General features: G+C 58.5%; 96 protein-coding genes, 2 tRNA genes and 8 pseudogenes (1 of these 106 cut by a window edge). 66 read left to right on the top strand and 40 right to left on the bottom strand.

Annotation, left to right across the window (positions count from 1 at the left end):
• The 8 genes from gyrA to FS777_RS11630 form a co-directional block, all read left to right on the top strand.
• Nucleotides 1–2354, top strand: partial view of a DNA gyrase subunit A gene (gyrA, locus tag FS777_RS11665; RefSeq protein ID WP_023533831.1) — the 3' portion only. Its footprint begins 412 nt before the window's first position; the window shows 2354 of its 2766 coding nt (coding positions 413–2766); the start codon falls outside the window, past its left edge; its stop codon occupies nt 2352–2354.
• Between the two features lie 136 nt (nt 2355–2490).
• Complete coding sequence (serC, locus tag FS777_RS11660) at nt 2491–3576, top strand: 3-phosphoserine/phosphohydroxythreonine transaminase (RefSeq protein WP_058637580.1); 1086 nt, start codon at nt 2491–2493, stop codon at nt 3574–3576.
• Nucleotides 3576–4670 (top strand): prephenate dehydratase, encoded by a 1095-nt coding sequence (pheA, locus tag FS777_RS11655; protein WP_058605607.1) that lies wholly within the window; start codon nt 3576–3578, stop codon nt 4668–4670. Before serC ends, pheA begins: the two co-directional genes overlap by 1 nt.
• Nucleotides 4671–4747: 77 nt before the next feature.
• Complete coding sequence (locus FS777_RS11650) at nt 4748–6988, top strand: bifunctional prephenate dehydrogenase/3-phosphoshikimate 1-carboxyvinyltransferase (protein ID WP_058637581.1); 2241 nt, start codon at nt 4748–4750, stop codon at nt 6986–6988.
• A complete protein-coding gene (cmk, locus tag FS777_RS11645) occupies nt 6985–7671 on the top strand; it encodes a (d)CMP kinase (RefSeq protein WP_058637582.1) in 687 nt (228 codons plus the stop codon). Before FS777_RS11650 ends, cmk begins: the two co-directional genes overlap by 4 nt.
• Before the next feature lie 124 nt (nt 7672–7795).
• Nucleotides 7796–9472, top strand: a complete 1677-nt coding sequence (gene rpsA / locus FS777_RS11640; protein WP_003252673.1) for a 30S ribosomal protein S1 — start codon at nt 7796–7798, stop codon at nt 9470–9472.
• Nucleotides 9473–9625: 153 nt separating this feature from the next.
• A complete protein-coding gene (locus FS777_RS11635; RefSeq protein ID WP_145255600.1) occupies nt 9626–10501 on the top strand; it encodes a carboxylate/amino acid/amine transporter in 876 nt (291 codons plus the stop codon).
• Between the two features lies 1 nt (nt 10502).
• Entirely contained in the window at nt 10503–11438 is a 936-nt protein-coding gene (locus tag FS777_RS11630; RefSeq protein WP_145255597.1) for an AEC family transporter, read from the top strand.
• Nucleotides 11439–11566: 128 nt separating this feature from the next.
• Here the strand turns inward: FS777_RS11630 and FS777_RS11625 are convergent, their stop codons facing one another.
• The 3 genes and pseudogenes from FS777_RS11625 to FS777_RS11615 form a co-directional block, all read right to left on the bottom strand.
• Nucleotides 11567–12565, bottom strand: a complete 999-nt coding sequence (locus FS777_RS11625) for a DUF2314 domain-containing protein (RefSeq protein WP_145255594.1) — start codon at nt 12563–12565, stop codon at nt 11567–11569.
• 111 nt (nt 12566–12676) lie between these two features.
• Nucleotides 12677–13282 (bottom strand): annotated as a pseudogene (locus FS777_RS11620) (mechanosensitive ion channel family protein); the annotation flags it as partial.
• Nucleotides 13283–13440: 158 nt separating this feature from the next.
• Nucleotides 13441–13902: a helix-turn-helix domain-containing protein gene (locus FS777_RS11615; protein WP_145255591.1), complete on the bottom strand. Its 462-nt coding sequence runs from the start codon at nt 13900–13902 to the stop codon at nt 13441–13443.
• 128 nt (nt 13903–14030) lie between these two features.
• Between FS777_RS11615 and FS777_RS11610 the strand changes: the two genes are divergently transcribed.
• The 6 genes from FS777_RS11610 to FS777_RS11585 all read left to right on the top strand — a co-directional run bounded on the left by FS777_RS11610 (nt 14031) and on the right by FS777_RS11585 (nt 19853).
• On the top strand, nt 14031–14426 hold the full coding sequence (locus FS777_RS11610; RefSeq protein ID WP_145255588.1) for a hypothetical protein: 396 nt from the start codon (nt 14031–14033) through the stop codon (nt 14424–14426).
• Between the two features lie 49 nt (nt 14427–14475).
• A complete protein-coding gene (locus FS777_RS11605; protein WP_145255585.1) occupies nt 14476–14943 on the top strand; it encodes a hypothetical protein in 468 nt (155 codons plus the stop codon).
• Between the two features lie 5 nt (nt 14944–14948).
• Nucleotides 14949–15338 (top strand): hypothetical protein, encoded by a 390-nt coding sequence (locus FS777_RS21700; RefSeq protein WP_145255583.1) that lies wholly within the window; start codon nt 14949–14951, stop codon nt 15336–15338.
• A gap of 933 nt (nt 15339–16271) precedes the next feature.
• Nucleotides 16272–16550 carry a hypothetical protein gene (locus tag FS777_RS11595; protein WP_145255581.1) on the top strand — a complete coding sequence of 93 codons (279 nt, stop codon included), beginning with the start codon at nt 16272–16274 and terminating at the stop codon, nt 16548–16550.
• Nucleotides 16551–17014: 464 nt separating this feature from the next.
• A complete protein-coding gene (locus FS777_RS11590) occupies nt 17015–18673 on the top strand; it encodes an ATP-dependent endonuclease (protein ID WP_145255578.1) in 1659 nt (552 codons plus the stop codon).
• Nucleotides 18666–19853: a UvrD-helicase domain-containing protein gene (locus tag FS777_RS11585; protein WP_145255575.1), complete on the top strand. Its 1188-nt coding sequence runs from the start codon at nt 18666–18668 to the stop codon at nt 19851–19853. Before FS777_RS11590 ends, FS777_RS11585 begins: the two co-directional genes overlap by 8 nt.
• Nucleotides 19854–19939: 86 nt before the next feature.
• On the opposite strand, the pseudogene FS777_RS11580 reads toward FS777_RS11585, so the two are convergent.
• The 4 genes and pseudogenes from FS777_RS11580 to FS777_RS11560 all read right to left on the bottom strand — a co-directional run.
• Nucleotides 19940–20092 (bottom strand): annotated as a pseudogene (locus tag FS777_RS11580) (type I glyceraldehyde-3-phosphate dehydrogenase); the annotation flags it as partial.
• A gap of 21 nt (nt 20093–20113) precedes the next feature.
• On the bottom strand, nt 20114–20401 hold the full coding sequence (locus tag FS777_RS11575) for a hypothetical protein (RefSeq protein WP_145255569.1): 288 nt from the start codon (nt 20399–20401) through the stop codon (nt 20114–20116).
• Nucleotides 20402–20983: 582 nt separating this feature from the next.
• Entirely contained in the window at nt 20984–21235 is a 252-nt protein-coding gene (locus FS777_RS11570) for a hypothetical protein (RefSeq protein WP_145255566.1), read from the bottom strand.
• A gap of 405 nt (nt 21236–21640) precedes the next feature.
• Nucleotides 21641–21982, bottom strand: coding sequence for a hypothetical protein (locus tag FS777_RS11560; RefSeq protein ID WP_145255564.1), 342 nt, complete (start codon nt 21980–21982; stop codon nt 21641–21643).
• Nucleotides 21983–22237: 255 nt separating this feature from the next.
• Between FS777_RS11560 and FS777_RS11555 the strand changes: the two genes are divergently transcribed.
• The 4 genes and pseudogenes from FS777_RS11555 to FS777_RS11540 all read left to right on the top strand — a co-directional run bounded on the left by FS777_RS11555 (nt 22238) and on the right by FS777_RS11540 (nt 29438).
• Nucleotides 22238–23968 (top strand): class I SAM-dependent DNA methyltransferase, encoded by a 1731-nt coding sequence (locus tag FS777_RS11555; protein ID WP_145255561.1) that lies wholly within the window; start codon nt 22238–22240, stop codon nt 23966–23968.
• Nucleotides 23958–25271 (top strand): restriction endonuclease subunit S, encoded by a 1314-nt coding sequence (locus FS777_RS11550; protein WP_145255557.1) that lies wholly within the window; start codon nt 23958–23960, stop codon nt 25269–25271. The genes FS777_RS11555 and FS777_RS11550 overlap by 11 nt, the downstream gene beginning before the upstream one ends.
• Nucleotides 25268–26319: pseudogene (locus tag FS777_RS11545) on the top strand (YhcG family protein). Before FS777_RS11550 ends, FS777_RS11545 begins: the two are co-directional and overlap by 4 nt.
• The gene (locus FS777_RS11540; protein WP_145255553.1) at nt 26316–29438 is read left to right on the top strand and encodes a type I restriction endonuclease subunit R; all 3123 of its coding nucleotides are present in this window, start codon (nt 26316–26318) and stop codon (nt 29436–29438) included. Before FS777_RS11545 ends, FS777_RS11540 begins: the two are co-directional and overlap by 4 nt.
• 1504 nt (nt 29439–30942) lie before the next feature.
• Here the strand turns inward: FS777_RS11540 and FS777_RS11530 are convergent.
• The 4 genes from FS777_RS11530 to FS777_RS11515 form a co-directional block, all read right to left on the bottom strand.
• The gene (locus FS777_RS11530; protein ID WP_145255550.1) at nt 30943–32019 is read right to left on the bottom strand and encodes a patatin-like phospholipase family protein; all 1077 of its coding nucleotides are present in this window, start codon (nt 32017–32019) and stop codon (nt 30943–30945) included.
• The gene (locus FS777_RS11525; protein WP_145255547.1) at nt 32016–32924 is read right to left on the bottom strand and encodes a diguanylate cyclase regulator RdcB family protein; all 909 of its coding nucleotides are present in this window, start codon (nt 32922–32924) and stop codon (nt 32016–32018) included. Before FS777_RS11525 ends, FS777_RS11530 begins: the two co-directional genes overlap by 4 nt.
• Nucleotides 32921–35365, bottom strand: a complete 2445-nt coding sequence (locus FS777_RS11520; protein WP_145255544.1) for a dynamin family protein — start codon at nt 35363–35365, stop codon at nt 32921–32923. Before FS777_RS11520 ends, FS777_RS11525 begins: the two co-directional genes overlap by 4 nt.
• Before the next feature lie 61 nt (nt 35366–35426).
• Nucleotides 35427–35717, bottom strand: coding sequence for a hypothetical protein (locus FS777_RS11515; RefSeq protein ID WP_145255541.1), 291 nt, complete (start codon nt 35715–35717; stop codon nt 35427–35429).
• Nucleotides 35718–35829: 112 nt separating this feature from the next.
• Between FS777_RS11515 and FS777_RS11510 the strand changes: the two genes are divergently transcribed.
• Complete coding sequence (locus FS777_RS11510; RefSeq protein ID WP_145255538.1) at nt 35830–36060, top strand: DUF4113 domain-containing protein; 231 nt, start codon at nt 35830–35832, stop codon at nt 36058–36060.
• A gap of 180 nt (nt 36061–36240) precedes the next feature.
• Here the strand turns inward: FS777_RS11510 and FS777_RS11505 are convergent, their stop codons facing one another.
• Both FS777_RS11505 and FS777_RS11500 read right to left on the bottom strand, forming a co-directional pair.
• Nucleotides 36241–37020 carry a hypothetical protein gene (locus FS777_RS11505; protein WP_145255535.1) on the bottom strand — a complete coding sequence of 260 codons (780 nt, stop codon included), beginning with the start codon at nt 37018–37020 and terminating at the stop codon, nt 36241–36243.
• A 30-nt stretch (nt 37021–37050) separates the two neighbouring features.
• Nucleotides 37051–37743, bottom strand: coding sequence for a hypothetical protein (locus tag FS777_RS11500; RefSeq protein ID WP_145255532.1), 693 nt, complete (start codon nt 37741–37743; stop codon nt 37051–37053).
• A 925-nt stretch (nt 37744–38668) separates the two neighbouring features.
• Here FS777_RS11500 and FS777_RS11495 point away from each other — a divergent pair.
• The 6 genes from FS777_RS11495 (at nt 38669) to FS777_RS11465 (ending at nt 46292) form a co-directional block, all read left to right on the top strand.
• Nucleotides 38669–38923: a hypothetical protein gene (locus FS777_RS11495; RefSeq protein WP_023128610.1), complete on the top strand. Its 255-nt coding sequence runs from the start codon at nt 38669–38671 to the stop codon at nt 38921–38923.
• 842 nt (nt 38924–39765) lie between these two features.
• Complete coding sequence (locus FS777_RS11485) at nt 39766–41172, top strand: hypothetical protein (RefSeq protein WP_178091262.1); 1407 nt, start codon at nt 39766–39768, stop codon at nt 41170–41172.
• A 608-nt stretch (nt 41173–41780) separates the two neighbouring features.
• Nucleotides 41781–41963, top strand: a complete 183-nt coding sequence (gene yhhA / locus FS777_RS11480) for a YhhA family cyclophane-containing RiPP (protein ID WP_044047097.1) — start codon at nt 41781–41783, stop codon at nt 41961–41963.
• Between the two features lie 9 nt (nt 41964–41972).
• Nucleotides 41973–44144, top strand: coding sequence for a cyclophane-forming radical SAM/SPASM peptide maturase YhhB (gene yhhB / locus FS777_RS11475; protein ID WP_145255530.1), 2172 nt, complete (start codon nt 41973–41975; stop codon nt 44142–44144).
• Nucleotides 44101–45114 (top strand): hypothetical protein, encoded by a 1014-nt coding sequence (locus tag FS777_RS11470; RefSeq protein ID WP_178091261.1) that lies wholly within the window; start codon nt 44101–44103, stop codon nt 45112–45114. The genes yhhB and FS777_RS11470 overlap by 44 nt, the downstream gene beginning before the upstream one ends.
• On the top strand, nt 45099–46292 hold the full coding sequence (locus FS777_RS11465) for a hypothetical protein (protein WP_145255527.1): 1194 nt from the start codon (nt 45099–45101) through the stop codon (nt 46290–46292). Before FS777_RS11470 ends, FS777_RS11465 begins: the two co-directional genes overlap by 16 nt.
• A 99-nt stretch (nt 46293–46391) precedes the next feature.
• Here FS777_RS11465 and FS777_RS11460 read toward each other — a convergent pair.
• A pseudogene (locus FS777_RS11460) lies at nt 46392–46626 on the bottom strand (phosphoglycerate mutase family protein); the annotation flags it as partial.
• A 120-nt stretch (nt 46627–46746) separates the two neighbouring features.
• Here FS777_RS11460 and FS777_RS21695 point away from each other — a divergent pair.
• Nucleotides 46747–46935 (top strand): hypothetical protein, encoded by a 189-nt coding sequence (locus tag FS777_RS21695; RefSeq protein ID WP_256675172.1) that lies wholly within the window; start codon nt 46747–46749, stop codon nt 46933–46935.
• Nucleotides 46936–47401: 466 nt separating this feature from the next.
• Here the strand turns inward: FS777_RS21695 and FS777_RS11450 are convergent, their stop codons facing one another.
• On the bottom strand, nt 47402–47725 hold the full coding sequence (locus tag FS777_RS11450) for a hypothetical protein (RefSeq protein ID WP_145255521.1): 324 nt from the start codon (nt 47723–47725) through the stop codon (nt 47402–47404).
• 917 nt (nt 47726–48642) lie between these two features.
• On the opposite strand from FS777_RS11450, the gene FS777_RS11445 reads away from it, so the two are divergent.
• Complete coding sequence (locus FS777_RS11445; protein ID WP_145255518.1) at nt 48643–48861, top strand: hypothetical protein; 219 nt, start codon at nt 48643–48645, stop codon at nt 48859–48861.
• A gap of 601 nt (nt 48862–49462) precedes the next feature.
• Here FS777_RS11445 and FS777_RS11435 read toward each other — a convergent pair.
• The 6 genes from FS777_RS11435 to FS777_RS11410 all read right to left on the bottom strand — a co-directional run bounded on the left by FS777_RS11435 (nt 49463) and on the right by FS777_RS11410 (nt 56181).
• Nucleotides 49463–49915: a hypothetical protein gene (locus tag FS777_RS11435; RefSeq protein ID WP_145255513.1), complete on the bottom strand. Its 453-nt coding sequence runs from the start codon at nt 49913–49915 to the stop codon at nt 49463–49465.
• Nucleotides 49915–50406, bottom strand: coding sequence for a hypothetical protein (locus FS777_RS11430; protein WP_145255510.1), 492 nt, complete (start codon nt 50404–50406; stop codon nt 49915–49917). The genes FS777_RS11435 and FS777_RS11430 overlap by 1 nt, the downstream gene beginning before the upstream one ends.
• Nucleotides 50403–50795: a hypothetical protein gene (locus FS777_RS11425; protein WP_256675171.1), complete on the bottom strand. Its 393-nt coding sequence runs from the start codon at nt 50793–50795 to the stop codon at nt 50403–50405. The genes FS777_RS11430 and FS777_RS11425 overlap by 4 nt, the downstream gene beginning before the upstream one ends.
• 211 nt (nt 50796–51006) lie before the next feature.
• Nucleotides 51007–52884, bottom strand: coding sequence for an integrase (locus FS777_RS11420; RefSeq protein WP_145255507.1), 1878 nt, complete (start codon nt 52882–52884; stop codon nt 51007–51009).
• Nucleotides 52885–52931: 47 nt separating this feature from the next.
• A complete protein-coding gene (locus tag FS777_RS11415) occupies nt 52932–54758 on the bottom strand; it encodes an integrase (RefSeq protein ID WP_256675170.1) in 1827 nt (608 codons plus the stop codon).
• A 61-nt stretch (nt 54759–54819) separates the two neighbouring features.
• Nucleotides 54820–56181, bottom strand: coding sequence for a site-specific integrase (locus FS777_RS11410; protein WP_256675169.1), 1362 nt, complete (start codon nt 56179–56181; stop codon nt 54820–54822).
• Nucleotides 56182–56857: 676 nt separating this feature from the next.
• Here FS777_RS11410 and FS777_RS11405 point away from each other — a divergent pair.
• Nucleotides 56858–57653: pseudogene (locus FS777_RS11405) on the top strand (IS5 family transposase).
• 603 nt (nt 57654–58256) lie between these two features.
• Here the strand turns inward: FS777_RS11405 and FS777_RS11400 are convergent.
• A pseudogene (locus FS777_RS11400) lies at nt 58257–58958 on the bottom strand (mechanosensitive ion channel domain-containing protein); the annotation flags it as partial.
• Between the two features lie 140 nt (nt 58959–59098).
• Here FS777_RS11400 and FS777_RS11395 point away from each other — a divergent pair.
• Nucleotides 59099–60421 (top strand): DEAD/DEAH box helicase, encoded by a 1323-nt coding sequence (locus FS777_RS11395; protein WP_058605602.1) that lies wholly within the window; start codon nt 59099–59101, stop codon nt 60419–60421.
• 59 nt (nt 60422–60480) lie between these two features.
• On the opposite strand, the gene FS777_RS11390 is transcribed toward FS777_RS11395, so the two are convergent.
• Nucleotides 60481–60753, bottom strand: a complete 273-nt coding sequence (locus tag FS777_RS11390; protein ID WP_058637590.1) for a hypothetical protein — start codon at nt 60751–60753, stop codon at nt 60481–60483.
• A 200-nt stretch (nt 60754–60953) separates the two neighbouring features.
• Here FS777_RS11390 and FS777_RS11385 point away from each other — a divergent pair, with 200 nt between their 5' ends.
• The 6 genes and pseudogenes from FS777_RS11385 to FS777_RS11370 all read left to right on the top strand — a co-directional run bounded on the left by FS777_RS11385 (nt 60954) and on the right by FS777_RS11370 (nt 65318).
• Complete coding sequence (locus FS777_RS11385; RefSeq protein ID WP_058637591.1) at nt 60954–61361, top strand: hypothetical protein; 408 nt, start codon at nt 60954–60956, stop codon at nt 61359–61361.
• A 95-nt stretch (nt 61362–61456) separates the two neighbouring features.
• Nucleotides 61457–62383: a DMT family transporter gene (locus tag FS777_RS11380; protein WP_145255498.1), complete on the top strand. Its 927-nt coding sequence runs from the start codon at nt 61457–61459 to the stop codon at nt 62381–62383.
• A 190-nt stretch (nt 62384–62573) separates the two neighbouring features.
• The gene (locus FS777_RS21780; RefSeq protein WP_023533827.1) at nt 62574–62702 is read left to right on the top strand and encodes a PA1414 family protein; all 129 of its coding nucleotides are present in this window, start codon (nt 62574–62576) and stop codon (nt 62700–62702) included.
• A gap of 348 nt (nt 62703–63050) precedes the next feature.
• Nucleotides 63051–63332, top strand: a pseudogene (locus FS777_RS21910) (PAS domain-containing protein); the annotation flags it as partial.
• Nucleotides 63333–63641: 309 nt separating this feature from the next.
• A pseudogene (locus tag FS777_RS21905) lies at nt 63642–64616 on the top strand (methyl-accepting chemotaxis protein); the annotation flags it as partial.
• Between the two features lie 90 nt (nt 64617–64706).
• On the top strand, nt 64707–65318 hold the full coding sequence (locus tag FS777_RS11370; RefSeq protein ID WP_078478910.1) for a tRNA-uridine aminocarboxypropyltransferase: 612 nt from the start codon (nt 64707–64709) through the stop codon (nt 65316–65318).
• A gap of 17 nt (nt 65319–65335) precedes the next feature.
• Here the strand turns inward: FS777_RS11370 and FS777_RS11365 are convergent, their stop codons facing one another.
• The 3 genes from FS777_RS11365 to FS777_RS11355 all read right to left on the bottom strand — a co-directional run bounded on the left by FS777_RS11365 (nt 65336) and on the right by FS777_RS11355 (nt 67965).
• Nucleotides 65336–66694 (bottom strand): TolC family outer membrane protein, encoded by a 1359-nt coding sequence (locus tag FS777_RS11365; RefSeq protein ID WP_145255492.1) that lies wholly within the window; start codon nt 66692–66694, stop codon nt 65336–65338.
• Nucleotides 66695–67004: 310 nt separating this feature from the next.
• Nucleotides 67005–67370: a YbaN family protein gene (locus FS777_RS11360; protein ID WP_058637596.1), complete on the bottom strand. Its 366-nt coding sequence runs from the start codon at nt 67368–67370 to the stop codon at nt 67005–67007.
• Between the two features lie 7 nt (nt 67371–67377).
• On the bottom strand, nt 67378–67965 hold the full coding sequence (locus FS777_RS11355; RefSeq protein WP_027915890.1) for a UPF0149 family protein: 588 nt from the start codon (nt 67963–67965) through the stop codon (nt 67378–67380).
• Nucleotides 67966–68206: 241 nt separating this feature from the next.
• Between FS777_RS11355 and recQ the strand changes: the two genes are divergently transcribed.
• From recQ to FS777_RS11335, 3 genes are all read left to right on the top strand, one after another.
• Complete coding sequence (recQ, locus tag FS777_RS11345) at nt 68207–70351, top strand: DNA helicase RecQ (RefSeq protein ID WP_145255488.1); 2145 nt, start codon at nt 68207–68209, stop codon at nt 70349–70351.
• Nucleotides 70352–70502: 151 nt separating this feature from the next.
• Nucleotides 70503–70940 (top strand): MarR family transcriptional regulator, encoded by a 438-nt coding sequence (locus FS777_RS11340; RefSeq protein WP_058605594.1) that lies wholly within the window; start codon nt 70503–70505, stop codon nt 70938–70940.
• Nucleotides 70941–70965: 25 nt separating this feature from the next.
• Nucleotides 70966–71247 (top strand): SelT/SelW/SelH family protein, encoded by a 282-nt coding sequence (locus FS777_RS11335; RefSeq protein ID WP_058637598.1) that lies wholly within the window; start codon nt 70966–70968, stop codon nt 71245–71247.
• A 41-nt stretch (nt 71248–71288) separates the two neighbouring features.
• Here the strand turns inward: FS777_RS11335 and FS777_RS11330 are convergent, their stop codons facing one another.
• A complete protein-coding gene (locus tag FS777_RS11330; protein WP_058605592.1) occupies nt 71289–71600 on the bottom strand; it encodes a DUF962 domain-containing protein in 312 nt (103 codons plus the stop codon).
• 152 nt (nt 71601–71752) lie between these two features.
• Here FS777_RS11330 and FS777_RS11325 point away from each other — a divergent pair, with 152 nt between their 5' ends.
• The gene (locus tag FS777_RS11325) at nt 71753–72814 is read left to right on the top strand and encodes an AraC family transcriptional regulator (RefSeq protein ID WP_058605591.1); all 1062 of its coding nucleotides are present in this window, start codon (nt 71753–71755) and stop codon (nt 72812–72814) included.
• Here the strand turns inward: FS777_RS11325 and FS777_RS11320 are convergent.
• Nucleotides 72771–74225, bottom strand: coding sequence for a TrkH family potassium uptake protein (locus tag FS777_RS11320; protein WP_058605590.1), 1455 nt, complete (start codon nt 74223–74225; stop codon nt 72771–72773). The genes FS777_RS11325 and FS777_RS11320 overlap by 44 nt on opposite strands.
• Nucleotides 74226–74392: 167 nt before the next feature.
• Between FS777_RS11320 and FS777_RS11315 the strand changes: the two genes are divergently transcribed.
• A complete protein-coding gene (locus FS777_RS11315) occupies nt 74393–74953 on the top strand; it encodes a nitroreductase family protein (RefSeq protein WP_058637600.1) in 561 nt (186 codons plus the stop codon).
• Nucleotides 74954–75012: 59 nt separating this feature from the next.
• On the opposite strand, the gene FS777_RS11310 is transcribed toward FS777_RS11315, so the two are convergent.
• The 5 genes from FS777_RS11310 to FS777_RS11290 all read right to left on the bottom strand — a co-directional run bounded on the left by FS777_RS11310 (nt 75013) and on the right by FS777_RS11290 (nt 78664).
• The gene (locus FS777_RS11310) at nt 75013–76347 is read right to left on the bottom strand and encodes a HAMP domain-containing sensor histidine kinase (RefSeq protein WP_145255485.1); all 1335 of its coding nucleotides are present in this window, start codon (nt 76345–76347) and stop codon (nt 75013–75015) included.
• Between the two features lie 75 nt (nt 76348–76422).
• Complete coding sequence (locus FS777_RS11305; RefSeq protein ID WP_058637602.1) at nt 76423–76839, bottom strand: Spy/CpxP family protein refolding chaperone; 417 nt, start codon at nt 76837–76839, stop codon at nt 76423–76425.
• Between the two features lie 135 nt (nt 76840–76974).
• Nucleotides 76975–77652, bottom strand: coding sequence for a response regulator transcription factor (locus tag FS777_RS11300; protein ID WP_078478907.1), 678 nt, complete (start codon nt 77650–77652; stop codon nt 76975–76977).
• Nucleotides 77653–77769: 117 nt separating this feature from the next.
• Nucleotides 77770–78069, bottom strand: a complete 300-nt coding sequence (locus FS777_RS11295) for a YciI family protein (RefSeq protein WP_058605586.1) — start codon at nt 78067–78069, stop codon at nt 77770–77772.
• 1 nt (nt 78070) lies between these two features.
• Nucleotides 78071–78664 (bottom strand): septation protein A, encoded by a 594-nt coding sequence (locus FS777_RS11290; protein ID WP_027915901.1) that lies wholly within the window; start codon nt 78662–78664, stop codon nt 78071–78073.
• A 67-nt stretch (nt 78665–78731) separates the two neighbouring features.
• On the opposite strand from FS777_RS11290, the gene FS777_RS11285 reads away from it, so the two are divergent.
• From FS777_RS11285 to FS777_RS11260, 6 genes are all read left to right on the top strand, one after another.
• Nucleotides 78732–79592 carry a PHP domain-containing protein gene (locus FS777_RS11285; protein WP_058605585.1) on the top strand — a complete coding sequence of 287 codons (861 nt, stop codon included), beginning with the start codon at nt 78732–78734 and terminating at the stop codon, nt 79590–79592.
• A gap of 13 nt (nt 79593–79605) precedes the next feature.
• A complete protein-coding gene (locus FS777_RS11280) occupies nt 79606–80235 on the top strand; it encodes an L-threonylcarbamoyladenylate synthase (protein WP_145255481.1) in 630 nt (209 codons plus the stop codon).
• Between the two features lie 125 nt (nt 80236–80360).
• Nucleotides 80361–81086, top strand: coding sequence for a ScpA family protein (locus FS777_RS11275; protein WP_178091264.1), 726 nt, complete (start codon nt 80361–80363; stop codon nt 81084–81086).
• The gene (gene scpB, locus FS777_RS11270) at nt 81073–81849 is read left to right on the top strand and encodes an SMC-Scp complex subunit ScpB (RefSeq protein ID WP_058637627.1); all 777 of its coding nucleotides are present in this window, start codon (nt 81073–81075) and stop codon (nt 81847–81849) included. Before FS777_RS11275 ends, scpB begins: the two co-directional genes overlap by 14 nt.
• A gap of 193 nt (nt 81850–82042) precedes the next feature.
• On the top strand, nt 82043–83110 hold the full coding sequence (rluB, locus tag FS777_RS11265) for a 23S rRNA pseudouridine(2605) synthase RluB (protein ID WP_058637605.1): 1068 nt from the start codon (nt 82043–82045) through the stop codon (nt 83108–83110).
• A gap of 811 nt (nt 83111–83921) precedes the next feature.
• Nucleotides 83922–85340, top strand: a complete 1419-nt coding sequence (locus FS777_RS11260; RefSeq protein WP_078479439.1) for an amino acid permease — start codon at nt 83922–83924, stop codon at nt 85338–85340.
• 64 nt (nt 85341–85404) lie between these two features.
• Here the strand turns inward: FS777_RS11260 and FS777_RS11255 are convergent, their stop codons facing one another.
• On the bottom strand, nt 85405–86289 hold the full coding sequence (locus tag FS777_RS11255) for a LysR substrate-binding domain-containing protein (RefSeq protein ID WP_058637606.1): 885 nt from the start codon (nt 86287–86289) through the stop codon (nt 85405–85407).
• Between the two features lie 150 nt (nt 86290–86439).
• Between FS777_RS11255 and FS777_RS11250 the strand changes: the two genes are divergently transcribed.
• Nucleotides 86440–89460, top strand: coding sequence for an FAD-binding and (Fe-S)-binding domain-containing protein (locus tag FS777_RS11250; protein WP_145255476.1), 3021 nt, complete (start codon nt 86440–86442; stop codon nt 89458–89460).
• Nucleotides 89461–89548: 88 nt separating this feature from the next.
• On the opposite strand, the gene FS777_RS21685 is transcribed toward FS777_RS11250, so the two are convergent.
• From FS777_RS21685 to phhA, 3 genes are all read right to left on the bottom strand, one after another.
• A complete protein-coding gene (locus tag FS777_RS21685) occupies nt 89549–89677 on the bottom strand; it encodes a hypothetical protein (RefSeq protein ID WP_256675167.1) in 129 nt (42 codons plus the stop codon).
• A 237-nt stretch (nt 89678–89914) separates the two neighbouring features.
• Entirely contained in the window at nt 89915–90271 is a 357-nt protein-coding gene (locus tag FS777_RS11245) for a 4a-hydroxytetrahydrobiopterin dehydratase (protein ID WP_023533765.1), read from the bottom strand.
• Nucleotides 90272–90311: 40 nt separating this feature from the next.
• Nucleotides 90312–91100 carry a phenylalanine 4-monooxygenase gene (phhA, locus tag FS777_RS11240; protein ID WP_058605580.1) on the bottom strand — a complete coding sequence of 263 codons (789 nt, stop codon included), beginning with the start codon at nt 91098–91100 and terminating at the stop codon, nt 90312–90314.
• Nucleotides 91101–91350: 250 nt separating this feature from the next.
• Here phhA and FS777_RS11235 point away from each other — a divergent pair, with 250 nt between their 5' ends.
• Nucleotides 91351–92913, top strand: coding sequence for a sigma-54-dependent transcriptional regulator (locus tag FS777_RS11235; protein ID WP_058637608.1), 1563 nt, complete (start codon nt 91351–91353; stop codon nt 92911–92913).
• Nucleotides 92914–93017: 104 nt separating this feature from the next.
• Here FS777_RS11235 and FS777_RS11230 read toward each other — a convergent pair whose 3' ends face one another.
• Entirely contained in the window at nt 93018–93272 is a 255-nt protein-coding gene (locus FS777_RS11230) for a DUF2790 domain-containing protein (RefSeq protein ID WP_027915912.1), read from the bottom strand.
• Between the two features lie 383 nt (nt 93273–93655).
• Here FS777_RS11230 and acs point away from each other — a divergent pair, with 383 nt between their 5' ends.
• The 13 genes from acs (at nt 93656) to astE (ending at nt 108161) form a co-directional block, all read left to right on the top strand.
• Nucleotides 93656–95617 (top strand): acetate--CoA ligase, encoded by a 1962-nt coding sequence (gene acs / locus FS777_RS11225; RefSeq protein ID WP_058605578.1) that lies wholly within the window; start codon nt 93656–93658, stop codon nt 95615–95617.
• 556 nt (nt 95618–96173) lie between these two features.
• Nucleotides 96174–96959 (top strand): ABC transporter substrate-binding protein, encoded by a 786-nt coding sequence (locus FS777_RS11220; protein ID WP_027915913.1) that lies wholly within the window; start codon nt 96174–96176, stop codon nt 96957–96959.
• 88 nt (nt 96960–97047) lie between these two features.
• Nucleotides 97048–97737 carry an ABC transporter permease gene (locus tag FS777_RS11215; protein ID WP_058637609.1) on the top strand — a complete coding sequence of 230 codons (690 nt, stop codon included), beginning with the start codon at nt 97048–97050 and terminating at the stop codon, nt 97735–97737.
• On the top strand, nt 97734–98432 hold the full coding sequence (locus FS777_RS11210; RefSeq protein ID WP_023533799.1) for an ABC transporter permease: 699 nt from the start codon (nt 97734–97736) through the stop codon (nt 98430–98432). Before FS777_RS11215 ends, FS777_RS11210 begins: the two co-directional genes overlap by 4 nt.
• Nucleotides 98433–98454: 22 nt before the next feature.
• Nucleotides 98455–99219 (top strand): ABC transporter ATP-binding protein, encoded by a 765-nt coding sequence (locus FS777_RS11205; RefSeq protein WP_027915914.1) that lies wholly within the window; start codon nt 98455–98457, stop codon nt 99217–99219.
• 98 nt (nt 99220–99317) lie between these two features.
• Complete coding sequence (argR, locus tag FS777_RS11200) at nt 99318–100298, top strand: transcriptional regulator ArgR (protein ID WP_145255473.1); 981 nt, start codon at nt 99318–99320, stop codon at nt 100296–100298.
• Between the two features lie 239 nt (nt 100299–100537).
• Entirely contained in the window at nt 100538–101758 is a 1221-nt protein-coding gene (locus tag FS777_RS11195) for an aspartate aminotransferase family protein (protein ID WP_145255470.1), read from the top strand.
• A gap of 128 nt (nt 101759–101886) precedes the next feature.
• Nucleotides 101887–102906, top strand: a complete 1020-nt coding sequence (gene aruF, locus FS777_RS11190) for an arginine/ornithine succinyltransferase subunit alpha (protein ID WP_023533801.1) — start codon at nt 101887–101889, stop codon at nt 102904–102906.
• A gap of 69 nt (nt 102907–102975) precedes the next feature.
• On the top strand, nt 102976–104004 hold the full coding sequence (gene astA, locus FS777_RS11185; protein ID WP_023533743.1) for an arginine N-succinyltransferase: 1029 nt from the start codon (nt 102976–102978) through the stop codon (nt 104002–104004).
• Nucleotides 104005–105468: a succinylglutamate-semialdehyde dehydrogenase gene (astD, locus tag FS777_RS11180; protein WP_145255467.1), complete on the top strand. Its 1464-nt coding sequence runs from the start codon at nt 104005–104007 to the stop codon at nt 105466–105468.
• 20 nt (nt 105469–105488) lie between these two features.
• Nucleotides 105489–106838: an N-succinylarginine dihydrolase gene (astB, locus tag FS777_RS11175; RefSeq protein WP_145255464.1), complete on the top strand. Its 1350-nt coding sequence runs from the start codon at nt 105489–105491 to the stop codon at nt 106836–106838.
• 13 nt (nt 106839–106851) lie between these two features.
• The gene (locus FS777_RS11170; protein WP_058637614.1) at nt 106852–107142 is read left to right on the top strand and encodes a hypothetical protein; all 291 of its coding nucleotides are present in this window, start codon (nt 106852–106854) and stop codon (nt 107140–107142) included.
• Between the two features lie 11 nt (nt 107143–107153).
• Nucleotides 107154–108161 (top strand): succinylglutamate desuccinylase, encoded by a 1008-nt coding sequence (gene astE / locus FS777_RS11165; protein ID WP_058637615.1) that lies wholly within the window; start codon nt 107154–107156, stop codon nt 108159–108161.
• Nucleotides 108162–108164: 3 nt separating this feature from the next.
• Here the strand turns inward: astE and FS777_RS11160 are convergent, their stop codons facing one another.
• Both FS777_RS11160 and FS777_RS11155 read right to left on the bottom strand, forming a co-directional pair.
• Complete coding sequence (locus tag FS777_RS11160; protein WP_058637616.1) at nt 108165–108998, bottom strand: hypothetical protein; 834 nt, start codon at nt 108996–108998, stop codon at nt 108165–108167.
• Between the two features lie 130 nt (nt 108999–109128).
• Entirely contained in the window at nt 109129–110316 is a 1188-nt protein-coding gene (locus FS777_RS11155) for a M91 family zinc metallopeptidase (RefSeq protein WP_058637617.1), read from the bottom strand.
• Between the two features lie 342 nt (nt 110317–110658).
• On the opposite strand from FS777_RS11155, the gene alaS reads away from it, so the two are divergent.
• The 5 genes from alaS (at nt 110659) to FS777_RS11130 (ending at nt 115338) form a co-directional block, all read left to right on the top strand.
• Nucleotides 110659–113283, top strand: a complete 2625-nt coding sequence (gene alaS, locus FS777_RS11150) for an alanine--tRNA ligase (RefSeq protein ID WP_145255461.1) — start codon at nt 110659–110661, stop codon at nt 113281–113283.
• A gap of 118 nt (nt 113284–113401) precedes the next feature.
• A complete protein-coding gene (locus FS777_RS11145; RefSeq protein WP_023533761.1) occupies nt 113402–114637 on the top strand; it encodes an aspartate kinase in 1236 nt (411 codons plus the stop codon).
• 166 nt (nt 114638–114803) lie between these two features.
• Entirely contained in the window at nt 114804–114992 is a 189-nt protein-coding gene (csrA, locus tag FS777_RS11140; protein WP_058637619.1) for a carbon storage regulator CsrA, read from the top strand.
• A gap of 72 nt (nt 114993–115064) precedes the next feature.
• Nucleotides 115065–115155: transfer RNA gene (locus FS777_RS11135), tRNA-Ser, on the top strand.
• A 106-nt stretch (nt 115156–115261) separates the two neighbouring features.
• Nucleotides 115262–115338, top strand: a tRNA-Arg gene (locus FS777_RS11130).
• Nucleotides 115339–115343: the final 5 nt, after the last annotated feature.

The following is a 115343-nucleotide window of genomic DNA, read 5'->3' as shown; positions in this document are numbered from 1 at the left end:
TGCACAAGGAAACCGTCGACTGGGTGCCCAACTACGACGGCACCGAGCAGATCCCGGCGGTCATGCCGACGCGTATTCCCAACCTGCTGGTCAACGGTTCCAGCGGCATCGCCGTGGGCATGGCCACCAACATTCCGCCGCACAACCTGGGCGAAGTCATCGATGGCTGCCTGGCGCTGATCGATAACCCGGACGTCACCATCGATGAGCTGATGCAGCACATCCCCGGTCCTGACTTCCCTACCGCCGGCCTGATCAACGGCCGCCAGGGCATCATCGAGGCCTACCGCACCGGCCGTGGCCGCATCTACATGCGTGCCCGCTCCCAGATCGAAGACATCGACAAGGTGGGCGGTCGCCAGCAGATCGTCGTGACCGAGCTGCCGTACCAGTTGAACAAGGCGCGTCTGATCGAGAAGATCGCCGAACTGGTCAAAGAGAAGAAGATCGAGGGCATCACCGAGCTGCGCGACGAGTCCGACAAGGACGGCATGCGCATCGTCATCGAGCTGCGTCGCGGCGAGGTGCCGGAGGTGGTGCTCAACAACCTGTACTCGCAGACCCAGCTGCAGAGCGTGTTCGGCATCAACGTCGTCGCCCTGGTCGATGGCCGTCCGCGGCTGCTCAACCTCAAGGACCTGCTCGAAGCCTTCGTGCGCCACCGCCGCGAAGTGGTTACCCGGCGCACCGTGTTCGAACTGCGCAAGGCGCGTGAGCGCGGCCACATCCTTGAAGGCCAGGCGGTTGCGCTGTCCAACATCGACCCGGTCATCGCGATGATCAAAGCCTCGCCCACGCCGTCCGAGGCCAAGGAAGCCCTGGTGTCCACCGCCTGGGAATCGAGTGCCGTGCAGGTCATGGTCGAACGTGCCGGCGCCGAGTCGTGCCGCCCGGCCGACCTGCCTGAACAGTATGGCCTGCGCGACGGCAAGTACTACCTCTCGCCAGAACAGGCCCAGGCCATCCTTGACCTGCGTCTGCACCGCCTGACTGGCCTGGAGCACGAGAAGCTGCTGGCCGAGTACCAGGAAATCCTGGAGCAGATCGGTGAGCTGATCCGCATTCTCAACAGCGCCGAGCGCCTGATGGAAGTCATCCGCGAAGAGCTCGAAGCGATTCGCGCCGAGTACGGCGATGCCCGTCGCACCGAAATCCTCAATGCCAGCCACGACCTCAACTACGGCGACATGATCCCGGAAGAAGAGCGTGTGGTGACCATTTCCCATGGCGGGTATGCCAAGACCCAGCCATTGTCCGCCTACCAGGCCCAGCGCCGTGGCGGCAAGGGCAAGTCGGCCACCGGCGTGAAGGACGAGGACTACATCGAGCACCTGTTGGTCGCCAACAGCCACGCTACCCTGCTGCTGTTCTCCAGCAAGGGCAAGGTGTACTGGAAGAAGACCTACGAAATCCCCGAGGCGTCCCGCGCTGCCCGTGGTCGCCCGCTGGTCAACCTGCTGCCGCTGGAAGAGGGTGAGCGCATCACCGCCATGTTGCAGGTCGATCTTGAAGCCTTGCAGCAGAACGCCGACCTCGAAGAAGAACTCGAAGACGCCGATGACACCGTGCTCGAAGGCGAGCTGGTCGAAGTGGAGGAAGTGGACGAGGAAGAAGGCGACACCCCCGAGTGGGCGGCAGAGCCTACCGGCGCTTACATCTTCATGGCCACCGCCTCCGGCACCGTCAAGAAGACGCCGCTGGTCCAGTTCGCCCGTCCTCGCTCCAACGGCCTGATCGCCCTGAAGCTCAAGGAAGGCGACACCCTGATCGCGGCGGCCATCACCGATGGCGCCAAGGAAGTCATGATGTTCTCCGACGCCGGCAAGGTCATCCGCTTTGCCGAGAGCGTGGTGCGCGAAATGGGCCGTACCGCCCGTGGCGTGCGCGGCATGAAGCTAGGCAAGGGCCAGCAGATCATTTCGATGCTGATCCCGGAGTCCGGCGCGCAGATCCTCACCGCGTCCGAGCGTGGCTATGGCAAGCGTACCCCGCTGTCCAAGTTCCCCCGTCGCGGCCGTGGCGGCCAGGGCGTGATCGCCATGGGTACCAAGGGGCGCAACGGTTTGCTGATCGGCGCCATCCAGGTGCAGGAAGGTGAAGAAATCATGCTGATTTCCGATCAAGGCACATTGGTGCGTACCCGGGTCGGCGAGGTGTCCAGCCTGAGCCGGAACACCCAGGGCGTGACGCTGATCAAGCTGGCCTCCGACGAGACGCTGGTGGGCCTTGAGCGTATTCAGGAGCCGTCCGAGGAAGAGCTCGATGCGCTCATCGAGCTGGACGAGGAGGGCGTGGAGGCCCAGGCTCCTGACGAGCAAGATGCGGCGGGCGCCGAAGAGGCCCCGCAAGAGTAAGTGCGCTGAACCCGAACGGGGCGACCAAGGTCGCCCCGTTTGACTGATCAAGCCAGGCATTTGGCCTGCAAGGGCCCCAAGCAGGCCTGGGCCACCGAATTACGATGTTGTTCTATTTGGCAGAGCGAGAGTGGATGTGAGCAAACGAGCCTTTAACTTCTGCGCAGGCCCTGCCGCGCTTCCTGATGCCGTGCTGCAGCGCGCCCAGGCCGAGATGCTGGACTGGCACGGCAAGGGCCTGTCGGTCATGGAAATGAGCCACCGCAGCGACGACTACGTGGCCATCGCCGAGAAGGCCGAGCAGGACCTGCGTGACCTGCTGTCCATCCCCTCCAATTACAAGGTGCTGTTCCTGCAGGGCGGCGCCAGCCAGCAATTTGCCGAAATCCCGCTCAACCTGTTGCCAGAAGACGGCACCGCTGACTACATCGAGACCGGGATCTGGTCGAAAAAGGCCATCGAGGAAGCGCGCCGCTTCGGCAACGTCAACGTGGCTGCCAGCGCCAAGCCCTACGACTACCTGGCCATTCCTGGCCAGAACGAGTGGAACCTGACCGCCAACGCGGCTTACGTGCACTATGCGTCCAATGAGACCATCGGTGGCCTGCAGTTCGACTGGGTGCCACAGACCGGCGATGTGCCGCTGGTGGTGGACATGTCCTCCGACATTCTCTCGCGCCCCATCGACGTGTCGCAGTTCGGCCTGATCTACGCAGGTGCCCAGAAGAACATCGGCCCTAGCGGGCTGGTGGTGGTGATCGTGCGGGAAGACCTGCTGGGCCATGCCCGCAGCAGTTGCCCGACCATGCTCGATTACAAGGTCTCGGCAGACAATGGCTCGATGTACAACACGCCTGCGACTTACGCCTGGTACCTCTCAGGCCTGGTCTTCGAGTGGTTGAAGGAGCAGGGCGGCGTGGACGCCATGGAGCAGCGCAACCGTGCCAAGAAAGACTTGCTGTACGGGTTCATCGATGCCAGCGCGTTTTACAGCAACCCGATCAGCGTCAATGCCCGGTCGTGGATGAACGTCCCGTTCCGCCTGGCCGACGAACGCCTGGACAAGGCCTTCCTGGCCGGTGCCGACGCCCGTGGTTTGCTCAACCTCAAGGGCCACCGGTCGGTTGGAGGCATGCGTGCATCCATCTACAACGCCCTGGGCCTGGATGCGGTTGAAGCCCTGGTGGACTACATGGCTGAATTCGAGAAGGAGCACGGTTGATGTCCGAGCATGAACTGCAGGCGCTGCGTGTGCGCATCGACAGCCTCGACGAAAGGATTCTTGAGCTGATCAGCGAGCGTGCTCGCTGCGCTCAGGAAGTGGCCAAGGTCAAGACCGCGTCGCTGGCCGAGGGCGAGGCGCCGGTGTTCTACCGTCCCGAGCGCGAGGCTGCCGTGCTCAAGCGCGTGATGGAGCGCAACAAGGGGCCATTGGACAACGAGGAAATGGCGCGGCTGTTCCGCGAAATCATGTCCTCGTGCCTGGCACTGGAAGAGCCGCTCAAGATCGCTTACCTGGGCCCTGAAGGTACCTTCACCCAGGCCGCCGCCATGAAGCATTTCGGTCATGCCGTGGTCAGTCGTCCGATGGCGGCCATCGACGAGGTGTTCCGCGAAGTGGCAGCCGGGGCCGTGAACTTCGGCGTGGTGCCGGTGGAAAACTCCACCGAAGGCGCAGTCAGCCACACCCTCGACAGCTTCCTCGAGCACGACATGGTGATCTGTGGCGAAGTGGAGCTGCGTATTCACCACCACCTGCTGGTGGGCGAGAACACCAAGACCGACAGCATCAGTCGCATCTATTCCCATGCCCAGTCATTGGCACAGTGCCGCAAGTGGCTCGATGCCCATTACCCCAACGTCGAGCGTGTGGCGGTGTCGAGCAACGCCGAGGCTGCCAAGCGCGTCAAGGGTGAGTGGAACTCGGCGGCCATCGCAGGCGACATGGCGGCCAACCTGTACGGCCTGACCCGTCTTGCCGAGAAAATCGAGGACCGTCCGGACAACGCCACGCGATTCCTGATGATCGGCAACCAGGAAGTGCCGCCCACCGGGGACGACAAGACGTCGATCATCGTCTCGATGAGCAACAAGCCCGGTGCACTGCACGAGTTGTTGGTGCCGTTCCACCAGAATGGTATCGACCTGACCCGCATCGAGACCCGGCCTTCGCGCAGTGGCAAGTGGACCTATGTGTTCTTCATCGACTTCGTCGGCCATCACCGCGATCCGCTGATCAAGGCGGTGCTAGAGCAGATCAGCCAGGAGGCGGTGGCGCTGAAAGTGCTGGGGTCTTATCCGAAGGCGGTGCTTTGACGCGCAACCTTCCGGGTCGGTGCACGGCCCCGTAAGTCCTCATGGACTGCCTCGATTTTCGTACAGGGTTCATACCAGTGGTAAAAGCAGCAAACACCAAACCCGCCCCGATCATCGACCGCCTGGTGGTGGTCGGCCTCGGTCTGATCGGTGGCTCGTTCGCCAAAGGCCTGCGTGAAAGCGGCCTGTGCCGCGAAGTGGTCGGCGTCGACCTCGATGCGCCGTCGCGCAAGCAGGCCGTTGCCCTGGGCGTGGTCGACCGCTGCGAAGAGGACCTGGCCACGGCCTGCCTTGGCGCCGATGTGATCCAACTGGCCGTGCCAATTCTAGCCATGGAGAAAGTTCTGGCGCGCCTGGCCCGGCTCGATCTGGGTGAGGCCGTGATCACGGACGTTGGCAGTGCCAAGGGCAACGTCGTGCGCGAAGCGCGTTCGGTGCTTGGCGAGCGCTTGTCGCGTTTCGTGCCTGGCCACCCCATCGCTGGCTCCGAGCAGAGCGGGGTGGAGGCGTCCAACGCCAGCCTGTTCCGTCGGCACAAGGTCATCCTCACGCCGCTGGCCGAAACCGACCCTGCAGCGCTGGCCTTGGTCGATCGCCTGTGGCGTACGCTGGAGGCTGACGTTGAGCACATGCCGGTCGAGCGCCATGACGAAGTGCTGGCCGCGACCAGTCACTTGCCACACCTGCTGGCCTTCGGGCTGGTCGATTCGCTGGCCAAGCGCAATGAAAACCTGGACATCTTCCGGTACGCTGCGGGAGGTTTTCGCGATTTCACGAGAATCGCCGGTAGCGACCCGACCATGTGGCATGACATTTTTCTCGCCAACCGCGACGCTGTCCTGCGCACACTCGATACATTTCGCAGTGATCTCGACGCCCTGCGCGACGCGATCGCTGAAGGGGACGGGCACCAGCTGCTGGGTGTTTTCACCCGCGCTCGGTTTGCCCGCGAGCATTTCAGTAAAATCCTGGCCCGCCGGGCCTATGTGGACGCTATGAACGCCAACGATCTGATTTTCCTGGCCCAACCCGGTGGCCGCCTGAATGGGCGAATCCGCGTACCGGGCGACAAGTCGATTTCCCATCGCTCGATCATGCTCGGCTCGCTGGCCGAAGGCACCACCGAGGTCGAGGGTTTTCTCGAAGGTGAAGATGCCCTGGCGACCTTGCAGGCTTTTCGCGACATGGGCGTGGTCATCGAAGGCCCTCATCAGGGTCGCGTGACCATCCATGGCGTCGGCCTGCATGGCCTTAAGCCGCCGCCTGGCCCGCTGTACGTGGGCAACTCCGGTACCTCGATGCGCCTGCTGTCGGGCCTGCTGGCCGGCCAGTCGTTCGACGTCACCATGACCGGCGACGCCTCGCTTTCCAAGCGTCCGATGAACCGAGTGGCCAACCCTCTGCGCGAAATGGGGGCTGTGGTCGAGACCGGTCCGGACGGCCGTCCGCCGCTGACCATTCGTGGCGGCAGCAAACTCAAGGCGCTGACCTACACCCTGCCGATGGCCAGTGCTCAGGTCAAATCCTGCCTGCTGCTGGCTGGCCTGTACGCCGAAGGCAAGACCACCGTCACCGAGCCTGCGCCGACCCGTGATCACACCGAGCGCATGCTGCGCGGCTTCGGCTATTCGGTCGAAACCAACGGCCCGGTCGCTTCGCTGCAAGCTGGCGGCAAGCTGACCGCGACTCGCATCGAAGTGCCAGCGGACATTTCGTCGGCAGCGTTCTTCCTGGTGGCGGCGTCCATTGCCGAGGGTTCGGAGCTGGTGCTCGAACATGTCGGCATCAACCCCACCCGTACCGGCGTCATCGACATCCTGCGCCTTATGGGTGGCGATATCACCCTGGAAAACCAGCGTGAAGTCGGTGGTGAGCCGGTGGCCGACCTGCGCGTGCGCGGTGCCAAGCTCAAGGGCATCGATATCCCTGAAGAGCTGGTGCCGCTGGCCATCGATGAGTTCCCCGTGCTGTTCGTTGCCGCTGCCTGCGCTGAAGGGCGTACCGTGCTGCGCGGTGCCGAAGAACTGCGGGTTAAAGAGTCCGACCGCATCCAGGTGATGGCCGACGGCTTGATCACCCTGGGCATCCAGTGTGAGCCCACCCCCGATGGCATCATCATCGACGGCGGGCAACTGGGCGGTGGTGAGGTGCACGGGCACGGTGACCACCGCATCGCCATGGCCTTCAGCGTCGCATCGCTGCGCGCTAGCGCGCCGATTCGTATCCATGACTGCGCCAACGTCGCCACCTCGTTCCCCAACTTCCTGTCGCTGTGCGCTGAGGTTGGCATCCGCGTGGCCGAAGAGGATAAGTCGTGAGCACCTTGACGCCGGTCATCACCATTGATGGACCCAGTGGTTCCGGCAAGGGGACCGTGGCCGGTCTGATGGCACGCGAGCTGGGTTGGCGGCTGCTGGATTCGGGCGCGCTGTACCGTCTGCTGGCCTTCAATGCCAGCAACCACGGCGTGGACCTGACCAATGAGGAACTGCTGACCCAACTTGCCGCCCATCTGGATGTGCAATTCATTGCCGCCGAGCCCGGTAAACTGCAGCAGATCATTCTCGAGGGTGAGGATGTCAGCAACGTGATCCGCACCGAAACCGTCGGTGCCGGCGCTTCGATGGTCGCTTCGCTGCCTGCGGTGCGTGATGCACTGCTGGTGCGCCAGCGCGCCTTCCGTGAGGCGCCAGGCCTGATCGCCGACGGTCGTGACATGGGCACGGTGGTGTTTCCGGACGCGCCGCTGAAGGTGTTTCTCACCGCCAGTGCCGAGGAACGTGCCCGCCGCCGTTACCTTCAGTTGAAGGGCAAGGGTGAAGATGTTAGTCTGTCGAGTCTGCTGGATGAGATTCGTGCGCGTGACGAGCGCGACACCCAACGTGCAGTGGCCCCGCTAAAACCTGCGGCCGACGCCATTCAGTTGGACTCAACCGAGTTGTCCATCGAGCAGGTGTTGCAACGTATCAGGAGCGAGCTCGCCTTGCGCGATCTCCTCTGATAACCAGGAAGGCAGGCAGGGGCACCAGTCAACGTCCTGCCCGCTTTCCTTTATCTAAACGAAACCCACATTGTCTGGAATGTGGCGATGGGCGTCTGTTTCGCCCGAATCTACAGGAATTAAAATGAGCGAAAGCTTTGCAGAACTCTTTGAAGAAAGCCTGAAAACCCTCAATCTTCAGCCGGGTGCGATCATCACCGGTATCGTTGTCGACATCGACGGCGACTGGGTTACCGTACACGCTGGCCTGAAGTCCGAGGGCGTCATCCCGCTCGAGCAGTTCTACAACGAAGCTGGCGAGCTGACCATCAAGGTCGGTGACGAAGTGCACGTTGCGCTGGACGCGGTCGAAGACGGCTTTGGCGAAACCAAGCTGTCCCGTGAAAAAGCCAAGCGCGCCGAGTGCTGGATTGTTCTGGAAGCAGCTTTCGCCGCCGAAGAAGTGGTCAAGGGCGTTATCAACGGTAAGGTTAAGGGCGGCTTCACTGTCGACGTTAACGGCATCCGTGCGTTCCTGCCGGGCTCCCTGGTTGATGTCCGCCCAGTGCGCGACACCACCCACCTGGAAGGCAAAGAGCTGGAATTCAAGGTCATCAAGCTCGACCAGAAGCGCAACAACGTTGTCGTTTCCCGTCGCAGCGTGCTGGAAGCCGAGAACTCCGCCGAGCGCGAAGCCCTGCTGGAAACCCTGCAGGAAGGCCAGCAAGTCAAAGGTATCGTCAAGAACCTCACCGACTACGGCGCATTCGTGGACCTGGGCGGTATCGACGGCCTGCTGCACATCACCGACATGGCTTGGAAGCGTATCAAGCACCCATCGGAAATCGTTAACGTTGGCGACGAAGTCGACGTACGCGTTCTGAAGTTCGACCGCGAGCGCAACCGCGTTTCGCTGGGTCTGAAGCAGATGGGCGAAGATCCGTGGGTAGCTATCACTGCCCGTTACCCAGAAGGTACTCGCGTACAGGCTCGCGTAACCAACCTGACCGACTACGGCTGCTTCGCTGAGCTGGAAGAAGGCGTTGAAGGTCTGGTACACGTTTCTGAAATGGACTGGACCAACAAGAACATCCACCCGTCGAAAGTCGTTCAGGTTGGCGACGAAGTGGAAGTCATGGTTCTGGACATCGACGAAGAGCGTCGTCGTATCTCCCTGGGCATCAAGCAGTGCAAGTCCAACCCATGGGAAGACTTCTCCGGCCAGTTCAACAAGGGTGACAAGATCACCGGTACCATCAAGTCGATCACCGACTTCGGTATCTTCATCGGTCTGGACGGCGGCATCGACGGTCTGGTTCACCTGTCCGACATCTCCTGGAACGAAACCGGCGAAGAAGCCGTACGTCGTTTCAAGAAGGGCGACGAGCTGGAAACCGTCATCCTGTCGGTCGATCCAGAGCGCGAGCGCATCTCCCTGGGCATCAAGCAGCTGGAAGACGATCCGTTCTCCAACTTCGTTGCTGTCAATGACAAGGGCGCTATCGTCAAGGGCATCGTGAAAGAAGTTGACGCCAAAGGTGCCATCGTCACCCTGGCTGACGACATCGAAGCCACTCTGAAAGCTTCCGAAATCAGCCGTGACCGCGTTGAAGACGCGCGTAACGTTCTGAAGGAAGGCGAAGAGATCGAAGCCAAGATCATCAGCGTTGACCGCAAATCGCGTGTCATCAGCCTGTCGATCAAGTCCAAGGACGACGCTGAAGAGCGTGAAGCCATCCAGAGCCTGAAAAACGCTCCGGAAGCGGCTGCCGATACCACCATGGCTGCGCTGCTGCGCGAAGCAATGGCCAAGCAGAACTGAGTTCTGTTTGATCGGTAGAAAGGGCGACCCTCGGGTCGCCCTTTTTTATGGGCGTTATCTGCGCCTGCTTGGGGTGTGACCCTACGTTTTTCGTGGTTGAACTCGCTTGCCTCAACCCGCTAAGGTCCCGACCTTGATTTTCGAGAGACAACCATGGGCTATCTGATCATCGTCGCGCTTATCCAGGCGTTCTCTTTCAGCTTGATAGGCGAGTATCTGGCCGGTCACGTCGACAGTTATTTTGCCGTGCTTGCCCGCGTGGTGCTGGCGGGCTTGGTCTTTCTGCCGTTGACCCGATGGCGGCAAGTAGAACCGCGCTTTGTGCGCTCGATGCTGCTGATAGGCGCCTTGCAGTACGGCATCACCTACGTGTGCCTTTACTTGAGCTTTCGCGTGCTCAGCGTACCCGAGGTGTTGCTGTTCACCATTCTTACACCGCTGCACGTGACTCTGATCGAAGACGCCATGAATCGGCGGTTCAGCCCATGGGCGCTGGTGGCAGCGCTGGTGGCCGTGGCCGGAGCTGCGGTGATTCGCTTCGACAGCATCAGTGGCGAATTTTTCATGGGCTTCCTGTTGCTGCAGTTGGCCAACTTCACGTATGCCGCGGGCCAAGTGTTGTATCGGCATCTAGTTGCCCGGTTCCCCAGCGACCTGCCGCACTATGCACGGTTTGGCTATTTCTACCTGGGGGCGCTGTTGGTGGTCCTACCGGCGTTCGTGTTGTTCGGCAACAGCGCACACCTGCCCAGCACCCCGGTGCAATGGGGCGTCTTGGTGTTTCTGGGGCTGTGCCCCACGGCGCTGGGCCTGTACTGGTGGAACAAGGGGGCTTGCCTGGTATCGGGTGGCACACTTGCCGTCATGAACAACCTGCACGTGCCGGTGGGGCTGCTGCTCAACCTGCTGATCTGGAATCAGCATGAACCGCTTGGACGGCTTCTGGCAGGCGGTGCCATTATTCTGGGATCTGTATGGCTAAGCCGTTTCAGTGGACGGGCACAAGCTCCGATGCCCGGCAAAGCCTGACATGCATACCGTTTTCGTGATTGTTGCACCGATCTTCGCCTTGATCATCGTCGGCTACCTGTGCCGCCGCACCAACAAATTGGGCGACAAGGCGGCGGCCGAAATCAACAAGATGGTGGTCTGGTTGTGCCTGCCGGCCTTGCTGTTCAAGGTCACCGCCACGGCCACCTGGGCCGAAATCTGGCACCCTGGGTTCATCGCCGCATTTGGCGCCGGGGCGCTGGGGATGTTTGCGATTACCCTGCTGTGGCGGCTGCGTGGCGGCCATGGATTAGTGGCGTCGAGCATCGATGGGCTGAGTGCCGGCTACGCCAATACCGGCTACATCGGCATTCCCTTGTGCCTGCTGCTGTTCGGTCAGCCTGGCTTGCAGCCAGCGCTGATTTCGTCGTTGATCGTGGTCTGCCTGGTATTTGCTCTGTCGCTGATGTCGATCGAGATCGGCTTGCAGGATGAGCCCGAGGTCGGCCGCGCCGTGGGCCTGGTGCTCAGGGCACTGGCCAAGAACCCGCTAGTCGTCGCGCCGCTGGCAGGTGCAGCGTGGGCCATGACCGGGCTGGGGCTGGCCGAACCGGTGATGCACTTGCTCGACATGCTCGCATTGGCCACCACGCCCTGTGCATTGGTGTCGCTCGGAGCATTTCTGGCAGAGAAACAGCCGCGCGCACAGGCCAGCCCCTGGCCGCTGGTAGTGTTGAAATTGGTCGGCCAGCCGGCGCTGACGTGGGTGCTGGCCTACAAGGTGTTTCACCTGCCCGAGATGTGGGCCGCCTCGGCCGTGCTGCTGGCCGCGCTGCCCACCGGTACTGGGCCGTTCATGCTGGCGGAGTACTACAACCGGGATGCGGGGTTGATATCCAGGACCATTCTCTGGTCAACGGTAGTCTCGCTGCTCACCTTGACGGCGCTGCTGTACATATTGGGGTATGCGCAGTGAATGAGCGATTCAAACGTTTACAGATTCGGGTCGCGTTCAGCAAGACGCTGGCCGGGCCCAGAACGCTGAGGTGAGGCGCTGGTCCAGAACGCCTCACCGACATCGCTACTGGACCGTCGGGCAGGCCGCTAGCGCGCCAGCAGCCAGATCATGACCACCACGATTACCACGCCAGCCACGAACACCCAGCGGGACCGGCTGTGTTCCCGTGGCTGCGTCTGGGCGTGTGGCCGGGTGTGCGTCTGCGCCTTGTCAGGTTCAGCGAATCGCGCCTGCTGGGCAGGGGCTTGCGGCGCTGCCAGCGGTGCCTCTTCCCCGCGCAACAGTCGCACCAGTCGCGGCCATCCTGCCTGCTCGGCCAATTGCAACGGCGTTTGCCCCAACGGGTTGAGCGCCGAGGTGTCGGCCCCGTGCTCAAGCAGAGCACTCACCACCGGGTAGTTGCCCGCCAACGTCTCGCGGTGCAGCAGCAACCAACCGCCCTCATCGGGATCGGTGACCATGGCAGGGTGTTGCACCAGTGCATCGTGCACCTGCGCCACCATGTTCACGGCCATGGGATGGTCAGCCTCTTCCAGCTGCTTGAGCGCTTGTGCGTCAGCCGGCGTATCCAGAGCCCGCGAGAGCAACACCTGGGATTGCCCATTGGGCGCCGGTACGAGCGCCACGAAGCCGGGCTCAGCAAATTGCAGGCCCCAGGCCGCATCGTGTTCAGCACGTTCGGCTGCGGGCATCTCGCTGCGCATCGCATCGATGGTGAAGCCTCCATAGACCTCGCCGGCAGACACGTACATCCAGTCGGTGAGCGCCGAAAACGGCAGCGTCACCCGCTGCGATGCATCGAAGCCCGTGGCCCATTCCGGTTCGTTGAGCAGCACGCCGCTGATCGAGACGCCGTCGAACGCCACCTCGCTGAGCCACATGTTCTCCACGGTTGGCAGTTCCGGATCATCACCGTGGACCGGAAAAGCCATCTTCACGGCGGCCATGTCCAGGCCCTTGATAATCCGGCGTGCCTCCCAGGAAAGCTCGCGCCAGAAAAACTTGAACGTGGCCTGCGCATTGGCGATGGCGGTTTGAAGGGCAGGGCTGTTGTCGTCGGCCGGGTAGATGATTTGCTCGGTCATAGGGTACATCCGTGTGAGTGCGTGTTGATGACGGGGGGTATCAGGGTCATCAGACCGAAGAGCACGGGGCTGGTTCGAGGGGCTTGCGAGCCTTGAGCTCAGCCTCCCTGCTCAAGCCTCGCTCATTTCCTCAACCCGCCGCGACATCGGCGCCTGTACGGGCGCAAAATGCCCGGCCAGGCCAACGCGCATATCGTTGCCACTGGGCTGCTGATACAAGCTCAACCCAAACTCCGGCAACACCGCCAGCAGGTAATCGAAGATATCCCCCTGAATGCGCTCGTACTCGGCCCACACCGTGGTGGTGGTGAAGCAGTAGATCTCCAGCGGCACGCCTTCTGCCGTGGTCTGCATCTGGCGGACCATGCAGGTCATGTTCGCGTGCACGTCCGGGTGGTTTCTCAGGTAGGCCAATGCGAAGGCGCGGAAGGTGCCAATGTTGGTCAGCTTGCGCCGGTTGGCCGAGAGTTCCGCCACCGGCCCCAAGGCTTCGTTCCAGCTTTGCAGCTCCTGACGTTTGCCGGCCAGGTAGTCACCCAGCAGGCGTACCTGACTCAGGCGCTGCTCCTCTTCACGGGTCAGGAAACGGACCCCGGCCGCGTCGATGAACAGGCTGCGCTTGATGCGCCGGCCGCCCGACTGCTGCATGCCACGGTAGTTGCGGAACGATTCGCTCATCAGGCGCCAAGTGGGGATGGAAACGATGGTCTTGTCGAACCTTTACACCCGTGAGTAGCCTCTAAAATGGACAAATAAATCTCTTACAAAACAACCAGTTACTGAGATTGTGAAATGTCCATCTTTTCACCCAAAAATGGACAGGCCGGCTAGCCACCCTGGCGGCACCGGTTACTGCTCCATCCATCCGACCGCTTTCAACTCTCCAGCTTCTGGTGCCATAGCCGACGCAACGTCGACTCAGGCATCCCGAGCTTTCTCGCAGCCTCACCTTGAGTAAACCCTTTTGCCTTCAGCTCCTGTACCGCCTGCCATTTCTCTCGGGCTGACAAAACGTTGAGCGGAACCTTGTTGTCAGGCTCCGAGGGCTGGTGAGCATCAGCCAATTCGAGGGCTTCGATCTCGGCCAGTGAGGCGAGAAGGACTTCCCGAGGCGTGCGGTTACTGTCGCGAGAAACCGTCAGAGCAACCAGGGCGGTAAGTTCAAGATCAAGCGCTGCAGCCAATTTTTGGCTTACATCCAAGGTCACTGAGTGCTTCCCACTCTCCACCTTGCTGACGGTCGTTTGATCCAGTTGGGTAGCCATGGAGTGCTGCGTGACGCCCTTACGCTGACGCAGCATTTGGAGCACTGCCGCAAAAGATTGGCGGAGCGACATTACAAATCCCCAAAAGCTAAGAGGTATGCCGCGTTTGCTTACCGCCAAACAAAGGAATATATTCATCATTTTGGCGACAAGGCCTCTGGCCTGCAATTTATGGGAAATGAAATGCGAGGTTGTGCTTGATGGAAAGCCCACTCAACGATGGGCTGCTGGGTGAGGGGGGAATCGATCTAATCGGTTCCGAGCTGACTCTGGAGGGCGTGCTCCTCGCTGCTCGAGAGCACTTCAAGTGGATGCCTCTATGCGTTGTGGAGGAGTGGGTGATCTTGGATGCCATCCTCACGGAAGATGAGCTGGCCAGGGTAGCTGCGGCTGGCTGCCAGCCCATGTTCCTGTTTGCCCACAAGGTTGTTCACGATGAACAGCGGCGTTTCGAGCCGGGAGACTGGGTTAGGTCAACAATCGCTCAGACCTTCAAGGATGGATATCTATTCGGGACGCGGAATACGGTCTACGTGCTTAAGGGCCCTGGGTATCGTAAGGCATCCACCTTGCAAGGCATCTTCTCCATCTTTTAGGTGTCACGGCCTTGCTCGTGACGACTCGACTATTCCAGAGATCAAAAATATGTTCCGTTCCCACCAAGCTGACATGGCCGGCATGCCCGGTATGTTCGGTGATGGGCTGATGCATTGGCATAGCGTATCCCGAGCTCTCGCTACCCACTGGTACCACGTTAGCGTTCAGCGTTTCCATGATGGTCAATTCAGAAATCATACGGAAATGCCCAACGATGAGGCCCGACTGGTTGAGCTGTTGTTAGCCCAAGATCAGAGCCTGGTTGTCCGGGAAGTCCAAGCGGTCACACCGGGCTGGATGAACAAAAGTGATGGCTGGAAGATGGAAAAGCTGATGTCTCTCTCCATGGGCTTTAGCCAGGAAGAAGTGCCGGTGTCGATTCTTGAAGTTGAGAGTGGCGAGGTATACATCGACTCGCATGAGCCAGGTCTCAATGTTGAGTCTCTGACGGGGCTGAAAGAGCTGTACCGGCGCTGCCCTGTAACACCTGCTTCAGCCGAGATGGCGGGGGCGTAATAATCATGAGAGACATCAGCACGGTTTCAGTCGACTTCCATGTTAAGCGTTACTCTGATTTTGACCTGCTTCGAATTGCTCGAGCTGTCGGGCAGGGTTTTGAGGACGAGGTCACCGCCTACCTTGTGAACGCTCAAATACACGCTTGTAGTGTGGTAGGCGTGGTGTTTGGACATGCTCGAAAAGGGCCCTATGGGCGGTTTTCGGATGGTCACCTGATACGGACTTCGGACATCCAAAAGGTAGAGAGGGAAGGGAGGTTCTGGGTTATCACGACCGTGTATTCCCGTTACGTCGTGGCTACCTTTAAGCGAGATGGTGGTCGGAGGAGCCTTCGCGAGTTCAGGCGCCTTGCTGGAGGCGGATATCTCCCATCACCGAATCGGCTTCACTGATTTATACGCAGGGGGCGTGCCGCTGATAGCGGCCAGGCTGTCGTGAACCGAGCCATGGCGTTCCGCCCAGTCTCGGCCCTGTCGGGCTTCCATCCTTTTCGCCTTCGGCCTTCCTGGCCTGCGCGCTCCGCTTGCTAAGGGCGAAGCAATAGCGATGTTGTACATTCGAATATTGCGGAAGACAGTCTCTGATTTGGAGTCGAGCGGGAGGCCGTTTCCCTTCATACCTCTGAATTCAGCGGATGGGAGGGGATTACGTTTATTATGATAATAAAGTTTTTCGATGTGTTGATTCTGAGGAGGATGAGGCGTGGGAAATATTTTTCAAGGATAATTGACATACAAGTTTTCGAATCATATACTGGCGCCAACTTGAACTGGAGCACTCTAGAACACTGCCGGCGCAACATATGGTAAGCCCTACGACCTCCATAGAGGCACGCTCGAACGATACGGATTATCTTAGAGTGTGTAAAAGCCCCTTAGCTGGGGCTTTTTTACGTCTGAATCTTTTGCGGCGACCAGGATCCTTGTCCCTTGTCCCTCATTCGTATAACCCCTTGGTAAAAAACTTCAGAAAATTTCTCAAGGTTTGCCGAAACGAACCGTTTCTATCAGCAAGAGCAAATTTTTGAGAACGTCATGACCTCTAGCAAGCATTGCAGGCCCAGGGTTAAATTCAAAGCAGCCTCAGCCTTTCGCTTTCCGAATACAGATGAGAGTTACCGCGCTACCGTGAGACTCGAAAGCTCCGGGCTCATCAATACCTGGCTGCATGACTTCAGGGTGGCCTATACACCGCTGCAAGCCAATCTGGTCGCAGCGAGCTTAATCCAGTCGATTATCCATTTGATTGTGCCTAAGGGGCAGGACGAGAGAAGTACGGAACTTAATGATAGGATCGGGATTTGAACGAAACTTATAGTCCCTAATATGCCAAAGTCTCAGATTGGAATTGACGAGATTCAGTGGGTAGGGTTTGGAGAGGCTTTTGTAGCAAGTGGAGCTTTGCTAGATCCCGATCCAGTAGTCGAATTCAAGGAAGAAGCAGTGGCAATCTATGATATGAATATCAGGCCCTACGGCGAATTAATTATGCTTAAGTTTGGCTGGGTAGAGTGGGTGCTTAGTCCTGCTGAAGCGGAGTGGTTGGCAGACCAGCTATGGATCGCGGCGCATTTGGCAGCAAAGCAAGCGAAAGTCTCAAGCTGACCTGAGGCTTGTCTATGCGATTCGGGAAGGGGTAGTCCCTCCGGATCGTATTTCGTAGATGAGGAGGGGCTTGCGATATGTGGTTTACGAACGGGTCAGGAGGGCACCCAGCTGAAGGAGAAGCTATTAATAGCTGAAAGTGGGGCTTGTTCCGCGATAGGTCGAATCATGGCTCAGCCATAATTGATTCCAACTCAAGATTTTCGACGGTGTTAGGTCACCAGTACCGTGTGGCCTGAGGCTGTGGGAGTTTTTTGCGATTTCAGACGGTTCGTGAGACGCCTCTGATCGCAACTGGACATCTCTCAAGCTCCCGCGCTATGTTCGCAGTCGCGACCTCCAATTTCACATTCCATGAAGCCTTCCAGCACGCGATTAGCCTGCCGGCTGATGTGTCAGCTTAGGGGAACATTGAAATTCTATAGGGGGTACGGTAAACATCGCGACGGTCAGAGGGACTTGATGTGCACGTAAAATCTCTTCGCTTGGTGAACTTTAAAAAATTTGCAGATGAGCATTTTGAGTTCAATCGGGATGTGAACATCTTCGTGGGGGACAACGATGCAGGGAAAAGTACGATTCTAGAGGCTCTGGAAATCGTGCTGAATTACAGCCATCGCGGACGTTCATTCCCTGGTGAGTTTTCTCCAGATCTGTTCAACCGTGATGCCACTGGCGCGTTTTTAAAGACCAACCGGGCTTCAAAACACCTTCCAAAGCTTTTGATTGAAGCCTACATCGAAGGCGTTCCTGACTACAAAGGCAGCAACAACGATCTAGGACTAGACACTCAAGGCGTGATCGTTCAGGCCCATTTCGATCCATCCCTTGAGGATGCTTACCAAGAATTTCTGGCTACGAACCCGCAGCTGACGGCCATCCCGGTTGAGTTCTACACTGTGGAGTGGCTGGATTTCTCTTGGCAGCCTATCCGCCATCTGTCCAAAAAATTCAAAGCGCAGTACATTGACCCAACTCGAATTCATCCCACCATGGGTAAAAATCAGTACATCGGCAACATCCTCAACGCTGCGCTAGCCAAAGAAGATTACGTTAAGCTTACGATCAACTATCGCGAGAACCAACAAGCTTTTAACAGTTCGAGCGAGGTCAGCACGATCAACCAGAACCTTGATTCGGGTAAGCTGGTAACAGATGGAACGTTGTCGATTGCTGCGAATACTTTGCCGGTCGGATCTATTCAAACTGGGCTGCAACTGAAGGTCGATGAAGTCCCATTTCACTTCATTGGTAAAGGAGAACAAAGCAAAGTTCAGATCAAGCTGGCGATTCAGAACAGGCCGGGAGACATCGATCTGGTATTGATCGAGGAGCCGGAAAACCATCTTTCGCATACCAACCTAAACCGGCTCGTGAGCTACATTGAGGAGCAGCGAGCGGACAAGCAGCTTTTCCTGACGACTCATAGTTCGTATGTGCTCAACAAGCTGAGCTTGGACAAAATCTGTCTTGTTCAGACGAAGTATCAGAGGCTGCATGAGCTGAGCCCTAAGGTGGTCAAAACCCTGAAGCGCTTGCCAGGTTATGACTCGCTGAGAGTCGCTTTGTCACGCAAGGTGATTTTGGTAGAGGGGCCATCAGACGAACTGGTACTAAAAAAAATATACCACAGGAAGCATGGTGTCTTACCTGAGCAGCATGGGATAGACATCATCGTCGTTCGAGGTGTGGGATTTGAAACCTTTATCGAGATCGGTAAGGTAATCGGTACCCAGATCCATGTGTTGCGAGACAATGATGGCGACTATGAGCGGCATGTGGCGCCCAGAAAGCAAAAGTACCAAGCCTATCCAAACATCAAGGTAGTTTCCTCACAGGAAAATGAGGAGTTTTCCCTTGAACCAGCCCTGATCCATGCCAACTCCAAGAGCAGCAAGACTCTTGATGCGCTTGCCAAGGTTATGTTGAGTTCTCAGACCTACGAAACCTACGAGGCTAAGCCTAGCTTGTCGGATAAAAAGGCCTACCTGGTTAGATGGTTCCAGAGCGTTCCAGGTAACGGCAAAGGGGCAAGAAAAGTCGACTCTGCAATTCGTCTGTTCGACAGCAAATTGAAGTTTCATGTGCCGCAGTTCCTTGAAGAGGTTCTGGACTTTGGCTAATGAATTGTGGATCGCTGGCGCGGGCTCGGGCAAAACGCATTCGATCGTTTCCGAGGCCATTGAGGCCATTGGGCGTGGAGAGAGGGTGTTGGTGGTAACGTACACCACTAACAATCAAGCTGAGCTGAGATCGCGTTTCGCCGAGCTGCATGGTGGAAGCAGCGACAGGTTCGTGGTGAAGGGGCTGTACTCCTTTTACCTTGAGGATATGATCAGACCCTATCAACGTGTGATTTTCCAGACGCGAATTGCTACCACGCTCTTTAACACTGGTAACCCTCACCAAAATTCCAAGACCCGTAGGACAATTCCTGGGCGCAGTGAGTTCATCGACGGTGTGATCAACCCGCTTCACTACCTAAGCGCATGCCATACGAAGGCTCACACTAGCCTTTTGGGTAAACTTGCTTGCCAGGTTGCCAAACTATCCAAAGATGCTCCGGCTAAACGGCTTGCTGAGATTTACGATCGTGTTTACTTCGATGAGGTGCAGGATCTTGTTGGATGGGACTACCAGGTCATTAAGTCGCTGAACAAGGCAATGCCAAGATCGCTACGTTGTGTAGGGGACTTCAGGCAGACCATCTATGATACAGCCTACGGCCAGAAAGCGCCGCGCACTGCCGATGAGAAACTAAACATCTTCTTGGGAAGGCTTCGCTTCCAGCGGAAAACGCTGAAGACGAACCGCCGATGTATTCAGGAAATATGCGATTTGGGTGACACCGTTCACTACGGGATCGCTTCGCTTTACGAGAAGACTGAATCAGCTGTCAAAGTGATTCCGGAGGCGTTTAAGCAACACTTAGGGGTGTATGTTGTCAGGCAGTCTGAGGTAGGCGCATACCTCCAGGTCTTTCAGCCCATGGTGCTTAAGTGGCGTGGGGACTCAGGACTGAAATTCCTACCGCCGAACACTGATTTTTATACGTTCGGTAAAAGTAAAGGGCTCGGCTTTGATCGGGTGCTGGTTCTGCCTACAGCCAATTTCGCAAGTTTTCTGATTGGTGATCAAACTGCCTTTGATGCAGACTCGTCGGATGAGGCTCGGAACAAGCTTTACGTTGCTATCACTCGGGCGCGATACAGCATAGGTTTTGTGGTGGAGGATAAAGTTGCAGAGAACTGGCCCTTTCCGATCTGGATGGGCGGAGATCAGCCTGGAACTGGTGAGAGTTAGCTCCTAGATTTCGCCGAGCTCCCCTCGATGAGCCAGGAGGTGGGCAGCTGTGCGAATGACTACTAGCTCAACGCCTTACGTCGACGTTTGTTCTCGGCAGCCGACTTGAACCACTGGCTGACCTCCTCGATGCTGGTCGCGCGTTCCACTTCGAACACACAATCAGTCAGCGAGGAGTTGGCCAGTGGCAGGCGCACAGCGTGACCATTGAGGCGACCGCGCAGATCGGGGAAGGTTTCCTATATAATTTTTATTGTCTGTTAATCTCGGCGTCGCGCGCGGATACTGGCGCTGGCAGTCATGATGTTGCAGAAGTGCACAACATCTGTGTAATTTCTAAGGGAGTAGACCCCTCGGCCATAGCCCTCTAGAGATTCCTCCCATTGATGGACTTGGATATATCCAGAGGAAGAGTTTGCAAGTATTTCAAATGCCACTGCATTGTGGTTGTCAATAAACACTTCAAATTTCTTATTTCCATCTGTTATTTTGTAGCCTTGCTCGCTTGCGACATTTTTAATGATATTTACTAGGTCATCAAGGTTCATTCTTTGTCTTGCTTCCTGTCTTAATAAGGAGACTTTTCGCTACGCTATTTTTAGATCGCTAGTTTGGATGCTACTAAATGGCCATCTACGTGTCTAGTCTCAGGGCAGTGCCCCTAGTAGCTGAATCAAACCGAGGTACCGGACAAAAAGGGTGGCGCAGACACCGCTTGGAACATGCAGGTGAGACCATCGCAGCGAGGCTTTCGCCAGCTTGTCGACGCGTGTCACGATTCGGCGGCTTTCATGCAGTCAGCCTCAAGGATCTTGCGCTGTTGGCCGTTGGACGATGGTGATCCATGCCAGTGAAACACCGCACAAATGCTTGCACCTGGCGATAAGAAAACCCCTGCGACTTAGTCCTGGGCCTGCAGAAGTCGAACGACCGTATTGGGTCGAATTCACCTGTCCCCCGCCTATTGGTGATAGCTGCCAGTCGTCGATGACCGCATTCGACCCATGTAGGAACTGACACGGCACCCTGATGGCTAGATCTGAGGACGGCTCTTCTGGGACTGTGGTTATGCCCACTTTGGTGGGGAACAAGCGGCGCAAGCTATGGCCTGCACCGCAACTCTCAAGGCACTATTCCATGACCGAGCACTCAACCCGCAAGAACGGGAAAAGCTCGTCTGGATTACGGCATTCGCTGTTTAGCTTCGCGCGTGCTGCTTCTGCGAGTGACTTTGTCGAGTAGCTTGGCTTCAGCCTTAATTTTTCTTGATTGTCATAGATGTCGAAACCACCTGACACGGTGGCGGCATAGAAGCGAGATCCTGATTGGAAGGATTCTTTTTCAATTGGAACTGCTGGAACGATAACAAATCTTGTTTGCATATTTCGTGCCTCCCTTGGCAGATACCTTAGTATTAGCCTGAGGAGTGAAAGGCATCAATATGACTCATCGAGACGAATTAATGGCGCGTCGTGTCACTCTTAAACGACTCAAAATTCAGACCAGGCGACTGGGCTGCTTTGGTCATCTGCCTCATGCAATGTTCCTTTCGCTGTAGCTAGGCATTCCTTGAGCTTTTCTATGCTCATGACCTTGGCACCACGATGAACCACCGCATGGCAGTTCGGGCTTGTGGGATGATCCGCGCGAGCAAAGGCGCGTCGTGTGTTCGAGTTGAGAATATTGGCTGTGAAGAACTCCAGAAAGCGCACATCGGCGCGCTCGCCGGCCTGGCTGACAAGTACTGGCAGCGCGTGGCTCTGCGAGGGGGGCAATCAGTGACTTTATCACCCAGAGTTCTGCTCCGCCAGCTGAGCTTTGAGCGCAATGGCTTGCGCCACCAGATTCTCGATCTCGGCGGGGCTGGGGGCTTCCGGTTCGATATCGCCCACTTTGATTCGAAGCTTTCGGCCCCAACGAGCTGTTATCCATGCCCCGACAGCAACGCCAATGACCGGGCCAGCAACTGACGCGAGCGAGATAATGTACTGTCCCACCGAATACCCGGTTGCCCCATCAGCATCGAATGTCATTCTTCGTTGCGCAGATAAAATGCCGGCCTCGCGCCGCGCCGCGCTGACTGCGCTCAGATCCCGTTGATATGCGGGATCCGTGATGGAGGGGGGCATCGGGTGCAGCGGTAAGGATGAGCGTTAACCGTTCGTGATCGCTCTGCATCAGGGTTTCCCTTACCTATGAGTGATATAGGACATTATCAGATTTAGAGCCAAGAGGCGGTGTGACGCCATCATTGCGTTGCCTCAGTCTGACGCGACGGCCTCAAACCGCTATCATGCGCCCCATCTTTTGTCCCCCTGTGCTCATAGCTCAGGATTTTCGTTTGTCACCGCACAGTTCACTGTGTCGAAGGTTAGGAGCAGTCCATGACGGATCACACCGAGGTCGAGCAGGCCAGCCGCTTGGCCGAACAGGCACTCAAGCAGGCCCGCGCCCGCTTGGCGCCGAGCGAAGCCGAGGTAGAGGCAGAAACCGAGCCGGTGAAAAAAGCGCGGGGCCGCAAGGCGGCTGTCAGCCCCACCAACAGTACCGTGCAGGATCTGGAAAAGACCCTGTGGGCCACCGCCGACAAGCTGCGCGCCAATATGGACGCCGCCGAGTACAAGCACATCGTCCTCGGCCTGATCTTCCTCAAGTACATCTCCGACAGCTTCGCCAGCCGTCGGGCCGAGCTGGAACGGCGCTTTGCCGACGCCGCTGATGACTACTACCTGGGCGGTGACGACCCTACATATCTGGCCGCCGAGCTGGAAGAGCGCGACTACTACAAAGAAGTCAACGTGTTCTGGGTGCCGGAAGCGGCGCGCTGGGAGGAGCTGCGTGCCGCCGCTAAACAGGTCGACATCGGCAAGCGCATTGACGAGGCCCTGGCCGCGATCGAAGCGGAAAACTCGTCGCTGAAGAACATCCTCGACAAGCGCTATGCTCGCGCCCAACTGCCGAATGGCAAACTGGGCGAGCTGGTCGATCTGATTTCCGTGATCGGCTTCGGTGGCAATGCCCACCAAGCCCGCGATTTGCTTGGCCAAGTCTACGAATACTTCCTTGGGCAATTCGCCAGTGCTGAAGGCAAGCGTGGCGGGCAGTTCTACACCCCGGCCAGTATCGTCAAGACCTTGGTGGCAGTGCTTAACCCGCACCACGGCAAGGTCTACGACCCCTGCTGCGGCTCGGGCGGTATGTTCGTGCAGTCGGAAAAATTCATTGAGGCCCACGGCGGCAAACTCGGTGATGTCTCAATCTATGGTCAGGAGTCCAACCCGACTACCTGGCGCTTGGCGGCGATGAACTTGGCCATTCGGGGCATCGATTTCAACCTGGGCAAGGAGCCGGCCGACAGCTTTATCCATAATCTGCACAGCGATCTGCGTGCTGACTTTGTCCTCGCCAACCCGCCGTTCAACGTCAGTGACTGGTGGCACGGCAGCCTCGACGGTGATCAGCGCTGGGTCTATGGCACGCCACCGCAAAGCAACGCCAACTATGCCTGGCTGCAGCATATGCTGTTCCACCTCAAGTCCAGCGGTCGCGCCGGCATCGTCCTGGCCAACGGCTCGATGAGCTCCAGCCAGAACAGCGAAGGCGATATTCGCCGCGCCATGGTCGAGGCCGACGTGGTCGAAGTGATGGTCGCATTGCCGGGCCAGTTGTTTTTCAACACGCAGATTCCCGCCTGCCTGTGGTTTTTGGCCAAGCAGAAAACCAAACGCCTCAAAGAGGTGTTGTTTATCGATGCGCGCAAGCTTGGCACGAACATCAGCCGAGTGCAGATCGAGCTGCTGGATAGCGACATCGAGCGCATAGCCCAGACCGTGGCCAACTGGCGCGGCGAGCCGCTGGATGTGGGTGGCGAGGTTGCCGAATACGCCGACGTGGCGGGCTTCTGCCGCAGCGTGACCCTGACTGAAATCGCCGAGCACGGCCATGTGCTGACGCCCGGTCGCTATGTCGGCGCCGAAGCGATCGAGGATGACGACGAAGCCTTTGCTGACAAGATGCAGAACCTAACAGCCCTGTTAGGTGAGCAGCTAGCCAAAGGTAGTGAGCTCGACCAGTTAATCCGGCAGAAGCTGGGAGGGCTGGGTTATGAGTTCTAAGCTGTATCGCCTTGACGATTTGCTAGAAGTAACGTCCAGCAAGCGTATCCATATGGTGGACTATGTTTCAAGTGGGGTTCCATTCTATCGTGGGAAAGAAGTAATTGAGCGCTCAAAAGGGAATGCAATATCGACTGAGCTGTTCATTACTTCTGAGCAGTATCAGGGCATAAAGCGAAAATTCGGCAGTCCTCAAGATGGTGACATTCTTCTTACATCCGTAGGAACGCTAGGTGTTCCGTATTATGTTTCTGGGGACGGTGATTTTTATTTTAAGGATGGAAATGTCACTTGGTTCCGTGATTTTAGTTCAAAAATCGACTCTAAATTTTTGTTTTATTGGCTGTCATCCTCGGCCGTTCAGCAACGGCTAGACGAGATATCAATAGGTTCTACCCAGAGGGCGTTGACAATTTCCGCACTCAAATCCCTCGAAATTGAGCTGCCTGATTTACCTACCCAAAAGATTATTGTCGAGGTGCTCGATGCTGTGACCGACCGCATCACCCTGCTCCGAGGAACCAACGCTACCTTGGAAGCCATAGCCCAGGCCCTGTTCAAATCCTGGTTCGTCGATTTCGAGCCTGTGCGCGCCAAGGCGGAAGGGCTTGAACCAGAAGGACTGGATGCAGCTACATCGGCGCTGTTTCCGGATAGCTTTGAAGAGTCCGAGCTAGGGTTAGTTCCGAGGGGATGGAAAGCTGGCTGTGTGGCTGACATTGCATCTCAGAAAAAGGGCTCGGTAAACCCACTGGCATCACCGAATGAATTGTTTGAGCACTACAGCTTGCCAGCTTTTGATAACGGTCAGTCCCCAGTGCTTGAGCGCGGCGAGTCAATAAAGAGCAACAAAACGCCTCTGCCAGAGGATGCTGTACTGCTATCGAAATTGAATCCACATATCCCGAGGGTCTGGCTGCCGGTTAGGCATGGGAAAAATGCAGTTTGTTCAACTGAATTCCTGGCCTATTCACCCACAGCGGCTAGCAGTAAAGAGCTGATTTACTGCTTGTTCAACTCGGCTGAATTTCAGCAGCAGTTGTGTCAACTGGTTACGGGAACGTCTAATAGCCATCAGCGAGTCAAGCCAGATCAAGTTTTAAAACTCCGATTGGCGATTGCAGATGATTCGTTATATATTGCCTTTAGTGATATTGCATTTCCCATTTTCGAGCGAGTTTATGCAAACCGTCTGAAAATTCAAACGCTCACTCAGATCCGTGACATCTTGCTGCCGCGCCTGATCTCCGGCCAGCTGCGCCTGCCGGAAGACGAGGCACAGATCGAAGCGGTGTGTGCATGAGCAAAGGAAAGCTCCCCGCACCACCCGAGGGTTACGCCGACTGGCTGACTCAACTCAAAGGCGACATCTCCCAGGCCGGGCAACGCGCCGCCCTGGCGGTCAATACCGAGCTGGTGCGGCTGTATCACCGCCTCGGCAGCGACATTCGCCAACGTCAGCAAGCCCGGGGCTGGGGGGCAAAAGTCATTGAGCGTCTAGCCCGTGACCTCACCGAGTCTTTTCCCGAGATTCGCGGCTTTTCCAGCCGCAACCTCAAGTACATGGCGTTTTTCGCCGAGCACTGCCCGAATGGTCAATTTGGGCAGCAGGCTGCTGCCCAATTGCCCTGGTTGCATGTGGTGACCCTGCTGACCAAGCTGGACAGTCCCGCCGAGCGCGAGTGGTATGCACAGCAAACCATCCAGCAGGGCTGGTCACGCAGTACTCTGGAGCTGAACATCAAGAGTCGCCTGCAGCAACGGCAGAGCTCGGCGGAGTCCAACTTTGTCGTCCGTTTGCCCGCCGCGAACTCGGCGTTCGCTCGGGAAACCCTCAAGGATCCGTACCTATTCGATTTTCTGGGCTTGGGTCACGACGCTCAGGAACGCGACATCGAAGCCAGGCTGATTCGGCATATCACCCGTTTCTGCTGGAATTGGGGGCTGGTTTTGCCTTCGTCGGCCGGTAATATTGCCTGGAAGTTGGGGGAGACGAGTTCTTCATCGACTTGCTGTTCTATCATACCCGGCTCAAGTGCTACGTGGTGGTTGAGCTCAAGGCCACCGCCTTCAAACCGGAACACGCCGGCCAACTGAATTTCTATCTGGCAGCGTTGGATGCACAGATCAAGGCCGAAGACGACAAGTCCACCATCGGCCTGCTGTTGTGCAAGCAGGAAAACCGTCTGGTGGCTGAGTACGCGCTCTCCGGGATCGACAAACCCATCGGCGTCGCCGAATACCAGCTTTTGCTCGATTTGCCTGAAACCTTGGGCCGCAACCTCCCAAGCATTGCCGAGATCGAGGCGGAGCTGGCCGGGGAACTGGACACAGGAAGTGAAGTGGAATGACCGAAGATCAATTGGAACAGGAAGCGCTCGACTGGCTGGCCGAAGTGGGCTACACCCCGGTGTACGGGCCGACCATCGCCTATGACGGCAAGAACCCTGAGCGTGAGAATTACCGTCAGGTGGTCTTGGTCGAGCGCCTGCGCAGCGCCATCGCTAGGCTTAATCCCAAGGTGCCGCTGGCCGCACGCGAAGATGCGCTCAAGCAGGTGCTCGAGCTGGGCCTGCCGGTACAGCTATCGGCCAACCGCCTGTTCCATCGCTTGTTGGTCAGCGGTGTACCGGTACAGTACCAAAAAGACGGCGAAACCCGTGGTGACTTCGTGCGTCTGATTGAATGGGTGGAAGTAAAAGCCAACGACTGGCTGGCAATCAACCAATTCAGCATCCAGGGCCCTAAACACACCCGGCGCCCGGACATCGTCCTGTTCGTCAACGGTCTGCCGTTGGTATTGCTGGAACTGAAAAACCCGGCGGATGTGAAGGCCGACCTGGGCAAAGCCTTCGACCAGATCCAGACCTACAAGGAACAGATCCCAGATCTGTTCCAATACAACGAAATCCTGGTGATTTCCGACGGCAGCGAAGCGCGCATGGGCTCGTTGTCAGCCGATGCCGAACGCTTCATGAACTGGCGCACCATCGACGGCAAGGATCTCGATCCTCTAGGTCAGTTCAACGAACTAGAGACCTTAGTGCGCGGTGCCTTGGCGCCACCAATGTTGCTCGATTACCTGCGCTACTTTGTGCTGTTTGAGGATGACGGCCGGCTGGTGAAGAAAATTGCCGGTTATCACCAATTCCACGCCGTGCGCGCCGCGATTCTGCAGGTGGTCAGCGCCTCGCGTCCCGGCGGAAGCCATAAGGGCGGGGTCGTCTGGCACACCCAAGGCTCGGGTAAGAGCATCACCATGACCTGTTTCGCCGCCCGGGTGATGCAGGAATCCATGATGGAGAACCCGACCATCGTGGTGATCACCGATCGCAACGATTTGGATGGGCAGTTGTTCGGCGTCTTCTCGTTGTCCCAGGATCTATTGCGCGAGCAGCCCGTACAGGTGGAGTCACGCGGTGCCTTGCGTAGTAAGTTGGCCAATCGACCCAGTGGTGGCATTTTCTTCGCCACGATCCAGAAATTTATGCCGGGTGCGGATGAAGATACTTTTCCGGTGCTGTCCGACCGCGCGAACATCGTGGTCATTGCCGACGAAGCACATCGCACTCAGTATGGCTTTGGTGCCGAGCTGAAAATGACGGAGGGGTCACAGACCGGCGAGAGTCAGACCCGTTACCAGGTTGGCTATGCTCAGCACCTGCGTGATGCGCTGCCGAATGCCACTTTCGTAGCTTTTACTGGTACCCCGGTGTCCAGTGAAGACCGCGACACGCGCTCGGTGTTTGGCGAATACATTCACGTCTATGACATGCAGCAGGCCACCGAAGATGGTGCGACTGTTGCCATCTACTACGAATCACGCCTGGCCAAGCTGTCCTTGAATGACCGCGAGCTACCCGCGATTGACGATCAGGTCGATGAACTGGCCGAGGATGAAGAAGACGACCAACAGTCGCGCCTGAAAAGTCGTTGGGCCGCCCTGGAAAAAGTGGTCGGGGCCGAGCCGCGCATTCAAAGTGTGGCCACCGACCTTGTCACCCACTTCGAGGCGCGTAACCAAGGATTGCTGAGCATGGGGCAGATGCCCGGCAAGGCCATGGTGGTAGCCATGAGTCGCGAGATCTGTGTACACCTGTACAACGAGATTGTCGCGTTGCGCCCCGAGTGGCACGACGACGATCCGGAGAAAGGAACGATCAAGATTGTCATGACCGGTAGCGCCTCAGACAAGGCCTTGCTGCGTCCGCACATCTATTCCGGACAGCAGAAAAAACGCCTGGAAAAGCGCTTCAAGGATCCGCTAGATCCGCTCAAGTTGGTGATCGTCCGCGACATGTGGCTGACCGGTTTCGATGCGCCCTGCGTCCACACCTTGTACGTGGACAAGCCGATGAAGGGCCACAACCTGATGCAGGCCATTGCTCGGGTCAATCGCGTGTTCAAGGACAAGCAGGGCGGCCTGGTTGTGGACTACATCGGTATCGCCAATGAGCTGAAAGCCGCGCTCAAGGAGTACACCGGCAGCAATGGTAGAGGCCGACCTACCGTAGACGCTCATGAAGCCTATGCGGTGTTGGAGGAAAAGCTCGACGTTCTGCGTAGCCTGCTGCATGGCTTCGACTGCAGTGACTTCCTCACTGGTGGACACAAGCTGCTGGCCGGGGCCGCTAATCATGTGTTGGGCCTACAGGACGGCAAGAAGCGTTTTGCCGACACCGCGTTGGCCATGAGCAAGGCTTTCACCCTGTGCTGCACCCTGGATGAAGCCAAGGCCGTCCGCGAGGAAGTGGCATTCTACCAGGCGATCAAGGTAATCCTGATCAAGCGTGAAGTCAGCCAGCAGAAAAAGACCGACGAAGAGCGCGAGTTGGCTATCCGCCAGATCATCGGCAATGCCGTGGTTTCCGGTGACGTGGTAGATATTTTCCAAGCGGTGGGCTTAGATAAACCTAATATCGGCCTGCTCGACGACGCCTTTCTCGCCGAGGTGCGCAATCTTCCCGAGAAGAACCTGGCGGTTGAGCTGCTGGAGCGTTTGCTTGAAGGCGAGATCAAGAGCCGTTACAGCACCAACTTAGCTCAGGAGAAGAAGTTCTCCGAGTTGCTGTTCAATGTGATCAAACGCTACCAGAACCGCTCGATCGAAACCGCGCAGGTTATTGAAGAGCTGATCGAGATGGCCAAGAAATTCGCTGCCGAGAGCCAACGTGGCGATGCGCTGGGGCTCAACGATGACGAGCTGGCATTTTACGATGCCTTGGCCAACAACGAGGCATCGGTGCGCGAGCTGGGTGACGAGATCCTGGCCAAAATTGCCCACGAGTTGACCGCCAGTCTGCGGGCTAATGTCAGTGTCGATTGGAGCAGTCGTGAAAGCGTGCGGGCCAAACTGCGCATCCTGGTGCGGCGGATCCTGCGCAAATACAAATACCCGCCCGACCAAGCGGAAGAGGCAGCGCTGCTGATCCTCAATCAAGCTGAAACGCTTTGTGAGGCATGGTTGTAGTTAGGCAGGTCATTCCGAAGGCTTTGATCCGAGTGGCCGGCGCTATTGTTCTCGTTGAATGCGACCGTGTTATTCATGAGCCAGGCGGAGTTCATGCTCAACTATTGGCAGGTAGAGTCCGCATGGCTGGCCTGGATTGGAAGTGCGGGAATTTTTATGCTGCAGTTGGATCAGTTGCGCAGGTGATCGTTTCAGAGTGAGGAGTAACAGTACGGGCGGCTGAACGATGTCACGCCCCCCCCAGCTTGTCCGAGCGCCGTAGGCGTTTTTGTCATGATCACCATGATCGCGTTGCTCGGCTCGCTCGATCCAGGCTGCGATAATCCGGCAGTTTGTCGAGACTAGCGCCAGACCGAATGACCCGGCGCTTAAATCTTTGGAGCTAGATTATGCTGGCGGTACCTTCGCCAAAAATTCGAAAACATCTGAAGCCGGTACGTTTATGATTGGACTACCGCGTTTCCCGTTTAGGCGCACTCGTATGCCCGTCTTAGCTCGGCTTTGAAGATATTGTCGAGAAATTGATATGAAGCCATTCTCACTAAACTCACATAATGCTCGCTTGCAGTCGACCTCCCGCTGCACCATATTTACCGGCAGATCCATTGAGTTAGTATCGACTGCCGACTCAATGAATAGATAGCCGGACGATGCTGGGGCTCTGCGTATTGCATAAAAGCGCAGGCCGTAAGATATATCTGCCCCTTTTTTGGACGCGTAGAGTGACGCAAACGCACCAGAGTGCCCATCCTGTGCTTGCTCGCTTAAAGAGAGCGTTTCAGGGCCGTAGTAGATAGTTTCCTTAGTAAACTCGTCTACCTTCACCTCAATGAGTCGCTCCGGTGTTTGTGTCACTATCGCAGGCGCACTAACCATGGTGTGTGTTGTAGTGTCTGGTTTTTTGTTCGTACATCCTGAAAGGAGCGTACATACTGACAATACTGCAGTAAGCGCTCTTGTTGGCTTCAGTGCTGATTTCATAATTTAGCGGAGCCTATGGGAGATGGGGCGAGTTGCTGACTCAGCTTGCTCGATTAAGCCTCCTATGTAAAGCCATGACATAAGGAGTCATCTGCTTTTTGCTCTCTGATCATGCCTCGTATCAGCTCGTGCTCTGTTAAAGGTCGCTAGGGATGTTGCCGCTGACCGAAAACTGACCAATATGGGCGAGCGCCAAGTATGTCTCTGACAATGACTCAATCAAGGCAACATCACCGTCGGTACTTCAATAGCTGCTTGAGGCGGGCGGCAAGAAACTCCACAGGAGTCGCTGCGCGGAGCTGCAAGGGTGCAGCTCCGCAGGCCGGACACTGGTCGAGCCAGTCCCCTGGAAACAGTACATCGCTCTGCGGAATAACCGTATAGCTCCAGCTGCATGAGCTGCAGTACTGGGTATAGGTCGCATAGGCACAGGCATGAAAGTCACTCAGGATGGAATACCTGCCGGCGTGACAAGGAGGCGCGACATAATGACGTCGTCCCTCCTTGCCACCCAGGCACGCACTTACTTCAGTCGCTCCATTGCAGCAGACAGTACTTTGTCAGCCTGCAGCGAATCTTTCTGGATCGCGGACAATGCTGTCTCAGATGCACGTAATGCGTTGCGACTCTTTTGAGCGGCCATGACTCGCCCGACACAGTGCAGGGTGTCGTTATAGCCTTGTTCAATCCAGGACGGGATTTTCTCGGTATCGAACCCCAGTAGGTCGCGCGCACCACCAAGCGGGCCGGTGGCGCGGTTAAGACTTTGCCCCGGCCGGATTTCGAGGATGGTGGCGCCAGGAAAACGTTGCCGGCTCCATAACGAGCCATCACTTAAATGGGTAACGATCACCAGGTTGCAGCCAGCCTCGAGCAATGGAGTAATCGGTGTATTCCCCTGCATGGTCTGCCAGCCACCCTGACCCCCGTCCGAGTAACGTTGCCCCTCAATACGACGTGGTGCAAACAACAATGGAATGGCTGCCGAGGCCAACAACACGTCCTTGCGAACCTTCTCGTCAAGGGACTGGATGTGCAAAAACTCGGAATCCGGCGTATCAGCAAGCCCAAACTCAGCACTCAGCGCCCGCGCCATGTCCCCTAGTCCACCACCGCTTCGATATGAGGATACGTATAACGGCAGACCTCGTTCGAGATCTTTGCTGACCAGAAACTCATTCATCAGTGCCTTTAATGGTTGGTCATCGAGAACACCTGCGTCAGCCCCTTCGAGCCAGCTCGGCAACGCCAAATCCAGCCGTTGAGCAATACCTTGTACCGCGTGCAGAATGCCCAGGGCGATACCCGCTCCCTGCACGCGCAAGCCCGCAGCCACAAGCAGAGTCAGATAACCTGGCGCTTTCATGCTCAACGGTGAGTCCATGGCTAGGCGCCCCCACAGCCGCTCCAGGCGTTCGATGGCCACATCCAACGAAGGGGCCGAAGCCAAAACACCACCGTTCAGGGCTCCAATACTCGCCCCCGATACGGCGTCGATCTGCGTTCCCAGCTCGCGCAAAGCCTTGAGCACGCCAACCTGGTAGGCACCCTTAGCGCCGCCACCCGATAACACCAGGCCAACTTTCATCGCTTCGGTCATGACGAAACCTCCATGAACAGCTCACTGATCATGCCTTCAGTCATGCGCTGAGCTGAGCCTAACCGAGGCAAATGCAGGGGCAACTCGTCAGGCGTCTGCGATACCGCATACGAGAACGGTGTCAAATACGGATCAGCCCAGTCGCCGAGGTAACTAACCGCTTGTTCACCATCAAACCAGGCAGTGTTGGCTGGCGGTCTAGCCAGCCAGCGCTCGCGGGTGGCAATACGCTCGCCCGGGGTAAGCCTGGCATCCTGGTTCAACTGGATGATGGCTAGGTTGGCCAGGCGCTCCAGTTGCTGCTGACGCTCATGTCCCGACACGGTCTGGCAGTAATTGCCAAACGCTCCCCAGCGCAGCTCTTCCAGGGCGGCATAGCAGCGGGCAGAGAAACTCAGGCCATTGAAGCGCCCCGCCCCCCACTTGCTGAACACACCATCGAGGTGTAGGTGGGCCTGCTGCAGGATATCGATGCGAGCGACCTGCTGCTCCAATGCATAACAGCGTTCATCCAGTCGCTGTGAAAGCTCGTTGAGTGCTTGCCGAGTGGTTACTGAATAGTCAATGAGATGCGCCATATCGTGCTTCATCCCATTCACCCGGGACTGAATCTGGACAATCGCATGATTACTACGCGCCAAGGACTCAGAGAGGTCTTGCAACCAAATCAGCGAACCTTCAATGCCGTCGGTCAGGCTGGCGTTGATCTCGGCCTGATGACGAGTCCCCTGCCCAGTAAACCCATCATATAACCGCGAGAAAAAACCGGTTCGCGTAGCCATGTGACGCTGACGCTCGCGGGCCACATCGATGCCATTGGCAAAATCCACGACGAACTTTTCCGGCAGGCAGGTCATTAGTTGGCAAACTTCAGCATTCGGCGGTATGGCATTTGACTCACTCATGCCATGACCTCACTTTCTTGCGGTTGAACGTCTCGCTTGAGCGCCGCGCTGTCCTGCTGAAGCCCCGGCACCTGACGCTTGAATTCGGCCAGGCGCTCAGCTAGTGCCTTCTGCTGTTCCTGGCTGGTTTGTTTGTCACGAATGCTTTGTGCCAGGTCACTGCGCAGCGACTCCACGGCCAGCTTGAGCTCATCGAAGAACTGCTTGACGCTTTCTTCCAGGGGCTTCTCGATCGTCTCAAGCATCGCAGTAGCCAACGCGGCGAACAGCGTATCAATGGTTTTGTCGATAGAGCCCTTGACCTTGTCGATGTCCACTTCGTAGTAACCAACCGTCGTAGAATAAGTCTCCCAACCCCAGTCATCGGTATCGAACACTTCGCACAAGCGCCCCCACAAGCTGGTGGTGCGACGACGCTTGGTTACTGCACGCTGCTTGCTTTCGATGACGCCACGCAATAATTCGCCACGGCCTTCGCGCATAGACAGTGCGGGTGTATAGGGCATCTTGATTTCGATCGAAAAGCCACAGCCGTTGAGCCGTTGATTAAGCTCACCGATGATGGAGCTGGCTTGAGTCGAGATATCCTGCTCGAAGGTGACACGAAAATCCTTGAGGATTTGATCAGAGTCTTTGATCAGACGCGACTCATTTGAGTCGATGATTTGCTGAACACCCTCTTCAATATCCTTGACAACTTTTTCTGCGTCCTCTCGAGAGTTCAGACTGATGATCGGATTATCTTCATCGAACTCTCGACCAAATTTGCTACCCGATTTACGTGATGCTTGCTTTGTTTGACCAGCAGTCTGCCTCTTGAGTGCATCCCATACCCCCAAGAACCCACGTAATGACCCCATAGAGCTAGCGATTGCAGTCTCGATAGACTGTTGCTCTTCTGTTTTCTTCGCGGCGATGAAACCTTCAGAAATCTCATCGTTGATGTCGCTGCGAATCGCGTCAAACGCGCGCTCCATCCTCACCTTGATATTTTTGAGAGCCTTTTTCGTGTCGGCATGGGTTTGACGTTCAAGGTCACTGATTCGCTCAATATCACTGAGCAAAGAGTTGATTTGCCCGATCAACTCTTCTGCGCTCTTTCCCAGCGCCACCTCGCGAACGTCCAGAAAATTATTCAGCTTGCTGGAAATGTCCACCAGCTTGGCGGCGGCCGAGGAAATCGCCAGCATCGCCGCCTGGCTGTGGGCTTTGCGGATAACGTTGTCCAGCGGCTCGGAGAATTTCGACGCTTTCCACAACAGGTCGGCGGTCTTCCTTACCGTGTCTGGATCTTCAATTTGCATCTCCCACATCGCGCCGAAGGCAGCTTTCCCAAAGTCTTCGACCCAAGCGTTGATTTCGCCGTTGATCGGCGGAAGACAGCCGTTTATATCCAGTTCACGCTTGGCCCGGTTGGCCAGATCGCCCAGCTTCGACGACACTGGGAAAACCTGCGAAACGTCCAGGCGCCCCTTGAGCAAGGACTCGGCAACCAGGTTTTGGGTTTGCTCAGCATTGTCACTGTTGCGATCTTTTTCATCGAACTTGTTGACTAGGGCAAACATGCGTCCTTGCGCAACGTCGGCAATTTCCTCAAGCGCTTCGCGCACCTGATGGTCAGCATCTGACTTGAGCTGGGTAAAGTCGAGAACAGCCAATACTGCCGAGGCATTTTTCAATTGCTCATGCAGCATATGACGCAAATGAACCTGGCCGGCCTCATTCGGGCCGGGAGTATCGAGCAGTGTGAGACTGCCCACGCTGCCCGGCAGATGCGCCAGGTGTGCGAACTCCACGTCGATAACCGGAATGTCATCGATGCTGGCGTAGCAGTCGAACGGGAACTGAACCTCTAGTGCTTGAGACAGTCGAACTAGGTCGTTCAGGCTCCTGAGGAACCAAAAGATGGCTTCCGGGCCTTCATGACGATGCTCGAAGGGTTGCTTGCTGAGGATAAACTGCAGCAGCGCCGTCATGTCTTTATCGTGCGCGTTGGCCGCCAGAATTTCTTTACCACCCGATTTGGAAATAACCTTCCGCAGCTTGTCCACCAGCGCATTGATCGGGCCATTGTTTTCCAACAACAGAACGGGCTCTTTGACACCTGGCGTATGGCGAATCCGCGTTGGCAACGCCGTCATGGGGCGGTTGCGATTGGGTAGCACTTCAGTGCCAACGATGGCGTTGATGGTCGTGGACTTACCGGCCTTCATGGTACCGACAACAGCCAGTACCATTTCCAGGCGCTCCAGCTTGCTCATCTCGCCACTGAGCATTTTCAGATCTTTGTCGATACTGGCTGACGAGAAGGTCTGGTGCTCCTCGGCGTGCTCTTCGACAACAACACCTTTCGCATCCTTCATGCGCTGCAGCAGGTCGATCTCCACTTGCAGCAATCGAAGGGATTCATCGCGAAACAGGTCAATGGTGCTTTCGTGCATTTCATCTCCTTGAAGGAAGCTATCCTAGCTTTCCATCATTCTTTCCGTCATGTCGTCATCGTCAGCACAGCAAACGTGTTGACGTCTTGTGTTGGTTATGTTGGAAACCGAACAAAGATCCGAATAGTGGCATATAGCCAGAAAAACTGCACTCAGGGAAATCCTGAAGAATATTCGCCGAGTCTGATGGGATATGCCGATGCAGATGCCCGAATTTCGGCAAAAGGTCGAAGCACTTTGCAAGGTAAATGGTCGAGTCAGCATCTGCGAAGAGGCTGATAGCCGTCTTTTGTTTACGTTCCATCATGAAGGCCGAAAGCAGCCGGTCGACTGGTGCCTGAGCGGCTCGCATGTGGTTTTCTCTTCAGTCGTGCTCGATAAGCAGAAAACCCTAGCACTCGCACAAGCAAGGCTGGATCTTCGCTCCAGTCGATGGCTTAGGCGGCCCGACGTAATGAGTGCGAATGCTCCATGCCCTGAAGACAGCGTTCTGCTCAGTCAGAATGAAATATCAGAAGCCAGTGGCGAGTGAGAAGTTGTTGGGGGCGCTCGATGCGGTGAACGGCAAGTGGGGTTGGGGGGTGATGCGGTTGGCAAGCGTGCCTGTCGATCCATCATGGGGCATACGCTGGGAGATGATGACCCAGAGCTTTACCTCACGGGTTGATGAGCTATGGACGGTGTACTGTAAATGATGAGGCGATTGCTCGATTGATACAGCGCGAAACGAGCATAGAAAAAAGCGGCTACTGAAGACCAGAACCGCTGCACTGCTGAGCAGTAAGCTGGGCGAACCCAGCGAGAGAGAGGGGGAATTGCCGCCCCACCCTAGGCGGTGACTAAGATCTACAGCAAGTGAAACCTCCACCGCCCGATTAAAAGCGCTCTAACCCCTGGAGCTTTGCCAGCTTGTCCAAGATCTTGGATTTGGCGCTGTCCAACACTGTCGGATTGGTTTTAGTCGACAGCTCATCTCGGGGTTTTCTGCCGAGGAAATAGCTGATGCGCTCTGCGTTAGCGCCAGATGGGTGAGGGAGCCCGTCAAGAATTTGTTCGGCTTTCAGCAGACCTGTGGCCTGCAAATGCTGGAAGACCTCAGCCACCTTCGGCCCGAGCGGTACGTACAAACATTGCGGGCCCAAGACTCTGACCTCTTCCGCCAAGTGGGTTTCAACCTGGCGCCGCAAGCTGGAGCGACTGAGCATGGCTGGGCTGCCGCTGTAGTTCTGACCGTCTACAAAACCTGGATAGCGCAACGCCGAGGTGTAGTGCACCAGATGACGGTGCGTATCGAAGAGTCGAGCGCAGCTGTCGATGCCAAGCAGTGTGTGAACACCTATGTGATCAAGCATGTTGACCAGGTTGTTTCGCATAGGCCCAGCAAAGCTGGCGGTTGCTTTGGCAGCTTCCCTGGCCTGCTCGATGGAGGCGCCTTGGCGAAGTTGTTTGCACGCCTCATCCAGGGCGCGGCTGGCTTGTTGCAACCCTGGGGTGATGCCGCATATCACGATACGGGCGCCGGTATTGATGTGGTCGAAGGGGGCATAGAAGGTTTGTAGGTTGCCCTCAGCTGTTAGCAACAGCTCCGCTGGCAGGCTGTTGGTGAAGTCGTAGGCAGTGGCGGAGAGCAGGGTGCTGAATTGTTCGAGGCTCATGATCGTGTCCTATGGTGATTGGGCGTTGGGTTAGTCAGCGCGGGTGGCGATGAAGCCCCGGCGTCCTTTCAGCCAGCGCAACGCCTCGTTCGAGTCGACCACCGTCTGATTCTGTTCTTTACGTGTTTGAAGCTGGTCAGCTGCGGTGGGTTGAGCCGCATTGCGTACTGCTCGCTCGGTCATTTGCCCCAACACTGCAATTTCCTTGAGGGTCAGATATCCGCTTTGATCTTCCCCCGACAAGAACATGGGCAGCGCCTCGTCATCTTGAAATGCCGGGTGGGTATCGAGGTCTAGGCGTGCCCGAATCAGAGCGTGGAACAGAATTTTTTCGAGCCCCCCAGGTAAAGTCATTTGACGGTCGCGGATGCTTGGCCAGAAGACTTCGATGTCGGGTCTGGCAGACAGCACAAGTGTGGCCAAACGTCCCCAGCTGTCGTTCATTCGGGTTTGCTCTGCACCATTCGTGGCGAGTTTCAGCCGACCATTGATTGCGTAGTCATAGCAGTCTCTAGCTGCCGCCTGAACAGGGATCTCACCTTGGTAAATCTGATCGAGAGTCGCCAAATGGGCGGGGTCGATTTCTCCATGAAATTTAATCAGTGAGGCACCCAGCGACCCCCAATAGACGTCGTGGGCTTCCTGGAGAATCTCGTCCAGGTCGATCTTCTCCTCGGGTGAAACGAAGTTTTTCTCGAACTGGTTACGCCAATAGGTGCTCATCATGTCCGCCTGTTCAGAAGGTGTAGGCAGAGATTAATGGCAAAATAGTACATCGTCAATGATTAATTTATGATAGTTTCAGTGATTTTGTAGTCGCTATGGCCAGGATGTGGAGATCTCATCTGGTGGCGCTGAGGAGCCCGGCATGAGGACATATCTGCGCGCCTTTGCCGGCGTTATCCCATGGCTCGAGGGCCTATCCCACACTGCATTTGAGTAGCTATTGGAGTGGAAGCGTGAGGCTTAGAAAGGTGTCCATGTAGGACGCTGGGCTGCCCATTGAGGTGGGCAATAGCTCGGGGGAGCGGGCTAGACGGGGCAATTTACGGACAAAAGAAAGCCCGCTGCTAGGCGGGCAATTGAGCATCTATCACACATGGGGTATGGCAGAGTCTCACTCAGCACTCGTGAAAAATAGGTGAAGAGTATCGCTAGATGAGCAGAGGTTTGGCGTCAATTTGGCGCCATAGATGATCGCCAAAACGCCGCCTGTTGGGGCTTTGAAGGGGTCTATTCGTGGAAGTGTTTCAGAATATTACAAGCGGGGATGGCTGAAAGCCCCGGTTTTGAAGGCCTGTGCATCCATACAGGAAAAAAATGGATCCAACAAACAGTTTGCGCACAAGTTATCCACAAGGGGGCGTCTTGCATTGTCAAAAATGCCCCATTATCTTGTATCTCGTCCCGTCAGGAACCCCATATATTGTGTTTTTGACGGATGCACTGCGGATTCAGAAAGGCAGCGGGTATGCGTGCAAAGTTTGGTCGCCGAGCACGCATATCCGCCTTCCCTGACCCAATGCGGACATTGGTGGGACGCGCATTAGAGAAAAACCGACTCTGGCTGTCAACCATCCAGCCCGGTTTTCCGCTCAAGGGTTGCTCCTGCCTATTTAATCCGACGTAGAGACAGGAGCACTTCATCGTGCCGAAAAATACGAAGCAAACCTCTTCCACTGTAGCCACCCTGGCTTCCGAAGTCCTTCGCAGTGGCAGTTCCTCTGCGATCCAGAAGGAACTGGCCGGCTCGGCTATGTCGCAGGCATCCACTGGTAAGCAAACCAGTGCCGAGATGGAGACCAAAGCCAGCCGGGTTCTGGAAAGCGACAAGTACAACGCCACCACCAAAGCCCTTGCGGGGTCGGTGCTTTCTCAATCGAACAAAGAGCGAGGCAACTGATATGGCCCAGTATTTCGTGAACCGGAACAAGCAGGCCAATGGTGACCATGAAGTGCACACCAGTACGTGCATCTTCCTACCTGCCCCTCACAACCGCCTTGACCTCGGTTACCACACGACCTGTGTGACTGCTGTGCGCCAGGCGCGTAATACCTACCCGCAGTCGAATGGCTGCCGGACGTGTTCCAACGTCTGCCATACCCAGTAGGTGATCTAAGCATCAGGGGGGCAGGGCGCGACACCCGCGTTTTGTCCCGCCTTTCAGCCCCTTCACGCAGGTCTACGGATCTGGATTTAGAGCAGTTCCGCGTAGAATTTGAGGCAGCTTATCGGTATCCAATCAACTCGATGGTTTACCGTTGAACACCGAAAAATTTCGCAGGGAAGACCTCGATGCTGGTGACTCGCATTACATGACCGGCAATCGCATCAACGTTTCGTATGAGGTGCTCCTTTGGAGGATCGCCCTAGATCACTTTGGGCCGGAAGGACTTCATCAGGTTGTCGTCGAATTCTGGCGCGGAGCTGGCATACCTCCGAGAAAGACGGTTGAACATCAAAGCCGAGGTCGTAGGCGAAGAGTTGCTGAATATCCTGAAAATTGCCCAGATCACTGCTGGAGGACTGGTTCCCTATCGTCAGTCTTCGAGCGACGGGATAGGGATAGCTGAAGAGTGCCCAAACAGGCGTGAAAATTAAGTGAAAGTAGAGTCCAGGCAGTATCAGGTTCGTCAGTACTGATCTTTCTGTCGCTGCGAGCGTTGGAAGCAGGTGACTCCGATCTGGACGGCAGCAGCAACGAGGCAAAGCAGACCGATCTTCCAGCTGCTCTGTAGGCCGTAATGCTCAGTTATTTTTCCGACGACAATGCGCCGGAGCTAGTGATGGAGCATGCTTCTTTCTTCAGCGACTTCGATTCATTCATAAGACGGACGGAACTTAAAATGACCAAAGCCCATGGTGTGGATGTTGAAGCGTACATCCGAGGTGAAATGCTACTGCACTTTAGTCGCATCACCTTGACCCAGCGCCGCACGGACACCCCTATCATTTTTAGCGGGCCAGGCCATGTCCATCTCAATAAGGGTCGGCTGAAGTATGTGCTCTACCATGCGTGCATGAGCGATGAAGTGAGCCGCCACATGGCCCTTAGCTTTTCTGGACAAGCTGGAGAGTTGATCACCGAACATTCTCTATTCGATTTTGAGGGGGTCGATCTCGCCGGGAAAACCTGGACGGCTGAAGGAGTGGATACCGCTGGTGGCACTTACCGTCACGATTTTTGCGTTGTCCAAGGGGCGATCGAGTTCCTCAGCTCACGTCATCCCCTCGCTGGAATTCGTCAGCCTACGCTCCATCAGGTTTACTTTGACCATCCGCACTTCCCGTCATCTCGTTTGTCGGTGGCGCCAGGCCTAGAGTTCGTACGCGGCGCATCTACCGTCACTATCACGAAGGATGTATCGGGGTGTGATGTCTCGGTGATAGGAGGCGAGCTGCACGAAGGAGTAGCAAAGGCAATCGAGAAAGCCTTGAACGTGCTCAGTGGTGTTCGCCTGCAGTTGGGCGTCACCGAAAAAATCTGGGAGGGGCATTCCGTTATCGAGCTTTACTCCCGGGACGTCGACCTGAGTAACCAACAGCTTTTCCCGCCGATAGAAATTCCATTCAGGTGTCCGTCCGACTTTTTCGGATCCGTCTTCAACTTACTCGTTGATTTTTTCCAGCTGAACGGAGGCGTCTACTACGATAACTGGAACAAGCTGAATAGGGCATGGCAAGCGGGCCTGGAGTCGATGGCCTTGAACGTGAGCGTCTGTATCGAGGGCGTGCTCAAGGCCTATTTTGAGTCGCTTGGGACTGACCCTGAGTTTGCCGCGCTGGCTAAGAGCGCTGTCCCTGCGGTCATGGCCCTTGAGATTGATGAACGGGTCAAAAACCTCCTTCGTTCCTGCCTCGGCGGTTCAGGTCACTTCAAACCCAAAACAGCCCTTCGTGCCCTGACGGAGGCTGCTGAAATTAGCCCGACGCTCGCGACCAAGTGGAACAAGCTAAGAAGCGAAACGGCACATGCGGTGGCTGCCGGGGAAGGCCGCGAAGACTGGCAACGGATGGTGGATCTGACGTTTGCAAATATCAAGTTGTTCTACGAACTCCTGTTCTCGATCGTAGGTTACGCAGGTGAGCGCATTGACTACGAAACGCTTGGGTTCCCAACTGAACTGCCTCATGAGGGGGCTCAAGTCTGAGGTAAGGATCATTTCGAGTGTTCGCCCTCAAGAGGTTGACCCAACTCGTCTGGCTCCTTGTACACCTGAGCTCCTGTAGGCAAGGGATGCAGGCTGCGCGCATGAAGGGAGCTTCCCGGTCAACCTAATAGTTTCATACCTTCTTGGCTGGGATAGACGGCTGGAGACTGCCCCACCCATTCCAGTGGTTGTAATCCACTCAGGCTCGGAGGTGAAGCTCTATCAGTAGGCCATTGAGACTTATGGTCAGCGCAACCGCGATTTACGCTCGGTAGTTGATCGATATATGACGAAGTAGCCGACGGCTGTACAAGACGCCCTGCACCAAAACGTTTCCACCCCGTTGTCCCTGCACATCTTTTCGGCACCGGTGCCACCCCTCGGGCGAGTGGCGCCGTCTGCAACCTCATAGAGCCTGTTAATGAAAGGCGGACAAAATCCTATTTTAGGAAGAAAATGTGCATAAAGTACGTCAAATTCGGCTGTCTTGCGTTTAAAGATCGCCTTTGGTGCCCCAAGATGCTGATCTGTTACAAATTGGATCCGGTGCTTGAAATTATCTCATTCGATCAGCGATGATGGCACTTCAATATGTAAGGAGTTACGTAATGTCGTCTGCAGCAGTCAAAATCGAAGAATCGACCCCTTCGGCAATTCGCCGCCGCCTGTCCAAAGGGCAAAGCACCAACCCGGCCATTCAGCGTCTGCGCTCGCGTGTGCTGACTGAGTCGGATGTTGGCCAGGTCATCACTAGCTATGACCGTATGCACCACCGCCACAACCGTTCGTGAGTCGCCTGCATGGACGCTGCTAAGTTCTCGTCGTTTCTGGTAAAAGTGGCATCGCGGTGCAACCTCGATTGCGATTACTGCTACGTCTACCATCACGCGGATCAGAGTTGGCGCTCCATGCCCAAATTCCTTTCCGCCGAACATCGCAGGGCATTTGCCCAACAGCTCGCGGAATACGTGATCCAAAGTGATCTGAATCATTGTGCGGTAATTCTGCATGGTGGAGAGCCGCTGCTGGCAGGCGCGCAAACACTGGCGGACTTCGCGACGCTTCTTCGTCAGAGTTGCTCGATCCCTGTTGACATCAGTTTGCAAACCAATGGCTTGCTTCTGACTGATGAGGCACTTCAGATTCTTGCGGCGGAGGATATCGGTGTTTCGCTGAGCCTGGACGGGCCCAAATTAGCCAATGACAGGCACCGCTTGACCCGCAAGGGTCGCTCAAGCTTCGAACAGACTGAACAGGCTCTCATTCGTCTCCAAAATTACCCCTCTGTTTTCGCGGGTGTCATCGCTGTCGTCGATACCTCGACCAGCGCAGCTGAGCTCTTTCAATACTTCAACCAGTTCAAAATTCCACGACTGGATTTTCTCTTGCCTGACGCACACTGGCTTCGTCCACCTCCTGGGCGTAATCAGGATCCGGGTTTGTATGAGCAGTGGCTGGTGAATGCGTTTGATGTTTGGTTCGATGAGTACCCACACATCCCGCTTCGCACCTTTGAGGCATTGCTTGATGTGTGCGCGGGGCTCCCTTCGGGGACTGATGCATTTGGCTTTGGCGATGTGAGTTTGCTGTCTATCGAAACGGACGGCAGCTATCACGATCTTGATGTCTTGAAAGTTACCCAAGATGGCGCCACTCGATTGGTTGGCACTGTCCTGGATACCCCGATCGCAGAAGTGGCGAAATCGCCGGAGATTGCGCAGCACCGACGCTACTTGCGCAAAGAAGGATTGTCACAGGCGTGTCAGTCGTGTGCGATCGTTGACATCTGCGGTGGCGGCTCACTTCCTCACCGTTTCGGCCAGGACGGATTCGCCAATCCCACGGTGTACTGCAACGAGATGAAGCGGTTGGTGGCCCACATCACCGAGCGCTTGAGCGAGCACCTGAGTGAGGAGTGGCAGGTCGAAGAGCTGACACCACTTCCTGACACATTCGACCTTGTCCAATTTGAGTTGGCTGAGGCGTCCGAGACCCACCTGCGATGGTTGTGTGCCGGTGCCCATGCTGATGCAGTACAAGGTCTGCAGGGGGCGCTGGATCTTTACCCTGACGATCCTCGTACGATTCAACTGCGCTCGTTGGGCGATGGGGCATTTGCCCGCAAGGCACAGCAACCGGGCGCTATCGCCTGGGCAGGCGCCGCCATGGCTCAAAGTAGGGGGCATGCTTTGCTGGCTGTAGATGGGCAGGCCATCACTGTAAATGCCGATTACCTGGCCGGGCTGCTTTTTGAAGCTGAGCGGCGCGATTGTGCTGGGTTCGCAGTCGCAGAGGATGATCTTTGGCTAAGGGCGCCATTTGGCACCGCCATCTATTTTGAAGGCGATGAGCTTGCAGCAGCAGGTCGAGCGCTGGTTCAGGAGGCAATGGAGATAGTGAAGGCATGGCGTCCGGCGCTAGCCTCTGAAATGGAGGCAGCCTGCAGTGCTATCCAGTTCATCCGTGATCCCAGTGCAGACCCGCGCAAGATTGTTTCCTTCAGCGACAACTCTGTTCCGGGAGCCTTGTACGTCTCGATTTCGCAAGGGGATCGACTGATCGACCCTTACGACTTGGCGGATTCCTTGATTCACGAGCACCGCCATCAGAAGCTCTATCTCTTGGAGCGATACGCGCCCACGGTTGAGCGCACTACTGCACAGGTCGTCTCTCCATGGCGTGAGGATCTGCGTCCACCATCAGGTCTGCTCCATGCGGTGTTCGTATTCGTGGAGCTCAGGCGCTTCTGGCTTCACGTCCGTGAGCACGGCCCAGTCGAGTTGCATTCGCGGGCTATTAACCAGATCGCTGATACCGACCTGCATCTTCGGCAGGCGTTCGAAACGCTCAAAGAATGCCCGCTGACGGATATAGGGCAACGCTTGGTCGATGTGTTGAGCAGTGCATCCAGAGAAGGGATACAGCCAGATGAGTTCACCGCTAACCGTTCCGTTGTCCAGCCTGTCGGCTGATGTACACGAGAGACATGCGCAGCTTCGAGATTACTTCTGTGATAAGGACGCGTTAGCTACCTGCGTTGATGAACAATGGGTCTTGGCTCTGAACTGGTCGGATGATCCATACCGTTATGTCGATCCTCGGCTTGATGAGGGGTTGGCTTGGTGGGGGGGTGATATCCAGTACCAGGACATGGCCTTGGCCCGTAAGCGCAGAGGGAGGCTGTTGTTAGCGCTCAATGACACGTGGACATTGGAAAGTTGGAGCGAGTGGCTGGCGAGAACGCCACTGCACCAAGGCATCACAGTTCTCCATGTAGATGACCACAAAGATCTGGGGTCGCCTCGTATTTTTAACCGACCGGGTGGTTGGCTTGATCCCATCGTCAAGCAGCCTGTTGACCTGCATGAGCCGCACTCAGTAACCAGTGCAATCATGAGTGGCGCTCTGGGCATGGGGAGCTTCCTCACACCATTTTTGCATCGGTATCCGAACACCGATGTACGCCATCTCTGTCAGGGCCCCAAATGCGTCCGCACCATCGATTCGCAGATCACTCTGGAGGAGATGGTCGATACGTTGCTCGACCCATCCGCCTACCGTCCTGCTATCTCACTGACCTCAGATGAGAAGGGGGCTGGGCGAGGGCGGTATCGGTTTACTCATGACCTTGATGCGTGGCTTGAAGGCCTGTCGGAGGAAAACGCAGCCATCCTCCTTCACGTGGACATGGATTATTTCTGCAACCGGTACGATGGCGACAGTGATCATATCGAGCACCCAGGCCCATTGAATGATTCATTGTCCCAAGTCCTGAAAAGGATCGACGCGCTCACCAGTGCGTTGCACCGGCACGGCTTGGTGGAGCGACTCGCAGACATCGTGATCGCATTTTCTCCTGGATTCTTTCCAGCTGAATTCTGGGCTGAAAGCTGCGATCGACTTCTCGTTGGCTTGGGGGAGCTGCCATGGCGCGAACGGTAAGCACTCCAAGAGCCAAGGCTAATGCGCGTAAAACTCCGAAGCCTCCTGCAGTGAAGGCCAAGTCGAAGCTCGGGCCCGTACCATTCGAGAAGCTGGAGTTCGTTCGTGCCCCGGGAAGCCGTGAGCGTGGAGGTGGCCCAGGAGGCGAGGCTTGGATCATCTCTGCCGAAGGAAAGCGTGCTGGACTTGCCTATATCAATTTGGTCGAAGACGCAGCCCGTGGCCGCCATGCCTCCTTCCATGTCTTCTTGAATCGACCGAGTCAAGGGCGGCAGATTGGCCGCGCTGCCTACCAGCACTGCTGCCTGAATAGCCAATACGATGTCATCTACGCGCATATGCGCAAGTCCAACGTTGCGTCCCGCAAGGCGGCTGAACATGCCGGTTTTGCGGAGGCTACGGTGGCTGGAGATACCCAGCTCGTCCTTGTCTGGCATCGAGATCTTGACCAAGCTGTCAGATCAGCGAGCCCTGAGGTTTCTGTTTCTGCCCCACGCACTGAGAGCCCGTCCGCGCGTGGCTCACAGGCTCAGACTTCAAGCGTAATCACTGCTTCCAATGAGAAATCGATGAGCTCAATAGACCTGCAATTTGACGAGAAAAGTAACGATGTCCTCATTTGGAACGGCCAGGTTGTCATGTCGCGTACCGAAGAGGAATATTTCAAAGCGCTCTTCTCCAAGCTCGCGCATCTTCAGCCTCGCGCCGTTCTCGAAATCGGCTTCGGTCTGGGCATCTCCGCTGCGTTGATACAGCAGTATCTCAAGCCTGAGCGGCACGACATTTTTGAAATAGAGACCAGCATCTACCAAGATTTGTTGTTGTTCTCACAGCATCATCCGTCGGTGCGACCGTTCTGCGGTGACTGGAATCTATGCCGTATTGAAGGGCGCTATGACTTCATTTTCTTCGACCCGTTTGACTACCACTCGAGCGAGAAGGGAGAGGGCGGTGCTGATGGAGAGCAGGCCCAGCGGGCGTCCAGAGCTCAGAAAATGCGAGCTCTACTGAATCCTGGTGGTGTCCTGTGCCACCCGCATTTCGGAGACGGAGACGTGCCGGAGCTTCCTGGCTTCTCTACCGTTATCGTGGAGCGCATGAAAGTCTCGCCCATTCGAATGGCGGATGAGACGCTGTGCGAGGATGTAGCGATCATCTACCACAGCCCTCAAGTGTGACGCTTCACTGCCCTGCAGTGTGGATGCTGCCACTGCACCCAGCGAACGCGCTAATTTCAACTTGTCATCCGAGATATTGATAGCGATCACCCTGCCGGTTGGCCAGGTCTGAACCGCCACTGTAAGGAAGGCTTTTGATGTCTCTCTTGCTGTCGCTTGGGCTCGCGCAAAGGGGGAGGCCACGATGAGCTCAGGTGCTTGGGTAAACGACCTCGCTATCGTGATTGCCTGCTCCTGACCTCGCTGGCTCAGGGGGGATGCTTTCATGATCTCGACTCGCTTGGCCTACGTTGGCAGCGGTCTGGCCGTGCCGAATCAGCCGTACTCGTCTCATCAGCTATCTTCTTTGGTCATGGGGTGCTACCAATACCTTGCTTGCTTACACCTAACGAAATCATGGCGTCGTGTACATCAATCAGCTGGAGGTGTGGCAGTGGCTAGAGATCTGAGCAAAATGCTTCCTCCTGATCATCCCATGTACACGGATGCGGTAGAAGCTCTGAAGCGGTACCACCAGGCCCAAGCAGATGGTCTCTCAGGTACAGAGCTTGAGCGCCTGCGCCTCATTGCCGAACATCAATTTCAGGCAGTGACGGATTATCAGCTGGGCGCGCTCGGTAGGCCCGCTCCTAGGACTCATTAGCGTGAGAGTGCGGAGGAGAGCAACGGTTTTGTCTTCGTAGGCTCGCTGGGTTGGGCCAGTCAAGCCATTTCAACGCTTTTTATCGCTCGAACCAAGCTCTCGGAGGTCATTCGCGTGATCATTGGCAATCCGATCAAGCGTTTCCTGTCTCAAGAAAGCGGGCCGTTTTCGAGTTTGCTTACGGTCGTAAGCATCAGGGGCCTGCTTCTCGTTCCCCTTGCTCGATTCTGTGGTCATAGGTAGGCCTTCGGTTTTAGGTCAATGAAGCAAGGATGACTGCTGGCCGTCTACCGCCTGCGTCCAGGAAGGTTGTGCACGATGGACTCATTGAAAGCAAGCGATGTATGGGCCAGGGTAGAGGTGAAACCCAATCTCCGGAGACAGCTCATGACGCAGCGCGAAGAAGACTTGCTGTAGTCCCGACACGGAAGTTATCACCTGCTGCCCGAGCACGGTATGGTTACTCTCAAAGCGATCTCAATAGACTCTCCAGCATGCCGTGCTCCCAGGTACTGAGCAGCGCAATCGGATCTGTCCCATATCGATCTCCAGAGTCGAAACACCAAACCCTCCCATCCGGACTTTCGCAGCGCTCGCAGTAGTCCAGCTCATCACAGTCATTGAAAATGGTGATACGCCAACCCTCGATGTCGATCACGAAAAGGCCGACAAACATCTCGTCCCAGTTCTGGGGCCCGGTCTTTCGCATGTGGCTTCGACCGAACACCGCCTCTCGCAGAACCTGCGAAATCTCACGTGCCGTGAGTGAGTTCACACCGTCCTCGATCATGTCTCCCCTCCTAGATCACAGCTCAAGGCGGTGATGTACCTGGTAAGGCTTTTTTGCCAAGGAGTACAAATATTCTCCTCACGTGATATCGCCATTCAAGCCCTGTCGGATCGGCCGAAATTCGCGTCTGAGAGTAAGGAGTCAGCTTCCTCAGAGAACATCAATTGGGCCCAGCGTTCACGCTTTATCGTTGAAAGCGTGGCAAAGAAGCAGCTCTCGCAAAGATGGAGTTCATAGGCTTCGGGGTTTTGCTGCGAGCCTGATTTCCACACCGCGCTCAGCACGGCGTACTGGGGATGGCCGTCATCAGTAGGGCAAGCCTGGCCGCAACGGTCGCAAACTACGCTGACCGCAACGGCTGCGAGGGTCGACTCTATGATCATCTTTGGCTCTCCCGTAAGACTGAGGCTTGTTCCACTGCTCGGGTGCGTCTATGAACAGTTAGGGTTTCCCGTACCTAGTGATGAAGAATGAGTGCCCTTTGACTACGAGCGCGGAGATGCCAGCAAGCTGAAAAACACCTTCTTCGTCAGGGAGGAACTCATCGGCAAGCTCACCACCTTCCCGGGTAGAAAGAGGTGCTGATCTCATGGCTATTCCTCTCCTGGGGGGATAACAAGAAATGAAGACTATGACGCTGGAGTGGTCAAGGAAGCGAGAGAAAAAATCCATTAAAATCAGTATGTTAAGAACATACCATTAAGATAGGGGTGCCCAATTTTAAGGGCGATTTCTTAGAGAGCAATCGCCCAGGTCGTACTCCGGAAGCTGATATGCTGACATGGATGCGAGGCAAGCGGAGCGCGCAGGCGCGAGGATGAAAGCCCGAAGGGCCGAGACGCCGAATGGTGGCTCGGTTCACGCCAGCCGGCCCGGGAGGGCGTGCCCGAGCAAGACAAATTCTGATGGAGGCACTTATGAGTCGTGACGCGAAGGACACCGTGTACTGCAGCATCCAAATGCCCATGGCCCAAGGCCGAGAGTTCCTGGATCTGATAGCAAAGCTTCGCGCCTCAGGCGCTCATCCATCACTTGAATCGGTCTTCAAGGAAGCCGAGGGCGAACTGGAGATGTCCATCGAGTTCGTTGAGGGCATGCTCGCCGGCGAGGGCGGGCTCGGTCGTAAACCCCACTAGGAATTGCACAATGGCCAGTGATGACGATCTGCACCTTCGCGAAACCGCATGGCGGAAAGCGCTATGGATGCTCGCAGACCTCACACCTGGTGATCCTCGAGCCGCTGACGCCTTGGTCATCCTCGATCACATTGACCCCCAAGATCAGCGCAGCTCACTCCCATCGGTACCGGCCACCGAGAGGCCAGGCGGAACCTTGATTGTGCGCGACCCAGACATTCCGCAGCCATGGCGAGAGCGCTTCTTATGTGCGAGCCGAGGATCAACACGTCTAGTGGAAGGCGCGTACTACCGGGACTGGGAGAAGTTTGTCAGCGAGTGGAAGCGAGAAATGGCCCATTTGGAACTCCACAGGCATGCACGTAGAAACGGATGATGGTAAATAGTACATGACGTGTACTTTAGAACCTACTCAACCAACATGCCGGACTATGAATGCTTAAAGCGTCGTTGTCAGCTTGAACGACAAGCATTCATTGCACATTGGTTGAGTAGGGTGTTCTAGCCTGGTACTCATAGGATTCGCAAGCTGACCGCAGGTTCCAGGTAAGCCTTCCTCGCACACGAAGTGAGATTACTCTGGCATCTATTTTTTTTCAACTCACATCCCCAGATCTTGCTCAAGCTTCCATCCTCTCAAGCTACGCGATGAAAATCCCAAATCAAAGAGTGTCTCGAAAAGAGCCTCATTAAAGTCATTCCATTCGCTGTCGATTGGGGGCAGCCTGTCCATAGGCCATTGCTTCTGGATCAGATCGCGCAGCATCTCACTTAGAATGTAGCAAGGATCGCTGATAGCGCTTTGTGGGCACTCGAATTGAAGCTCTTCTTTCCCTACGACGGCGTACACATCTCGGTTGAATAGCGCTGAGACAGTAGGCTTTGAGAGTATCGGGGAAAAAGCGCTTCGAATCACAGCTTCTGACAGATGGAGAGACGATAACTTCCACACTTCTTGGATCAGTTGGTGTGTCCATCCTTTTGTTTTGCCCGACCACACGATGGCCTCGCTGATCGCCTTGGTGGTAATAAACGGCTTTCGTTTTCCGCCCATCAGATCACTCCCTTTGGTTCATACTCATGGGCCTGGACTGCTGACTTGAGGCTGGCATGCCATTTCAGCTCCATGCTCGTAACAGCCTTCCCGATGCTCTCCAAAGCAGGTCGACCAGCCTGGGATTCATCGAAGGAAGTGGTGGTTGAAAATCGCTCTGCGCTTACAACAGAAAAGAGGCCATTTTCAGAAGCGAGGAGCGTGTAGCGCATCGCGGACTCTTCATCCAGGCGCGTCCACGCATTACGTTCAGAGAGCAAGCCCTTTGGCGTCGTTTCAGAAGTTGCATCAGGCAATGCATCCTGCCGTTGAGCGAAGCGGAGGATAGCCTCCCTGGCCTCTTCAGGATCCATCGAAAGCCCACCTCGGTCAGTCACATAGTAGTTTTCCAATTTGTTGACGGCATCGATGAATGAGCGCTCTTGCTTTTTCTCCCAGTCACTCCGTTTATCTGGCCACAAGAAATTTAGGATCTTGTCCAGAATGCTCATTTCTCACCAGCCTTTCTGTTCTTTTCCTTCTGCGTAGCGATGTTCGTCACGTTGCTCAATGCTGAAAGGTCTTTCTCCAGCTCATCAATCTGAGAAATAAGCATTAATTCCCTGGCTAAACTATCGTGATAAAGATCTTTGAACAATTTTTCAGCACCCTTGTTGGGCTTTACGCTGTTTTCTTTTTTTTGTTTAGCTGCGGCTGCCTTGACTTTTTCTCGGAGCGGATTAAAGCACTCTCGATCTTTTCTTATGGAACCTTTACCGCGCCCAGCTTCCAAGGCCACGTTGTTGATGGTGATCTTGCTGCCCGGTGGCAAAATTTTCGGTTTATTTTCAATAAGTCGCTGAAGGGCGTCTTCATACTGACGAATGACATCTGAAATCATGATTTCAGGTCATCCGTAGGAATGCGGGTGTTCTGTGCTTGGTTGTGTGAAATTGGGGCTGGGAAGTAAATATCTTTACATCTGGACGGAGCCCTCTCACGACATGTTATTTTGACTAGATTATAGCAGCAAGTTTTTAGGCTTTGTGCGACAGCTTGGCTGCTAACAAGTTGCTGGAGAGCAGAGCGGTAAAGGTTAAGGGATTCTGAGGTCATGCGATCACCTGTGAAATTTTGTCTTTGAAGCGTTGCAGCATGCTGAGCTTGGTCTGCTCGGTATTGTACGCGAACGTTCCTTTTGGGAGACTTTCGATAACTTTGACTTGTATTAATACGGCTTGGTCAAGCTTGTTTTCTTTGATGCAGGCGTTGCTGCAGTTGAGGCAGGCGACATAGTTATGGTGCGCTCGCTCAAAGCATTCACCTACCTTGAGACAACCACCCATAATGGTTTCTTTATAGGATAGTAATCCCTGTTTTACTTTCTTCAGTGTTTCGGCGAAATTGGTGGCGATGTTGCCCAGGAACGAATCTTTAACATTGCGCTGATAGAAGGTGCCTGCGGCGCCATGAAGCGTTGCTTCTTCCATGATGACATCTTTCAAGAACAGGCTGGCCTCTGCTGGGATAGCGTGTTCTTTAAAGTATTTGGCAGTTTCAGGGTTGAGATCTTCGAAAAGATATTTGGCTGTAGCAAACCCTTTGGTGTAATACAGTGACATTTGAAGCAAGGTGTGCTGCAGCATCCGCTTCAAGGATGGGAGCGACACCAATCCACTCTGTGCGGCATATACTGCCATTGAGCGCCTAAATTGGTGAGTCGTCAATCGCCAGTTTTCACCCGGTTGGAATTCGACCTGAGACTGCCAGTCCCTGAGAGGATCCAGCATCACCAGCTCATTAAAGTCTTCGGGGCTAATGAGAGTTGCTGGGAAATTTTCCTCAAACTTGGAGGGGGGAAGATTGGCTTGAGTTAATTTCTTTGACTTGGATTTCTTGTTGTACTGGTTGGATGTTGGCAAATAAGACACGGAGAGGAAGAGGTAGTCCTGAGTGTCGACGTGTTTCGGAATGAATTTCTTAATGAGTTGCGTGATTTTCATTGCCGTTTCATATGGAAAGAGGAAGTCGGCTGAAGTAATCCATTTGGCTGGGCGAGGCTCTTTGGTAAGCTTGATGGTTAAGCCATGAACTACGTAAGTGTCTTCAGATAAATTTTCGACGCAATCCTCCTTCAGGAGGTATGCTTCTCGCTCGCGCATGGCTGTGAATACATGTATGAGCATTTTCGAAGCGTAATAGCACCGATTGAGATAGTTTCCGATATTTGATAGTTGGTTGAAATTATATTTTTCGCTGAATTCGGTAAGGCCGCATTCGTCCATGGCCTGGTTGAAAGGAACATTGGGGCGCAAAGGATCATTGGATACCTGCTTCATCCTCCCGTAGTAGGGGTTTGAGGCGACCCTCAAGTTGAGCTCTTCAATATTTTCTGCGATAGAGTTGTACTCCGTGAGAAGATCTTTGTAATTCGACATTTTTGCGAACAAGATTCTGCCAGGGATGACAGGGTGTTGTTCAGATTCGTCGTTTGACTCTCGGATAAGATGTTCAAGCAATTTTAGTGCAAGGGGAGATACAGGGTAGATGGAATCCTCAACTACCCTGTTGAGCATTGTCTGGAGAGTCCGTAGGTCAATGAGGGATTCAATGGTGTGAATGTATGCTCCGAGTTCAACTGGGTTTTCAAAAAGTTGAGCGAGAGTCAGCTTGTTTTTTGAGGCAAAAGTGTGGAGCTTGCGAAGAACGCCGTGGTTGGTCATTACCCCATCGTGACTAGGGAAAGAGCCCGTCCTCCTTGAGGGGCGATTGATCTGAGTGCAAATAATTTTCTTTGCTTGGGCCAAACTTTCTTGTTCAATGTTGTTTTTGGTGCTGAATTTGGAAAAGCACACCCAGGAACTCTTGAGGTGATGGTTGCTCAGATGAGGTGTGAACCATTTGTTGTGAGCAAAAATTGAAACGATATTTCCATCTGCGTCACGACTGATCACAGTATTTTTGTTTATTTCAGATACGTCCATGTTCATGTAAGCGTCGTTGCCTTTGCTTGAACGCTTTCTAGCGTTAGTCGAGTTCATTTCATGGCTCCAATGCGTACCAGGTTGTCGAGAAGTGCTGCCCAGTAGTCAGTCAAAAGCTCATTAGAAAAAACCTCTTTCTCAATGGTGTCTACTGTGGCATTGAATTCGTTTGAGGTTTTCCTGAGTTTTTCAATGATATAGTTAACTTTTTGAAGAGTTGCTCCATTTAACTTTTCAAACTCTTCAGCTGAAATTGATTGACTGCGTATTTCCCCGAGGAAGTATCGAAGGCTGAGCAATTTCCGTATGTCGTTGTCAGTCGCGTGCACCACGAAATGCTCGCAGAAAAGGCAGGTGATGAAGTTGCTGCAGGAGGGTTCGGCTACAGGTACTTCGATTTGTACCAACGGAATTGCGTTGCCCGGCTCAATGCAATGCCCTGATGGGATGCTCGCTTGCTTCTTCCGCTGCCAGCTTTTTTTGTGCGCATCAGCTAGAAGATTGTAAAAGGCGCTGATCTCCTTGGCGGCTACATCGTCAGCGGCGCTTGAGTATGCCTTGGCGATTGTGCCGACACTGCTTTGCATAATTTGGCTGGCAACCGCAATTCCGAACTCTTTCAGTAAATAGTTATATTTGTATAGCCTGAGTTTTCGGTAGCTCAGAAAGGGGAAGCTCTCATCGAGATAGTTACGTATGGCATCTCCAAGCTTTCTAAGTGCATTGGGCTGCAAAGGTCTCCACCGTTTTTCTACCAAAGCGGGTATTTGCATGAATAAAGAGTTTGTTGACCTTTCTCGCGTTAAAAATGATCTTAGCTTGAGATACTGTTCAAACTCTTTTACAAATCGGGTTGTGATTGTGAAACTTTGGATTTTCCTGCCTGCGCGCCATTTTACAGTCCTGAAACCCTGGGCGGTTGGTACTATTTCGTATTCACCTGTTAACCATTCCAGATCTCTGACTTGTTGTTCGTTCATCCCAGTGTTGGCAGCGAACATAAGAACAAAGCTGTCATGCGCCCATTTTCCCAAACGATGTCTGTGAGTGGTCAGTATTTGAGGGTTCTGATTCTCTGCCGCAATTGTCTCTAGTGCCTCGTGGTAACGCTTAATCCTAGATCTGTGCGTTTGGGGGGTCAGTGTGCCGGACTTGTAGTGCCATAAGCATGTGCTGGCTTCAGGCGGCGTTGCTCTCGGCGTATGACACAGCCAGTGGGTAGGGAGCACCCAAAGGCGTTCGCCCATTAAATTAACTTGGAGCGGATATTTCCAACCATTCAGCAGGGCTTCCGTGAATGCGTTGAAAATTTCAGTGCATAATCCCAGCCCATGAGCAACCTGTTGCTCCGGCGGGACAGGGGTTGGGTTATATTCATACTTAGAAGGTACTTTAGGAAGCGCTGCCTTGAAGTTAATTGTGCATTCAGGAAAGAACCAGTAAAGTACATTAAATGGTGTGCTTTGTTTGATCATGGCGGTATGGGTTGAATATTTCCCTTCCATGTGTTTGTCATAAGCGAATTTGGAGTAGTCTGTGTAAGCTTCGTAGTAACGTTCGGCACTATCAAAAAGGTCTGAGTGATCATTTTTGTAGCTCCAGCAAAGAAACTGATTAAGTTCACTACTATTTGAGCTGAACGTGCGTTGGCTGATTGCACCGGTTTTGACAGCAGTGATGGCGTTTCTTGCCCAACCGTCCAGTGCTTTGCACCTGCTCTCAATTAGATCGAACCTCTGGCATTGATAGAGGGCAGTGGCTCCAATGCGATAACGGTTGCGAAAACAGTGTGATCCTATGTGGAATACTGTTTCGTCTTTGGTCGCAAATGCCACTTGATGGATGCCAAGCTCATCAATTTTTGCGTTGATTTCTTGCATCGATAGCTTGTCAATCTCGACGATAGTAATACCGGAGACTTGACGTAGATATGATTTGATTTTAACTGTATACATAATTTTCAGAAATGTTTTGCAGGTGTTGTTCGAACATGCTCTGTGCTTGGAAAGTCAGTTCCCTATCCTCGCGGTAGTTTAGATATCTCTCTGTGGTAGAGATATGAGCATGTCCCATACGTTGCTGTACTTTGCCTAATGCTCGGGATATCAAGTGCGAACCTGGTGGTAAACCTTTAATCTTTTCTTCTAGAAGATTCATGCCAAAGCACGCCCTAAGATTGTGGAAGCGGAATTTGAAGGGTGATTCAAGCTTGTTGAGGGCAGGCTGAAGTCGGCTGGAAATAAATTTCCGAACTGAATAGCCCTCTTGGATTGGTTGGCTCTGCCCTCTCCTCATGTCACCTTTGGATATGTGGAATGGGTTGCCGTGCGATGTTAGGAATACGTATTGCGCACCTTCTGGTGGTTGTCCAGCCTTTGCAACTCTACGTTTGTAGCGTTCAGAGTTTATATATGTGTAGATAAGGCGATTTAGCCATGCTGGTATATAGATATTCATTTTTTTATTGTTTTTGTTGTCGGTGGTTGTATGGCGCCCGATTTGGATGGCTACCTCTTTGCCTTTCACCGCGTCTGGATCTAATATGTCAGAAGTTCGCAGGGTGTAGGTTGCTAGCGAGCGTGCGCCGCTAGTCAGTGCCAATAGAAAACTCAGAATCATCTCAGTGTTTTGAATTTCGAAAAGAACTTTTACGAGAGTGCGTTGTTGCTCTTCACTATATGGGTATAGCTTTCCGCCATCTACGATGTACTCACCTGTGTTGATCTCTTGTGATTGTTTTATGTTAAGATCTGTAGTAGTGACTTCTTTGCCGCTGCTAAACCCTTGCGAGTTGCTGAAGCGAACGTATCGTTTTTTCTCAATCCAGAGGTCTTGAGTTGGATGGTAATCGTGTCGATTTTTCATCCAGCGATAGAAGTTTACTACGGAGCTAATGCGCGAATTGGCCGTAGATACTGCGAGTAGGTTCCCATTTATTCTTTCTTCAAGCTCAGCCCTGTAGTGGTAGGTTGGCCGAAGGCTCTTTCGTGTTGGGGTTGAAAGATAGTCTATTTGATCGGCGGCTAAGGTGTTGATGTAGTCAACCAAGCCCTTTGCATACGATCTAAGCGTCTGATCGGAAGGAGGGTTGTACTCAGACGCTCGTGAAAGCAGGTAGAGAGACCCGTGGTGCCATATGGAGCCGTCCGGCTTCAGGATGACCGGGACGTTTCTTAATTCGTACTTGCCCGAGTCACTTTTGAAAGGCTGAATTACGTATTTGCCTTGGATAACCGTCGTCGCTTGAGGCCGTTCATCATTCGCAGCCTTTTCTGCCTTGAATACGGAGATGAGTGGAAGCACTACATAGCGATACTTCCTGTATGGAGTCTGGCGTGGCTTTCGGTTGACTATTGCAGGCATTTTCAGGCGGGCTGAGTGGGCTTGGGCAGGGGATTTAAAGTTCTCGAATACCCCCTGTCAAGCACTATTCAAAGTATGCTGAAAGTATCCTGATTTGCTTTTTTGGTCTTTAAATTAATATGTGCTTAATTGACAATATATATGTCTTTTTGATTTTTTTGTTTGTGGCTGGCCTGCCAGCCCTTGTGTCTCTAGGCCTTGAAGGTCTGAGGGTGGCAGGTCGCGGTATAAGTCTCGTGTCTCTTGTTATCTATAGTCAGCAAAAATTGAATAGCGAACCGTGCTCTAGGTTAATGGCGGGTTTTTCATTGGATCAAGGCAGTTACTGATGAACGGTCGTCGAGCAAGCTACTAGGGAGAGCTGGCTGACACTCTCTGGAACGACCTCAGCTCTTGTGGCATTGGGCTGGACACATTTAGTAGGCCTCGAGACTATTCGGGATTGTCCCGCCTACCAGGCTTTCTAGGCTCTGTACGAAATCCCGAGAAACCCAATTGTTGCCCCTCGAACGCTGAGACTTTGTAGAGTCCCCCGCCATCGACGGAAAGGAATTCTGTGATAGCAAAACGTTACGAACTCTCGGATCAGGCCTAGGGAGTAGTCTCCGATCTCTTCATCGAAACCCATGGCCGAGGGCGGCCGCGCCTGAACGACCGCCTGATGCTCGATGGCGTGCTCTGGGTACTCTGCTCGGGTGCAGCGTGGCGAGATATGTCGGAGCGATTCGGCCCATGGTCAACGGTGTATCAACGGTTTCGGGGCTGGCGGAATCAGGGAGCGTTCGATCAGGTGCTCAAACGCTTGCATCTGAGATTGAATGAGCAAGACATGATCGATCTGCAAACCTGGATGATCGACTCAACCGCAGTACGTGTAACCCGAGCCTCATCTGGCGCCGGAAAAAAAGGGGGGCCTGACGAGCCTGCCGGTCACGCTCTAGGCCGCAGTCGCGGCGGCCTGACAACCAAAATCCACATGCTCTGCGACGCCAACGGGTCACCGTTGCGCTTCCTTCTCTCTGGCGGTCAAGCCAGTGACATCAGCTACACCCAGCCTCTGCCGGACGAAGTCAGCATTCCATCAAGCGAACTTGGCCGCCCGCGCAAACGCTGTAAATGGCTGCTTGCCGACCAAGGACTACGACGCCGAAGCGTTACGCCGCTACTGAGACCAATATCGAATGCAACCCGTCATCCCTCTGCGCTCGATGTAGCGCAAGCCTAAGCCTGGTTTACCCAGACTCTTTGATCGGCCCAAGTACCGACAGCGCAACATCATCGAGCGCATGTTTGGCCGGCCGAAAGAGAACCGTCCGATCGTAACGCGCTTCGATAAACTCGCGAAAAGCTACGCCGCAATGGTCTCGTTGGCTTGTTCCATGCGTCGACATCTCTTTTCGTACAGAGCCTAGGCAATGCTCACAGAGGCTCAAAACATGGACTCATCGTGACAGGAGGGTGCGGTTATCAACAAAGTATCCCAGAGTGTCTGCTCCATCAGTCGAGAGGAGCATGGGTAAAACCGAACTGTGCCTGTGTTCGGGGCACGCTCCATGTGTTTTTCCCGAGGACTCGCAGAGCCTAAGTTGATATCGGGCTCTCACAGCGGATGTGGCTCAAATCGACTGAGATATGGTCACTTGTCTTCCGCACCTTTCCAGACCCACCAACTCTCTTTCTGTCATCTAGTAGGTATGGCTTCCATCGGTCTGAGTTAGCTGCACTCTGAGAAATTGATTAGCCGAGCGGCCTGCACCCGAGGATGGCCTCATTTGCCGGGGAGGGGGCTGTAATAGCTGTGGGGCGCGCACCAGCCTGTTGACGGATTTTCTGTTGGCTGCAGCGAAGGGGAGGCGACGGCACATAACCCAGTTGTTGGGCTTTCTGCGTTGCCTGCTGATGAAGTAACGGGGAGGGAGACTCGTGGCCTAGCTTGTGGAAAATCTTAGCGACGTGGTTGTCCATTTTTCGGGGGAACTCACGGGGATCAGTCAATCGGTGAAAACTCACGGGTGGTTCTGCACCTTGACCGTGTGCAGGGTGATGTCCACCACATCGCCATCGGCGCCGACCTGGGGCATTTCGATCCAGTCGCCGACGTGCAGCATGTCGTTGCTGGTCAGCTGCACGCTGGCCACGAATGACAAGAGCGTGTCCTTGTACACCAACAGCAGCACGGCTGACATCGCGCCCAGGCCTGACAGCAGTAGCAACGGTGAACGGTCGATAAGGGTGGCGACGATGACGATGGCCGCGAAGATCCACAGCATCATCTTGGCCAGTTGCACATAGCCCTTGATGGAGCGTGTGCGGGCGTGCTCGGTGCGGGCATAGATGTCGAGCAGGGCATCGAGCAGGCACGACAGGGCCATGGTCATGAACAGCAGCGTGAAAGCCAACGCCAGGTTGCCCAGAAAGTGCTGGGCGGTGTCGGACAACTCTGGCACCAGCTTGAGCCCGAACTGCAGGACCAGCGACGGTGTGGTCTGCGCCAGGCGGTGGAAAACCTTGTTGTGCCGCAGGTCGTCGAGCCATTTCAGGGCAGGCTGGCGTGCCAGCAGGCGAGCGCCGTGCAGCACCAGAAAGCGCGCCAGGCGCCCTAGAATCAGCGATATCACCAGCAGTACGGCCAGGCCGATAGCGGCGTGCAGCATGGGGTGTTGATCGAGGGTACCCCACAGGTCGAGGGAGTCGCGCCAGAAGCGTTGGATGTCCATGGGCTTGCTTACAGTCTTGTTGCCAAACGAGGCGTTATTAGAACGCGGATGGGCAGCCCCATGCCAAAAGAAATTCGGCTAAATCGCTAGAAAACGTTACCCTATGCAGCTGATTTCCGTACTTGCCTGAGGTTACCTCCGTGTTCTCCCAATTCGCCTTGCACGAACGCCTGCTCAAAGCCGTGGCCGAGCTTAACTTCGTCGAGCCTACCCCGGTGCAGGCCGCCGCCATTCCCCTGGCGCTGCAAGGGCGGGACCTGCGTGTCACCGCGCAGACCGGCAGTGGCAAGACGGCGGCGTTCGTTCTGCCGCTGCTCAATCGTCTGGTCGATCTGCGCGAGCGCCGTGTGGAGATTCGCGCGCTGATCCTGCTGCCCACCCGTGAGCTGGCACAGCAGACCCTCAAGCAGGTGCAGCTGTTCTCGCAGTTCACTTACATCAAGTCGGGCCTTGTAACCGGCGGCGAAGACTTCAAGGAACAGGCCGCCATGCTGCGCAAGGTGCCGGACGTGCTGATCGGCACGCCGGGCCGTTTGCTCGAGCAGCTCAACGCCGGCAACCTCGACCTGTCCCACGTCCAGGTGCTGATTCTGGACGAAGCCGACCGCATGCTCGACATGGGCTTTGCCGAGGACATGGAACGCCTGTGCAAGGAATGCGAAAACCGCGAGCAGACCCTGCTGTTCTCGGCCACTACCGGCGGCGCGGCGTTGCGCGACATGATCGGCAAGGTCCTGAAAGACCCTGAGCACCTGATGCTCAACAGCGTATCGCAGCTGGCCGAGGGCACCCGCCAGCAGATCATCACGGCCGACCATGACCAGCACAAAGAGCAGATCGTGCAATGGCTGCTGGCCAACGAAACCTTCGACAAGGCGATCATCTTCTCCAATACCCGCGCCATGGCTGACCGTATCTATGGCCACCTGGTCGCCAAGGACGTCAAGGCATTCGTGCTGCACGGCGAGAAGGACCAGAAAGACCGCAAGCTGGCCATCGAGCGCTTCAAGCAGGGCAGCTCCAAGGTGCTGGTCGCCACCGACGTGGCCGCGCGCGGCCTGGACATCGACGGCCTGGACTTGGTCATCAACTTCGACATGCCACGCAGCGGCGATGAATACGTGCACCGTGTGGGTCGTACCGGGCGCGCCGGGGGCGAAGGCCTGGCGATCTCGCTGATCACCCATAACGACTGGAACCTGATGTCCAGCATCGAGCGCTACCTTAAGCAGCAGTTCGAGCGCCGGGTCATCAAGGAAGTCAAAGGCACCTATAGCGGGCCCAAGAAAGTCAAGGCGTCTGGTAAAGCTGCCAGCACCAAAAAGAAGAAAACGGACAAGAAAGGTGGCGACAAGAAGGCCAGTGCCAAGCGCAAGCCTACGGCCAAGCCAAGGGCCAACGCACCGTTGACCAGCTCCGATGGGCTCGCGCCGTTGAAGAAGCGCAAGCCGTCGGCCGAGTAAGGCCGGGTGCCTGTGCCAGGGCAGCGCTCAGCGCCGCCCTGGCAGCTACCGTCCTGGCGTCATCCTGCCTTTTTTTCGGCCGCTTTCAATTCCTTGATACGCGTGTCGATCAACTGACACTTGTCCGGCAAGTCCTTGCTGGCGGTGCCCAATTGCATGCCTTGCAGTTCCTCATTCATTTCCTTGGCCTTCGTCGGGTTCTGTTCGGTCAGTTGAGCCACCAGCCCAGCCAGTTCCTCGCGTTTTTGCGTCGCTTCTTCGGGCGTGCATGCCCAGGCGGGCAACGCGCTGAACAGTGTGACCAGGCATGTGATACGCAGCAGTGGTTTCATCCTTTGCTCCTCCGGCGTGGTTGATGGACGGTTGAGGCGCGGCGAGCCGATTGGTTCACGATCAGGGATAAGTGGCCAGGGTTCGGTGTGGCTTATTGCAGCTAAAGCACGTGACCTCCAGGCCATTTGCGCGGAACGTGCGCAGATTTGAAAGGTCCCACACCTGTGTACATCCTCGACGCACACCAGGAGGTAATCGCATGCGTACCATCTACAACTGGGACCTGATCGAACGCTTGTTGCATGAAGTGCAGAACGGCAGTGGGCAGAATTTCACGCCCCGCCCTTATGCCGAAGCGCACGCCGCTGACCTGGCGGCCAAGGGTGAACCCGTCGGTGACCTGGATCGCCTCAAAAGCCAGGCCTGCGAATACGAGAAGCTGCTTCTGGAGCGAGGCTATATTCAAAGCCGCCCGGAAGAGGAGGGTGGAAACGGCGAGAACTTCGTGCTGACCGAGCGAGGGTCGCGCCTGATGAGCCTGATCGACAGCAGCATTCCAGGCTTCGAACACCCGCGGCAAGTGCTGGATGATCAGGATGATGCGCTGGATGAAAGCACCTTTGAACACGTCTCGTCCAAGGCGCAGATTGCCGGTGGTGCCATTTAAAGCTGGCCAGCGAGGCATGCGTGAATTGATAATCCCGTGTCCCTTTTTTCAGGTGAATCACTGCGCATGCCTTTGCACCGTCTCGAGGTCCGCCGATGAGCGTGGCCCGCAAGAACCCCGATGCCTTTGCGTTTCAGGTCATGGTGGTGCTTTGCCTGATCTGGGGCAGCCAGCAGGTGCTGATCAAAACGGCCGCCGTGGACATTGCCCCAGTGATGCAGGCAACCCTGCGCAACTGCATCGCTGCGGTGCTGGTCGGGCTGATGGTACTGTGGCGCGGCGACTGGAAACAGGTAGGGGGGACTTGGCGAGCAGGTGTGTTGGCGGGCGGATTGTTCGGACTCGAGTTTCTGTTCATCGCCGAAGGACTCAAGCTGACCACGGCCGCTCACATGTCGGTGTTCTTGTACACAGCGCCCATCTTCACCGCCCTTGGCCTTCATTTCATGCTGCCCAGCGAACGGCTGAGACTGTTGCAATGGCTAGGCATACTGCTGGCGTTCGCGGGCATTGCACTGGCCTTTGTGGGTGGGACCTCATGGGCCGACATGGACGGGCGCACCTTGCTGGGGGATGCTTTCGGGGTACTCGCCGGCTTGGCGTGGGGCGCGACCACGGTCGTGGTCAGGGGGTCGCGGCTTTCCGAGGCACCGGCAACCCTTACCCTGTTCTATCAGCTAGCGGTAGGTTTTGTCGGCTTACTGCTTATTGGGCTGATCACGGGGCAGGCCGGCGATGTGGTCATGACGCCGCTGGCGATTGGGAGCGTGTTGTTCCAGGGCGTAATCGTCTCGTTCATCAGTTACCTGACCTGGTTCTGGCTGCTGCGCAAGTACCTGGCATCGAACCTGGCTGTGTTTTCATTCATCACGCCCCTGTTCGGCGTCACCTTCGGGGTGTTGATCCTGGGCGAACCGCTGACCGTGAACTTCGTGCTTGGCGCTGTGCTGGTGCTCGTGGGCGTGGTTCTGGTGAGTGCCGAACCCTGGGTACGGCAGCAACTGCGCAAATGGGTCGGGTAAGGCCAGAACCTAGCAGTAACATAGGGAAACGATTGGCGGTGCCAGGAAATCCCCCAAGCGGCTTGATCGGCGTCACAATCACCCCCATCTGTAAGATCAGACGTAGGCGTCAGCCCATACATGCGGCTATGATCTGTATAAGGCAGCGCCAAACTGATTCGCCGTTAGGCTTACCCGTAAAGGGGGCATTATGAATAAAGCACTGTACAACTGGCTCCACGACCTCGGGGTTGCCTTGGGTTTGATTCCGCCGCCCTTGCAGCCGGTGCCCATCCCGACTGATGAAAAGCAGCGCCCCCGTCAGCCACGCCGCCGCTGAGCGAGCGAAGGCCGCTCTACCTTTCGGGGCGGAGCGGCTTCTTTGTTCTAATTAGGCGTTTTTGTTCCTTGGCGCACCCGCTCTAGGGCTCTGGCTGTTCATAACGGCTTTCGGCAGCACTGATCGAGCCCTGCTTCTCCCTCCGTAATATCCCCCTTTCACCCACTCATCCCCGCGCTTTGCGACCTGTTTCAGCCAGCTGCGACACTGGCGTAAACATTGCGTTGATGTATTTCGTCAGGATGCAATAATTTCCTGCGGCTACGGCCTCCTATTTGAAAGCGCTCTGCTACATATCAACCTTGCGCCTACTTTTCTCCCATTTTCATCCTGCAAGGATCGCCGAAGATGCGCACGAACTTGCCCGTCACCGAGCATGAAAGAACCTTCCCCGGTGACCAGCGCCTGATCTCGACCACCGATCTCGATAGCCGAATCACCTACTGCAACGAAGCGTTCGTGGCCATCAGTGGCTTCACTTATGACGAACTGGTAGGTCAGCCCCACAATTTGGTACGTCATCCGGACATGCCCGCCGCGGTGTTTGGCCATATGTGGGACACCATCAAGCAGGGCAAGCCCTGGATGGGTATCGTCAAAAACCGAGCAAAGAACGGTGACTATTACTGGGTCAGTGCCTACGTCACGCCCATCTACGAACAAGGCCGCGTCAGTGGTTACGAGTCAGTGCGTTCAGTGCCCAGCCGCGCGCAGATCGCCCGTGCCGAGCGCCTGTATGCCCGCCTGCGCAGTGACCGTGCCCCGTTGCCGTGGGTAGCACGTGTGGGCCAACGCCTGGGGACTGGCTGGCCGCTTGCCGCCGCCGGAGCGCTATCGGCGTTCGCCTACGCCAGCCTGCCGGCCTACGCTGCACTGGCGGTATTGATGACCAGCCTGCTGCTGGCCTGGTACGTCATCGAGCGCCAGCACAGCCAAGCCATACAGCGCACGTTGGCCGCACACCCCAAGGCCTTCACCAGCCCGCTGGTGGCGCTGACCTATAGCGCCAGCCCCGGGCTGCATGGGCAAATGGATCTGGCCATTCTGAGTGAAGAAGCCCGCTTGCAAACCGCCTTGACCCGGCTTGAGGATGCAGGCGTGGGGGTAAAGGACCGGGCTTCACAATCCTCCAAACTGTCAGACACACAGGCCTCGATGCTTGACCGTCAACGCAGTGAAACGGATCAGTCCGCCACTGCCATCGCCGAGATGGCGGCAACCATCCAGCAGGTCACGCAGAACGTCCAGAGCACGGCCCATGCCGCCGGCGACGCCGATCAATTGGCTCAGCGCGGCAGTGAGCTGGCCCAGCAGAGCCTGCATGCGATGGACAGTATGAGCGATGCGGTCAGTGATATTGGCCAGGCCGTCAACGCACTCGCCCAGCAGACCCAGTCCATCGGCAGCGTGGTCGATGTGATCACAGCCATTGCCGAGCAGACCAACCTGCTGGCACTTAACGCTGCCATCGAAGCGGCCCGTGCGGGGGAGCAGGGGCGGGGGTTTGCCGTGGTGGCCGACGAGGTCCGTTCGCTGGCCCAGCGCACCCGCACTTCGACCGAGGAAATTCATCAGATCATCGCCACCCTGCGCGCGGGCACCGAGCGGGCAGTGGGCTCCGCCGGCCACGGCGAGCGCATCGCGCGCGACAGCAGGCAAAGCGTTGAGGCCGTGCAGAACGCGCTGGTCGGCATCGCCCAGGCGGTCAGCAGGATCACAGGCATGAGCCAACAGATGGCTGCTGCTTCCGAACAGCAAAGCCATGTGGCTGAAGACATCAACCAGCAGATCACGCGCATCGCCCAGTTGTGCGACCAAAGCGCTGGGCAGGCACGGCAAGGCGCGCAGATCAGCCAGGACCTCGAACGCATGGCCGACTATCTCTACGGCCTGGCCGAGCGCTTCAATCGCTGATCGCCCACACCTGCGCGGGGCACGCTTTGGGCTGAAGGCGTGCCGGTTGATCTGCGGTTCTGTGGCACACTGCGCGGCCAAGGAGACCTCATGTCCAGACCCCGCTGCGAGCGCTGCCTGCGCCCCCTCGACCATTGCCTCTGCGCCTTGATACCTGCGATCGGCAGCAGGACCCGCGTGTTGCTGTTGCAGCACCCAAGCGAAGCGTCCCATGCGCTGAACACGGCTCGCCTGGCAGCGTTAGGCTTGATCAATGCGCAGCTGCACGTGGGTGAGGTATTCGACGACCTGGACCGATGGCTGGCAATGCCGGGTTACCGGCCAGTGGTGTTGTTTCCGAGCGAGGGGGCGCAAGCGCTCGGGCCTTACACGCAGACCGACGACACACCGTTGTTGCTGGTCGTGCCGGACGGTACCTGGCGCAAGGCGCGCAAGCTGATGTATCTCAATCCGCTGCTGGCGGCTCTGCCGAAGGTCACCTTGGGGAATGTGACGCCGTCACGCTATCGTCTGCGCAAGGCGCCCGAGGCAGGCGCGCTTTCGACCATCGAGGCGGTGGTGCAGGCCTTGAACGTGCTGGAGTACCCTGCCAGCTTCGACGCGGTGCTGGCGCCGTTCGAGGCCCTGATCGAAGGGCAGATCCAAGCCATGGGTGCCGGCACCTACGAGCGCAATCATCACAAGGATACAGGGGCGCCCTGAGCGACGCCCCGATCTGGTCAGCGCATCTCGGGCAGATGAGCTTCAGTGCGCACTTCGGTGGCTGCGTAGGCGTCAGGCGGTAGCGAGATGCGCTGCTTGCTCAACAGCTCGCCCATGGTGGCCAGTACCCGGTAGCGGGAATAGGCTTCGGTGTAGCGCACCTCGGTGTAGCGACGGTCCGCGTTGTACAGCTCGTTCTCACTGTCGAGCACGTCCAGCAGGGTACGTTGGCCCAGACCGAACTGGTCCTGGTAGGCGGCGCGCACCCGTTTGGTGGTGTCGGCGTACTCGCGCGCGGTAGGCAGCTGCTTGCTGGCGTTGTTCAAGGCGTTCCAGGCCAGGCTCAGGTTTTCGGTCAGCTCGCGCAGTGCATTGTTGCGAATGTCCATGGCCTGGTTGATCTTGTGCGCGTCGGAGTTCAGGCGGGCCTTGTCGCTGCCGCCGCGGAACAGGTTGTAGTTCATCTCAACGCCTGCCTGCCAGTCGTTGTTGCTGTGGCCTTTTTCACCGCCGGTATTGTTGTTGGCACCGGTGGCCAGAATGGCATCAAAGCGCGGGTAGAAGGTCGACTTGGCAACCTTGTACTGCTCTTCGGCGGCGTTCACGTCCGCCTGGGCCGACTTGATGTAAGGGTTGTTCTGGCGCATGCCTTCACGGGCTTCTTCCAGCGTTGCAGGCATTTGCACGGTGACCGCTTGCGGGTCTTCCAGCTCATCTGGCACACGGCCGACGACACTGAAGAAGTTGGCCTCGGCATCGGCCAGGTCGACCTCGGCGGTATCGAGGTTGTTCTCCGCCAGGGCGCGACGGGCACGGGACTGGTCCAGGTCAGCTGTACTGCCGACACCCCGTTCGTTGCGCAGGCCGATCTGGTCGTTCACCCGCAGGTGGGCTTGCAGGTTGTTCTTGGCCAGGCTTACCAGTTCGCGGCGCTTGAGCACTTCCAGGTACACCTCGATGGCGCGCAAGGCAACGTCCTGAGCCACTGCCTGGGTGTAGTACGCACGGGAGGTGGAGACCGCTTGGGTGCGGCCCACTTCGCTGGAGGTGTTGAAGCCATCGAAGATCATCTGCCGCAGGCGCAGGTCGGCCTGGGAATAGTTGAGGGTTTCCTTGTTATGACGGCCTTCGGCACGCGTGTTGGCGTTGTCCGAGCGCTGGCGACCGTAGCCCGCCACCAGGTCGACGGATGGGTAGTAGCCGCCGCGGGCGAACTTCACATCTTCATCGGCAGACAACTTGCTGTTGCGGTTCGAGCTGACCTGGGGGTGGTAGTCCACAGCGCTTTGGACAGCTTCGGTGATCGACATCGCCTGCACGTGAGCACTTGCCAGAGCCAACAGCAACGCACTGGTGATGGGGTTCAAAAGACGCATGGGTACCTCTCCCTGATCCTGGGTTTTCCTACAAATCGCCAAAAAAATGACTATATTCCGATGCCGTATAGTGTTGCAGGTTTTTAAGCCCACAGCTAAGTACATTCATTGAGATGAGTAAGAAGATTTATTCATATCAACGTGCCATGTTCGACATTAATTGTCTAACGCTGCGAAGGGAAGCTGCTGACTCAGATGTCATCAAGCGCTGTCGAGCGGGCGCAAAGTGGCGGCTGCAGGCAGTTCCAGAACGAATCTAGATAAAAGAATGGCGGGGTAGGCCAAATTGATATTTGGCGACAAATTATTGTCACTCAGGCTGTCTGTAGGTTTTTTGCCGAAGAATGTAGAACGTTACACCCACCGCACTGGCCAGCATGAACAACCGTGCCCAGGGAAACGGAACCAGATAGCAGGAAACGGCGATGCTCAACCACATCAGGCCTATGGCATAGGCCTTGGCTTTGAGGGGCATACCCTCGCCGCCTAGGTAGCCCCGGATCCAGGGCCCCAGGCGAGGGTGATTGACCAACCAGTCGTGAAAGCGTGGCGAGCTGCGGGCAAAACACGCCGCTGCCAGCAGGAGAAACGGCGTGGTCGGCAGCACCGGCAGGAAGATGCCAACCACGCCCAGCGCCACGCTCAGCCAGCCGATGGCCAGCAGCAGGTAGCGCATGCCCGGCTTAGTGGTGACGGGGCTTGAGCAGGGCCGGTTTCTCTTCTGGGGCATGCAACAACAGGAACAGCGCGGTCAAGGCCTCGGGAATCTGCACGATCATGTCGTCCTGAAGGCTGGCATTGCTGGCGATGTCGGCAAATTCAGGCTGCTCGTCGAACAGGCCCGAACCGACCATGATCGGCAGCAGCATTTCGCTCACTTCCTCTTCGGCATTCTCGAACCAGGCTTCCTCGCGCAGGAAGACCCCTTCCATGAAACCGATGCACCAGCCGCGCAGGTCGGAGTCGTCAGGGTCATCGCCCAGATCCAGGTCGCAGGGCAGCTCGAACTCGTCATCACTGGCCAACTGGCGCGCGATATGGCCTTTGAGGGCAACCAGCGTGGCCTCGATCTCGACGCGTTGGGCCTCGCTGGCGTAGTGCGGTTCTTCGGCGAACAAGGCGTCGATCCATTCGCGCTCGGGCACCTCTTCGGCGTTGATCGACAAGGCAGTGAGGTAGCCGTGGGCGGCGACATAGTCCAGCGCTTCTTCGTGCAGCTCGTCGGCGTCGAGGAAGGCTTGCAGGCGGGTCAGTTGCTCGGCGAAGGACATTACGGGGCTACCTTGGGAATAAACGATACCGAATTCTAGCACCTTGCAGCGTCAGCGGGGCAAAGACACACCCATCGCAACGGTGCCAGTGCAGGGAGCGGGTGCGGTATACTTGGCGGTTTCCAGCCAAGGGCCCACCGTTGTCGGGCCCTTGGCAAAAACCGCTTACGCATTCGGCGTGTGCGGCGCGGGTTTTTCGTCCAGCCTGTAGCGGGGTGGTACGGCGTTTTTGGAGTTGCACATGCTCGAACAGGCTCAGCGCGTTCTCAAGGACATCTTCGGCTACGACAGCTTCCGAGGGCGCCAGGCAGCGATCATCGAATGCGTAGCCAATGGTGGCGATGCCCTGGTGCTGATGCCCACAGGTGGCGGCAAGTCGCTGTGTTTCCAGGTACCGGGGTTGCTGCGCCCAGGCCTGACTGTGGTGGTGTCGCCGTTGATCGCACTGATGGACGACCAGGTCGCCACGCTCGATGAACTGGGGGTGTCGGCCGCTGCCCTGAACTCCACGCTCAATGCCGAGCAACAACGGGAACTGGCTGGGCGCCTGCGCCGCGGCGAGGTGAAGATGCTCTACCTGGCGCCAGAGCGCCTGGTGCAACCGCGCATGCTCGATTTTCTGCGCGACCTGGACATTTCGCTGTTCGCCATCGACGAAGCCCACTGCGTGTCCCAGTGGGGCCACGATTTTCGCCCCGAATACTTGCAACTGGGCCAACTGGCCGAGCTGTTCCCGCATGTGCCACGTATTGCGCTCACCGCGACCGCAGACATGCGTACCCGGGAGGAAATCGTCCAGCGCCTGCACCTGCAGGGGGCCGAGCGCTTCCTCTCGAGCTTCGACCGGCCGAACATCTTCTACCGCATCGTCCCCAAGGAAGCGCCCCGCAGGCAGCTCATGGCGTTTCTGGGCGAACGCCGTGGCAACGCTGGCATCGTCTATTGCCTGTCGCGCAAGAAAGTCGACGAAACCGCTGCGTTTCTCTGCGACCAGGGCTTCCCCGCGCTGCCTTACCACGCCGGCCTGCCGGCTGAGACGCGCTCGGCCAACCAGCATCGGTTCCTCAACGAAGAAGGGCTGATCATGGTCGCGACCATCGCCTTCGGCATGGGCATCGACAAGCCCAACGTGCGTTTCGTCGCGCACCTGGACCTGCCAAAGTCGCTGGAAGCCTACTATCAGGAAACCGGTCGTGCCGGTCGTGACGGCCTGCCTTCGGACGCTTGGATGGCGTACGGCTTGCAGGACATGGTCATGCTCAAGCAGATGCTGCAGAACTCCGAGGGTGACGAGCGCCACAAGCGCATCGAACAGCACAAGCTCGACGCAATGCTTGCCTTGTGCGAGGAGACACGCTGCCGACGCCAGACCTTGCTGACGTACTTCGATGAGACGCTGGAACAACCCTGCGGGCACTGCGACAACTGTGTCGACAACGTGCAGACGTGGGATGCCACCGAGCCCGCCCGCCAGGCATTGTCAGCAGTGTTTCGCACCGGCCAGCGCTATGGCGTGGGGCATCTGGTGGACGTGCTGCTGGGCAAAAGCACCGAGAAAGTGACTAATTTCGGTCATGACAAGCTGTCGGTGTTCGGCGTCGGCAAGGCGCTGGCCGAGGCCGACTGGCGCTCGCTGTTCCGCCAACTGGTAGCCCGTGGCCTGGTCGACATCGACCTGGAAGGCTACGGCGGCCTGCGCCTGTCGGACAGCTGCCGCCCGCTGCTGCGCGGCGAAGTCACGTTGCAACTGCGCCGTGATCTGAAACCGCAAACCGTAGCCAAGGCCTCGTCTTCTGGCGGCAGCCCGGCGAGCCAGTTGGTGCGTGCAGAAGAACGCGAATTGTGGGAAGCGCTGCGCACCTTGCGCCGCAAGCTTGCCGAAGAGCATCGCGTCCCGCCTTACGTCATCTTCCCGGACTCCACCTTGCTTGAGATGCTGCGCAGCCAGCCGGTGACCCTGAGTGACATGGCGCAGGTCAGCGGTGTCGGCGCCCGCAAGCTGGAACGCTACGGGCAGGCATTCCTGGAAGTGCTCAATGGCAGCGGCGGCACCCCCGAGGCGCCGAAGGTGGTACTGGACTTGCGTCATGAACTGGTCAGCTTGGCCCGCGCTGGCATGACGCCGGCGCAGATCGCCGGTCAGCTCGACTGCACTGAAAAGAACGTCTACAGCCTTCTGGCTGAGGCCTTGGGGCGTCAGGAGCTTAACCTTGAACAGGCGCTGGACCTGCCGGAAGATCTTCTGTCGGAGATCCAGGATGCCTTCCTCGACGGCGAAGGCGAATTGCCACCCGTTTCCACCATTGCGCCGTTGTTCGGATCGCGTGTGCCAGACGGCGTCCTGCACTGCGTGCGCGCCGCCTTGGCGGCTGAGTTCGAGCTGTGACAGTGCGCGCTACCGGCTCGGCCCGAGCGGTTTGCTGATCCGTGTCACGCCAGCGCACATTTACCCTGCAGCAGCGCACCCCGACGGCTTGCCTCGTCGGGCTGCGCATGATTAGCTGCCTAACAATTAGAACTGTTCGACGAGTCGCTTTATGCCCCTGACTGACAATCAACACCGCTTCGGCATGCAGCTTGCCCAGATGTCCCGTGGTTGGCGCGCCGAGCTTGATCGCCGTCTGGCCGGCCTCAACCTGTCACAGGCGCGGTGGCTGGTGCTGCTGCACCTGGCACGGTTCGAGGAAGCGCCCACCCAACGCGAACTGGCGCAGAGCGTCGGCGTGGAGGGCCCGACCCTGGCACGGTTGCTCGATAGTCTCGAAGGGCAGGGGCTGGTGCGTCGCCAGGCCGTTGTCGAAGACCGGCGGGCCAAGAAGATCCTGCTGTGCCCCCCAGCCAAGCCCCTGATCGAGCAGATCGAGACCATCGCCAATCAGCTACGCATCGAGCTTTTCACAGGCGTCGATGAAGCGGACCTTGAGGTCTGCATGCGGGTCCATGCCAAGATTCTGAGCAACCTGGAAAAGCCCTGATCCACCGTTTGCGAGGCGCATCACCATGACCGAGCCAAAGCCTGAAGTCGTCATCACCTATTGCACCCAGTGCCAGTGGCTGCTGCGTGCCGGCTGGCTGGCCCAGGAGCTACTCAGTACGTTTGGCCAGGACCTGGGGCAGGTGGCCTTGCAGCCGGGTACCGGCGGCGTTTTTCGCATCACCTGCGATGGCGTGCAGGTGTGGGAGCGCAAAGCCGATGGCGGCTTCCCTGAAGCAAAAGTGCTCAAGCAACGCGTACGCGATCAGATCGATCCACAGCGCGACCTGGGTCACAACGATCGCTAACCCCCCCGGCCGTGTCGATACTGCAGGCCGGCCCCTTGGCGTCAGAGGCGCACCTTGCCCAGCAGCACGTCCCTGAACATCGCGAAGTCGCCTAGCAAGCTATAGAAGGGATAGGTGAAGGTCGCAGGCCGATTCTTCTCGAAAAAGTAATGCCCTACCCAGGCCAGGCCGTAGCCGACCACGGGCACCGCCAGCAGCAGCATCCACTTGCCGCTGCCGATGGCGTAGGCCAGCAGAGCAATGACCAGGCTGGTGCCCACGAAGTGCAGGCGGCGGCACGTGGGGTTGCTGTGTTCACCGAGGTAGTAGGGGTAGAACTCGGCGAAGGTTCGGAATTGCGCTGTGCGGTCCATGACACTGCTCCGGAATATTGACTGGGAATGATAGACACGGCGTGGAGCCTGATTCGAGTCTAGAGTCACTGACGAGGCGTACCAGTGACAATAGGCGCCAATTGAGTATCCTTGGGGTTCACCGCAGGAGCGGTCAGCATAAGAAGCGTGCCATGAGCGAAAGAACCACCTCCGCCAGCTGGGCATCTGGAATCGTCAAGGCGCTGGAGCTCGAAGGGCTCGATTGCCAGGCCATGTTCAAGCAGCTGGGGCTGGATTTCGCTGCTCTCGACGATCCGGATGCGCGCTTCCCGCAGGACGCCATGACCCGGCTCTGGCAACTGGCGGTGGAGCTATCAGGCAATGAAGCAATCGGCCTGAACATGGCGCGCGTGGTCAGGCCGGCATCCTTCCATGTAGTGGGCTACGCGCTGATGTCCAGCCGCACGCTGGCCGAAGGCTTCGCACGGCTGGTGCGCTATCAGCGCATCATCGCCGAGAGCTCTGACTTGAGCTTCATCCTCACCCCCGAAGGCTATTCGCTGATCCTGACCGTGCACGGCGACCACCTGCCGCCCACCCGGCACAGTGCCGAGGCGTCGCTGGCCTGCGCCCTGTCGCTGTGCAAATGGCTCAGCGGCCGGCCGGTCCAGCCGCGACGGGTGCTGATACAGGGGCCGCCGCCCAAGCACCTAGAACCCTACAAAGTGGCCTTTCATTCCCCACTGATCTTCAATGCGCCCCATGATGCCCTGGTGTTCGAGCGGGCTGACATGGAGGCGCCACTGCCCACAGCCAACGAAGCCATGGCCGTATTGCACGACCGGTTCGCCGGTGAATACCTGGCACGCTTCTCGGAGACCCGCGTGACCCACCGGGTGCGCCAGGTGCTGTGCCGCATCCTGCCCCAGGGCGAGCCCAAGCGTGAAACCCTGGCACAGGCGTTGCACCTGTCCCAGCGCACCTTGCAGCGCCGGTTGCAGGATGAGGGCACAAGCTTCCAGGCGTTGCTCGACGATACCCGACGCGAACTGGCCGAACAGTACTTGGCCCAGCCCAACATGACCCTGCTGGAAACCGCCTACCTGCTTGGCTTTGCCGACCCTAGCAACTTTTACCGGGCCTTTCGCCGTTGGTTTGGCGTCACGCCCAGCGAGTACCGGGCTCGCCTGGGCACCGATATCGACGGAGTCAGTGACGCCAGAAAGCCGGCATGCACAACACCAGCACGGTGATGATTTCCAGCCGGCCCAGCAGCATGCCGCCGGCCAGGATCCACTTGGCGGCGTCGGGCAGCTTGGCGTAGTTACCCGACGGCCCGATCACTTCGCCAAGGCCCGGGCCCACACCGGACACCGTCCCGGCCGCGCCGGTCAGGGCGGTCATCCAGTCGACCCCCAGCAATGACAGCAGCAACGCCATCACGCAGATGGTGATGGCGAAAAAGAAGGAAAACGTGAGGATCGAGCGTACGATTTCTTCGTCGAGGCGGTGCCCGTTGTACTTCTGCTTGATTACTGCCCGGGGGTGAATCAACTGGTTGAGGTTGGCCTTGAGCAGGATATAGGCCACCTGAAAGCGAAATATCTTGATGCCGCCGGCCGTCGAACCGGAACACCCGCCCACGAACCCCAGGTAGAAGAACAGCATCAACGAAAAGTTGCCCCACAGACTGTAGTCACCCAACGCAAAGCCTGTGGTGGTCACGACCGAGGTCACGTTCAGCGCGACGTGCCGCAAGGCATCGAGCCAGTGCAGGTTGGTGGTGTACCAGTACCAGGTGCCCAGGATCACCCAGGTCGCCACCAGCATGCCCAGCAAGCCCTGCACCTGTTGATCGCGGATCAGGGCCCCGCGGTTGCCGCGCAACGTGGCCACGTACAGGGTGAACGGCAGGCTGCCGAGGATCATCACCACCACGGCCACCCAGTGCACGGCGGGCATGTCCCACTTGGCCAGGGACTGGTCGGAAGTTGAAAAACCGCCGGTGGAAATCGCCGACATGGCATGGTTGATCGCATCGAACGGGCTCATGCCGGCCCACCAGAACGCCAGGGCACCGAAGATGGAAAAGCCGACATAGACCCCGACGATGGACTTGGCGACCATGTGCGAGCGCGGCATCACTTTCTCGGAGCGGTCCGAGGATTCGGTCTGGAACAGCCTCATGCCACCGATGCGCAGCAGGGGAAGAATGGCCACCGCCATGGCGATGAAGCCAATACCGCCCAGCCAGTGCAGCATCGAGCGCCACATCAGGATGCCGGGCGACATGCTGTCCAGGCCGCTGAGTACGGTAGCGCCGGTGGCGGTGATGCCCGACATGCTTTCGAAAAACGCATCGGTGTAGCTGATGTGCTGCGTAAGCAGAAAGGGCAGGGCAGCGAACACGCACACCACCACCCAGGAGCACACCGTCAACAGGTACATGTCGCGTGGACGCAGGTGCACGTGTTCCGGCCTGCCGGGCACCACCAGCAGCAGGCCCGCCACGAAGGTGATCAGGCTCGACCAGAGAAAGGACGGCAGGTCGCGGGTGTGTTCGAAGATCACCAGGGTGGCCATGGGGACAGCCATGCCCACGGCGAGCGTGATGAGGAAGATGCCGATGATGAAACCAATGATCCTTAGGGTCGGCAACGCCATGTGTTCTGCTCGGGCTCGAAACGGAAGGGCGCCATTCTACCTGTGGGGCGCAAAGGCTCAAGGCCAAGCTGCATCTTCATGCTGCAGGCCCTGGATGAGGTCGTGCTTGCAGCCTGGCGTCGGCCCCTTGAGAATGGCCGCACATTCATGTTCCAGGAGGGTAGCCGATGGAGGCTCTCGACGCATTGCTCAACCGGGTTTCGGTCCCGCGCCTAACCGACCCTGCGCCCAACGATGCCCAGCGTGAGGCCTTGTTCCAGGCTGCGCTGCGCGCCCCGGACCACGGTCAACTACGCCCTTGGCGCTTTCTGACTATCGAAGGACCGGCACGCGAGCGGTTGGGTGAGCTGTTCGCCAGCGCAGTCCAAAAGCGCGGCGATGCCAGTGAGGCTGCGTTGAGCAAGGCCCGCGCCATGCCGCTACGCGCGCCCTTGCTGATCGTGGTCATTGCCCGGTTGCACAAGCAGCACCCCAAGGTCCCGGTGCTTGAGCAGCAACTGGCGGCAGGGTGCGCGGCCCACGGCATACTGATTGCCGCGCACGCCCAGGGCGTGGGTGCCGTATGGCGCACCGGGGACCTGGCCTTCGATGCCCATGTCCATGCAGGCCTGGGCTTGGCAGACAACGAGGAGCTGCTTGGCTTCCTGTATGTGGGTACGCCCTTGACCGAGCCTCGCACGGCGCCTGTGCTCGCCACTGCCGACTTCGTCAGCGCCTGGGGCGACTGACCCCCGCCGCGTTTGACCCAAGCCGTTGGCCATTGCGCAGACCTGCGCAGTGGCGTTAGTTAGCCGCCAGGCGCTTCCGCCACCGGCAGCTCCAGCGTTGCGACGAAACCGCCTTGTGGATGGTTGGCCAGTATCAGTCGGCCGCCATGGCGCTCTGCCGCCTTGCGTGCAATCGCCAGCCCAAGGCCGTGTCCCGGAGCTTGTTGTCCCGGCGCCCGGAAAAACGGCTCGCCCAGTTGAGCCAGGTGCGCAGCTGCCACGCCGGGGCCCCGGTCACGTACGCACACCCGAAGCATGTCGCCCTCGCGCCACGCGCTCAGCTCCACAGGTTGACCCGCCGGGGTAAAGCGCAGGGCATTGCGCAGCAGGTTGTCCACTGCACGCTCGATCAGTGTTGGCCAACCCTGCAGGGTCAACCCGGGTTGCGCTTCAAGGCGTACATCATGCTCAGGGGCCGTCAGTTGCGCGTCCTTGCGCACGCTGCCCAGCAGCGCGTTGAGATCGACCGTTTCGGCATGGGCTTGGTCGGCGTCCACGCGCGCCAAGGTCAAAATCTCACTGATCAGGTCTTCCAGGCGGTCGCATTCGCGGGTCAGGCGCGGCCACAAGGCCTGACGCTGCTCCGGCTCGGCCCGTTCGGCCAGGGCCAGGGCGATGCGCAGCCGGGCCAGTGGAGAACGTAGCTCGTGGGACACATCGCGCAGCAACTGGCGCTGGCTGGCGATGGTGCTCTGCAGGCGAGCGCCCATCTTGTTGAAATCCTTGGCCAGGACCCCGAATTCGTCGCGCCTGCCGGCCAGTTGCGCCAGGCTGTTCTGCTGGTAGGTACTCTGCCCCAGGTCGTGCACCGCGCCACGCAAGCGGCTCAGGGGGCGGGTGATGGACAGTGTCACGAACAGGCTGAACAAGGTCAGCACCACCAGGGCGATGCCCAGTGCGCTCAGCGGCCAGAGCAGGCTCTCGCGGTGCCAGGCATCGAGGGCGGGGTGGGGGATGCGGTAGATCAGCAGGTAGGTCGCATTGCTCTGGGGGCTGGTGTATTCCTCGGTCAGGCGGCGCCACGGCAGGCGCCGGTCATCGTTGTGCTGCCTGGCTTCGAGTGCAGCCGCGCGCCGGGGAAAGGTGCCTGGCACCACAGCGTCGCCACTGTCGTCCAGCACTTGCACGTCGATCTTGTAGCGCGCCTTGCGCCTTTCGAGAAAATGCTGCGCTGCGCCGGGGCCTTCCTGCTCGTAGTGCCTGGCCCATTGGCTGGCTAGCGTGTTCAGCCCCGGATGACGGCTTAGAATCCAGGCGTCCTGGTTGAGCGTGTGCGCCAGCAGTATCGACAGCCCTGCTACCAGGGCGATGGCCAGCCAGAAGCTGGCCAGGATGCGCCAGAACAGTGAACGCACGTAGACCTCCCCAAACGATGAAAGCCCGCCGCGCGCCAGGCTAACCTGGGGCACGGCGGGCGCTGACACTGGAGCTTACTGGGACTTGCCGGCTTTTTCAGCTTTCCAGGCCTGGAACTCCTGCCACTCCGCCTTCTTGGCGGCGCGTTCTTTTTGCAGTTCGTCGAACTTCTTCTGCTGGTCTGGCTTGAGCAGGTTGCGGACCGCAGCGTCGGTCTTGTCGCGGCTAGCTTGCATCTCTTGCTTCATGGCTTTCTGGTCGGCCGCCGGCAGCTTGTCAAGGTAACGCTCCGTGATGTCGCGGCGCTGTTTCATCTGATCGCCCATCAGCTTGCCAATCTGGTCGCGCTGCTCGCGGCTCAGATCCAGCTCGTGGAATGCCGGGCCACCGCGATGGTGCGGGCCGTCATGGCGCGGGCCGCCGTCGGGCATGGCCATGGCAACGGTGGGCAGTGCGGCGGCGAACAGCAGGGCGGTAAGGGTCTTGCGCATGGTGTCTCTCCTGTCATGGGCCGGTGATCACCGGATGAGCACAGTCTAGGGAGATGATCGTCAAGCGCGGTCAGCGCACGGTAAAGGGAACGTAAAGGCAAGCTCCCTTCCCTGGCGTCAGCCTGGCGCAAGCGACTACAAGCAGTAGTAGTAGCCGCGGCTGCGCAGGGCGATGATGCGGGGTCGACCGTCGGCGTGAGGGCCGATCTTCTTGCGCAGATTGCTCACGTGCATATCCAGGCTGCGGTCGTAGAGCGTCAACCGCCGGCCAAGACCGATCTGCGCCAGCTCCTGTTTGTCCAGAGGCTCGCCCGGTTGGCGCAGCAATGCTTCGAGAATACGGCTTTCAGAGAGGGTCAGGGTCAGTTCGCGACCGTCGATGCTGGCCACCCCGCGGGCAGGGCTATAGACCAGGTCGCCCAGTTCCAGTTGGCTGGTGGCAGGGGCTGGATGGCTGCGGCGCAACACGGCGCGCAGGCGCGCGGTCAGCTCGCGCGGGTCGCACGGCTTGGCCAGGTAGTCGTCGGCGCCCAGTTCAAGGCCCAGGATACGGTCCAGCGGCTCGCCGCGGGCCGACAGCATCACCACGGGTAGGTCGGCATGCTCACTGCGCAGGCGCTTGAGCAGCTCAAGCCCGCTACCGTCGGGCAGCATCACATCCAGTACCACGGCCGATGGCGCACGGTCGGCCAAGGCCTGGCGTGCAGCCTGGCCATCGTGGCAGGCCCGCACGGTGAACCCTTCCTGGGTCAGCCAGCTGCTGAGCAGCTCGCACAGCTCCTGGTCGTCATCAATCAGTAACAGCTCGCTCATGACTCACTCAATTCAACCATTGACGGCGACGCGTTGGTCCGCCAGCTGCAAAGATACCCCAGTCTTGAGGTCTGCTGCCAACTGGCGATGCCGAGCACGCCTTCTAGGCGAGGTGTTTCAAGGCAGCACTTGCTTGAAGGGCTTGACCACGACCTGGTCGTAGACGCCTGCAGCGATGTACGGATCGGCATCGGCCCAGGCTTGGGCGGCGCTCAGGGAATCGAACTCGGCCACGATCAGGCTGCCGCTGAAGCCGGCCTGGCCTGGGTCGTTGCTGTCGATGGCCGGGTGTGGCCCGGCCAGTACCACGCGGCCTTGCGCCTTGAGCTGCTGGAGGCGCTCGATATGGGCCGGGCGGGCAGCCAGGCGTTTTTCCAGGGAGTTGGCGACGTCGCTGGCAATGATGGCGTAGAGCATGTCAGTCCTTGGGTTTGGAGGCAGAGGAGGTATCTTGCAGATGGCGCGACAGGTACAGCCCTTGGGCCACCAGGAACAGCACGGTCATGCCCAGGCTGCCGAACACCTTGAAGTCGACCCAGAACGCCGGGAAGGTGAAGGCGACGAACAGGTTGGCGGCGCCGCAGAACAGGAAGAATGCGATCCAGGCGAGGTTCAAGCGGGCCCAGATGGCATCGGGCAAGGTCAGCGCGTGGCCCATGATGCGCTTGATCAGTACCCGGTCGCCTATGAAGTGGCTACCGGCGAAGGCCAGGGCGAACAGCCAGTTCACCACGGGCGCCTTCCATTTGAGGAAGGTTTCGCTGTGAAAGGCCAGGGTCAGGCCGCCAAACACCAGGCAGGCGACCAGCGTCAGCCACTGGCCTTTCTCAAGCTTGCGCTGGCGCAGGAACAACGCGCCGTATACCACCAGCGAGCTGATGATCAGCATGGCAGTGGCACTGTAGATACCACCGAATTCGAAGCTGTGCCCGGCCAGCTCGACAGGCCGTGGATCCAATTTGTAGACGATGAAGAACAGCAGCAGCGGGATGAAATCGATGAATTGTTTCACAATGGCAGCCAGAACCGGGATGTGACGGCATAATAACAAACATCCAATCCAGCGAAAGCGCTACTCCATGAATGTTGATCTGCACTGTCACAGCACGGCCTCCGATGGCGCCTTGTCGCCTTCGGCCTTGGTCGCCCGGGCCTTCGAGCACGGGGTGCGTACGCTGGCGCTCACCGACCACGATACCCTCGAAGGCCTGGCCGAGGCCCGCCAAGCCTGCCGCGAGCACGGCATGCAATGGGTCAGCGGCGTCGAGCTGTCCTGCACCTGGGGCGGCGCAACCATTCATATACTCGGTTACAACTTTCCCGTGGACGCTCCGCCCTTGTTGGCAGCGATCGAGGCCCTGCACCGCGGCCGCTGGTTGCGTGCCGAGGAAATCGACAGGCGCCTGGCGGCCAAGGGCATGCCCGGGGCGCTGGAAGGTGCCCGGCAAATCCAGCAGGCGCTCGGTGACAGTGGCAATGCCCCGGCCCGGCCACACTTTGCCGATTATCTGGTGCGTGCCGGCCACGTCAAAGACCGTGGCGAGGCCTTCCGCAAGTGGCTCGGCGCCGGCAAGCTCGGTGACGTCAAGCAGCATTGGCCATCACTGGAGGAAACCGTTGCCACCCTGCGCCAGTCCAATGCATGGGTGAGCCTGGCGCATCCCATGCATTACGAGCTGACGCGCAGCAAGCGCAGGCGCCTGATTGCCGACTATATTCAGGCAGGCGGGCAGGCGCTTGAAGTAGTCAATGGGATGATGCCGGCCGAGCAGGTGGGCACTTTGTCCATCCTCACCCGTGAGTTCGGGCTGCTGGCAAGTGCTGGCAGTGACTTCCATGGCCCCGGCACCTGGGGCGAAATCGGTGCCTATCGGCCTTTGCCCGAGGACCTGCCACCTGTGTGGCACCGTTTCAGCCATGAACAGCCATTGCCGGTTTGAACAGGACGACGATGTGAGCCAATTTTTCCAGATTCACCCGGAAAACCCACAGCCGCGGCTGATACGCCAGGCGGTCGAGATCATTCGCAAGGGTGGGGTCGTGGTCTACCCGACCGACTCGGCCTATGCACTGGGTTGCCAGATCGGTGACAAGTCAGCCATCGAACGGGTGCGCCGTTTGCGTGGGTTGGACAAGACCCACAACTTCACCCTCATGTGCTGCGACATGTCGCAGCTGGGCTTGTATGCCAAGGTCGATACCGGCACCTTCCGGCTGCTCAAGGCCCATGTGCCGGGGCCGTACACCTTCATTCTCAACGGCACCCGCGAAGTGCCGCGCCTGCTGTTGCATGAAAAACGCCGCACCATCGGCTTGCGTGTGCCGGACCATGCCATCACCCTTGCACTGCTTGCCGAGCTGGGTGAACCCTTGATGAGCGTGAGCCTGATCCTGCCTGACGACGCCGAACCCATGACCGATCCCTACGAAATCCGTCAGCGCCTGGAACACCATGTCGACCTGGTGATCGATGGCGGCTACGGTGACCTCAAGGCCTCGACCATCATCGACCTGTCAGGCGATGAGCCCGAGCTGATTCGCGAAGGCTGCGGCGACCCCGCTCCGTTCATGGTCAACGCGTGACCGCCGAGCCGTTAGCCCAGGCAACGGCTGCGCCTGCCGAGCTGCCAGGCCATTTGCAGCTGGCACTGGTCTACGGCGAGGCCGTGACCGAGCTGCCGCTGGACTTGTACATACCCCCCGATGCCCTGGAGGTCATTCTCGAAGCGTTCGAAGGGCCGCTGGACCTGCTGCTGTACCTGATTCGCAAGCAGAACATCGACATCCTCGATATCCCGGTGGCAGAAATCACGCGCCAGTACATGGGCTACGTCGAGTTGATGAAAACCGTGCGCCTTGAGCTGGCTGCCGAATATCTGGTGATGGCCGCCATGCTGGCTGAAATCAAGTCGCGCATGCTGCTGCCGCGCAGCGTCACGGTCGAGGAGGAGGAGGGCGACCCGCGCGCCGAGCTGATCCGACGCCTCCAGGAGTATGAACGCTTCAAGGCTGCCGCTGAGGGACTGGACGGGTTGCCCAGGGTCGGTCGTGACCTGGTCGTGCCGTGCCTAGAGGCGCCCCAGGCAAAGGTACGTAAACTGTTGCCGCAGGTCAGCCTGCCGGAGCTGCTGGCATCCATGGCCGAAGTGATGCGCCGCAACGACCTGTTCGAAAGCCACCAGATCAGCCGAGAGACCCTTTCGACCCGAGAGCGCATGGGGCAGGTGCTGGAGCGCTTGAAGGACGGAGGTTTCGTGGCCTTCATCGATCTGTTCGCCCCCGATGAAGGCAAGCTGGGGGTGGTGGTCACGTTCATGGCTGTGTTGGAACTGGTAAAGGAAAGCTTCGTCGAACTGGTGCAAAATGAAGCCTTTGCCGCCATCCATGTGCGGTTACGCCCTGCTCCTGCTGAAGACGCCCATGAACCTGAATGACCCCCGCGACCTGGCTCCGCTGATCGAAGCCTTCCTGCTGGCCTCTGGCAAGCCGCAATCGCTCGAACGCCTGTACGAGCTGTTCGAGGAGCCCGAGCGGCCCGAGCCGAAGACATTCAAGCGCGCACTCGAGGTGCTGGGCAAGTCGTGCGCCGGTCGTGCGTTCGAGCTCAAAGAGGTGGCCAATGGCTATCGACTTCAGATTCGCGAGGATTACGCGCCTTGGGTTGGCCGGCTGTGGGAAGAGCGCCCGCAGCGCTACTCCCGGGCGCTGCTCGAGACCCTGGCGCTGATCGCCTATCGCCAGCCCATCACCCGTGGCGAAATCGAGGACGTGCGTGGCGTGGCGGTCAACAGTAACATCGTCAAGACGTTGATCGAGCGCGAGTGGATACGGGTGGTGGGCCATCGGGAAGTGCCCGGGCGGCCGGCCCTGTTCGCCACGACCAAGGCGTTTCTGGATCATTTCAACCTCCGCAGCCTGGATGAGCTGCCAGCACTGGCCGAATTGCGCGAGATGGAGCCCGAGCCCGCGCTCGACCCGGACGACGCCCCGGTACCGGCGCACTTGCAGGCCCTGGCCGACGCCAGCCTGGGCGAGGACGAAGAGGCTGAACCGGTCAAGGACGAGACCAGCTTTCGCAGCCTGCTCGTGGAGCTCGACGCCATGGAGCAGGGCCTCAAGACCGATTTCGACGACGTGCTCCAGCACGACCCTGGTGCCGAAGCATCGCTGGAGGGGGAGCAGAACGAGCAGGCCTGAACGCCGCAACGCCATCTGCTGTGGCCAGGGGCCTGGCCGCCGACCAGGGCCCGCCTGGCAGAAAGTCCTGGCAAGGGGTGTAAAAGCTTCTACCCTCCCATGCATTCATGCGGCGAACCACGTATGATGCGCGGCCTTTTGGCGCGTTCGTTGCCAGAAACCTGTTTTCATTCCTACACCGGGAGGTGCCCAGATGAGTGAGCAAGACCTGCAAGATACCCAGATCACCCCACCTGTTGGCGAGAAGCTGCAGAAAGTTCTCGCGCGCATTGGCGTGGGCTCGCGCCGTGACGTCGAGGCCTGGATCAGCCAGGGCCGCATCAAGGTCAACGGCGTTGCAGCCACCCTTGGCCAGCGCGTCGACCTGCATGACGCCATTGCTGTGGACGGCAAGCTGATCAAGCGTGAAGAGGCGGCCGAGGCGACGCGCCGGGTGATCATGTACAACAAGCCCGATGGCGAGATCTGCACCCGCGACGACCCGGAAGGTCGCCCGACCGTGTTCGATCGCCTGCCACGCCCCAAGGAAGGTCGCTGGATCAACATCGGCCGTCTGGACATCAACACCACCGGTCTGCTGCTGTTCACTACCGACGGTGAGCTGGCCAACCGCCTGATGCACCCGTCGTACGAAATGGACCGCGAATACGCCGTGCGCGTGCGCGGGGAAGTGGACGACGAGATGCTCGATCGCCTGAAGGCGGGGGTCATGCTCGAGGACGGCCCGGCCAAGTTCACCGACATCCAAAAGGCACCAGGCGGCGAAGGCTTCAACCACTGGTACCACTGCGTGGTGATGGAAGGCCGTAACCGTGAGGTGCGTCGCCTGTGGGAGTCGCAGGGCATGGTGGTCAGCCGCCTGAAGCGTGTGCGCTTTGGCCCGGTGTTCCTCAACTCGGACTTGCCCATGGGCCGCTGGCGTGAAATGACCCAGGGTGAAATTGACATCCTGGCGGCCGAGGTGGGCTTGCAGCCCGTGGCGTTGCCGGCCATGAAGCTCAAGGCCAAGGACAAGATGGAGCGCCTGCAGCGCAAATCGTCCCGCCCCCTGGGCCGTGGTGAGCGCGTGCGTAGCCTGCGCCCAGCCCAGGACGGCGCAGCGGCCGGCGAGCGCCCAGCACGCCCGACGCGCGAAGAGTCGCCACGCAAAGGCAACCGTGGCAGCGCAGTGGCCGAGCGCCCGAGCGAAATGCGCAAGCGCCCGGCCAAGCCCGAGGGTGACAAGCCAGCTGGCCGTGGTCGCGGCAAGCCGCGCGGCTGAGCCTGCGGGGCCATCATGATGGCCCTTGCCTGTGTACCGACGCTGAACACATTGGGGCTGCTGCGCAGCTCATTGCCGGCAAGCCGGCTTCTGCACTCGGCGAGTAACTCGCGATGAGCAGGAGTCAGTTGGCTGACGATGGGGCGCGAAGCGGCCCCAATGTGCAACCAGCTACCTGAACTGCGCTCCTGTCCAGATGCAACCCACCAGACGGTGCAATTCGGCTGCTCTCGCGCAATTCATGGACCGAGCGTAACCCGTTGGGCGAAAAGCCATTTCGTTCGTTTGGCAACTCAGATTGCCAGCTTGTAAGGATTTTTTTACAAGCATCGACCAATTCTCGCAGCAAATCGGAAAAATTCCCCGGGCGTAAAGAAAGCTTGCCGGAGCACGGGTGCTCGGTTGCGCCGTCAGCCCCGTCCCTATCTTGCCTAAACCCCGGCCCCAAGGTGTTATAGCCCTCATTGCCCCGTGCAACAGCCCGCCGCAGAGCCGGTTGATAAAACAACAATTGGAGGCGCCATGTACGCCGATCACCTCGCCCACAAAGGCCATTACCCCAGGAACGCTGCGTTTTTTCCGCCGGAAACCACGCAACGCGTTGACGCCTGCGCGCTCGCAGGGTTATACAGTGCGCCGCGTTTTACCTGTGACCCCCTTGCGTACCGCGCACTCCTGACCCCGCCCGGTTGACTCGACCGCGCAGTTTCACCCTCAGGAAACAAGGTGACCACCTTGCCCATTCCGCTGCGCCACGAGCGCGGTGGGTCCGATTCCGTCACAGATAAAAACAATGCAGGTGACTTCGTTCATGAGTGGACACGACAAGCATTCAGGCGAGCTCAAGCGGGGCCTGAAGAACCGCCATATTCAGTTGATCGCCCTGGGTGGCGCCATCGGTACCGGCCTGTTCCTGGGGTCGGCAGGCGTGATGAAATCCGCCGGGCCTTCGATGATCCTGGGCTACGCGATCTGTGGCTTCATCGCTTTCATGATCATGCGCCAGTTGGGCGAAATGATCGTCGAGGAGCCCGTGGCCGGATCGTTCAGCCATTTCGCCCATACCTACTGGGGGGGCTTTGCCGGCTTCCTGTCGGGCTGGAACTGCTGGGTGCTGTACATCCTGGTGGGCATGTCCGAACTGTCTGCCGTGGGCAAGTACGTGCACTACTGGTGGCCGGAAATCCCTACCTGGGTGACAGCCGCTGCCTTCTTCGTGCTGATCAACGCCATCAACCTGATGAACGTGAAGTTCTTCGGCGAAGCCGAGTTCTGGTTTGCCATCATCAAGGTGGTGGCCATTGTCAGCATGATCGGCCTGGGTGCCTACCTGCTGACCAGCGGCAGTGGCGGACCTGACGCGACCGTGGCCAACCTGTGGTCGCACGGTGGCTTCTTCCCCCATGGAGTCAGTGGCCTGGTGATGGCCCTGGCGTTCATCATGTTCTCGTTCGGGGGGCTGGAGATGCTCGGCTTCACGGCCGCAGAAGCTGACAAGCCCAAGACCGTGATCCCCAAGGCCATCAACCAGGTCATCTACCGTATCCTGATCTTCTACGTCGGCGCCTTGGTGATCCTGTTGTCGCTCACGCCATGGGACACCTTGGTCGCCAGCATCGATGCCTCCGGCGGCAGCTATGGCAGCAGCCCGTTCGTGCAGGTGTTCTCGTTGCTGGGCAGCGATGTGGCCGCCAACCTGCTGAACTTCGTGGTCCTGACCGCGGCCTTGTCGGTGTACAACAGCGGCACCTACTGCAATGCCCGCATGCTGCTGGGCATGGCCGAGCAGGGCGATGCGCCGGCTGCCCTGGCCAAGGTCGACAAGCGTGGTGTACCGGTGCGTTCGATTCTGGTGTCGGCGGCCGTGACCCTGATCGCCGTGCTGCTCAACTACCTGATGCCTTCCAGCGCGCTGGAGCTGCTGATGTCGCTGGTCGTGGCCACCCTGGTGATCAACTGGGCCATGATCAGCTACTCGCACCTCAAGTTCCGCCAGCACCTCAACCGCACGGGCCAGAAACCCCTGTTCAAGGCGCTGTGGTACCCCTATGGCAACTATGTAGTCCTGGCGTTTGTGGTCCTGATCCTGGGCATCATGCTGCAGATTCCGGGTATCCAGGTTTCCGTCTACGCCATTCCGGTCTGGTTGCTCTGCATGTTCGTCGCTTATGTCATCAAGTCACGGCGCAAGGGCGTTGTCCCTGCGGCCATTGGCAGCACCGCCAAATAAGCATCGTACAGCCGCATGCGAAACCCGAAGCGTTGCCCGCTTCGGGTTTCTTCTTTTCTGCGTGTCAGATCTGTTCCAGCAGCCACGCCCTGAACGCCCGCAGCGAAGGTAGCGCCTCGTTGCGCGGTGGATAGATCAGGTAATAACTGCGCTGACTGGCGAATGCCAGGCCTGGGCTGTACAGCGCTCCTTTGGCCAGCTCGTCTTCCACGAGCACGCGGGGCACCAGGCCCACCCCAATCCCCGCCTGCACGGCCTGAATCAGATGCGAGGTCAACTCGAAGCTGGGGCCCAGGCGCATGCTTCGGTGGGGCAGGCCGTGGTGCGAGAACCATTCACCCCAGGCATGGGGGTTGTTGGCCACGTTCAACAGCAACTGCTCGCTGATGCGGGTGGGGCTCCAGTGCGGTTGTTCGTTCGCGGCCTGCGCCGGGAGAATCACCAGCAGCTCCTCGGCATGCAGGCGATGGCTGATCAGCCCCGGCAGGTCACAGATGGCCACGCCAATGGCGGCGTCGATCTCGCTGGTGTCGAAGTCGATGGCTTCGATCCGTGAATGCAAGTGCACGAGCATGCCAGGGTGCGCCTTGTAGAAGTCGTTCAGGCGCGGCAACAGCCATTTGGAGCCAAAGGTGGGCAGGGTGGCCAGGCGCAGTGTGCCGACCCCGGACTGATAGGCCAGCGCCTGAAGGGTCGCGCCCCGAATGCGGCCCAGTGCTTCGCTGAGCTCGCGCTGGTACAGCCGGCCGACGTCCGTCAACCGTACCTGGCGACCCTCGCGGCGAAACAGGGTAAGGCCCAGTTGCTGTTCCAGCGCCTGAACCTGCCGGCTGACCGCGCTCTGGGTCAGCGACAATTCAGTGGCGGCGCGGGTGTAGCTCTGGTGCCTGGCGGCCGCCTCGAAGGCCAGCAGCAGGGACATGGACGGGGTCAGGTGGCGGTAATTCATTCATGAAAGTCATCGATAGCGGCAGGAATATCCGTTTGCCCCTGGCGCAAAACTACAGGAACATTGCCACATACGTCACTGTTGCCGGCGCCATCCATGCCGCCACGACATCTTTTCCGTGAATCAGCCCTATTCCGAGGCCGTCCTTCGATGATCGCCCAGCTACCTACCGTTGCCCCTGACGCCGACTACCCGGCATTTCTCCAAGCCCTGCGTGACAGCGGTTTCCGTGGCCAGATCAGCGCCGACTACGGTACCCGAACGGTCCTGGCCACCGACAACTCCATCTACCAGCGTCTGCCGCAGGCCGCGGTGTTCCCCCTGGACGCCGATGACGTGGCGCGGGTCGCCACGCTGATGGGCGAGCCGCGTTTCCAGGCGATCAAACTGACCCCGCGCGGCGGCGGCACGGGCACCAATGGCCAGTCGTTGACCGATGGCGTGGTCGTGGACCTGTCGCGGCACATGAACGGCATTCTTGAAATCAATGCCGAGCAGCGTTGGGTGCGGGTGCAGGCGGGTGTGGTCAAGGACCAGCTCAACGCCGCCCTCAAACCCCATGGCTTGTTCTTTGCGCCTGAACTGTCCACGTCGAACCGGGCGACCGTGGGTGGCATGATCAACACCGACGCCAGCGGGCAGGGCAGTTGCACCTATGGCAAAACGCGCGACCATGTGCTTGAGCTGCACAGCATCCTGCTCGGGGGGGAACGCCTGCACAGCCTGCCGCTCGACGAAGAGGCGCTGCAGGCTGCGTGTACGGCGCCCGGTCGCGTGGGTCAGGTGTACCGCACGGCCCTGGATATCTGCGATACCCAGGCTGAACTCATCCGCACCACCTTTCCCCCGCTCAATCGCTGCCTGACCGGCTACGACCTGGCGCACCTGCGCGACGAGCAGGGCCGCTTCAACCTCAACAGTGTGCTGTGCGGCGCCGAGGGGTCGCTGGGGTATGTGGTCGAGGCCAAGCTCAACGTGCTGCCGATTCCCAAGTACGCCGTCCTGGTGAACGTACGGTACGCAAGCTTCATGGACGCGCTGCGCGATGCCAATGCCTTGATGGCGCAGCGGCCGCTGTCCATCGAGACCGTCGATTCCAAAGTGCTCGGGCTGGCGATGAAGGATATCGTCTGGCACAGCGTCGCCGAGTATTTCCCGGCCGACCCCGAGCGCCCCACGCTGGGCATCAACCTGGTCGAGTTCTGCGGTGATGACCCCATCGAGGTCAACGCCAAGGTTCAGGCGTTTATCGATCACTTGCGCGCCGACACCAGCGTCGAGCGTCTCGGCCATACGCTGGCCGAGGGCGCTGAGGCGGTGACCCGCGTCTACGCCATGCGCAAGCGCTCGGTCGGCCTGCTGGGCAATGTCGAAGGCGAAGTGCGGCCGCAGCCCTTCGTCGAGGATACGGCGGTGCCACCGGAAAAACTCGCCGACTACATCGCCGAGTTCCGTGCCTTGCTCGACGGCTACGGGTTGGCGTACGGCATGTTCGGCCACGTCGATGCCGGCGTGCTGCACGTGCGCCCCGCGCTGGACATGAAGGACCCGGCCCAGGCGGCCTTGGTCAAGCCTGTCTCCGATGCGGTGGCTGCGTTGACCCGTCGCTACGGCGGTTTGTTGTGGGGCGAGCATGGCAAGGGCCTGCGATCTGAGTACGTGCCCGAGTACTTTGGCGAGCTGTACCCGGCACTGCAGCGCCTCAAAGGCGCGTTCGACCCGCACAACCAGCTCAACCCCGGCAAGATCTGCACACCGCCCGGTGCCAGCGAGGGCCTGACCAAGGTCGATGGCGTGACCTTGCGTGGCGAGTTGGACCGCACCATCGATGAGCGGGTCTGGCAGGCCTATGGCAGCGCCGTGCATTGCAACGGCAACGGTGCCTGCTACAACTACGACCCGAACGACGCCATGTGCCCGTCGTGGAAGGCGACTCGTGAACGTCGGCACTCGCCCAAAGGGCGGGCTTCGCTCATGCGCGAGTGGTTGCGCCTGCAGGGTGATGCGGGCGTGGATGTATTGGAGGTGGCGCGCAAGCCGGTTTCATGGATCAAAGGGCTGCCTGCGCGGTTGCGCAACGAGCGGGCGCGGCGCCAGGGTCAGGCTGACTTTTCCCATGAAGTTTATGACGCAATGGCTGGCTGCCTGGCCTGCAAGTCCTGCGCAGGGCAGTGCCCGATCAAGGTCAACGTACCTGATTTTCGCTCGCGTTTTCTCGAGCTGTACCACACCCGGTACCAGCGCCCTCTGCGTGACTACCTGATCGGCTCGCTGGAGTTCACCATCCCCTACCTGGCCCATGCGCCTGGTCTGTACAACGCGGTGATGGGCTCGAAATGGGTCAGCCGTCTGCTGGCCGAGCAGGTAGGCATGGTCGATAGCCCGTTGATCAGCCGTTTCAACTTCCAGGCGACCCTGACACGCTGTAGCGTGGGTATGGCCACGGTGCCGGCGCTGCGCGAACTGACGCCTGCCCAACGCGAGCGCAGCATCGTGCTGGTGCAAGATGCCTTCACCCGTTACTTCGAGACGCCGTTGCTATCGGCATTCATCGATCTGGCGCATCGCCTGGGCCACAAGGTTTACTTGGCACCGTACAGTGCCAATGGCAAGCCACTGCATGTTCAGGGCTTTCTGGGTGCCTTCGCCAAGGCCGCCGTGCGCAATGCCGCCCAGCTCAAGGCGTTGGCTGACTGCGGCGTACCGTTGGTCGGGCTGGATCCGGCCATGACCCTCGTCTATCGCCAGGAATACCTGAAAGTGCCTGGGCTCGAGGGGTGCCCCACTGTGCTGTTGCCTCAGGAATGGTTGCTGGGCGCACTGCCCGAGCAAGCGGCAGGGTGCACGTCCACCTTCCGTCTGATGGCCCATTGCACCGAGAAGACCAACGCCCCTGCCAGTACCCGGCAGTGGGAGCAGGTGTTCGAACGCATTGGGCTCAAGCTGATCACCGAGGCCACCGGCTGCTGCGGCATGTCAGGTACCTATGGACACGAGGCGCGTAATCAGCAGACCTCAAAGAACATCTTCGAACAGTCCTGGGCGCTGAAACTGGATAAGGAGGGGGAGCCATTGGCGACCGGTTATTCCTGCCGCAGCCAGGTCAAGCGCATGGCTGGGCGGCCGATGCGTCATCCATTGGAAGTGGTGTTGCAGTACGCCAGGGGCTGAAGGGAAACTTGCTCGACCGAGCGGTGTGAAAACGTGCTGAAACGCAAGGCGCCATATCAGCCGTTTTCACACAGCCAGTGCGCGCGGTCTAGTCCTGGTCGGCGCTGGTCTGATCGTCACCTTCCTGCTCGAGAGCAGGTGCCGAGTCAGCGTGGGCGGTAACGGTGGGCTCTTCTGGGTTCAGGCTTGGGAAGGGAAGATTCGGGATCTCATGCATCTCGTCGTTCCTCGCAAGTGTGAGTGAAAAGGCTGCGCCAAGCGCGTGTGAAGCTTCAAGAAGCTGGGGCAGGATACACAAGTCTGGATGACAGTTTGGCTTTTTTCCTACGCTCGGTTAGCCCAGCGGATCGATCAACTCAGGTCATGCCGCAGGCTCAAGGCTGTTCTGGCTGCATAAAAAGGCGTGACCGACGGCCACGCCCGTGTGAGCCCCGCGACTGAAGCCTTGGGCAGTTTACTTGCGCCCTTCGGCCGTCTCGGCAACTTTGTCGGTGCGTGCGCACATGATGAAGTCGTTACGGTGCAGGCCCTTGATCGAGTGGCTCCACCAGGTGACGGTCACCTTGCCCCACTCGGTCAGCAGTCCCGGGTGATGCCCTTCGGCCTCGGCAATTTCCCCGACGGCGTTGGTGAACGCCAGGGCATGCTTGAAGTTCTTGAACAAGAATACGCGCTCAAGCTCCATGTGGCCGTCACGCACTTCGATGTTCCAGTCCGGAATTTCGCGAATCAGCTCGGCCAGCTCCTGCTCGCTGACTTTTGGTGCATCGGCGCGGCAGGCTTCGCAGTGGGCTTGGTTCAAGGCATTCATACGTTGTTATCCATGTGGCGTTGTGAGTGGCAAGCAGCGTTCAAGCGGCAACCTTGGGTGGAAACTTCGGCGCGTGCAAGCCTAGCTGCTGGGCTTGCGCGACCATGCCCATGATGTCTTCGTGAGCAAGGTCGAACAGGCGCTTGAGCTCTGGCAGCACGAAGTACACCGGCTGCAGGATGTCGATCCGATAAGGGGTGCGCATGGCCTCGATGGGGTCGAAGGCCTGATGCTCGGGTTCGCCAGACAGGCTGTAGACCGTCTCCTTGGGCGAGGACAGAATGCCACCGCCGTAGATCTTGCGGCCGTTGGGTGTGTCCATCAGGCCGAATTCGATGGTCATCCAGTACAGGCGCGCCAGATAGACGCGCTGTTCCTTGGTGGCGGCCAGGCCCAGCTTGCCGTAGGTATGGGTGAATTCGGCAAACCAGGGGTTGGTCAGCAGCGGGCAGTGGCCGAAGATTTCGTGAAAGATGTCCGGTTCCTGGAGGTAGTCCAGTTCTTCGGGCGTGCGAATGAACGTTGCCACCGGGAAGCGCTTGCTGGCAAGCAGCTCGAAGAAGGTCTGGAACGGAATCAATGCCGGAACCCGTGCGACCTGCCAGCCGGTGGTTGCCCCCAGCACCTTGTTGATCTCACCTAGCTGCGGGATGCGGTCATGAGGCAGCTTCAACTGCTCGATACCGTCGAGGTATTCCTGACAGGCACGCCCTTCGATCACCTTCAGTTGGCGGGTGATCAACGTGTTCCACACGCCATGCTCCTGCTGCGGGTAATCGATGAACCCCTGCGCATCAGGCTCGCGTGCCACATAGTGGGTGTGCTTCATGGAGGTCTCCTGATCAGCTCTTGTCGTTATGTACAGGTAGGCATCAGAAATAACCCGTTAATGCACAGTGCACATCTACTCATGGAGGGGATAGGGCCCAGGCGGGCACGCTATTTTGTAAGGATAATTTTACAAAACCCCTGAATTGTCCCAACATCAAGCTCCTGCAATGATCATCAGCGGTCATTTCGTAAGAATTTCTTTACAAGTTTTCCGCTCAGGCGGGAAGTTTTTGCCAGGCGTATCCCTTATGCGTATCAAAGTGCACTGCCAGAACCGTATCGGGATTCTGCGCGACATCCTCAACCTGTTGGTCGACTACGGCATCAACGTCTTGCGGGGCGAAGTAGGGGGTGACCATGGCAACGCCATCTACCTGCATTGCCCGAACCTCATCAACCTCCAGTTCCAGGCCCTGCGCCCCAAGTTCGAGGCCATCACGGGCGTATTCGGCGTCAAGCGCGTGGGGCTGATGCCCAGCGAGCGCCGGCACATGGAACTCAATGCGCTGCTTGGGGCGCTGGAGTTTCCCGTGCTCTCGATCGACATGGGTGGCAGCATCGTGGCGGCAAACCGGTCGGCAGCCCAATTGCTGGGGGTGCGGGTCGACGAAGTGCCCGGCCTGCCACTGGCTCGCTACGTGGACGACTTCGACTTGCCGGAACTGGTGCGCAGCAACAAGTCGCGTATCAACGGTCTGCGGGTACAGGTTAAGGGCCATGTGTTCCTGGCCGACATCGCGCCGTTGCAGTCCGAGCACGATGACAGCGAAGCGTTGGCCGGCGCCGTGCTCACCCTGCACCGTGCCGATCGTATCGGTGAACGTATCTACAATGTGCGCAAGCAGGAGTTGCGGGGGTTCGACAGCATTTTCCAGAGCTCACGCCTGATGGCTGCCGTTGTCCGTGAAGCAAGGCGAATGGCGCCGCTGGATGCGCCGCTGTTGATCGAAGGGGAGACCGGCACCGGCAAGGAGCTTCTGGCCAGGGCGTGCCACCTGGCGAGCCCGCGTGGGCAGTCGCCGCTGATGGCGCTCAACTGTGCCGGCTTGCCTGAGTCGATGGCCGAGACCGAGCTGTTCGGCTACGGGCCGGGCGCCTTCGAAGGTGCCCGCGCCGAAGGCAAGCTGGGGCTGCTGGAGCTGACAGCCGGCGGCACGCTGTTTCTCGATGGCGTGGCTGAAATGAGCCCGCGGCTTCAGGTGAAGTTGTTGCGGTTCTTGCAGGACGGATGTTTTCGCCGTGTGGGTAGCGACGAGGAGGTCTATCTGGATGTACGGGTGATCTGCGCCACGCAGGTGGACCTGTCCGAGCTCTGTGCCCGGGGCGAATTCCGCCAGGACTTGTACCACCGGCTCAACGTGCTGTCGTTGCACATTCCGCCCTTGCGCGAATGCATGGATGGGCTCGAGGGGCTGGTGCAGTTTTTTCTCGATCAGGCCAGTCGGCAGATCGGATGCGCCATGCCTCGCCTGGCGACAGGGGCGATGCAAAAGTTGGCCAGCTATGATTGGCCGGGTAACGTTCGGCAGTTGGAAAACGTGGTATTCCAGGCGGTGTCGTTATGTGAAAACGGTGTGGTCAAGAGTGAGCATGTGCGGTTACCCGATTATGGCGTGCGACAGCCGTTGGGGGATTTTTCACTGGACGGTGCATTGTCCGATATTGTCGGGCGTTTTGAAAAAGCTGTATTGGAAAGTTTGCTTAAGGAGTTTCCAAGCAGCCGAGCATTGGGCAAGCGCTTGGGCGTATCGCACACGACCATTGCCAATAAGTTAAAAGATTATTCACTTGGAAAATCAGCAGGGCACTGATTGGACTGTACTCAGGGTAGTGTTCTGTCGCTTTTAACTTTCAGTATTACTTGTGTGCAGACGGCCGCGAAGGGGGTCATTCGGCCCCCTTGGTCGCCGCGCTGTCAGCCGTTGGAGCAGCCGTTGCCCATCACGCGGTATTCCAGCACGTGGGTGTGGCCCTGCGAGTCGGCATAGGTCATGCGAGCGGGCACTACGCCGCAGACATTGGGGATTTCACTCATGGAAATGACGTGGTCGATGTCCAGGTGTTGCGAGTAACTGTACTGTTCAACCGGTGCCTGTTCGGCGGCCTGGGCTTCGTCGGCCATGGCCGTCCCGCACAGACTGCCCAGCAGTACTACCATTAAAGCTTTCATGTTTTATCTGCCTATTTAAGGTCGTGACGGTGCGCGCCGTGCGTGAGGCACTACGACAACCGTTAAGGTATTGATCAAGTTTGCAGAGAAGTGACAGTTGCCTTCGTGGGGGCGGTTACAGGTTGTCAATCTTCTTGCCGTTGCTGGCGAGATCAATTCTAGAACTGTGACCCAGGGTGAAACAGTGGGACTTTTGATAAAGTCTGTTGGTGAAATTGGTAATAATCCACGGCCTGCACCTTGCAAGGCAGCACAATGCCCGCGCTTGAGCGGTTGCGACCCGATCGACTGGCAAATTACTACCAACGTCGAATGGCGGTTATCGCTCTGGTACAGTTACATCGGTCCCATACAAAAACAACTATTACACCGAGGTAAACACGATGAGTGCGGCTCCACTGTATCCCGTTCGTCCCGAGATCGCGGCCACTACCCTGACAGACGAGGCCACCTACAAGGCCATGTACCAGCAGTCGGTGATCAACCCGGACGGCTTCTGGCGTGAGCAGGCCCAGCGCATCGACTGGATCAAGCCCTTCACCAAGGTCAAGCAGACTTCCTTCGACGACCACCACGTGGACATCAAATGGTTTGCCGACGGCACTCTGAACGTTTCCTCCAACTGCCTGGACCGTCACCTGGAAGAGCGTGGCGATCAACTGGCCATTATCTGGGAAGGGGACGACCCCTCCGAGCACCGCAACATCACCTACCGCGAACTGCACGAGCAAGTGTGCAAGTTCGCCAACGCCTTGCGCGGGCAGGACGTGCACCGCGGCGATGTGGTCACCATCTACATGCCGATGATTCCCGAGGCTGTGGTCGCCATGCTGGCATGCGCCCGTATCGGTGCAATCCATTCGGTCGTATTCGGTGGGTTCTCTCCCGAGGCCCTGGCAGGGCGCATCATCGATTGCAAGTCCAAGGTGGTGATCACTGCTGACGAAGGCGTGCGCGGCGGTCGCCGTACACCGCTCAAGGCCAATGTCGACCTGGCACTGACCAACCCTGAAACCAGCAGCGTGCAGAAGATCATCGTCTGCAAGCGCACCGGCGGCGACATTGCCTGGCACCAGCATCGCGACATCTGGTACGAAGACCTGATGAAAGTGGCTTCCAGCCACTGCGCGCCGAAGGAAATGGGGGCTGAGGAAGCCCTGTTCATCCTCTACACCTCCGGCTCGACCGGCAAGCCCAAGGGCGTGCTGCACACCACCGGTGGCTACCTGGTATACGCGGCGCTGACCCATGAGCGCGTGTTCGACTACCGCCCGGGCGAGGTGTACTGGTGCACCGCCGACGTCGGCTGGGTCACGGGCCACAGCTACATCGTCTACGGCCCGCTCGCCAACGGCGCCACCACCGTGTTGTTCGAAGGTGTGCCGAACTACCCGGACATCACCCGCGTGTCCAAGATCGTCGACAAGCACAAAGTCAACATCCTCTACACCGCACCCACCGCCATCCGCGCCATGATGGCCGAAGGGCAGGCGGCCGTAGACGGCGCCGACGGTTCCAGCCTGCGCCTGCTGGGCTCTGTGGGCGAGCCGATCAACCCCGAAGCCTGGAACTGGTACTACAAGACTGTGGGCAAGGAGCGTTGCCCGATCGTCGATACCTGGTGGCAGACCGAAACCGGCGGCATCCTCATCAGCCCATTGCCAGGTGCGACGGCGCTCAAGCCAGGCTCGGCCACGCGCCCGTTCTTTGGCGTGGTACCGGCCCTGGTGGACAACCTGGGCAACCTGATCGAAGGCGCGACCGAGGGCAACCTGGTGATCCTCGATTCATGGCCAGGCCAGTCGCGCTCGCTATACGGTGACCATGACCGGTTTGTCGATACCTACTTCAAGACGTTCCGGGGCATGTACTTCACCGGTGACGGCGCCCGCCGCGACGAGGACGGCTACTACTGGATCACCGGTCGCGTGGATGACGTGCTGAACGTCTCGGGCCACCGCATGGGCACCGCCGAGATCGAAAGTGCCATGGTGGCGCACGCCAAGGTGGCCGAGGCCGCGGTGGTGGGCGTGCCGCACGACATCAAGGGCCAGGGTATCTATGTCTACGTCACCCTCAATGCTGGCGTCGAGCCAAGCGAGCAACTGCGCCTTGAACTGAAGAACTGGGTGCGCAAGGAAATCGGCCCGATCGCCTCGCCGGATGTGATTCAGTGGGCACCGGGATTGCCAAAGACCCGTTCGGGCAAGATCATGCGCCGCATCCTGCGCAAGATTGCAACCGCCGAGTACGACGCGCTGGGGGACATCTCGACCTTGGCAGACCCAGGTGTTGTGCAGCACCTGATCGACACGCACAAGGCCATGAGCCTGGCCACGGCTTGACGGCACTGCGCGCGGTCCGAGATTCAAGCTTGATGGCAAGCTGATTTGGGGCGCGCCGCCAGTGCACCATCGTCCAGCACAGGCCCCGCCGGGTTAACCGGCGGGGTTTTTGCTTTATAGACCGCTGGGCCTGTTACCCGGCAGTGATCGGTTACTTTTCTGTCACCAGCAATGCGCTATGGCGGGGCGCCTGGAAACACTTGGCGCTGTTTAGGGGCATTTTGGCTGTCTTGTAGAACGCTCCATCACGCTACACTTGCCGTCCCACAAGGGTTTGCCAATAATAGGCCCAGGATTTGCTAGATTCATGGGTTCAACCTCTTGCGCTTTTGCATATTCTGCATTGGCTGTCAACATCGCCCGCAGCGGTTTCAGGCGCTTCTGTAAGTAGTTGTCGCTTTGAAGAAATTTCGACTACCGGGCTGTCGTTAAAATGCCATTCACTCGCTCGTGGTCTGCGACCTTGGTCGAACCCTGCGCGGCTCGCGTTGTAACCATTCGCATATCGGGCAGCTGTTACCTGCCTTGTATTGCCCCGTACCGATGGAGTTACCTGATGAAGAAGCTCGCACTGCTTGGCGCCCTGGCGCTGTCCGTGTTTTCCCTGGTATCGCAGGCCGATGAAAAACCGCTGAAAATCGGTATCGAAGCGGCTTACCCTCCTTTTGCCTTCAAGCAGCCCGATGGCAGCATCGCCGGCTTCGACTACGACATCGGCAACGCCCTGTGCGAAGAGATGAAGGCCAAGTGCACCTGGGTCGAGCAGGAGTTCGACGGCCTGATTCCTGCGCTGAAAGTGCGCAAGATCGACGCCATCCTGTCTTCGATGTCCATCACCGAAGACCGCAAGAAGTCGGTGGACTTCACCAAGCGTTACTACCTCACCCCGGCGCGTCTGGTGATGAAGGAAGGTACCGCGGTCACCGACAGCCTCGATGAGCTCAAGGGCAAGAAGATTGGCGTGCAGCGTGGCTCGATCCACGATCGCTTCGCCAAGGAAGTGCTCGCGCCCAAAGGCGCCACCGTGGTGCCATACGGCACGCAGAACGAAATCTACCTGGACGTGGCGGCTGGTCGCCTGGACGGCACCGTGGCCGACGCCACGCTGTTGGAAGATGGCTTCCTCAAGACCGATGCCGGCAAGGGCTTCGCGTTCGTAGGCCCTGCCTTCACCGACGTGAAGTACTTCGGTGACGGCGTCGGCATTGCCGTGCGCAAGGGTGACAAGGCCAACGTCGATCGCATCAATGCGGCCATCGATGCCATCCGTGCCAATGGCAAGTACAAAGAGATCGAGAAGAAATACTTCAACTTCGACATCTACGGCCCAGACGCGAACTGAGTCAGCCGTCAATCGCTATGCAATGGTGCAAACAGCAGAAGCGCTGAGGTTTGCACCATTTTTCATTCTCTAGGTCGAGGACCTCAACATGTTGAAAGGCTACGGGGCAGTCATCCTCGATGGGGCGTGGCTGACGCTACAGCTTGCCCTTTCGTCGATGGCCCTGGCCATCGTGCTCGGCCTGATCGGCGTGGCGCTGCGCTTGTCGCCCGTGCGCTGGCTGGCCTGGCTGGGCGACCTGTATTCCACGGTCATTCGCGGCATACCGGATCTGGTACTGATCCTGCTGATCTTCTATGGCGGGCAGGACATCATCAACCGCGTGGCGCCGCTGGTGGGCTACGAAGACTATATCGACCTGAACCCGCTGCTGGCAGGTATCGGTACGCTGGGCTTCATTTTCGGCGCCTACCTTTCGGAAACGTTCCGGGGTGCATTTCTGGGCATTCCAAAGGGCCAGGCCGAGGCGGGGGTCGCCTATGGCATGAATGCCCGGCAGGTGTTCTTCCGCATCCAGGTGCCGCAAATGATTCGCCTGGCGATTCCAGGCTTTACCAACAATTGGCTGGTGCTGACCAAGGCCACGGCGTTGATTTCGGTGGTCGGCCTGCAGGACATGATGTTCAAGGCCAAGCAGGCGGCCGATGCCACCCGTGAACCCTTCACCTTCTTCCTGGCAGTGGCCGCCTTGTACCTGGTGCTGACCAGCGTCTCGTTGCTGGCGCTGAAGTATCTGGAGCGCCGCTACTCGGTGGGTGTCAAGGTGACCGAATTATGATCTTCGACTACAACGTGGTCTGGGAAGCGTTGCCGATGTATTTCGACGGCCTGCTCACCACCCTCAAGCTGCTGGCAGTCTCGTTGTTCTTCGGCTTGCTGGCGGCCATTCCGCTGGGCTTGATGCGCGTGTCAAAGCGCCCGTGGGTCAACCTGCCGGCCTGGCTTTACACCTACGTCATTCGTGGCACGCCCATGCTGGTGCAGCTGTTCCTGATCTACTATGGTCTGGCGCAGTTCGAGGCCGTCAGGGCCAGCGTGTTCTGGCCCTTGTTGTCCAGCGCAACCTTCTGCGCGTGCCTGGCCTTTGCCATCAACACCAGCGCCTATACCGCCGAGATCGTTGCCGGCAGCCTCAAAGCCACGCCCCATGGCGAGATCGAGGCGGCCAAGGCCATGGGCATGTCGCGCATGAAGATGTACCGACGCATCCTGCTGCCGTCTGCGCTGCGCCGTGCGCTGCCGCAATACAGCAATGAAGTGATCATGATGCTGCAAACCACCAGCCTGGCGTCGATCGTGACCCTGATCGACATCACCGGTGCCGCGCGCACGGTCAATGCCCAGTACTACCTGCCTTTCGAGGCCTACATCACGGCGGGCGTGTTCTACCTGTGCCTGACCTTCATCCTGGTGCGCCTGTTCAAGATGGCCGAACGCCGCTGGCTCGGCTACCTGGCGCCGCGCAAGCACTGACCGCTCTGTGAGAATCGACAGCATGTACAAACTCCAAGTCCAAGACCTGCACAAGCGCTACGGCAGCCATGAGGTCCTCAAGGGCGTTTCCCTGGCGGCCAAGGCAGGCGACGTCATCAGCATCATCGGCTCCAGTGGGTCGGGCAAGTCCACCTTCCTGCGCTGCATCAACCTGCTGGAGCAGCCCCATGCAGGCAAGATACTGCTCAACAACGAAGAGCTGAAACTGACCCCCGGCAAGGATGGCGCACTCAAGGCAGCTGATGCGCGCCAGCTGCAACGCATGCGCTCGCGCCTGGCGATGGTGTTCCAGCATTTCAACCTGTGGTCGCACATGACGGCGCTGGAGAACATCATCGAGGCGCCAGTGCATGTGCTGGGGGTCAGCCGCAAGGAGGCACTGGAGAAGGCCGAGCACTACCTTGAGAAGGTCGGGGTTGCCCACCGCAAGGATGCCTTCCCGGGGCACATGTCCGGTGGCGAGCAGCAACGTGTGGCCATTGCGCGCGCACTGGCCGTTGAACCAGAGGTCATGCTGTTCGACGAACCGACCTCGGCCCTGGACCCTGAACTGGTTGGCGATGTGCTCAAGGTGATGCAGGCACTGGCCCAGGAAGGCCGGACCATGGTGGTGGTGACCCACGAAATGGGTTTTGCCCGCGAGGTGTCCAACCAGTTGGTGTTCCTGCACAAGGGCCTGGTCGAAGAGACCGGCTGCCCCCGTGAGGTGCTGGCCAACCCGCGTTCGGAACGCCTGAAGCAGTTCCTGTCCGGCAGCCTGAAGTAAAAGCTGCTTTTTTGCACCACGATAGGGCATGCTGCGTGTCACGCGCAGCCTGACCCGGCGCATCGAATCGAACGATCTCAGGTTTCGGACCTTACCCTATGACCACCCAGCGAATTGGTTTTCTCATCTGGCCCAGCACCCGGCCACTGACCCTGGCGCTGGCCGAAGAAGTCCTGCAGGTGGCGCAGCGGGTCCATCCCGACGTGGTTTACGAAACCCTGTTCCTGCAAGCCGAAGCCCCGGTCGAAGGCAGCTGGCGCATGCCCGGCGAACCTTGGAACGGGCGCCTGGAAGGGTGCCACAAGCTGTTTTTGATGGCCGATGAGGCGCCGGGCAACATCGGGGCTGCGCTGTCGACGGCGCTCAAGCAATTGGCCCGCAGCGGCTGCATGATTGGCGGGCTGTCTGCCGGAGTCTACCCACTGGCCATGCTTGGCCTGCTCGACGGTTACCGCGCAGCCGTGCATTGGCGCTGGCAGGACGATTTTGCCGAGCGCTTCCCCAAGGTCATCGCCACTAGTCATCTATTCGACTGGGACCGTGATCGCCTGACGGCCTGCGGCGGTATGGCGGTCACCGACCTGTTGCTGGCAGTGCTGGCCCGTGACCATGGCGCTGAGCTGGCAGGCGCGGTGTCCGAGGAACTGGTGGTCGAGCGTATTCGCGAGGGCGGTGAGCGCCAGCGCATCCCGCTGCAGAACCGGCTGGGCTCGAGCCACCCCAAGCTCACCCAGGCGGTGCTGTTGATGGAGGCCAACATCGAGGAGCCGCTGACCACCGATGAAATTGCCCAGCATGTCTGCGTGTCACGGCGACAGCTCGAGCGCATCTTCAAACAATACCTGAGCCGGGTGCCGAGCCAGTATTACCTGGAGCTGCGCTTGAACAAGGCACGGCAGATGCTGATGCAGACCAGCAAGTCCATCATCCAGATAGGCCTGTCGTGCGGCTTCTCCTCCGGCCCGCATTTCTCCAGCGCCTACCGTAACTTCTTTGGCGCCACCCCCCGTGAAGACCGCAATCAGCGACGCAACAGTAGCCCGTTCGAACTGAGCTCCGGGCCGGCTGAAAAAGGTTAGTCGACGTGCCGGCACGCCCGGGCTGCACAACGAGGTGAACACCCGTTCACCCAGCTTCTTCTCTGCCGTACACTGCGCGATTGCGACAGTGTTTGTCGCATTGCCGAAAGCCCGCCCGAATGCCGGTTTTGCGCTGTAACAAGTTGTCGCTTGGCCGCAAGGCCACGCGCTGATCGTTCCTTACAATCCCCCCCATCGCTCGCCACTTCCAGGTCAGCGATCCTCTTCAGGAGACTCAGATGTCCGTTGAGCAAGCCCCGGTGCTACGTGCCGATTTCGATCAGGTCATGGTCCCCAATTACTCCCCGGCGGCCTTCATTCCTGTGCGAGGCGAGGGCTCCCGTGTCTGGGACCAGACTGGCCGTGAATTGATCGACTTTGCCGGTGGCATCGCTGTCAATGCCCTGGGCCACTGCCATCCGGCCTTGGTCAAGGCTCTGACCGATCAGGCCAATACCCTGTGGCATGTATCCAACGTCTTCACCAACGAGCCGGCCCTGCGCCTGGCTCACAAGCTAGTTGAGGCCACGTTTGCCGACCGAGCGTTCTTCTGCAACTCTGGCGCCGAGTCCAACGAGGCGGCGTTCAAGTTGGCCCGCCGTGTAGCCCACGACCGCTTCGGCCCTGAAAAGCACGAGATCATCGCAACGCTCAACAGCTTCCACGGCCGCACGTTGTTTACCGTGAGCGTGGGCGGCCAGCCAAAGTATTCCGATGGTTTCGGGCCGAAAATCACGGGTATCAGCCACGTGCCCTACAACGACCTGGAAGCGTTGAAGGCGCGCATTTCCGACAAGACCTGCGCTGTGGTGATCGAGCCGATCCAGGGCGAAAGTGGTGTGGTGCCGGCTGACAAGGCCTACCTGGAAGGCGCGCGCGCCTTGTGCGACCAGCACAATGCCCTGCTGATATTCGACGAGGTGCAGACCGGTGTCGGTCGTACCGGGTCGCTGTATGCCTACCAGCACTATGGCGTGACGCCCGACATCCTGACCAGCGCCAAGAGCCTGGGCGGCGGCTTCCCCATCGGCGCCATGCTCACCACCAATGACTTGGCCAAGCACCTGGCTGTCGGCACCCACGGTACGACCTATGGCGGCAACCCGCTGGGCTGCGCGGTGGCCTGCGCCGTGCTGGACGTGATCAACACCCCGCAGACCCTGGCAGGCATCAAGGCCAAGCATGAGCGTTTCAAGTCTCGTCTGGAGCAGATCGGCCGCGACAATGGGCTGTTCAGTCATGTGCGCGGCGTGGGCCTGCTGATCGGTTGTGTGCTTTCCGAGGCCTGGCAGGGCAAGGCCAAGGACGTGCTCAACGCCGCTGAGAAGGAAGGCGTCATGGTGTTGCAGGCAGGGCCTGACGTGGTGCGTTTCGCACCTAGCCTGGTGGTCGAGGATGCCGAGATCGACGAAGGCCTGCAGCGCTTCGAACGTGCCGTGATCACCTTGACCCAATGCTGAGCCGGCTCGCAGGGTTGGCGCCGCGCCGGTGCAACACCGGCCGGTGAGCCCGGATTCCAACGCAGGCGCCTGGCGCCTGCCTTTTTCACGCGCCGCCATTGGCAGCGCGTTTTCCAAGGAGTGACACCATGCTGGTGATGCGCCCGGCGCAAATGGCTGATCTGAACGAAGTGCAGCGAATGGCTGCGGACAGCCCCATTGGTGTCACCTCGTTGCCGGACGACAGCGCTCGGCTGGGCGACAAGATCGCCGCCTCCGAGACCTCCTTCGCCGCCGAGGTCAGCTTCAATGGCGAGGAGCGCTACTTCTTCGTGCTCGAAGACAGCGAGACCGGCAAGCTGGCTGGCTGCTCGGCCATAGTCGCCTCGGCAGGGTATTCCGAGCCTTTCTACAGTTTTCGCAACGAAACGTTCGTCCACGCCTCGCGGGAACTGAAGATCCACAACAAGATTCACGTCCTGTCGCTGTGTCACGACCTGACCGGCAACAGCTTGCTGACCAGTTTCTACGTGCTGCCCGAGCTTGTGGGCAGTGGGTGGGCCGAGCTCAACTCACGGGGTCGCCTGTTGTTCATGGCATCGCACCCCGAGCGTTTTGCCGAGTCGGTTGTGACGGAAATCGTCGGCTTTAGCGACGAGCAGGGCGAGTCGCCCTTCTGGGACGCCATCGGGCGCAACTTCTTCGACTTGAGCTATGCCGATGCCGAGCGCCTGTGCGGCCTCAAGAGCCGCACGTTCCTGGCCGAGCTGATGCCTCATTACCCCATCTATGTGCCCTTGCTGCCTGACGCTGCGCAGGAAGCCATGGGCCAGGTGCATCCGCGGGCACAGATCACCTTCGACATCCTCATGCGCGAAGGCTTCGAAACCGAGCACTACATCGACATCTTCGATGGCGGTCCCACCCTGCATGCCCGTACCTCGGGTATTCGTTCGATTGCGCAAAGCCGCGTGGCGCCCGTGAAGATCGAGCCGGTTGCGGCCCGCGGCACACGGCCGTACCTGGTCTGCAACGGCCAGCTGCAAGATTACCGTGCCGTGCTGGTGGAACTGGACTGGGTACCTGGCAAGCCCGTCAGCCTGAGCCAGGAGGTGGCCGACGCCCTGGGGGTGGGTGAGGGTGCCAGTGTGCGGCTGGTCGCGGCCTGAGCGCCGCCCGCAATCTTGCAGGATTAGCAGAGTTTCGCGCCGGTTGATGCCGCCGCACAAGGAGATAGCATGATCGTTCGTCCTGTACGCAGCAGCGACCTGCCTGCGTTGATCGAATTGGCACGCAGCACCGGCACCACGGGGCTGACCACGCTGCCTGCCAACGAGGAACGCCTGGAGCATCGCGTCGGCTGGGCGGAAAAGAGCTTTCGCGGTGAAGCCGAGCGCGGTGATACCGACTACCTCTTCGTGCTGGAAAACGACGAAGGGCTGGTCGTGGGCATCAGTGCCATCGCTGGCGCCGTAGGCCTGCGCGAGCCCTGGTACAACTACCGCGTCGGGCTTACCGTCAGTGCGTCCCAGGAATTGAAGATCTACCGCGAGATCCCCACGCTGTTCCTGGCCAACGACCTGACCGGCAATTCCGAGTTGTGCTCGCTGTTCCTGCGCCATGACTACCGCTCAGGGCTCAATGGTCGGCTGCTGTCCCGGGCGCGCATGCTGTTCATCGCCGAGTTTCCCGAGCTGTTCGGCCAGAAGATCATGGCGGAGATGCGTGGCATGTCCGATGCCCAAGGGCGCTCGCCGTTCTGGGAGAGCCTGGGCCGCCATTTCTTCAAGATGGAATTCAGCCAGGCCGACTACTTGACGGGGGTGGGCAACAAGTCGTTCATCGCCGAGCTGATGCCCAGGTTCCCGCTTTACACCTGCTTCCTGTCCGAAGCGGCGCGCAGCGTGATCGGCCGGGTGCATGCCGACACCGAGCCGGCATTGGCCATGCTCAAACAGGAAGGCTTCACTTATCAGGGGTACGTGGACATCTTCGACGCCGGGCCTGCCATCGAATGCGATACGGCCCGCATCCGCGCGGTACGCGACAGCCAGACATTGGTACTGGCCATCGGTACGCCTGGTGAGGATGCCACGCCATTCATCATCCACAACCGTAAGCGCGACGACTGCCGCATCACGGCCGCCCCGGCTCGGCTGGCGGCGGGTACGTTGGTGGTCGACCCGCTGACGGCCAAGCGCCTGCGCATGGGTGCAGGCGACAACGTGCGGGCCGTGCCCCTGTCGGCCGCCCGGGAGGGCCAGTAAATGACCACGCATTACATCGGCGGTAACTGGGTAGCCGGGCGCGGCGAGCCCCTGGCATCGCTCAACCCGGTGAGCCAGGCGACCGTCTGGCAAGGGCAGGGGGCTGATGCAGGCCAGGTACAGGCTGCCGTACAGGCTGCGCGCCAGGCTTTTCCTGCCTGGGCGCACATGAGCCTGCAGGCGCGCACCGAGGTGCTGGAACAGTTTGCGGCGCAGCTAAAACAGCATGCCGACGCGCTGGCCTATTGCATTGGCGAGGAAACCGGCAAGCCCTTGTGGGAATCGGCTACCGAAGTCACCAGCATGATCAACAAGGTGGCAATCTCGGCGCAGAGCTACCGTGAGCGCACCGGCGAGAAGAGCGGCCCTCTGGCTGACGCCACTGCGGTGCTGCGCCACAAGCCCCACGGCGTGGTGGCGGTATTCGGGCCTTACAACTTTCCCGGTCATTTGCCGAACGGGCATATCGTCCCGGCGCTGCTGGCTGGAAACTGCGTGGTGTTCAAACCCAGTGAGCTGACGCCCAAGGTGGCCGAGCTGACCGTCAATTGCTGGATTGCCGCGGGCCTGCCCGCCGGGGTGTTGAACCTGGTGCAAGGTGGCCGTGAAACGGGCGTGGCCTTGGCCGCCGACCCCGGTATCGATGGGTTGTTCTTCACTGGCTCCAGTAGTACCGGCCACCTTCTGCACCAGCAGTTCGCCGGCCGCCCCGACAAGATTCTGGCCTTGGAGATGGGCGGGAACAACGCGCTGGTAGTGGACGAAGTCCAGGACCTTGACGCTGCGGTCTATACCATCGTTCAGTCGGCCTTCATTTCGGCGGGCCAGCGCTGCACCTGCGCACGCCGTCTGCTGGTGCCGCAGGGCCCATGGGGCGATCAGTTGCTGGAACGGCTGGTCCAGGTGAGCTGTACCCTGGCCGTAGGTGCTTTCGATCAGCAACCGGCCCCGTTCATGGGGTCGGTGATTTCCCTGCAGGCGGCGCAGGCGCTGCTGACCGCCCAGGCTGAGCTGATTGCAAAGGGCGGCGTCAGCCTGCTGGAGATGACGCAGCCGCAGCATGATGCCGCCTTGCTGACCCCGGGTATCGTCGATGTCACGGGCGTGACGCTGCGCAAGGATGAGGAGTTTTTCGGGCCGCTGCTGCAGGTGCTGCGCTACCCCGATTTCGAGGCGGCCATCGCCGAAGCCAACAACACCCGTTATGGCCTGGCTGCCGGGTTGCTCAGCGATTCCCAGGCCCGCTATGAGCATTTCTGGCTACACAGCCGCGCAGGCATCGTCAACTGGAACCGCCAGCTCACCGGTGCAGCCAGCAGCGCGCCGTTCGGTGGGGTGGGCGCCAGTGGCAATCACCGGGCAAGCGCCTACTACGCAGCCGACTACTGCGCCTACCCCGTCGCGTCGCTGGAGGCCACCAGCCTGACCTTGCCGGCCACCCTGGCGCCGGGCGTCATACTATAACGATGGTCGGAGCCTTGCCGATGAAAGCATACGAAGTGAATTTTGACGGCCTGGTAGGGCCTACCCACAACTACGGTGGCTTGTCCTACGGCAACGTGGCCTCCCAGAGCAACAGCCACCAAGGGTCCAACCCGCGCGAAGCGGCGCGCCAGGGGCTGGCGAAGATGAAGGCGTTGGCCGACCTCGGCTTCAAGCAGGGGGTACTGGCGCCCCAGGAGCGCCCCGATGTGGCCGCGCTGCGCCAGCTTGGCTTCGCCGGCACCGATGCCCAGGTGATCCAGCGCGCCGCACGGGAGGCCATGCCGCTGCTGGTTGCCAGTTGCTCGGCGTCGAGCATGTGGGTGGCCAACGCCGCGACAGTCAGCCCCAGCGCCGATACGGCCGATGGGCGGGTGCACTTCACTGCTGCCAACCTCAACTGCAAATACCACCGCAGTATCGAGCACCCCACTACCAGTCGCGTGCTGGCAGCCATGTTCGGGGACGAGGCCCATTTCAGTCACCATCCCGCCTTACCGAGCGTCGCCCAATTCGGCGATGAGGGCGCCGCGAACCATACGCGGTTCTGCCGCGATTATGGGCAGGCTGGGGTCGAGTTCTTCGTCTATGGCCGCAGTGCCTTCGACAGCCGCTACCCGGCACCTCAGGAATACCCGGCCCGGCAAACCCTCGAAGCGTCCCAGGCCGTGGCCCGCCTGCACGGGCTCAGCGCCGACGCGGTGGTCTATGCTCAGCAAAATCCCGCGGTGATCGACCAGGGTGTGTTTCACAACGATGTGATCGCGGTCGGCAATGGGGAAGTGCTGTTCTACCATGAGGATGCGTTTCTCGACACCGAGGCCGTGCTCACCGAGCTTCGTGCCAAGCTGGCGGCCAAGGGCGGTGAGTTGCAGGCCATTTGTGTGCCGCGTGCCACCGTTTCGGTAGAGGATGCCGTGCGCTCCTACCTGTTCAACAGCCAGCTGCTCAGCCGCGACGATGGGTCGATGCTGCTGGTGGTGCCGGAAGAGTGCCGCAACAACGAGCGGGTCTGGACGTATCTGCAGCAGCTTACCAGCCTGGGCACAGCGGTGCGGGAGGTGCAGGTGTTCGACCTCAAGCAGAGCATGCAAAACGGTGGCGGGCCGGCTTGCCTGCGCCTGCGTGTGGCCCTGAACGAAACGGAACTGGCGGCGGTGAACCAAGGCGTTATCATGAGCGCCCCGTTGTACGAGACACTGCTGCAGTGGGTCGATCGGCACTACCGTGACCGTCTGGTCGACGCTGACCTGGCCGATCCTCTGTTGCTGCAGGAGTGCCGTACGGCACTGGACGAATTGACCCAGATACTCAAGTTGGGCTCGGTATACCCGTTCCAACGCCAACCATGAAGAGAGAATTGCAATGACCGACGCCCTGCGCCTGATCCTGGAAGATCAAGACGGCACTCAGCTGGAAACTTCGTGCACGCGCTTTGCCGTGATGTGGCAAGGCAAGGAAGTATGGATCCAGCAGGACGGCCGCGGCCAACTGCTGATCGGGGTGGATGTGGAGGAGGGCGACGCCGAATATGCCAACCTGCTGCTGCGCCCCCTGGCGACCAACCTGGTCAGCCTGCAGCTGGAAATGGAGCCGGCCGACGTCGGCGAAGACGACGATCACGTTCACGGTCCGGACTGCGGCCACCATCACTGAGGACGCCCGCCATGCTCGCCCTTGGCAAATTGCTTGAGCTGACCCTCACCGGCCATGAACCGGCCGAGAAGACCCAAGTGACGCCCAGGGGCGTGCGCCTTCGCTGGCTGGGGCAGGGAGCTCTGGAAGTGAGCCCCAGCGCCGCTGACGACTGCGGCCTGGACCTGTTGCTGTCTGCAGGTATTCACGGCAACGAGACCGCCCCGATCGAGTTGCTCGAACGTCTGCTGCATGGTGTTGCACGTGGAGACATCGTGCCTCGGGCGCGGGTGCTGTTGCTGTTCGGCAACCCGGCGGCCATCGTCAATGGTGAGCGGTTCGTCGAACAGGACATCAACCGCCTGTTCAATGGTCGCCACGAGCAATCAAGCGGGCCGGAGGCGTTGCGCGCTGCCGAGCTCGAACAATTCGCGCGGGTCTTTTTCAGCAAGCCTGGGCGTAGTCGCTTGCACTACGACCTGCACACGGCCATTCGAGGCTCCAGGATCGAGCAGTTCGCGCTGTATCCCTTCAAGCAAGGGCGCACACATTCCCGGCGTGAACTGGCCCGCCTGGCTGCGGCGGGCATGGAGGCGGTGCTCTTGCAGTGCAAGCCTTCGATCACGTTCAGTGCCTTTACCTACGAGCAGCTCGATGCCGAGTCCTTTACCCTTGAGCTGGGCAAGGCCCGCCCTTTTGGCCAGAACGACGCGGTGAATCTGGACAAGCTCGAAGCACGGCTAGTGCACATCCTTCAGGCCACCGAACCCGATGACGGCGGGTCGTTGGAGGGGTTGCAGTTGTTTCGCGTGGCGCGTGAGGTCATCAAGCACAGCGACGGTTTCCGCTTGCACCTGCCAGCCGACATCAAGAATTTCTCTCCGCTGGACAAAGGCTACCTGCTGGCCGATGACCTGGCTGGCGTGCGCTGGGTAATCGAAGAAGAGGGCGCACGGATCATCTTCCCCAACCCCAAGGTGCGTAATGGCCTTAGGGCGGGGATCATCGTGGTGCCTGATGACGGTGAAAATCTGGCCTGAACCTTAGATGTCGGTACCCTGAGCCGGTAGCAGTACGCCCGGAGCCAAGGCTTCGTATGCGTCCTGCAGCATCCTGGCAAGTGCAGTCAGGCCGTCCAAGCCCTTGGCTTGGTAAGGGTCGTACAGTACAGCGGTGTATTCACCGGGTAGCAAATCGGCGTATTTGGCTGGGATGACGCGGCTCAGGTCGAAGCCTGGTCCCTGTTGCGCCGGGCCTGCATGGCATTGCATGAGCACGATGTCGGGTACGTTGGCGTAGCCTTGACGGGCAGCGTCCAATGCCTTTTTCAAATCAGGGTAGCCCGACAGCAATGCGAGCTGCTCATACACCCGGTTCTGGAACTGCGGAGTGCCGTAGATGAAGAGGTGGTCGATGGCAGTGGTTTCGAAACGCGCATTATCGCTAGCATTGGCATCCACGCGCAGTGTGCCATCGGCGTTATCGGTCAACCCTGCTGGAATGTCCTCGCCGCTGAACAGCAAGTGCACACGCTGATCGGGTGTGGACCTGTTCAGTCTCAGCGACACCCCGTCCACTTCCAGATCCAGGCCGCACTCCTGGCTCAGGCTAACGTTCGCAGTATTGAGCCAGACCTGGATTTCATCGAGAGTGCCAACCTTCACATCGTCGTCGAAAGCCTCGATCAGCCTTCGTTGGATGTTGAACTTGTTAGCCGAATAGAGTTTGTACAGCTCGTAACCAAAATAGACACGAGACCCGAGACGTTCTTCGCCGTCTGTAGCATCGTAGGCTAACGCTTCGTCCATTTCCCCGAAGCTCAAACGCTCGCTTTTGTCGCCGCCGTCGATATTGAAGGTTTGGGTTACTGCAGTCATGGGTATGATCTCCTGTTCAAGAGCATTCAGGCTAAGCCTGCCGGCTTTGCTGGGTGCGGTAGTTATTTAGGCTCAGCCGAAGCTGTATTGAATGGGCCGGTGATCCACCGGAGTCTGTGTCCAATCTTGCCTACGGATAGGTCTGCCGGGCTGGCAGGCCAAGCTCCAAGCGCAGTGCATTCTCATTGAAGGGGAAGGGGTTGCTGGTGTCTGGCGGGGTGACCGGATCGTCGTCGTAGTCGAAGCCTTGTAGCCCCGCCTCCAAACCAACGGCCTGCCGTTCCGGCTCGTCCGTGACGCTGCCGGTGACGAAATTCCAGACATGGCAGAGTTCGTGATAGAGCATGACCACTGAAGGCGTGTCAGGGCGCTGAGCCAGCGGGTTGTAACCGATGCGGCAATTGAGTGCGCGTGCACCGCGCTTGCCGTTGCGAATCGTTGGGTCACCCTGGCCAGGGTCATAGTCAGCATCGGCGTTGTCCAGTGCCTCTATGCTCGAGATGATCACCCGCGCACCGTTGGTCACCAGGTCATGGAGCAATACCGAGGCGGTGGGGCTGGCCCGGAGCAGGTTGAGTTGACGGTTCACCTTCTCGATGTAGTGCGCCTCGCCCTGCACCAGAAACGTCTTGAGGTAGTCGGCGGGCAGAGTTGTCTGGGTAAGGTCATAAAGCACAGGCGCTGTGAAGCCGCCTTCTGGTGTGATAGCGCGAGCGTCACCGTACAAGCGGTCGTCAAGCATGCCGGTAGTGAGGCGGTTATGGCCGTCGAGTGCCTCGATCACGGCCCTGCCTTCGACAACCTTGACGATATCCTCGCCTTCGCCTGCGTAAATGAAGGCATGGGTTGCGCCGCTGTGCACGGTGTCGTTGCCGGCACCGGCATCAATCTCGACTTGCTGCAGGCGCGTGGTTTCGATCAGGTCGTTGCCTGGGCCTGCATCGATCATCACTCGCCCGACGGCGGTGCTGTCAGCAGTGGCCACACCTTCCACTTTAATGATGTCGTTGCCATCACCGGTTTCCAGCACCACCTGGTTGGCGACCGCGATGGCCACGTGTACACGGTCATCCCCTGAGCCTGTGCGAACGTGAAGGATGTCGTCGCCCATCAGCGCCAGTTCGTAGCGCAAGCCGCTGCTGCGCAGCATCACGCCGCTGGCATGCGCTTCGACAGACAGCGTGACACGGGGTCGCAGCGCCTGCACCCGCACGATTTGATCTTCGCGCGCGATGATGAACGCCTGGTCCTGATAGGGCAGCACATGCTGCTCCACCAGGCCGGCGGGGGTATATACGACAAGATTGGCTTGAGGCATTGGCGATATCCTTCTGGTTTCGAGGAAAGCACCTTAAGCCCCGGCCAGGGCGGCTCAGCGGTAACCGGCTACCGCGTTTGCTTGATGACCCTCGGTGTTCAGGGCGCATGTCGGGTCTACCGTTGGCAGACAGCGGTTTCAGGAGTTGCCAGCCAGGAAGCCAGGGATTTAGCATCAGGCGTGATAAATGATTGATGCGTTTGACGCTGCCAATAGCCGATTCGGCCATTTCAATAGCACAAACTCACTGCACCAAGCCTGCAGGCCCGATATAATGCGGCCCTTTGCCGTCGTTTCGTCGACGCTTTGCCCTGATGGGCCGCCGTTTCCGTGGAAGATCCTATGAAAAGCGCAGAAATCCGTGAAGCCTTCCTTCGCTTCTTCGAAGAACAGGGGCATACCCGAGTCGCGTCCAGTTCGCTGATTCCGAATAACGACCCGACCCTGTTGTTCACCAATGCCGGCATGAACCAGTTCAAGGACTGTTTCCTCGGAGCGGAGAAGCGCGCCTATACCCGTGCTGTCAGCAGCCAGAAGTGCGTGCGCGCCGGTGGCAAGCACAACGACCTGGAAAACGTCGGTTACACCGCACGTCACCATACCTTCTTCGAAATGCTGGGCAACTTCAGCTTCGGTGATTATTTCAAGCGCGACGCCATCACCTTCGCCTGGACTTTCCTCACGTCGGAGAAGTGGCTGAACCTGCCCAAGGACAAGCTCTGGGTCACGGTCTATGCCACCGACGACGAAGCCTACGATATCTGGACTAAGGAAGTAGGGGTGCCCGCCGAGCGCATGGTGCGCATCGGTGATAACAAGGGCGCGCCCTATGCGTCGGACAACTTCTGGACCATGGGCGACACCGGTCCATGCGGGCCGTGCACCGAAATCTTCTATGACCACGGTGCAGATATCTGGGGCGGCCCGCCCGGCTCGCCCGAAGAAGACGGCGACCGTTACATCGAGATCTGGAACAACGTGTTCATGCAGTTCAACCGTACAGCCGACGGCGTGCTGCACCCATTGCCGGCGCCGTCGGTCGATACTGGCATGGGCCTGGAGCGCATCAGCGCCGTGCTTCAGCACGTGCATTCGAACTACGAGATCGACCTGTTCCAGAACCTGCTGTCAGCGGCGGCCACGGCCATCGGTTGCAGCAACGAGGGGCAGGCCTCACTGAAAGTGGTAGCCGACCACATCCGTTCCTGCGGTTTCCTGATTGCCGACGGCGTGCTGCCTTCGAACGAAGGCCGTGGCTATGTGCTGCGCCGCATCATTCGTCGTGCTTGCCGTCACGGCAACAAGCTGGGCGCCAAGGGCAGCTTCTTCTACCAGATCGTCGCCGCGCTGGTTGCCGAAATGGGTGAAGCGTTTCCGGAGCTGGGCAGCCAGCAGGCGCATATCGAGCGTGTGCTTAAAGCCGAAGAAGAACAGTTCGCCAAGACCCTTGAGCAGGGCCTGCGCATTCTCGAGCAGGACCTGGCCCAGTTGCAGGGCGACGTGGTGCCGGGCGATGTGGTGTTCAAGCTTTACGACACCTACGGCTTCCCGATGGACCTGACTGCCGATATCGCCCGTGAGCGCGAGCTCACCATCGACGAGGCCGGTTTCGAACGTGAAATGGAGGCCCAGCGCGAGCGTGCACGCTCTGCCAGCGCGTTTGGCATGGACTACAACAGCCTGGTCAAGGTCGACAGTGCGACCGAGTTCCTGGGCTACGAGGCCACCGAGGCCTCGGCCAGGATCATTGCGCTGTATCACGATGGCCAGTCGGTTGACCAACTGGGCGAGGGCCAGGAAGGCGTGATCGTGCTGGATCGCACGCCTTTCTACGCCGAGTCCGGTGGCCAGGTGGGCGACTCCGGTTACATCCAGGCAGGCTCGGCGCGCTTCGACGTGCGCGACACCACCAAGACCGGTGGCGCCTTCTTGCATCACGGCGTGGTCGCCACCGGTGCGCTGGTCGTAGGCTCTCCAGTGCAAACCAAGGTCGACGCGGATGTGCAGCACGCCACCGCCCTGAACCACTCGGCTACCCACCTGTTGCATGAAGCCTTGCGCCAGGTGCTGGGCGAGCATGTGCAGCAGAAAGGCTCGCTGGTGGACAGCCAGCGCCTGCGCTTTGACTTCAGCCACTTCGAAGCGGTGAAGCCTGAGCAGATCAAGGCGCTGGAAGACATCGTCAACCGCGAAGTACGCCGCAACACGCCTGTGCAAACCGAGCTGACCGACATCGAGACGGCCAAAGCCAAGGGTGCCATGGCGCTGTTTGGCGAGAAGTACGGCGATACGGTGCGCGTGCTGACCATGGGCGGCGACTTTTCGGTAGAGCTGTGCGGTGGCATTCATGCCAAGCGCACAGGCGACATCAGCGTCTTCAAAATCATCAGCGAAGGCGGCGTGGCGTCGGGCGTGCGTCGTATCGAGGCCGTGACCGGTGCCGCTGCGCTGGCTTACCTGAACGCTGCCGAGGAGCAGGTCAAGGAAGCGGCGCAACTGGTGAAGGGTAACCGCGACAACCTGATCGACAAGCTGTCGGCTGTGCTTGAGCGCAACCGCCAGCTGGAGAAGCAGCTCGAGCAGCTGCAGGCCAAGGCCGCCAGCGCCGCCGGGGATGATCTCTCCAACGCGGCTGTGGCAGTCAAGGGTGCCAAGGTGCTTGCCGCCCGTGTAGACGGGCAGGATGGCAAGGCCTTGCTCGCCCTGGTCGATCAGCTTAAGAACAAGCTCGGTCATGCAGTGATCCTGCTGGGCAGTGAGCATGAGGGCAAGGTCGTGCTGGTGGCCGGCGTGACCAAAGACCTCTCCAGCCAACTCAAGGCTGGCGATCTGATGAAACAAGCCGCTGCGGCAGTGGGTGGCAAGGGCGGCGGGCGTCCGGACATGGCACAGGGTGGCGGCGTCGACGTCGCGGCCCTGGACCAGGCCCTGGCGCTGGCCGTGCCGTTCGCAGAGCAGGGACTTTGAGATGAAGGGCAGGGCGGCTTGAGCGCGAACTGCGCTCCTGGCCCCGCTGGGGTGAGTCGTCCTGTCCTTCAGGTTGGATTGTTTTTTGGGGCCCTGTATGGGCTGAGGCACCATTGAAATGGCGTTGATCGTACAGAAATTTGGCGGCACCTCTGTCGGTTCCATCGAGCGGATCGAGCAGGTAGCCGACAAGGTCAAGAAGCACCGTGAGGCAGGCGACGACCTGGTGGTCGTGCTCTCTGCCATGAGCGGCGAAACCAACAGACTGATCGACCTGGCCAAGCAGATCAGCGAGCATCCGGTTCCGCGCGAGCTGGATGTGATCGTGTCCACGGGCGAGCAAGTCACCATCGCGCTGTTGGCCATGGCATTGACCAAGCGCGGTGTGCCTGCCGTGTCGTACACCGGTAACCAGGTACGCATCCTTACCGACAGTGCCCATAACAAGGCGCGCATCCTGCAGATCGACGACCAGAAAATCCGCGCTGATCTCAAGGCCGGGCGTGTGGTCGTGGTGGCGGGCTTCCAGGGTGTGGATGAGCACGGCAACATCACCACACTCGGCCGGGGTGGTTCCGACACCACAGGTGTCGCCCTGGCCGCTGCGCTCAAGGCGCAGGAATGCCAGATCTACACCGATGTCGATGGCGTCTATACCACCGACCCTCGCGTCGTGCCGCTGGCACGACGCCTGGAGAAGATCACCTTCGAAGAGATGCTGGAAATGGCCAGCCTCGGCTCCAAGGTGCTGCAGATTCGCTCGGTGGAATTCGCCGGCAAGTACAACGTCCCGCTGCGCGTGCTGCACAGCTTCAAGGAGGGTCCGGGTACCCTCATTACCATCGATGAAGAGGAATCCATGGAACAGCCGATCATTTCCGGTATCGCCTTCAACCGTGATGAAGCCAAGCTGACCATTCGCGGCGTACCGGACAACCCAGGCGTGGCGTTCAAGATTCTCGGCCCGATCAGTGCATCGAACATCGAAGTGGACATGATCGTGCAGAACGTCGCCCACGATAACACCACCGATTTCACCTTCACCGTACAGCACAATGAGTACGAGAAGGCTCAGAGCGTGCTGCAGAACACCGCGCGCGAGATCGGTGCCCGTGAAGTGATCGGTGATACCAAGATCGCCAAGGTTTCCATCGTCGGCGTCGGCATGCGTTCGCACGCAGGCGTTGCAAGCCGCATGTTCGAAGCGCTGGCCAAGGAGAGCATCAACATCCAGATGATCTCCACCTCCGAGATCAAGGTGTCGGTGGTGATCGAGGAGAAATACCTGGAACTGGCGGTGCGCGCCCTGCACACCGCCTTCGAGCTTGACGCCCCGGCTCGACAGAGCGAGTAAGGCCTTGCCTGGAAGGGCGCGGCTTGCCGCGCCCTTCGCGTTTCTGCTCGTTGCGCAGGCCCCGTCCAGGCCTGCGTATGAAGCACAGCAGCCTGCGTCGACGTCCACGACCGGGCTGAAATTTTAAAGACTGTTATCCCTGAATGTTTTGCGTAAGGAGAAAGCTATGTTGATTCTGACTCGTCGCTGTGCGGAGAGCCTGGTCATTGGCGATGGCGAGATCACCGTGACGGTGCTCGGCGTCAAAGGCAACCAGGTACGTATCGGCGTCAGCGCGCCAAAAGAAGTGGCTGTTCACCGCGAGGAAATCTACCTGCGGATCAAGAACGAGAAGGACGAGGAGCCAAGCCTTTAATTCTTTTGAAGTTTTTTTCAAAAAAAGGGTTGCAGACGAGGAAGAACCTGTTTAATATTCGCCTCGTGTTGCGGTGAGGTGGCCGAGTGGCCGAAGGCGCTCCCCTGCTAAGGGAGTATACCTCATAAGGGTATCGGGGGTTCGAATCCCCCCTTCACCGCCATTATTCGCTTAGGTTGCTGCAAGTTGTAAGAACGCTAAGTAGTTGATTTTAAACGAAAAAGTTCTTGCAAAAATGTTTCAGCAGCCTATAATGCGCGGCAAGACACGGACTCATAGCTCAGCTGGATAGAGTACTCGGCTACGAACCGAGCGGTCGCAGGTTCGAATCCTGCTGAGTCCGCCACTTTT

It is taken from the genome of Pseudomonas sp. DE0157 (assembly GCF_007678615.1).
Lineage (GTDB): Bacteria > Pseudomonadota > Gammaproteobacteria > Pseudomonadales > Pseudomonadaceae > Aquipseudomonas > Aquipseudomonas parafulva_B.
Note: the sequence above shows the minus strand (reverse complement) of the source record. Positions and strands in the feature narration are given on the sequence as shown.

What these genes read in the sequence shown, in the direction of transcription:
- FS777_RS11520 (WP_145255544.1), bottom strand. Translation starts at nt 35,365, where the DNA reads ATGCACGAAAGCACCATTGACCTGTTTCGCGATGAATCCCTTCGATTG.
- FS777_RS21700 (WP_145255583.1), top strand. Translation starts at nt 14,949, where the DNA reads ATGAGAGACATCAGCACGGTTTCAGTCGACTTCCATGTTAAGCGTTAC.
- FS777_RS11510 (WP_145255538.1), top strand. Translation starts at nt 35,830, where the DNA reads ATGCTCCATGCCCTGAAGACAGCGTTCTGCTCAGTCAGAATGAAATAT.
- astB (WP_145255464.1), top strand. Translation starts at nt 105,489, where the DNA reads ATGAAAGCATACGAAGTGAATTTTGACGGCCTGGTAGGGCCTACCCAC.
- FS777_RS11515 (WP_145255541.1), bottom strand. Translation starts at nt 35,717, where the DNA reads ATGCGAGCCGCTCAGGCACCAGTCGACCGGCTGCTTTCGGCCTTCATG.
- FS777_RS11425 (WP_256675171.1), bottom strand. Translation starts at nt 50,795, where the DNA reads ATGATTTCAGATGTCATTCGTCAGTATGAAGACGCCCTTCAGCGACTT.
- FS777_RS11370 (WP_078478910.1), top strand. Translation starts at nt 64,707, where the DNA reads ATGTCCAGACCCCGCTGCGAGCGCTGCCTGCGCCCCCTCGACCATTGC.
- FS777_RS11255 (WP_058637606.1), bottom strand. Translation starts at nt 86,289, where the DNA reads ATGAATTACCGCCACCTGACCCCGTCCATGTCCCTGCTGCTGGCCTTC.
- FS777_RS11205 (WP_027915914.1), top strand. Translation starts at nt 98,455, where the DNA reads ATGTACAAACTCCAAGTCCAAGACCTGCACAAGCGCTACGGCAGCCAT.
- FS777_RS11315 (WP_058637600.1), top strand. Translation starts at nt 74,393, where the DNA reads ATGGAGGCTCTCGACGCATTGCTCAACCGGGTTTCGGTCCCGCGCCTA.
- aruF (WP_023533801.1), top strand. Translation starts at nt 101,887, where the DNA reads ATGCTGGTGATGCGCCCGGCGCAAATGGCTGATCTGAACGAAGTGCAG.
- FS777_RS21780 (WP_023533827.1), top strand. Translation starts at nt 62,574, where the DNA reads ATGAATAAAGCACTGTACAACTGGCTCCACGACCTCGGGGTTGCCTTG.
- FS777_RS11360 (WP_058637596.1), bottom strand. Translation starts at nt 67,370, where the DNA reads ATGCGCTACCTGCTGCTGGCCATCGGCTGGCTGAGCGTGGCGCTGGGC.
- FS777_RS11465 (WP_145255527.1), top strand. Translation starts at nt 45,099, where the DNA reads ATGGCGCGAACGGTAAGCACTCCAAGAGCCAAGGCTAATGCGCGTAAA.
- FS777_RS11500 (WP_145255532.1), bottom strand. Translation starts at nt 37,743, where the DNA reads ATGAGCACCTATTGGCGTAACCAGTTCGAGAAAAACTTCGTTTCACCC.
- FS777_RS11625 (WP_145255594.1), bottom strand. Translation starts at nt 12,565, where the DNA reads ATGACCGAGCAAATCATCTACCCGGCCGACGACAACAGCCCTGCCCTT.
- FS777_RS11340 (WP_058605594.1), top strand. Translation starts at nt 70,503, where the DNA reads ATGCCCCTGACTGACAATCAACACCGCTTCGGCATGCAGCTTGCCCAG.
- scpB (WP_058637627.1), top strand. Translation starts at nt 81,073, where the DNA reads ATGAACCTGAATGACCCCCGCGACCTGGCTCCGCTGATCGAAGCCTTC.
- argR (WP_145255473.1), top strand. Translation starts at nt 99,318, where the DNA reads ATGACCACCCAGCGAATTGGTTTTCTCATCTGGCCCAGCACCCGGCCA.
- FS777_RS11470 (WP_178091261.1), top strand. Translation starts at nt 44,101, where the DNA reads ATGAGTTCACCGCTAACCGTTCCGTTGTCCAGCCTGTCGGCTGATGTA.
- FS777_RS11550 (WP_145255557.1), top strand. Translation starts at nt 23,958, where the DNA reads ATGAGTTCTAAGCTGTATCGCCTTGACGATTTGCTAGAAGTAACGTCC.
- FS777_RS11555 (WP_145255561.1), top strand. Translation starts at nt 22,238, where the DNA reads ATGACGGATCACACCGAGGTCGAGCAGGCCAGCCGCTTGGCCGAACAG.
- FS777_RS11305 (WP_058637602.1), bottom strand. Translation starts at nt 76,839, where the DNA reads ATGCGCAAGACCCTTACCGCCCTGCTGTTCGCCGCCGCACTGCCCACC.
- alaS (WP_145255461.1), top strand. Translation starts at nt 110,659, where the DNA reads ATGAAAAGCGCAGAAATCCGTGAAGCCTTCCTTCGCTTCTTCGAAGAA.
- FS777_RS11540 (WP_145255553.1), top strand. Translation starts at nt 26,316, where the DNA reads ATGACCGAAGATCAATTGGAACAGGAAGCGCTCGACTGGCTGGCCGAA.
- FS777_RS11380 (WP_145255498.1), top strand. Translation starts at nt 61,457, where the DNA reads ATGAGCGTGGCCCGCAAGAACCCCGATGCCTTTGCGTTTCAGGTCATG.
- FS777_RS11435 (WP_145255513.1), bottom strand. Translation starts at nt 49,915, where the DNA reads ATGGGCGGAAAACGAAAGCCGTTTATTACCACCAAGGCGATCAGCGAG.
- rpsA (WP_003252673.1), top strand. Translation starts at nt 7,796, where the DNA reads ATGAGCGAAAGCTTTGCAGAACTCTTTGAAGAAAGCCTGAAAACCCTC.
- FS777_RS11155 (WP_058637617.1), bottom strand. Translation starts at nt 110,316, where the DNA reads ATGCCTCAAGCCAATCTTGTCGTATATACCCCCGCCGGCCTGGTGGAG.
- FS777_RS21695 (WP_256675172.1), top strand. Translation starts at nt 46,747, where the DNA reads ATGCTTCCTCCTGATCATCCCATGTACACGGATGCGGTAGAAGCTCTG.
- phhA (WP_058605580.1), bottom strand. Translation starts at nt 91,100, where the DNA reads ATGAAGCACACCCACTATGTGGCACGCGAGCCTGATGCGCAGGGGTTC.
- FS777_RS11245 (WP_023533765.1), bottom strand. Translation starts at nt 90,271, where the DNA reads ATGAATGCCTTGAACCAAGCCCACTGCGAAGCCTGCCGCGCCGATGCA.
- astE (WP_058637615.1), top strand. Translation starts at nt 107,154, where the DNA reads ATGCTCGCCCTTGGCAAATTGCTTGAGCTGACCCTCACCGGCCATGAA.
- FS777_RS11485 (WP_178091262.1), top strand. Translation starts at nt 39,766, where the DNA reads ATGCTCAGTTATTTTTCCGACGACAATGCGCCGGAGCTAGTGATGGAG.
- FS777_RS11575 (WP_145255569.1), bottom strand. Translation starts at nt 20,401, where the DNA reads ATGAACCTTGATGACCTAGTAAATATCATTAAAAATGTCGCAAGCGAG.
- FS777_RS11430 (WP_145255510.1), bottom strand. Translation starts at nt 50,406, where the DNA reads ATGAGCATTCTGGACAAGATCCTAAATTTCTTGTGGCCAGATAAACGG.
- FS777_RS11320 (WP_058605590.1), bottom strand. Translation starts at nt 74,225, where the DNA reads ATGGCGTTGCCGACCCTAAGGATCATTGGTTTCATCATCGGCATCTTC.
- FS777_RS11220 (WP_027915913.1), top strand. Translation starts at nt 96,174, where the DNA reads ATGAAGAAGCTCGCACTGCTTGGCGCCCTGGCGCTGTCCGTGTTTTCC.
- astD (WP_145255467.1), top strand. Translation starts at nt 104,005, where the DNA reads ATGACCACGCATTACATCGGCGGTAACTGGGTAGCCGGGCGCGGCGAG.
- FS777_RS11525 (WP_145255547.1), bottom strand. Translation starts at nt 32,924, where the DNA reads ATGAGTGAGTCAAATGCCATACCGCCGAATGCTGAAGTTTGCCAACTA.
- FS777_RS11615 (WP_145255591.1), bottom strand. Translation starts at nt 13,902, where the DNA reads ATGTCGCTCCGCCAATCTTTTGCGGCAGTGCTCCAAATGCTGCGTCAG.
- FS777_RS11250 (WP_145255476.1), top strand. Translation starts at nt 86,440, where the DNA reads ATGATCGCCCAGCTACCTACCGTTGCCCCTGACGCCGACTACCCGGCA.
- FS777_RS11260 (WP_078479439.1), top strand. Translation starts at nt 83,922, where the DNA reads ATGAGTGGACACGACAAGCATTCAGGCGAGCTCAAGCGGGGCCTGAAG.
- FS777_RS11420 (WP_145255507.1), bottom strand. Translation starts at nt 52,884, where the DNA reads ATGAACATGGACGTATCTGAAATAAACAAAAATACTGTGATCAGTCGT.
- FS777_RS11325 (WP_058605591.1), top strand. Translation starts at nt 71,753, where the DNA reads ATGAGCGAAAGAACCACCTCCGCCAGCTGGGCATCTGGAATCGTCAAG.
- FS777_RS11210 (WP_023533799.1), top strand. Translation starts at nt 97,734, where the DNA reads ATGATCTTCGACTACAACGTGGTCTGGGAAGCGTTGCCGATGTATTTC.
- FS777_RS11335 (WP_058637598.1), top strand. Translation starts at nt 70,966, where the DNA reads ATGACCGAGCCAAAGCCTGAAGTCGTCATCACCTATTGCACCCAGTGC.
- astA (WP_023533743.1), top strand. Translation starts at nt 102,976, where the DNA reads ATGATCGTTCGTCCTGTACGCAGCAGCGACCTGCCTGCGTTGATCGAA.
- FS777_RS11300 (WP_078478907.1), bottom strand. Translation starts at nt 77,652, where the DNA reads ATGAGCGAGCTGTTACTGATTGATGACGACCAGGAGCTGTGCGAGCTG.
- FS777_RS11365 (WP_145255492.1), bottom strand. Translation starts at nt 66,694, where the DNA reads ATGCGTCTTTTGAACCCCATCACCAGTGCGTTGCTGTTGGCTCTGGCA.
- FS777_RS11145 (WP_023533761.1), top strand. Translation starts at nt 113,402, where the DNA reads ATGGCGTTGATCGTACAGAAATTTGGCGGCACCTCTGTCGGTTCCATC.
- FS777_RS11170 (WP_058637614.1), top strand. Translation starts at nt 106,852, where the DNA reads ATGACCGACGCCCTGCGCCTGATCCTGGAAGATCAAGACGGCACTCAG.
- FS777_RS11330 (WP_058605592.1), bottom strand. Translation starts at nt 71,600, where the DNA reads ATGGACCGCACAGCGCAATTCCGAACCTTCGCCGAGTTCTACCCCTAC.
- FS777_RS11595 (WP_145255581.1), top strand. Translation starts at nt 16,272, where the DNA reads ATGCCAAAGTCTCAGATTGGAATTGACGAGATTCAGTGGGTAGGGTTT.
- acs (WP_058605578.1), top strand. Translation starts at nt 93,656, where the DNA reads ATGAGTGCGGCTCCACTGTATCCCGTTCGTCCCGAGATCGCGGCCACT.
- FS777_RS11195 (WP_145255470.1), top strand. Translation starts at nt 100,538, where the DNA reads ATGTCCGTTGAGCAAGCCCCGGTGCTACGTGCCGATTTCGATCAGGTC.
- FS777_RS11635 (WP_145255600.1), top strand. Translation starts at nt 9,626, where the DNA reads ATGGGCTATCTGATCATCGTCGCGCTTATCCAGGCGTTCTCTTTCAGC.
- FS777_RS11610 (WP_145255588.1), top strand. Translation starts at nt 14,031, where the DNA reads ATGGAAAGCCCACTCAACGATGGGCTGCTGGGTGAGGGGGGAATCGAT.
- FS777_RS11530 (WP_145255550.1), bottom strand. Translation starts at nt 32,019, where the DNA reads ATGACCGAAGCGATGAAAGTTGGCCTGGTGTTATCGGGTGGCGGCGCT.
- FS777_RS11505 (WP_145255535.1), bottom strand. Translation starts at nt 37,020, where the DNA reads ATGAGCCTCGAACAATTCAGCACCCTGCTCTCCGCCACTGCCTACGAC.
- FS777_RS11285 (WP_058605585.1), top strand. Translation starts at nt 78,732, where the DNA reads ATGAATGTTGATCTGCACTGTCACAGCACGGCCTCCGATGGCGCCTTG.
- FS777_RS11445 (WP_145255518.1), top strand. Translation starts at nt 48,643, where the DNA reads ATGAGTCGTGACGCGAAGGACACCGTGTACTGCAGCATCCAAATGCCC.
- FS777_RS11355 (WP_027915890.1), bottom strand. Translation starts at nt 67,965, where the DNA reads ATGTCCTTCGCCGAGCAACTGACCCGCCTGCAAGCCTTCCTCGACGCC.
- csrA (WP_058637619.1), top strand. Translation starts at nt 114,804, where the DNA reads ATGTTGATTCTGACTCGTCGCTGTGCGGAGAGCCTGGTCATTGGCGAT.
- FS777_RS11390 (WP_058637590.1), bottom strand. Translation starts at nt 60,753, where the DNA reads ATGAAACCACTGCTGCGTATCACATGCCTGGTCACACTGTTCAGCGCG.
- yhhA (WP_044047097.1), top strand. Translation starts at nt 41,781, where the DNA reads ATGTCGTCTGCAGCAGTCAAAATCGAAGAATCGACCCCTTCGGCAATT.
- FS777_RS11560 (WP_145255564.1), bottom strand. Translation starts at nt 21,982, where the DNA reads ATGCCCCCCTCCATCACGGATCCCGCATATCAACGGGATCTGAGCGCA.
- FS777_RS11215 (WP_058637609.1), top strand. Translation starts at nt 97,048, where the DNA reads ATGTTGAAAGGCTACGGGGCAGTCATCCTCGATGGGGCGTGGCTGACG.
- FS777_RS11295 (WP_058605586.1), bottom strand. Translation starts at nt 78,069, where the DNA reads ATGCTCTACGCCATCATTGCCAGCGACGTCGCCAACTCCCTGGAAAAA.
- yhhB (WP_145255530.1), top strand. Translation starts at nt 41,973, where the DNA reads ATGGACGCTGCTAAGTTCTCGTCGTTTCTGGTAAAAGTGGCATCGCGG.
- FS777_RS21685 (WP_256675167.1), bottom strand. Translation starts at nt 89,677, where the DNA reads ATGCATGAGATCCCGAATCTTCCCTTCCCAAGCCTGAACCCAGAAGAG.
- pheA (WP_058605607.1), top strand. Translation starts at nt 3,576, where the DNA reads ATGTCCGAGCATGAACTGCAGGCGCTGCGTGTGCGCATCGACAGCCTC.
- FS777_RS11570 (WP_145255566.1), bottom strand. Translation starts at nt 21,235, where the DNA reads ATGCAAACAAGATTTGTTATCGTTCCAGCAGTTCCAATTGAAAAAGAA.
- FS777_RS11630 (WP_145255597.1), top strand. Translation starts at nt 10,503, where the DNA reads ATGCATACCGTTTTCGTGATTGTTGCACCGATCTTCGCCTTGATCATC.
- rluB (WP_058637605.1), top strand. Translation starts at nt 82,043, where the DNA reads ATGAGTGAGCAAGACCTGCAAGATACCCAGATCACCCCACCTGTTGGC.
- FS777_RS11415 (WP_256675170.1), bottom strand. Translation starts at nt 54,758, where the DNA reads ATGCAAGAAATCAACGCAAAAATTGATGAGCTTGGCATCCATCAAGTG.
- FS777_RS11450 (WP_145255521.1), bottom strand. Translation starts at nt 47,725, where the DNA reads ATGATCGAGGACGGTGTGAACTCACTCACGGCACGTGAGATTTCGCAG.
- recQ (WP_145255488.1), top strand. Translation starts at nt 68,207, where the DNA reads ATGCTCGAACAGGCTCAGCGCGTTCTCAAGGACATCTTCGGCTACGAC.
- FS777_RS11160 (WP_058637616.1), bottom strand. Translation starts at nt 108,998, where the DNA reads ATGACTGCAGTAACCCAAACCTTCAATATCGACGGCGGCGACAAAAGC.
- FS777_RS11235 (WP_058637608.1), top strand. Translation starts at nt 91,351, where the DNA reads ATGCGTATCAAAGTGCACTGCCAGAACCGTATCGGGATTCTGCGCGAC.
- FS777_RS11385 (WP_058637591.1), top strand. Translation starts at nt 60,954, where the DNA reads ATGCGTACCATCTACAACTGGGACCTGATCGAACGCTTGTTGCATGAA.
- FS777_RS11230 (WP_027915912.1), bottom strand. Translation starts at nt 93,272, where the DNA reads ATGAAAGCTTTAATGGTAGTACTGCTGGGCAGTCTGTGCGGGACGGCC.
- FS777_RS11605 (WP_145255585.1), top strand. Translation starts at nt 14,476, where the DNA reads ATGTTCCGTTCCCACCAAGCTGACATGGCCGGCATGCCCGGTATGTTC.